The 113,856-nt window shown below is 71.3% G+C and carries 100 protein-coding genes and 2 tRNA genes (1 of these 102 only partly in view); 53 read left to right on the forward strand and 49 right to left on the reverse strand.

Annotation, left to right across the window (positions count from 1 at the left end; translation table 11 throughout):
- Window positions 1–23 precede the first annotated feature (23 nt).
- Together ACZ4VF_RS27685 and ACZ4VF_RS27690 are read left to right on the forward strand one after the other, a co-directional pair.
- Window positions 24–536, forward strand: a complete 513-nt coding sequence (locus tag ACZ4VF_RS27685) for an SSI family serine proteinase inhibitor (RefSeq protein ID WP_467929307.1) — start codon at window positions 24–26, stop codon at window positions 534–536.
- A 453-nt stretch (window positions 537–989) separates the two neighbouring features.
- Complete coding sequence (locus ACZ4VF_RS27690) at window positions 990–5,690, forward strand: hybrid sensor histidine kinase/response regulator (protein ID WP_467929309.1); 4,701 nt, start codon at window positions 990–992, stop codon at window positions 5,688–5,690.
- Here ACZ4VF_RS27690 and ACZ4VF_RS27695 read toward each other — a convergent pair.
- Window positions 5,687–6,271 (reverse strand): TetR/AcrR family transcriptional regulator, encoded by a 585-nt coding sequence (locus tag ACZ4VF_RS27695; protein WP_467929310.1) that lies wholly within the window; start codon window positions 6,269–6,271, stop codon window positions 5,687–5,689. The two genes, ACZ4VF_RS27690 and ACZ4VF_RS27695, sit on opposite strands and share 4 nt — an antisense overlap.
- A gap of 135 nt (window positions 6,272–6,406) precedes the next feature.
- On the opposite strand from ACZ4VF_RS27695, the gene ACZ4VF_RS27700 reads away from it, so the two are divergent.
- Window positions 6,407–7,618: an MFS transporter gene (locus ACZ4VF_RS27700; protein WP_467929311.1), complete on the forward strand. Its 1,212-nt coding sequence runs from the start codon at window positions 6,407–6,409 to the stop codon at window positions 7,616–7,618.
- Window positions 7,619–7,741: 123 nt separating this feature from the next.
- Here ACZ4VF_RS27700 and ACZ4VF_RS27705 read toward each other — a convergent pair whose 3' ends face one another.
- The 6 genes from ACZ4VF_RS27705 to ACZ4VF_RS27730 form a co-directional block, all read right to left on the reverse strand.
- On the reverse strand, window positions 7,742–9,397 hold the full coding sequence (locus tag ACZ4VF_RS27705) for a long-chain fatty acid--CoA ligase (protein WP_467929313.1): 1,656 nt from the start codon (window positions 9,395–9,397) through the stop codon (window positions 7,742–7,744).
- Between the two features lie 138 nt (window positions 9,398–9,535).
- Window positions 9,536–10,096 (reverse strand): SigE family RNA polymerase sigma factor, encoded by a 561-nt coding sequence (locus ACZ4VF_RS27710; RefSeq protein ID WP_467929314.1) that lies wholly within the window; start codon window positions 10,094–10,096, stop codon window positions 9,536–9,538.
- A 332-nt stretch (window positions 10,097–10,428) separates the two neighbouring features.
- Window positions 10,429–11,595: a lipid-transfer protein gene (locus ACZ4VF_RS27715; protein ID WP_467929315.1), complete on the reverse strand. Its 1,167-nt coding sequence runs from the start codon at window positions 11,593–11,595 to the stop codon at window positions 10,429–10,431.
- Window positions 11,592–11,999: a MaoC/PaaZ C-terminal domain-containing protein gene (locus ACZ4VF_RS27720; protein WP_467929316.1), complete on the reverse strand. Its 408-nt coding sequence runs from the start codon at window positions 11,997–11,999 to the stop codon at window positions 11,592–11,594. The genes ACZ4VF_RS27715 and ACZ4VF_RS27720 overlap by 4 nt, the downstream gene beginning before the upstream one ends.
- Window positions 11,996–12,919, reverse strand: a complete 924-nt coding sequence (locus ACZ4VF_RS27725; RefSeq protein WP_467929318.1) for a bifunctional MaoC family dehydratase N-terminal/OB-fold nucleic acid binding domain-containing protein — start codon at window positions 12,917–12,919, stop codon at window positions 11,996–11,998. The genes ACZ4VF_RS27720 and ACZ4VF_RS27725 overlap by 4 nt, the downstream gene beginning before the upstream one ends.
- Before the next feature lie 213 nt (window positions 12,920–13,132).
- On the reverse strand, window positions 13,133–13,444 hold the full coding sequence (locus tag ACZ4VF_RS27730) for a hypothetical protein (RefSeq protein WP_467929319.1): 312 nt from the start codon (window positions 13,442–13,444) through the stop codon (window positions 13,133–13,135).
- Between the two features lie 369 nt (window positions 13,445–13,813).
- Between ACZ4VF_RS27730 and ACZ4VF_RS27735 the strand changes: the two genes are divergently transcribed.
- The gene (locus ACZ4VF_RS27735) at window positions 13,814–14,701 is read left to right on the forward strand and encodes a bifunctional DNA primase/polymerase (protein ID WP_467929320.1); all 888 of its coding nucleotides are present in this window, start codon (window positions 13,814–13,816) and stop codon (window positions 14,699–14,701) included.
- A gap of 60 nt (window positions 14,702–14,761) precedes the next feature.
- Here the strand turns inward: ACZ4VF_RS27735 and ACZ4VF_RS27740 are convergent, their stop codons facing one another.
- Together ACZ4VF_RS27740 and ACZ4VF_RS27745 are read right to left on the reverse strand one after the other, a co-directional pair.
- Complete coding sequence (locus ACZ4VF_RS27740; protein WP_467929322.1) at window positions 14,762–15,886, reverse strand: hypothetical protein; 1,125 nt, start codon at window positions 15,884–15,886, stop codon at window positions 14,762–14,764.
- A 218-nt stretch (window positions 15,887–16,104) separates the two neighbouring features.
- Window positions 16,105–16,189, reverse strand: a tRNA-Ser gene (locus tag ACZ4VF_RS27745).
- 152 nt (window positions 16,190–16,341) lie between these two features.
- Here ACZ4VF_RS27745 and ACZ4VF_RS27750 point away from each other — a divergent pair.
- A complete protein-coding gene (locus ACZ4VF_RS27750) occupies window positions 16,342–16,863 on the forward strand; it encodes a hypothetical protein (RefSeq protein ID WP_467929323.1) in 522 nt (173 codons plus the stop codon).
- Window positions 16,864–17,406: 543 nt separating this feature from the next.
- Here the strand turns inward: ACZ4VF_RS27750 and ACZ4VF_RS27755 are convergent.
- Complete coding sequence (locus ACZ4VF_RS27755) at window positions 17,407–18,888, reverse strand: S1C family serine protease (protein ID WP_467929324.1); 1,482 nt, start codon at window positions 18,886–18,888, stop codon at window positions 17,407–17,409.
- 224 nt (window positions 18,889–19,112) lie between these two features.
- Between ACZ4VF_RS27755 and ACZ4VF_RS27760 the strand changes: the two genes are divergently transcribed.
- From ACZ4VF_RS27760 to ACZ4VF_RS27770, 3 genes are all read left to right on the forward strand, one after another.
- Window positions 19,113–19,940 (forward strand): glycerophosphodiester phosphodiesterase, encoded by an 828-nt coding sequence (locus ACZ4VF_RS27760; RefSeq protein ID WP_467929325.1) that lies wholly within the window; start codon window positions 19,113–19,115, stop codon window positions 19,938–19,940.
- 195 nt (window positions 19,941–20,135) lie between these two features.
- Entirely contained in the window at window positions 20,136–20,822 is a 687-nt protein-coding gene (locus tag ACZ4VF_RS27765) for an ATP-binding protein (protein WP_467929327.1), read from the forward strand.
- A 134-nt stretch (window positions 20,823–20,956) separates the two neighbouring features.
- A complete protein-coding gene (locus ACZ4VF_RS27770; protein ID WP_467929329.1) occupies window positions 20,957–21,919 on the forward strand; it encodes a DUF5926 family protein in 963 nt (320 codons plus the stop codon).
- A 529-nt stretch (window positions 21,920–22,448) separates the two neighbouring features.
- Here ACZ4VF_RS27770 and ACZ4VF_RS27775 read toward each other — a convergent pair.
- Both ACZ4VF_RS27775 and ACZ4VF_RS27780 read right to left on the reverse strand, forming a co-directional pair.
- The gene (locus ACZ4VF_RS27775) at window positions 22,449–22,934 is read right to left on the reverse strand and encodes a hypothetical protein (RefSeq protein WP_467929650.1); all 486 of its coding nucleotides are present in this window, start codon (window positions 22,932–22,934) and stop codon (window positions 22,449–22,451) included.
- A gap of 288 nt (window positions 22,935–23,222) precedes the next feature.
- On the reverse strand, window positions 23,223–23,888 hold the full coding sequence (locus ACZ4VF_RS27780; RefSeq protein WP_467929330.1) for a bifunctional DNA primase/polymerase: 666 nt from the start codon (window positions 23,886–23,888) through the stop codon (window positions 23,223–23,225).
- 610 nt (window positions 23,889–24,498) lie between these two features.
- On the opposite strand from ACZ4VF_RS27780, the gene ACZ4VF_RS27785 reads away from it, so the two are divergent.
- From ACZ4VF_RS27785 to pdxR, 3 genes are all read left to right on the forward strand, one after another.
- Window positions 24,499–25,869 carry a PP2C family protein-serine/threonine phosphatase gene (locus ACZ4VF_RS27785; protein WP_467929331.1) on the forward strand — a complete coding sequence of 457 codons (1,371 nt, stop codon included), beginning with the start codon at window positions 24,499–24,501 and terminating at the stop codon, window positions 25,867–25,869.
- A 244-nt stretch (window positions 25,870–26,113) separates the two neighbouring features.
- Window positions 26,114–27,598 carry an aminopeptidase P family protein gene (locus ACZ4VF_RS27790; RefSeq protein WP_467929332.1) on the forward strand — a complete coding sequence of 495 codons (1,485 nt, stop codon included), beginning with the start codon at window positions 26,114–26,116 and terminating at the stop codon, window positions 27,596–27,598.
- A 60-nt stretch (window positions 27,599–27,658) separates the two neighbouring features.
- Window positions 27,659–29,029, forward strand: a complete 1,371-nt coding sequence (gene pdxR, locus ACZ4VF_RS27795; protein ID WP_467929334.1) for a MocR-like pyridoxine biosynthesis transcription factor PdxR — start codon at window positions 27,659–27,661, stop codon at window positions 29,027–29,029.
- A gap of 13 nt (window positions 29,030–29,042) precedes the next feature.
- On the opposite strand, the gene ACZ4VF_RS27800 is transcribed toward pdxR, so the two are convergent.
- Window positions 29,043–29,486 carry an ATP-binding protein gene (locus ACZ4VF_RS27800; protein ID WP_467929335.1) on the reverse strand — a complete coding sequence of 148 codons (444 nt, stop codon included), beginning with the start codon at window positions 29,484–29,486 and terminating at the stop codon, window positions 29,043–29,045.
- Window positions 29,487–29,686: 200 nt separating this feature from the next.
- Between ACZ4VF_RS27800 and ACZ4VF_RS27805 the strand changes: the two genes are divergently transcribed.
- The 9 genes from ACZ4VF_RS27805 (at window position 29,687) to ACZ4VF_RS27845 (ending at window position 39,653) form a co-directional block, all read left to right on the forward strand.
- On the forward strand, window positions 29,687–30,538 hold the full coding sequence (locus ACZ4VF_RS27805; protein WP_467929336.1) for a hypothetical protein: 852 nt from the start codon (window positions 29,687–29,689) through the stop codon (window positions 30,536–30,538).
- 129 nt (window positions 30,539–30,667) lie between these two features.
- Window positions 30,668–31,387, forward strand: a complete 720-nt coding sequence (locus tag ACZ4VF_RS27810) for a YcnI family copper-binding membrane protein (RefSeq protein WP_467929337.1) — start codon at window positions 30,668–30,670, stop codon at window positions 31,385–31,387.
- A 104-nt stretch (window positions 31,388–31,491) separates the two neighbouring features.
- Window positions 31,492–32,148 carry an SCO family protein gene (locus tag ACZ4VF_RS27815; RefSeq protein ID WP_467929339.1) on the forward strand — a complete coding sequence of 219 codons (657 nt, stop codon included), beginning with the start codon at window positions 31,492–31,494 and terminating at the stop codon, window positions 32,146–32,148.
- Window positions 32,145–32,609, forward strand: coding sequence for a copper chaperone PCu(A)C (locus ACZ4VF_RS27820; RefSeq protein ID WP_467929340.1), 465 nt, complete (start codon window positions 32,145–32,147; stop codon window positions 32,607–32,609). The genes ACZ4VF_RS27815 and ACZ4VF_RS27820 overlap by 4 nt, the downstream gene beginning before the upstream one ends.
- A gap of 13 nt (window positions 32,610–32,622) precedes the next feature.
- Window positions 32,623–34,656 carry a copper resistance CopC/CopD family protein gene (locus tag ACZ4VF_RS27825; protein ID WP_467929341.1) on the forward strand — a complete coding sequence of 678 codons (2,034 nt, stop codon included), beginning with the start codon at window positions 32,623–32,625 and terminating at the stop codon, window positions 34,654–34,656.
- 8 nt (window positions 34,657–34,664) lie between these two features.
- Entirely contained in the window at window positions 34,665–35,945 is a 1,281-nt protein-coding gene (gene efeB, locus ACZ4VF_RS27830) for an iron uptake transporter deferrochelatase/peroxidase subunit (RefSeq protein WP_467929342.1), read from the forward strand.
- A 100-nt stretch (window positions 35,946–36,045) separates the two neighbouring features.
- Window positions 36,046–36,978 carry a prephenate dehydratase gene (gene pheA / locus ACZ4VF_RS27835; RefSeq protein ID WP_467929344.1) on the forward strand — a complete coding sequence of 311 codons (933 nt, stop codon included), beginning with the start codon at window positions 36,046–36,048 and terminating at the stop codon, window positions 36,976–36,978.
- Between the two features lie 603 nt (window positions 36,979–37,581).
- Window positions 37,582–38,859, forward strand: a complete 1,278-nt coding sequence (serS, locus tag ACZ4VF_RS27840) for a serine--tRNA ligase (protein ID WP_467929345.1) — start codon at window positions 37,582–37,584, stop codon at window positions 38,857–38,859.
- The gene (locus ACZ4VF_RS27845) at window positions 38,856–39,653 is read left to right on the forward strand and encodes an HAD family hydrolase (RefSeq protein ID WP_467929346.1); all 798 of its coding nucleotides are present in this window, start codon (window positions 38,856–38,858) and stop codon (window positions 39,651–39,653) included. Before serS ends, ACZ4VF_RS27845 begins: the two co-directional genes overlap by 4 nt.
- A gap of 374 nt (window positions 39,654–40,027) precedes the next feature.
- Here the strand turns inward: ACZ4VF_RS27845 and ACZ4VF_RS27850 are convergent.
- The 6 genes from ACZ4VF_RS27850 to ACZ4VF_RS27875 all read right to left on the reverse strand — a co-directional run bounded on the left by ACZ4VF_RS27850 (window position 40,028) and on the right by ACZ4VF_RS27875 (window position 44,205).
- Window positions 40,028–40,114 (reverse strand) — tRNA-Ser (locus ACZ4VF_RS27850).
- Window positions 40,115–40,379: 265 nt separating this feature from the next.
- Complete coding sequence (locus ACZ4VF_RS27855) at window positions 40,380–40,622, reverse strand: SGM_3592 family protein (protein WP_467929348.1); 243 nt, start codon at window positions 40,620–40,622, stop codon at window positions 40,380–40,382.
- A gap of 78 nt (window positions 40,623–40,700) precedes the next feature.
- Window positions 40,701–41,420, reverse strand: a complete 720-nt coding sequence (locus ACZ4VF_RS27860; protein ID WP_467929349.1) for an ABC transporter permease subunit — start codon at window positions 41,418–41,420, stop codon at window positions 40,701–40,703.
- A 10-nt stretch (window positions 41,421–41,430) separates the two neighbouring features.
- Window positions 41,431–42,342: an ABC transporter ATP-binding protein gene (locus ACZ4VF_RS27865; RefSeq protein WP_467929350.1), complete on the reverse strand. Its 912-nt coding sequence runs from the start codon at window positions 42,340–42,342 to the stop codon at window positions 41,431–41,433.
- Complete coding sequence (locus tag ACZ4VF_RS27870) at window positions 42,339–43,250, reverse strand: ABC transporter permease (RefSeq protein WP_467929352.1); 912 nt, start codon at window positions 43,248–43,250, stop codon at window positions 42,339–42,341. Before ACZ4VF_RS27870 ends, ACZ4VF_RS27865 begins: the two co-directional genes overlap by 4 nt.
- The gene (locus ACZ4VF_RS27875) at window positions 43,240–44,205 is read right to left on the reverse strand and encodes an ABC transporter ATP-binding protein (RefSeq protein ID WP_467929651.1); all 966 of its coding nucleotides are present in this window, start codon (window positions 44,203–44,205) and stop codon (window positions 43,240–43,242) included. The genes ACZ4VF_RS27870 and ACZ4VF_RS27875 overlap by 11 nt, the downstream gene beginning before the upstream one ends.
- 205 nt (window positions 44,206–44,410) lie before the next feature.
- On the opposite strand from ACZ4VF_RS27875, the gene ACZ4VF_RS27880 reads away from it, so the two are divergent.
- The 5 genes from ACZ4VF_RS27880 to ACZ4VF_RS27900 all read left to right on the forward strand — a co-directional run bounded on the left by ACZ4VF_RS27880 (window position 44,411) and on the right by ACZ4VF_RS27900 (window position 49,843).
- Window positions 44,411–45,253 carry a M24 family metallopeptidase gene (locus ACZ4VF_RS27880; protein ID WP_467929353.1) on the forward strand — a complete coding sequence of 281 codons (843 nt, stop codon included), beginning with the start codon at window positions 44,411–44,413 and terminating at the stop codon, window positions 45,251–45,253.
- Complete coding sequence (locus ACZ4VF_RS27885) at window positions 45,250–47,031, forward strand: SDR family oxidoreductase (RefSeq protein ID WP_467929354.1); 1,782 nt, start codon at window positions 45,250–45,252, stop codon at window positions 47,029–47,031. Before ACZ4VF_RS27880 ends, ACZ4VF_RS27885 begins: the two co-directional genes overlap by 4 nt.
- 112 nt (window positions 47,032–47,143) lie before the next feature.
- Entirely contained in the window at window positions 47,144–47,692 is a 549-nt protein-coding gene (locus ACZ4VF_RS27890; protein WP_467929355.1) for an RNA 2'-phosphotransferase, read from the forward strand.
- 93 nt (window positions 47,693–47,785) lie between these two features.
- On the forward strand, window positions 47,786–48,688 hold the full coding sequence (locus ACZ4VF_RS27895) for an LLM class flavin-dependent oxidoreductase (RefSeq protein ID WP_467929357.1): 903 nt from the start codon (window positions 47,786–47,788) through the stop codon (window positions 48,686–48,688).
- Window positions 48,689–48,952: 264 nt separating this feature from the next.
- Window positions 48,953–49,843: a Cof-type HAD-IIB family hydrolase gene (locus ACZ4VF_RS27900; RefSeq protein ID WP_467929358.1), complete on the forward strand. Its 891-nt coding sequence runs from the start codon at window positions 48,953–48,955 to the stop codon at window positions 49,841–49,843.
- 102 nt (window positions 49,844–49,945) lie between these two features.
- Here ACZ4VF_RS27900 and cydD read toward each other — a convergent pair whose 3' ends face one another.
- The 3 genes from cydD to ACZ4VF_RS27915 form a co-directional block, all read right to left on the reverse strand.
- Entirely contained in the window at window positions 49,946–53,716 is a 3,771-nt protein-coding gene (gene cydD / locus ACZ4VF_RS27905) for a thiol reductant ABC exporter subunit CydD (protein WP_467929359.1), read from the reverse strand.
- A 75-nt stretch (window positions 53,717–53,791) separates the two neighbouring features.
- Window positions 53,792–54,811, reverse strand: coding sequence for a cytochrome d ubiquinol oxidase subunit II (cydB, locus tag ACZ4VF_RS27910; RefSeq protein WP_467929360.1), 1,020 nt, complete (start codon window positions 54,809–54,811; stop codon window positions 53,792–53,794).
- A 15-nt stretch (window positions 54,812–54,826) separates the two neighbouring features.
- Window positions 54,827–56,335 (reverse strand): cytochrome ubiquinol oxidase subunit I, encoded by a 1,509-nt coding sequence (locus ACZ4VF_RS27915; RefSeq protein ID WP_467929362.1) that lies wholly within the window; start codon window positions 56,333–56,335, stop codon window positions 54,827–54,829.
- Window positions 56,336–56,544: 209 nt separating this feature from the next.
- Here ACZ4VF_RS27915 and ACZ4VF_RS27920 point away from each other — a divergent pair, with 209 nt between their 5' ends.
- Complete coding sequence (locus ACZ4VF_RS27920; protein ID WP_467929363.1) at window positions 56,545–56,922, forward strand: cyclophilin-like fold protein; 378 nt, start codon at window positions 56,545–56,547, stop codon at window positions 56,920–56,922.
- Window positions 56,923–56,935: 13 nt separating this feature from the next.
- Here ACZ4VF_RS27920 and hisC read toward each other — a convergent pair whose 3' ends face one another.
- Window positions 56,936–58,015: a histidinol-phosphate transaminase gene (gene hisC / locus ACZ4VF_RS27925; protein WP_467929364.1), complete on the reverse strand. Its 1,080-nt coding sequence runs from the start codon at window positions 58,013–58,015 to the stop codon at window positions 56,936–56,938.
- Window positions 58,016–58,467: 452 nt separating this feature from the next.
- Between hisC and ACZ4VF_RS27930 the strand changes: the two genes are divergently transcribed.
- The 3 genes from ACZ4VF_RS27930 to ACZ4VF_RS27940 all read left to right on the forward strand — a co-directional run bounded on the left by ACZ4VF_RS27930 (window position 58,468) and on the right by ACZ4VF_RS27940 (window position 62,073).
- Window positions 58,468–59,580, forward strand: a complete 1,113-nt coding sequence (locus ACZ4VF_RS27930) for a LacI family DNA-binding transcriptional regulator (protein ID WP_467929366.1) — start codon at window positions 58,468–58,470, stop codon at window positions 59,578–59,580.
- A 365-nt stretch (window positions 59,581–59,945) separates the two neighbouring features.
- Window positions 59,946–61,025, forward strand: coding sequence for a metallophosphoesterase (locus ACZ4VF_RS27935; protein ID WP_467929367.1), 1,080 nt, complete (start codon window positions 59,946–59,948; stop codon window positions 61,023–61,025).
- Window positions 61,026–61,209: 184 nt separating this feature from the next.
- The gene (locus ACZ4VF_RS27940; RefSeq protein ID WP_467929368.1) at window positions 61,210–62,073 is read left to right on the forward strand and encodes a hypothetical protein; all 864 of its coding nucleotides are present in this window, start codon (window positions 61,210–61,212) and stop codon (window positions 62,071–62,073) included.
- A gap of 118 nt (window positions 62,074–62,191) precedes the next feature.
- Here ACZ4VF_RS27940 and thiC read toward each other — a convergent pair whose 3' ends face one another.
- Window positions 62,192–63,994 carry a phosphomethylpyrimidine synthase ThiC gene (gene thiC / locus ACZ4VF_RS27945; RefSeq protein WP_467929370.1) on the reverse strand — a complete coding sequence of 601 codons (1,803 nt, stop codon included), beginning with the start codon at window positions 63,992–63,994 and terminating at the stop codon, window positions 62,192–62,194.
- Between the two features lie 250 nt (window positions 63,995–64,244).
- On the opposite strand from thiC, the gene ACZ4VF_RS27950 reads away from it, so the two are divergent.
- Window positions 64,245–65,723: a YibE/F family protein gene (locus ACZ4VF_RS27950; protein WP_467929652.1), complete on the forward strand. Its 1,479-nt coding sequence runs from the start codon at window positions 64,245–64,247 to the stop codon at window positions 65,721–65,723.
- Between the two features lie 147 nt (window positions 65,724–65,870).
- Here ACZ4VF_RS27950 and ACZ4VF_RS27955 read toward each other — a convergent pair whose 3' ends face one another.
- The 4 genes from ACZ4VF_RS27955 to ACZ4VF_RS27970 form a co-directional block, all read right to left on the reverse strand.
- A complete protein-coding gene (locus tag ACZ4VF_RS27955) occupies window positions 65,871–66,308 on the reverse strand; it encodes an SsgA family sporulation/cell division regulator (protein WP_467929371.1) in 438 nt (145 codons plus the stop codon).
- Between the two features lie 99 nt (window positions 66,309–66,407).
- Complete coding sequence (locus ACZ4VF_RS27960; RefSeq protein ID WP_467929372.1) at window positions 66,408–67,133, reverse strand: IclR family transcriptional regulator; 726 nt, start codon at window positions 67,131–67,133, stop codon at window positions 66,408–66,410.
- 421 nt (window positions 67,134–67,554) lie between these two features.
- Entirely contained in the window at window positions 67,555–67,767 is a 213-nt protein-coding gene (locus tag ACZ4VF_RS27965) for a DUF5326 family protein (protein ID WP_467929374.1), read from the reverse strand.
- Between the two features lie 132 nt (window positions 67,768–67,899).
- Window positions 67,900–68,217 (reverse strand): cupin domain-containing protein, encoded by a 318-nt coding sequence (locus ACZ4VF_RS27970; protein WP_467929654.1) that lies wholly within the window; start codon window positions 68,215–68,217, stop codon window positions 67,900–67,902.
- A gap of 104 nt (window positions 68,218–68,321) precedes the next feature.
- On the opposite strand from ACZ4VF_RS27970, the gene ACZ4VF_RS27975 reads away from it, so the two are divergent.
- The 4 genes from ACZ4VF_RS27975 to ACZ4VF_RS27990 all read left to right on the forward strand — a co-directional run bounded on the left by ACZ4VF_RS27975 (window position 68,322) and on the right by ACZ4VF_RS27990 (window position 71,251).
- Window positions 68,322–68,699: a phage holin family protein gene (locus ACZ4VF_RS27975; RefSeq protein WP_467929375.1), complete on the forward strand. Its 378-nt coding sequence runs from the start codon at window positions 68,322–68,324 to the stop codon at window positions 68,697–68,699.
- A gap of 7 nt (window positions 68,700–68,706) precedes the next feature.
- Window positions 68,707–69,198, forward strand: a complete 492-nt coding sequence (locus ACZ4VF_RS27980) for a low molecular weight protein-tyrosine-phosphatase (RefSeq protein ID WP_467929376.1) — start codon at window positions 68,707–68,709, stop codon at window positions 69,196–69,198.
- The gene (locus ACZ4VF_RS27985) at window positions 69,195–70,343 is read left to right on the forward strand and encodes a cystathionine gamma-lyase (protein WP_467929378.1); all 1,149 of its coding nucleotides are present in this window, start codon (window positions 69,195–69,197) and stop codon (window positions 70,341–70,343) included. Before ACZ4VF_RS27980 ends, ACZ4VF_RS27985 begins: the two co-directional genes overlap by 4 nt.
- A 425-nt stretch (window positions 70,344–70,768) precedes the next feature.
- Window positions 70,769–71,251 carry an NUDIX domain-containing protein gene (locus ACZ4VF_RS27990; protein ID WP_467929379.1) on the forward strand — a complete coding sequence of 161 codons (483 nt, stop codon included), beginning with the start codon at window positions 70,769–70,771 and terminating at the stop codon, window positions 71,249–71,251.
- 45 nt (window positions 71,252–71,296) lie between these two features.
- On the opposite strand, the gene ACZ4VF_RS27995 is transcribed toward ACZ4VF_RS27990, so the two are convergent.
- Window positions 71,297–71,920 carry an HAD family hydrolase gene (locus ACZ4VF_RS27995; protein WP_467929380.1) on the reverse strand — a complete coding sequence of 208 codons (624 nt, stop codon included), beginning with the start codon at window positions 71,918–71,920 and terminating at the stop codon, window positions 71,297–71,299.
- A gap of 150 nt (window positions 71,921–72,070) precedes the next feature.
- Between ACZ4VF_RS27995 and ACZ4VF_RS28000 the strand changes: the two genes are divergently transcribed.
- On the forward strand, window positions 72,071–72,937 hold the full coding sequence (locus tag ACZ4VF_RS28000; protein WP_467929655.1) for a GNAT family N-acetyltransferase: 867 nt from the start codon (window positions 72,071–72,073) through the stop codon (window positions 72,935–72,937).
- A 104-nt stretch (window positions 72,938–73,041) separates the two neighbouring features.
- On the opposite strand, the gene ACZ4VF_RS28005 is transcribed toward ACZ4VF_RS28000, so the two are convergent.
- Together ACZ4VF_RS28005 and ACZ4VF_RS28010 are read right to left on the reverse strand one after the other, a co-directional pair.
- Complete coding sequence (locus tag ACZ4VF_RS28005) at window positions 73,042–73,461, reverse strand: GlcG/HbpS family heme-binding protein (protein WP_467929382.1); 420 nt, start codon at window positions 73,459–73,461, stop codon at window positions 73,042–73,044.
- A 108-nt stretch (window positions 73,462–73,569) separates the two neighbouring features.
- Window positions 73,570–74,778 carry an MFS transporter gene (locus ACZ4VF_RS28010; RefSeq protein ID WP_467929383.1) on the reverse strand — a complete coding sequence of 403 codons (1,209 nt, stop codon included), beginning with the start codon at window positions 74,776–74,778 and terminating at the stop codon, window positions 73,570–73,572.
- 145 nt (window positions 74,779–74,923) lie between these two features.
- On the opposite strand from ACZ4VF_RS28010, the gene ACZ4VF_RS28015 reads away from it, so the two are divergent.
- The gene (locus ACZ4VF_RS28015; protein ID WP_467929384.1) at window positions 74,924–75,382 is read left to right on the forward strand and encodes a MarR family winged helix-turn-helix transcriptional regulator; all 459 of its coding nucleotides are present in this window, start codon (window positions 74,924–74,926) and stop codon (window positions 75,380–75,382) included.
- Window positions 75,383–75,391: 9 nt separating this feature from the next.
- The gene (locus ACZ4VF_RS28020; RefSeq protein ID WP_467929386.1) at window positions 75,392–75,844 is read left to right on the forward strand and encodes a GNAT family N-acetyltransferase; all 453 of its coding nucleotides are present in this window, start codon (window positions 75,392–75,394) and stop codon (window positions 75,842–75,844) included.
- Between the two features lie 77 nt (window positions 75,845–75,921).
- Here the strand turns inward: ACZ4VF_RS28020 and ACZ4VF_RS28025 are convergent, their stop codons facing one another.
- Window positions 75,922–77,307, reverse strand: a complete 1,386-nt coding sequence (locus ACZ4VF_RS28025; protein WP_467929387.1) for a serine hydrolase domain-containing protein — start codon at window positions 77,305–77,307, stop codon at window positions 75,922–75,924.
- Between the two features lie 252 nt (window positions 77,308–77,559).
- Between ACZ4VF_RS28025 and ACZ4VF_RS28030 the strand changes: the two genes are divergently transcribed.
- Window positions 77,560–78,126: a dihydrofolate reductase family protein gene (locus ACZ4VF_RS28030; protein ID WP_467929388.1), complete on the forward strand. Its 567-nt coding sequence runs from the start codon at window positions 77,560–77,562 to the stop codon at window positions 78,124–78,126.
- A gap of 64 nt (window positions 78,127–78,190) precedes the next feature.
- On the opposite strand, the gene dnaB is transcribed toward ACZ4VF_RS28030, so the two are convergent.
- Window positions 78,191–79,669 (reverse strand): replicative DNA helicase, encoded by a 1,479-nt coding sequence (gene dnaB / locus ACZ4VF_RS28035; protein WP_467929390.1) that lies wholly within the window; start codon window positions 79,667–79,669, stop codon window positions 78,191–78,193.
- Between the two features lie 482 nt (window positions 79,670–80,151).
- Here dnaB and ACZ4VF_RS28040 point away from each other — a divergent pair, with 482 nt between their 5' ends.
- Entirely contained in the window at window positions 80,152–81,489 is a 1,338-nt protein-coding gene (locus tag ACZ4VF_RS28040) for an MATE family efflux transporter (RefSeq protein ID WP_467929391.1), read from the forward strand.
- A 147-nt stretch (window positions 81,490–81,636) separates the two neighbouring features.
- Here ACZ4VF_RS28040 and rplI read toward each other — a convergent pair whose 3' ends face one another.
- The 4 genes from rplI to rpsF all read right to left on the reverse strand — a co-directional run bounded on the left by rplI (window position 81,637) and on the right by rpsF (window position 83,370).
- Window positions 81,637–82,083 (reverse strand): 50S ribosomal protein L9, encoded by a 447-nt coding sequence (rplI, locus tag ACZ4VF_RS28045; protein WP_189984877.1) that lies wholly within the window; start codon window positions 82,081–82,083, stop codon window positions 81,637–81,639.
- 18 nt (window positions 82,084–82,101) lie between these two features.
- Entirely contained in the window at window positions 82,102–82,338 is a 237-nt protein-coding gene (gene rpsR, locus ACZ4VF_RS28050) for a 30S ribosomal protein S18 (protein WP_003949403.1), read from the reverse strand.
- Window positions 82,339–82,419: 81 nt separating this feature from the next.
- Complete coding sequence (locus tag ACZ4VF_RS28055; protein WP_467929392.1) at window positions 82,420–82,998, reverse strand: single-stranded DNA-binding protein; 579 nt, start codon at window positions 82,996–82,998, stop codon at window positions 82,420–82,422.
- 81 nt (window positions 82,999–83,079) lie between these two features.
- Window positions 83,080–83,370, reverse strand: a complete 291-nt coding sequence (gene rpsF / locus ACZ4VF_RS28060) for a 30S ribosomal protein S6 (RefSeq protein WP_014673750.1) — start codon at window positions 83,368–83,370, stop codon at window positions 83,080–83,082.
- A gap of 274 nt (window positions 83,371–83,644) precedes the next feature.
- Here rpsF and ACZ4VF_RS28065 point away from each other — a divergent pair, with 274 nt between their 5' ends.
- From ACZ4VF_RS28065 to ACZ4VF_RS28075, 3 genes are all read left to right on the forward strand, one after another.
- Complete coding sequence (locus ACZ4VF_RS28065; protein ID WP_467929394.1) at window positions 83,645–83,959, forward strand: hypothetical protein; 315 nt, start codon at window positions 83,645–83,647, stop codon at window positions 83,957–83,959.
- 118 nt (window positions 83,960–84,077) lie between these two features.
- A complete protein-coding gene (locus ACZ4VF_RS28070) occupies window positions 84,078–85,196 on the forward strand; it encodes a lipid II:glycine glycyltransferase FemX (protein WP_467929396.1) in 1,119 nt (372 codons plus the stop codon).
- Window positions 85,197–85,279: 83 nt separating this feature from the next.
- On the forward strand, window positions 85,280–86,311 hold the full coding sequence (locus tag ACZ4VF_RS28075; protein WP_467929398.1) for an alanine racemase: 1,032 nt from the start codon (window positions 85,280–85,282) through the stop codon (window positions 86,309–86,311).
- Window positions 86,312–86,390: 79 nt separating this feature from the next.
- On the opposite strand, the gene ACZ4VF_RS28080 is transcribed toward ACZ4VF_RS28075, so the two are convergent.
- Together ACZ4VF_RS28080 and ACZ4VF_RS28085 are read right to left on the reverse strand one after the other, a co-directional pair.
- On the reverse strand, window positions 86,391–87,944 hold the full coding sequence (locus ACZ4VF_RS28080) for a glycosyltransferase family 87 protein (RefSeq protein ID WP_467929399.1): 1,554 nt from the start codon (window positions 87,942–87,944) through the stop codon (window positions 86,391–86,393).
- 129 nt (window positions 87,945–88,073) lie between these two features.
- Window positions 88,074–90,776, reverse strand: a complete 2,703-nt coding sequence (locus tag ACZ4VF_RS28085; RefSeq protein ID WP_467929400.1) for a transglycosylase domain-containing protein — start codon at window positions 90,774–90,776, stop codon at window positions 88,074–88,076.
- A gap of 396 nt (window positions 90,777–91,172) precedes the next feature.
- On the opposite strand from ACZ4VF_RS28085, the gene ACZ4VF_RS28090 reads away from it, so the two are divergent.
- The 3 genes from ACZ4VF_RS28090 (at window position 91,173) to ACZ4VF_RS28100 (ending at window position 94,348) form a co-directional block, all read left to right on the forward strand.
- Entirely contained in the window at window positions 91,173–91,856 is a 684-nt protein-coding gene (locus ACZ4VF_RS28090; RefSeq protein WP_467929401.1) for a PadR family transcriptional regulator, read from the forward strand.
- Window positions 91,857–91,899: 43 nt separating this feature from the next.
- Window positions 91,900–92,982, forward strand: coding sequence for an inositol-3-phosphate synthase (locus tag ACZ4VF_RS28095; protein ID WP_467929403.1), 1,083 nt, complete (start codon window positions 91,900–91,902; stop codon window positions 92,980–92,982).
- A gap of 103 nt (window positions 92,983–93,085) precedes the next feature.
- Window positions 93,086–94,348: an MFS transporter gene (locus ACZ4VF_RS28100; protein WP_467929404.1), complete on the forward strand. Its 1,263-nt coding sequence runs from the start codon at window positions 93,086–93,088 to the stop codon at window positions 94,346–94,348.
- A 95-nt stretch (window positions 94,349–94,443) separates the two neighbouring features.
- Here the strand turns inward: ACZ4VF_RS28100 and ACZ4VF_RS28105 are convergent, their stop codons facing one another.
- Window positions 94,444–95,886, reverse strand: a complete 1,443-nt coding sequence (locus tag ACZ4VF_RS28105) for a CCA tRNA nucleotidyltransferase (protein ID WP_467929405.1) — start codon at window positions 95,884–95,886, stop codon at window positions 94,444–94,446.
- 258 nt (window positions 95,887–96,144) lie between these two features.
- Between ACZ4VF_RS28105 and ACZ4VF_RS28110 the strand changes: the two genes are divergently transcribed.
- The 7 genes from ACZ4VF_RS28110 to trxA all read left to right on the forward strand — a co-directional run bounded on the left by ACZ4VF_RS28110 (window position 96,145) and on the right by trxA (window position 106,135).
- On the forward strand, window positions 96,145–98,526 hold the full coding sequence (locus tag ACZ4VF_RS28110) for a DUF6049 family protein (protein WP_467929406.1): 2,382 nt from the start codon (window positions 96,145–96,147) through the stop codon (window positions 98,524–98,526).
- Between the two features lie 45 nt (window positions 98,527–98,571).
- The gene (gene murJ, locus ACZ4VF_RS28115) at window positions 98,572–100,953 is read left to right on the forward strand and encodes a murein biosynthesis integral membrane protein MurJ (protein ID WP_467929408.1); all 2,382 of its coding nucleotides are present in this window, start codon (window positions 98,572–98,574) and stop codon (window positions 100,951–100,953) included.
- A 118-nt stretch (window positions 100,954–101,071) separates the two neighbouring features.
- The gene (locus ACZ4VF_RS28120) at window positions 101,072–102,769 is read left to right on the forward strand and encodes a protein kinase family protein (RefSeq protein WP_467929409.1); all 1,698 of its coding nucleotides are present in this window, start codon (window positions 101,072–101,074) and stop codon (window positions 102,767–102,769) included.
- Between the two features lie 105 nt (window positions 102,770–102,874).
- Window positions 102,875–103,666 carry an RNA polymerase sigma factor SigM gene (sigM, locus tag ACZ4VF_RS28125; protein WP_467929410.1) on the forward strand — a complete coding sequence of 264 codons (792 nt, stop codon included), beginning with the start codon at window positions 102,875–102,877 and terminating at the stop codon, window positions 103,664–103,666.
- The gene (locus ACZ4VF_RS28130) at window positions 103,663–104,625 is read left to right on the forward strand and encodes an anti-sigma factor family protein (protein ID WP_467929411.1); all 963 of its coding nucleotides are present in this window, start codon (window positions 103,663–103,665) and stop codon (window positions 104,623–104,625) included. The genes sigM and ACZ4VF_RS28130 overlap by 4 nt, the downstream gene beginning before the upstream one ends.
- A 157-nt stretch (window positions 104,626–104,782) precedes the next feature.
- On the forward strand, window positions 104,783–105,751 hold the full coding sequence (gene trxB, locus ACZ4VF_RS28135; RefSeq protein ID WP_467929413.1) for a thioredoxin-disulfide reductase: 969 nt from the start codon (window positions 104,783–104,785) through the stop codon (window positions 105,749–105,751).
- 51 nt (window positions 105,752–105,802) lie between these two features.
- Complete coding sequence (trxA, locus tag ACZ4VF_RS28140) at window positions 105,803–106,135, forward strand: thioredoxin (RefSeq protein ID WP_467929414.1); 333 nt, start codon at window positions 105,803–105,805, stop codon at window positions 106,133–106,135.
- Between the two features lie 62 nt (window positions 106,136–106,197).
- On the opposite strand, the gene ACZ4VF_RS28145 is transcribed toward trxA, so the two are convergent.
- The 9 genes from ACZ4VF_RS28145 to rpmH form a co-directional block, all read right to left on the reverse strand.
- Entirely contained in the window at window positions 106,198–106,815 is a 618-nt protein-coding gene (locus ACZ4VF_RS28145; protein WP_467929415.1) for a GNAT family N-acetyltransferase, read from the reverse strand.
- 208 nt (window positions 106,816–107,023) lie between these two features.
- A complete protein-coding gene (locus ACZ4VF_RS28150) occupies window positions 107,024–108,124 on the reverse strand; it encodes a ParB/RepB/Spo0J family partition protein (RefSeq protein ID WP_467929417.1) in 1,101 nt (366 codons plus the stop codon).
- Window positions 108,121–109,194, reverse strand: a complete 1,074-nt coding sequence (locus tag ACZ4VF_RS28155) for a ParA family protein (RefSeq protein WP_467929656.1) — start codon at window positions 109,192–109,194, stop codon at window positions 108,121–108,123. Before ACZ4VF_RS28155 ends, ACZ4VF_RS28150 begins: the two co-directional genes overlap by 4 nt.
- A 301-nt stretch (window positions 109,195–109,495) precedes the next feature.
- Window positions 109,496–110,212, reverse strand: a complete 717-nt coding sequence (gene rsmG, locus ACZ4VF_RS28160; protein WP_467929418.1) for a 16S rRNA (guanine(527)-N(7))-methyltransferase RsmG — start codon at window positions 110,210–110,212, stop codon at window positions 109,496–109,498.
- Between the two features lie 116 nt (window positions 110,213–110,328).
- Window positions 110,329–110,841 carry a Jag family protein gene (locus ACZ4VF_RS28165; protein ID WP_030344365.1) on the reverse strand — a complete coding sequence of 171 codons (513 nt, stop codon included), beginning with the start codon at window positions 110,839–110,841 and terminating at the stop codon, window positions 110,329–110,331.
- 15 nt (window positions 110,842–110,856) lie between these two features.
- Window positions 110,857–112,128: a membrane protein insertase YidC gene (gene yidC / locus ACZ4VF_RS28170; protein WP_467929419.1), complete on the reverse strand. Its 1,272-nt coding sequence runs from the start codon at window positions 112,126–112,128 to the stop codon at window positions 110,857–110,859.
- A gap of 3 nt (window positions 112,129–112,131) precedes the next feature.
- Window positions 112,132–112,497 (reverse strand): membrane protein insertion efficiency factor YidD, encoded by a 366-nt coding sequence (gene yidD, locus ACZ4VF_RS28175; protein WP_189296617.1) that lies wholly within the window; start codon window positions 112,495–112,497, stop codon window positions 112,132–112,134.
- Complete coding sequence (gene rnpA, locus ACZ4VF_RS28180) at window positions 112,494–112,865, reverse strand: ribonuclease P protein component (RefSeq protein WP_225100362.1); 372 nt, start codon at window positions 112,863–112,865, stop codon at window positions 112,494–112,496. The genes yidD and rnpA overlap by 4 nt, the downstream gene beginning before the upstream one ends.
- Before the next feature lie 21 nt (window positions 112,866–112,886).
- The gene (gene rpmH / locus ACZ4VF_RS28185; protein WP_003956500.1) at window positions 112,887–113,024 is read right to left on the reverse strand and encodes a 50S ribosomal protein L34; all 138 of its coding nucleotides are present in this window, start codon (window positions 113,022–113,024) and stop codon (window positions 112,887–112,889) included.
- A gap of 396 nt (window positions 113,025–113,420) precedes the next feature.
- On the opposite strand from rpmH, the gene dnaA reads away from it, so the two are divergent.
- Window positions 113,421–113,856 carry the 5' portion of a chromosomal replication initiator protein DnaA gene (gene dnaA / locus ACZ4VF_RS28190; RefSeq protein WP_467929421.1) on the forward strand. The gene runs 1,514 nt beyond the window's last position, so 436 of the gene's 1,950 nt are visible here — the first part of the coding sequence; it begins with the start codon at window positions 113,421–113,423; its stop codon lies off the right edge, out of view.

Below are 113,856 nucleotides of genomic sequence, written 5' to 3' on the forward strand. Positions count from 1 at the left end.
GCCGGATCCGCGTTGGACCGGGCATGGTCTCTGTGCTGCCGGGCGCCGGACGGCGCCTTCTGCTGACGTCCCTGTGCGCCGTCGCGCCCCTCGCGCCCCTCGTTCCCCTTTTTCCCCTTGTTCCCCTTCTCCCCCTCACCGCCGCGCCCGCCGCCGCGGCGGACGCCCTGCCGCCGCCCGTGCGGCCCGAGGACCAGGGGGACCACCTCACCGTCGTGGTCCGGCACGCCGGTGCGGGGCGGGACGGGACGTACCGGGTCTCCTGCCACCCCAGCTCCGGCCGGCACCCGGACGCCGCCGGGGCCTGCCGGGTGCTCGACGCGCGGACGCGGTGGGGCCGGGACCCCTTCGCGCCGGTGCCCCCGGACAGCGCCTGCACCCTGCTCTACGGCGGGCCGGCCACCGCCCGGGTCACCGGGACCTGGGCCGGACGCCCGGTCGACGCGTCGTACGGCCGGGGCAACGGGTGCGAGATCGAGCGGTGGGACCGGATGGTGCCGCTGCTGCCGGAGATGGGGACGTCCGCGCGGTCGTAGCCGTGCGAGCCAGCCGCGTGGTCGCGGCCGGGTGAGGACAGGAGCGCAGTCCGCCGCCGCGCGAGACGGGCGCGCAGTCGTGGCCGTGTGGGACGGGCGCGCAGTCGTGGCCGTCTGGGACAGGCGCGCAGTCGTGGCCGTGTGGGACAGGCGCACGAGGGAGTCGTGTGAGGAGCCGTGGGAGACGGCCGTACGGGGGAATCGCGCGGCGGAGTCGTGTCCGGGAGTCGTGCCCGGGCGGACGCATTGGTTCCGTAAAGGTCCGGGGGAGGTCTCGGGGAGTCGGAGCATGCGGTCACGCGTTCGTCGTCACTTCGTCGTGGGACCTCCCCCTCATCCGGCGCCGCGAGCGCAACCCATGCCCTTAGACTCCCTCGCGTGACACGTCGCGGGCCGGTTGGCAAGATGGCCCGAGCGGTCGGCAAGGTGCGGTAACAGGGAGGAAGGCGTCTCGTGAGCAGCAGGCCATCCCGAGGCGCTGCTCGCCTCGCAGCCATACTCGACGCGCTGCCGGACGCGTTGGTCCTGGTCAACGCCAACGGAACAGTCGTCAACGCCAACACCATCGCGCTGGAGGCCTTCGAGGCGCCCGGTACGGCTCTCGTGGGGCGCGGGCTGCTCGATCTGCTGCCCGAGTTCGACTCCCGGCTGATCCCCGGGTCCATGCGGCGCCCCGATCACATGGACCCCACGGGACGGACCAAGCCGACCCGGATGGTCGCGCGGCGCACCGACGGGAGCGAGTTCCCGGTCGAGGTCACCAGCGCGAACCTGGAGAGCGGCCAGCAGGCGTACGACGCCTACGGCTACACCGGCGACGAGCTGCTGATGATCGTGGTCCGGGACCTGTCCGGGACCGTCGACACCGAGGCGGAGCTGGCCCGCTCGCAGCGGCAGACCGAGATGATCCTGCGGGCGGCCGCGGAAGGTGTCGTGGGCACCGACACCGACGGGCGGATCGTGCTCGTCAATCCGGCCGCCGCCCAGATCCTGGGCTACCGGGCCGGTGAGCTGGGTGGCAAGGAGCTGCACACCCTGGTGCTGCACTCCCGCGCCGACGGCTCCCCCTTCCCGTACGACGAGTCGCCGCTCGCCGACACCCTGCGCTCCGGGCGCAAGCACCGGGTGCGCGGGCAGGTCCTGTGGTCCAAGGGCGACAAGAAGGTGCCGGTCGATCTGACCACCGCGCCGGTGCGCGACGGGGACCAGCTCGTCGGTGCCGTGATGACCTTCACCGACCGGCGGCCGTACGACGCCCTGGTGGAGGAGAAGGCCGCGCTGGAGAAGGCGCACGCCGACGAGCTGGAACGGCTCGCCGAGGAGCACGCCTCCGACCTGACCGCGCTGCGCCAGCGGCACGTCACCGAGATCGACGAGCTGCGCGAGCAGCACGCGGAGGAGCTGGCGGCCGGCGAGGAGCGGTACGCCGCGCTCGCCGAGCGTGAGAAGGACCGCTACGAGGCCCTCGCCGCACGGCACGAGCAGCTGCTCACGCTGCTCGGCCGGTCGCTGCGCGGACCGCTGGACGAGCTGCGCCGCGAACTGTCCGCGCTCGCCGCCGACGACGCGGGGCAGCTGTGGCCCGAGGCCAACCAGGTGCTGCACCACCTCTCCGCCGGGTACTCGCGCATCACGGCCCTGATCGACAACGTGCTCGGCTACCAGCGGCTGGACGCGGGCAGTGAGGACATCACCCGTACGAAGGTGATGCTGGACGCCGTCGTCGCCGCCGGTGTGGACGGGGCCGTCGAGCTGATCGGGCCGGGACGGGTGCAGTTCGCCGTCCACGCGCCGCCCATCGAGGCCGAGGTCGACCCGCAGCGGCTCGCCACCGCGCTCGCGCATCTCGTGGCGGATGTCGCCGGGGTCGACGCCACCGGCAACACGCCCGTCTCGGCGGGCGGTTACCTGGACAACACCGTCGTCGTGGCCGCGGCGCAGCGGGGTGAGGTCGCGCGCATCGAGGTGCGCGGGCCGTACTCCGGCGGCGACCCGGTGCACGAGCCGATCGTGCGCGGGATCGTGCGCGCCCACGGCGGTGTGCTGCAGACGCACGAGGTGCCGGGCATGAGCGGCAGCGCGTACGTCCTCGAAGTGCCGCTCGGCGGCGGGGCGGGCGCGGTCGCCGGTGTCCCGGCCGGTGCCGCGGTGCAGGTCGCCGACTCCGGCGAGGCCGCGGCGGACGACGCCGCTACGGCCGCGGGGCAGGCCGCCGGCGGTCGGCGACGGGGCCGGCGGCCCTCCACGGACGCCTTCCTGGAGAGTGGCGCGGCCGACGCCGACGAGGCGCAGGCACCCGTACCGACCGGACGGCGCCGACGGCGTGCCGCCGCGCCCGTCGAGGCGACTGCCGAGGCCGAGACCGAGGGCACGGAGAGCGGGTCCGGCGGAACCGGACGGCGCCGCGGCCGGCCCGCCGACAGCGCCGGTGCCGGTGCGGACACGGGCGAGGGCGACGGCGTGGCCGAGGGTGCCGTGGTGACCTCGGCCGAGCAGGGCGTGGCAGCCGCCGCCTCGAACACCGGGCTCGGTGGGGCCGTGCCGCCGCAGGGCGTGCCCACGCCGACCGGCCGGCGTGCCCGCCGCGACGCCGACGCCCCGCAGGCCGCCCTGCCGCCGGCACTCCCGCCGGCGGGGGCGCAGGGTGTTCCCGGGACTCCGGGTGTCCCCGGTGTCCCCGGTGTTCCGGGGGAGGGTGCCTCGGTGGTTTCCCCGCAGGCCGGCGAGGCGGTTCCGGCCGAGGGCGCGCAGCCGACCGGGCGGCGTCGTCGGGCGCTGGCCGCCGCGGCCGAGCGGGCCGCGGCCCAGGAGGCGGGCGGCGCGCGTACGGTCTTCGCCCTGCCGCCGGCCGAGGCCGACCGGTCCCCGGACCCCACGGCGCCCGCGACCCCCGCGGCCGCCGCCGTGGGTGCGGCCGTGCCGGTGGCGCCGGGTGCGAGCGCGCCCGTGGCGCCGGACGCCGTGGGCCCGGTGGCTCCCGTGGCTCCGGCTGCCGGGAGCCCGGTCGTTCCCGACGGCTCACCGCAGGCCGGTGCGGCCCCGGTGCCCGGTCAGCTGCCCGGTCGGGTACAGGTGCCCGCTCGGATGCCGGTGTCCGTGCCGGCCCTCCCGGGTGACGACGGCCGGCACGACGCCGTGCCGCTCGACCAGGCCGAGGACCACACTCCGCCGCAGCCGCATCCCACCAGTGCCCCGACCGGCCGCCGGCGCCGGGCCGTGGCCCAGCCGGTGGCGCCGGGCACCGCGCCCGCGCAGGCCCCGCCGCAGCCCCTCGCGACCCCGGCCGCACCCGGCCAGGCCCCGCAGGCCCCGGCCGTACCGCCGGCTCCCGGCCAGGCACCGCAGGGTGTCCCGGCGCAGGGCGCCCCCGTCCGGAGCGGGCCCGTACCGTCGGCGGGGCAGCCCACCGCACCGGCCCAGCCGCCGGCTCCCGGTGTCCGGCCGGCGGTTCCCGGTGCCCACCCCGCGGCTCCCGTCCAGGCCACGCCCGCCCAGGCGGCACCCGCACCGGCTGCACCCGCCGCTCCGGTGGCGCCGGCCGCTCCCGCGGCGCCCCCCGCCCCGGCCGCACCCGCGCACGCCACGCCCCCGCACGGCACGGTGGCGCAGCCCGCGCCCACCCCGCCGGCCCCGCAGCCGTCGGCCGCACCCGCCCAGGCCCCCCAGCCCCCGGCCGCCGCCCAGCCGGGCACCCCGCCCGCCGGTACCGCCGTGCCGCCCCCCGGTGCGCTCCCGCTGCCGGCCGAGGCCGGAACCGGACAGGTGCCCGTGCCGCCCGCCGGCGGCCAGTCGGCCGGTGTCCCGCAGCAGTGGCCCGGTGCCGGTACGGCCGCCGATGCCGCGACCGCGCCGGCCCCGACAGCCGGTACTCCCGCGCCCGGCACTCCCGCCCCCGGCACCCCGCCGCGGGCCGCGATGCCGTTGCCCGCGGAGGCCGCGGGCGCCGTGCCGGTCGACCCGGACTCCACGCAGGGGCGGGCGATCAGCGTCCGTACCCTCGGCCAGGGTGTGCCGTTCGCGCGGCAGGCCGTCCAGGTGCAGCAGCCGACGGCGACTCCGCCGCCGCACGCGCCGGGCGGTTCGGGCCGGCGGCGCAAGCTGGGCACGCCGGCCGACCCGGCCACCCGCCCGGATCCGCAGCCGGACCAGGCGGCCCGCCCGCACCCCCCGACCGAGCCGGCGCCCAGACAGCCGTCGCCGGCCGCACAGCCGTCCGTACCGCCGGCCGCACCCGTGCCCGGCGCGGCGCCCGTGCCGCAGCCGTCGCTCGGCGGGCAGTCCCGGCCGGCCGCCGGCACCGAGGGGGCCGGGCGGTCGTACGCCATAGGCGCCCCGGAGCCCGACGCCGCCGAGGGGCCGGAGCCGCTGGACGGTCCCGGTGGGGCCGTGGAGGTGGCGGACCCGCCGCGTCCGCAGCCGATGGACGACGAGCTGCCCCCGGAGCCGCTGGACAACCCCCGCCGGCTGCTGGTGTGGCCCGCGCCGGACGTGACGACGCAGCAGGCGCTCAGCGACCGCGGCTACCGGCCGGTGATCGTGCACTCGCGCGAGGAGGTCGACGCGCAGATCGCGGCGTTCCCCGCCGCGCTGTTCGTGGACCCGCTGACCGGACCGATCACGCGGACGGCGCTGCAGTCGCTGCGTCAGGCCGCGGTGGCCGCCGAGGTGCCGGTGCTGGTGACGGCCGGGCTGGGGCAGGCGACGCGCGAGGCGGCGTACGGTGCCGACCCCGCCGTACTGCTGAAGGCGCTGGCGCCGCGCGACAGCGAGCAGCATCCGCCGCGGGTGCTGCTCATCGAGGAGCACGCGGAGATCGCGCTGGCGCTGACCGCGACGCTGGAACGGCGCGGGATGCAGGTCGCGCGGGCCGCGAACGACAACGACGCGGTGACGCTGGCGGGGCAGTTCCGGCCGAACCTGGTGGTGATGGACCTGATGCAGGTGCACCGCCGGCGGGCCGGGATCGTGGACTGGCTGCGCGCGAACGGGCAGCTCAACCGCACGCCGCTGGTCGTCTACACGGCCGCCGTCGACCAGGCCGACCTGCCGCGGCTGGCCTCGGGCGAGACGGTGCTGTTCCTCGCCGAGCGGTCGACCAGCGGTGAGGTGCAGAGCAGGATCGTGGACCTGCTGGCCCGGATCGGCACGAACTAGCGGGCGACCAGCCTGCGCGCCGCCTCCTTCACCGAGGCGCGCAGGCGGTCGCGGTCGGCGGGCTCCGCGCCCACCAGGATGCGCCTCATCTGCGGGACGACCGACGCCCAGTTGGCCACGGCGATCAGCAGGAACAGCAGGTCGCGGGCCGGGAGGGCGTCGGTGACGACACCGCGGTCCTGGCCGTCCTGGAGGGTCGCGACCTTCCGGCGGTAGTGCTCCTGGCGTTCGGCCTCGTCGGGCAGCTCGGCGGTGGTGCCGTACTCCAGGCCCTCCCAGAAGAGCAGGCGCACCACCTCCGGGTGGGCCTCGTGGTAGTCCATGAGGCGGTCGATCCAGCCTTCGATGTCGTCCGGGTCGACGGGGACCGCGGCGGCCAGGTCGAGCATGGCCTTGCCGAGGACCCTGCCGAACAGCTCCGCCTTGTTGCCGAAGTAGGCGTAGATCAGCTGTTTGTTGGCCTTGGCCGCGGCGGCGATGCGGTCGATGCGGGCGCCCGCGATGCCGTGCCGGGCGAACTCGGCGACCGCCGCGTCGAAGATGCGGGCCTTGGTGGCCTCGGGGTCCCTCACTGTTGCCATGGGGACAGGGTAGGGCGCGTCCCGGCCGGTAACCAACTATTTGGTTGACGGGGAATGCCGGGCGGGTGCAGGCTGTTGCCTCGCTACAACCAACCAGTTAGTTGTGTGAGTCGGCTCTAAGGAGTACCTCCGCTCATGCCGTCAGCCACCCGCACCCGCCGGACGCCCGCGGTCCGCGCCACCGCCCGCGAGCGGTCCGCCTCCGGCTCCCTGTTCCTCCTGCTCATAGCCGTCTGCACCGCCGTCACGGCCGCCAACATCTACCTCGCGGCCCCGCTGCTGCCCCTGATCGCCCACGACTTCGGCACCGTCCCCTCGGCCGTCGCGTGGATCGCCTCAGTCGCCCAACTCGGTTACGCGGCCGGCCTGCTCTTCTTCGCCCCGCTCGGCGACCGCGTCGACCGTCGCCGGCTCGTCGGCGGGCTCTCCGTGGCCACCACGGCGGCGCTCCTCGTCGCGGCCGTCGCCCCGGGCACCACGGCCCTCGCCGCCGCCGTGTTCGTCGCCGCCGCGGCCACCGTCGTACCGCAGCTGCTCGTGCCGCTGGTCGCCGCGCGGGCCCCGGCCGACCGGCGCGCCCGGCATGTCGCGGCCGTCATCGCCGGGCTGTTCACCGGCATCGTCGCGGCCCGGGTGGTCGGCGGTCTCGCCGGGCAGGCCTTCGGCTGGCGCTGGGTGTTCGCCGGGTCCGCGGTGCTGACCCTCGCCCTGGGGCTGGCCACCGCGCTGGCCCTGCCGGCCGAGCGGCGGGAGCGGCGGGGCGGACTGTTCTCCGGCGTCGCCGAGCTGCCGGGGCTGCTGCGCCGCTCGCCCGACCTGTGGCGGGCGTGCGTACGGCAGGCGGGGATGTTCGGCGCGTGGAGCGCCCTGTGGACCTCCCTGGCGCTGCTGCTGACCGGGCCGGGCTACGGCCTGTCCACCGCGACCGCCGGGCTGTTCGGCCTCTTCGGCCTGACCGCCAGCGCGGTGGCGCCGCTGGCCGGCGGTCTGGTGGACCGGTTCGGCGCGACGAAGGTGGTCGGCGCCGCGTACGTGCTGGCCGCCGTCGCCGTACCGCTGTTCTGGCTCGGCGGGCAGGTGCTGCCGGCGCTGTTCGCCGCCGCGGTCGCGATCCACGCGGCCCTGGTCGCCTCCCACGTCGCCAACCAGACCCTGGCCCTGACCACGACGTCCACCCCGGCCACCGCCAACACGGCCTACGTCGTCTCCGGCTTCGCCGGCGGCGCCCTCGCCTCGGCCGTCGCCGGCCCCGCCTTCGGCCACTGGGGCTGGGGCGGGGTGTGCGCGGTGGCGGGGGTGTGGCTGGTGCTGGGGTGGACGGCGACGGTTCGGGGCGGCCGGCGGTGACGGCGGGGGCCGTCAGCGGCCGGAGCCGTCAAAGACGGAGACCGTCAGAGACGGAGACCGTCAAAGGCGGAGACCGTCAAAGGCGGGAGCCGTCAAAGACAAAGACCTCGAAGACGGAGGCCGTCAGAGGCGGGTGACGTCCAGCCGGCCCTCCGCGTACTCCCTCCGCAGCACCTTCTTGTCGAACTTGCCCACGCTGGTCTTCGGCACCGACTCGATGACCGTCCAGCGCTCGGGCAGCTGCCACCTGGCGATGCGGCCCTCCTCGGCGAGGAAGGTGCGCAGGGTCTCGAAGTCGGCGGTCGCGCCGGGCCGCAGCACGACCGTGGCCAGCGGGCGCTCCCCCCACTTCTCGTCCGGTACGGCGACCACGGCGGCCTCGGCGACGTCCGGGTGGGACATCAGCGCGTTCTCCAGCTCGACCGAGGAGATCCACTCGCCGCCGGACTTGATGACGTCCTTGGCGCGGTCGGTGAGGGTGAGGAAGCCCTCGGGGGAGATGGTGCCGACGTCACCGGTCCGCAGCCAGCCGTCCTCGCTGAACTTGTCGGTGGGACACAGCGGTTCGGCGTCCGGGCCGTTGTAGTAGGCGCCCGCGATCCAGGGGCCGCGCACTTCCAGCTCGCCCGCCGACTCGCCGTCCCAGGGCAGGTGCTCCCCGTCGGGGCCGGTGAGCCGGGCCTCGACGGAGGCGGGGAAGCGGCCCTGGGTGACGCGGTAGGAGAACTCCTCGTCGGTGCCGACGGCGTGGGCCGGCGGGCGGGCCACCGTGCCCAGCGGGGAGGTCTCCGTCATGCCCCAGGCGTGGCAGACCCGCATGCCGAGCTCGTCGAAGGCCGCCATCAGCGAGGGCGGGCAGGCCGCGCCGCCGATGGTGACCTGGGTGAGGGAGGAGACGTCGCGTGGCCGTGCCTGGAGCTCGCCGAGCAGGCCCTGCCAGATGGTCGGGACGGCCGCGGCGTGGGTGGGCCGCTCGCGCTCGATCATCTCGGCGAGCGGGGCCGGCTGCAGGAACCGGTCGGGCATCAGCATGTTGACGCCGGTCATGAAGGTGGCGTGCGGCAGCCCCCAGGCGTTGACGTGGAACTGCGGGACGACGACGAGTGAGGTGTCCTGGTCGGTCAGGCCCATCGACTGGGTCATGTTGACCTGCATCGAGTGCAGGTAGATGGAACGGTGGCTGTACACCACGCCCTTGGGGTCGCCGGTGGTGCCGGAGGTGTAGCACATGGCGGCGGCCTGGCGTTCGTCCAGCTCCGGCCAGTCGTAGTGGTCGGGCCGGCCGGCGATCAGCTCCTCGTACTCGTGCACCCGGACGCCGGCCCCGGCCAGCGGCGCGCGGTCGCCGGGCCCGGAGACGACGACGTGTTCGACCGTCGGCATCTTCGGCAGCAGCGGCGCGAGCAGCGGGACGAGGGAGCCGTTGACGATGACGACCTTGTCGGCCGCGTGGCCCACGATCCACACCAGCTGCTCGGCGGGCAGCCGCAGGTTCAGGGTGTGCAGGACGGCGCCCATGGACGGGATCGCGAAGTACGCCTCGACGTGCTCGGCGTTGTTCCACATCAGGGTGGCCACCCGGTCGTCGCCGCGCACCCCCAGCTCGTCCCGCAGGGCGTGCGCCAGCCGGGCGGCGCGGGTCCCGATGTCGGCGAAGCTGCGCCGGTGCGGTTCGGGCTCCCCGGTCCAGGTGGTCACCTGCGACGAGCCGTGGACCGTCGACCCGTGGGTCAGGATCCTGGAGATCAGCAGCGGTACGTCCTGCATGGTGGCCAGCACGGAGTCCTCCCGGGCGACGTTGCCTTCGCGGTGGTCCTACGCGGGGGTAGGGGGTGCGCTGATTCTGCGCACATACCACGCGGTATGTCACTAGGGGGTACGTCACTGAGGTGACGGGAACTCCGGCCGGCGGGCCGGCTAGCGGGCCAGCACCAGCTCGGGATCCTCGCGCAGCTTGCCCAGCGCGCGCGACACGGCGGACTTCACCGTGCCCACGGACACACCGAGCACCTCGGCGGTCTGGACCTCGCTGAGGTCCTCGTAGTACCGCAGGACGACCATCGCCCGCTGGCGGGCGGGCAGCCGCAGGACCGCCTGCCACATCGCGTCGTGCAGCGCCTGCCGTTCGGCCGGGTCGTCGTGGCCGGGCACGGGCTCCGGCTCGGGCAGTTCGTCGCAGGCGAACTCGTCCACTCTGCGCTTGCGCCACTGCGAGGTCCGGGTGTTCAGCAGCGCCCGGCGCACATAGCCGTCGAGCGCCCCCTGGTCCTCGATGCGCTCCCAGGCGACGTAGGTCTTGGCGAGCGCGGTCTGCAGCAGGTCCTCGGCATCGCTGGGGTTCGCGGTCAGGGAGCGGGCGGTGCGCAGCAGGACCGGCTGGCGGGCCCGCACGTAGGACGCGAACGACGGGTAGTGGGTGCGGGTCTGCCGCGCGGGTGCGGCGGCGGCCGAGGCGCTCGTGCAGACGGGTGTGGTCATGGCTCCACGCTAGGAGCGGGACCCACCGCCCGGGATCGGCCGCAGGTCCCGAAGCGGAGTCCCCCTCAGGTTGTAGGGGTGGGGCTGGCTGCACCTCCTGAAGGTGGAGCACGGGCTCGTCTCGTCTGCGGGTACGACCCTGAGACGCCCGGGGACGGCCCCCGAGAGGCACGGGCGCGGCCGTGGGATACGGGGGACCCATCCTGGAACGCACGGGTACGTCCCCGGGATCCAGGGGTACACCCCGGGATTCACGGGCACCACTCGGAGGTACGTGGCTCCTGCCCCCGGGTGCGCCCCCGAGGGCCGCACCGGGCAGCCCCGGAGGGAAGTCAGCCGTCCGCCGTCAGGACCAGGCCGGACGTCGGTACGCCGGTGCCGGCCGTCACCAGGGTGCGGGACGCGCCCGGGATCTGGTTGACGGCCGTGCCCCGCAGCTGGCGGACCGCCTCCGCGATGCCGTTCATGCCGTGCAGGTACGCCTCCCCGAGCTGGCCCCCGTGGGTGTTCAGCGGCAGCCTCCGCTCCGCCACGAAGTCCGCCGCCTCGCCCCTGCCGCAGAACCCGAACTCCTCCAGCTGCATCAGCACGAACGGGGTGAAGTGGTCGTAGAGGATCCCCACGTCGATGGCGTCCGGGCCGAGACCGCAGGCGCGCCAGAGCTGGCGGGCCACCGTGCTCATCTCCGGCAGGCCGGTCAGGTCGTCGCGGTGGAAGCCGGTCATCTGCTCCTGGGCCCGGCCCGCGCCCTGGGCCGCCGCCGCGATCACGGCGGGCGGGTGCGGCAGGTCCCGGGCCCGCTCCAGGGAGGTGACGACGACCGCCTGTCCGCCGTCGGTCTCCTGGCAGCAGTCCAGCAGCCGCAGCGGCTCGGCGATCCAGCGGGAGGCGGCGTGGTCGGCGAGGGTGATCGGGCGGCCGTGGAAGTACGCGGCCGGGTTGGTCGCCGCGTATGCCCGGTCCACCACGGCCACGTGCCCGAAGGCCTCCGGTGCCAGACCGTAGGCGTGCAGATAGCGCCGGGCCGCCATCGCCACCCAGGAGGCCGGGGTGAGCAGCCCGAACGGGAGCACCCAGCCGAGCGCCGCTCCCTCCGCCGACGGCTCCCGGTGCTGCACCCCCGCGCCGAACCGGCGGCCCGACCGCTCGTTGAACGCCCGGTAGCAGACCACCACCTCGGCCACGCCCGTCGCCACCGCGAGCGCCGCCTGCTGGACGGTGGCACAGGCCGCCCCGCCGCCGTAGTGCACTCGGGAGAAGAAGGACAGCTCGCCCATGCCGCAGGCCCGGGCCACGGTGATCTCCGGGCTGGTGTCCATGGTGAAGGTGACCAGCCCGTCCACGTCGGCCGGGGTGAGCCCCGCGTCGTCGAGCGCGGCCCGCACCGCCTCCACCGCGAGGCGCAGCTCGCTGCGGCCGGAGTCCTTGGAGAACTCGGTGGCCCCGATGCCGGCGATCGCCGCGCGCCCGCCGAGGGTGTCGCGGCGGCGCAGGCTCATCGACCGGCCTCCGGGACCACGGTCTCCGCGACCGTGACCGTCACCGTGCCCGTCACATGCGTGCCGTGGCCGTTGGCCCCGACGACCCGGACCACGGCCGTGTCGCCGTGGACCTCCTCGACGCTGCCGGTCAGAACCATGGTGTCCCCCGGGTGGTTGGGCACCCCCAGCCTGATGGCGACCTTGCGGAGCACCGCCGTGGGGCCGAAGTGATCGGTGACGTACCGGCCGACCAGGCCGTTCGTCGTCAGGATGTTCATGAAGACGTCCGGCGCGCCCTTCTGCCGGGCCAGCTCCGGGTCGTGGTGCACGTCCTGGTAGTCACGGGAGGCGATGGCGCCCGCCACGATCAGGGTGCGGGTCACCGGGATCTCCAGCGGCGCCAGCCGGTCCCCGGCCCTCACCGCTCCACCGCCCGGAACACCGGCAGCGTCAGCTCCTCGTCGTACGCCCGGAACTCCAGCCGTACCGCCAGCCCGATGCGCACCTTGTCGTACGGCACCCCCACCACGTTGCTCACCATCCGCACGCCCTCGGCGAGCTCGATCAGACCGACCGCGTACGGGGGGTCGAAGGCCGGGAAGGGCGGGTGGTGCAGCACGACGTACGAGTGGACCGTGCCCTCGCCGCCCGCCTCCACCGTGTCCCACTCGGGGCTTCCGCAGGCGTTGCAGCCCGGCAGCCACGGGTGGCGCAGGGTGCCGCAGCCCGTGCAGCGCTGGATGAGCAGCCGGTGTTCGGCCACGCCCTGCCAGAAGCCGGCGTTGTCCCGGTTGACCACCGGACGGGGGCGGCGCGCCCGGGGCGCTTCGGGAGCGGAGGCGGAGGCGGGGGCGTACTTGAGGATGCGGAAGCGGTGGGTGCCGGCCGGCTCGCCGTCCACCCGGACGTTCGTCCGCGTCGTGACGAAGTAGCCGGTGCCGAGCCTCGTCGTCTTGCGGGCGGAGACCTCCTCGATGACCGTGTCGAACACGATCTCGTCACCCGGCCGCAGGGGCCGCAGGTACTCCTGCTCGCAGTCGGTGGCCACCACGGCCGTGCAGCCCGCCGCGTCCAGCAGGCCGAGCAGTTCGTCGTACGCCCCGGTGCGGCCCTGGTGTCCGCTCAGGCCGCCCATCGTCCAGACCTGGAGCATGGTGGGCGGGGCGACGGCGTCCGGGCCGGTGTAGGAGGGGTGGGTGTCGCCCAGCGCCTCGCACCAGTGCCGGATCATCGGTGCGTTCACCGGGTCCTTCCCGGCCCGGGAGGCGGCGGCCGGCCGTCCCTCGTACTCCTTGAGCCGCGCGCCCAGTTCGTCGTGCGTCCGCTCCTCGCGCACCGCCACCCCCTGACCTCGGGAACGGTTTCTGACTGTCCGTCAGATCGCTGGGAGTGTCAAGGTCACCGCCGGACCGCGCGCTCCCCGGAGAGGGGCCGGCCGGCCCGCCCCTCTCCGGGAACGCCGACGCGGCGGCGCCGAGGCACCGCCGCGCAGACGTGTCGCGACCCTGAAGCACACCCCGCGAGCGCCCTCGTCAGGAGGACCCCCGCCCGGGGCTCACCACAGGTTGACGAAGCCGACGTGGACGTTGCTGTTGCCCTGCTGGACGGCCGTGAACGCGGAGCCGTCGACCTGCGCGGTGTTGCTCTGGTTCGAGGCTCCGGAGCCGACCGCGTTCTGGTTCGTGGTGGCCGAGTTGCCGGTGTTGCCGCCGCCGACCCCGCTGCCGAGGACGGACGCCACGCCAGCGTTCGATCCGTCGTCCGCGATGGCGCCGTTGTCCGCCGCCGCGACACCCGCGAAGAGGACGGCTGCGAGCGGGAGGGCGGAGACGGCGGCGAGAACGCGAGCGGTACGGATACGTGCCATGTGTTCCTCCAGAACCAAGCACTCAGCGGCCCGAAGGCCGGGAGTTCATGAACTGTGGGTGGTGTCAAAGCAGTTGGCCGACCGCCTTGACAGTCGTGGACGACGTCGCGCCACCAGAGTTGCCCACCGGCTCCCCGGCGAACCGCCTCACAAGCCACGATTAGCACGCAAGCGTGAGGACAAGTCGATAAACCCTTATCACCACCTTTCGGTGCTTCGGCCCTCCGGGCGGGGCGCTTCCGCGCGTCCGCCTCTCAAGCGGCACAAGGGGTGAATCGTTCCGGCGCCTTTCCGGCCATTCCCGCCCGCACCGCCGCGTCCCGCCGGGCCACCCTTCCTTTTTTCGAACGTACGTACGAACATGGTTCCATGGCCACCACCGACCGGCAGGCCAGGACGCTGGCCCTCGCACATGCCCTGTCAGCCGCCGAACGCGGTCTGGCCGTGATCCCCCTGTCCCGGACGAAGCTCCCGGCCCTGCGTTCCCCGCACCGCGCCGACCCGGAGCCGGGCCCGGCCGGACGGCCCTGCCACGGTGAGTGCGGACGCTTCGGCCATGGTGTGTACGACGCCTCCACCGATCCGGTCCGCATCCGCGCACTCTTCGCCGCCGCGCCCTGGGCCACCGGCTACGGCATCGCCTGCGGGCTCCCCCCGTACCGCCTGATCGGCGTCGACCTGGACACCAAGTCCGGCACGGACTCCTCGGCCGCCCTGCGCGAGCTGGCCCTGCGCCATCTGTTCACGATCCCGGAGACGGTCGTCGTCCTCACCCCGAGCGGCGGACGGCACCTGTGGCTGACCGGCCCGCCGGACACCGTCGTACCGAACTCGGCCGGCCGGCTCGCCCCCGGCATCGACATCCGCGGCGCCGGCGGCTATCTCGTGGGCCCCGGCTCCCGCACCGACCACGGCGTCTACACCACCGCACCCGGCACCGCCCACCTGCCCCCGGCCCCCTGCCCGCCGTCCCTGCTCCGCCTGCTGCTGCCCCCGCCTCGCGCACCGCATCCCGCCGCCACGGCCCCTCCGCCGACGGGCGGCCACGGGCAGGGACTGGTCCAGTTCGTCCTCGCCGCGCACGAGGGGCAGCGCAACACCCGCCTGTTCTGGGCGGCCTGCCGGGCCTACGAGAACGGCATCGGGCCCGCCCTGGTCGCCCCGCTCGTGGCCGCGGCCCGCGACACGGGGCTGACCGAACGCGAGGCCCGCGCCACCATCGCGTCGGCGGCACGGATGACGGGGCACCGGTCGTGAGCATGCCCGTGGGGTGAAGGCCTGGAAGGCCTTCACCCCACGGGGAGACAGATTGGCGGATCACTCACCGGCGTCGGCGGCCCCGGCGTCACCGCCCCCGGCGTCACCGGCCCCGGCGTCCGCGGCCGGCTGGTCCGCGGTCTGGTCGGCGGGCTGGCCGGCGGACTCGTCAACGGGCGCCTCGGCGGGCTGGTCCACGGTCTGGTCGGCGGGCTGGTCCGCCGGCTGGTCCACGGTCTGGTCGGCGGGCTGGTCGGCAGGCTGGTCCACGGTCTGGTCGGCGGGCTGGTCGGCCGGCTGGTCCACGGTCTGGTCCGCAGGCTGGTCCGCGGGCTGGTCGGCCGGCTGGTCCACGTTCTGGTCGGCAGGCTGGTCCGCCGGCTGGTCTACGTTCTGGGCGGCCGGCTGGTCTACGTTCTGGTCGGCCGGCTGGTCTACGTTCTGGTCGGCAGGCTGGTCGGCAGGCTGGTCGGCAGGCTGGTCCACGTTCTGGTCGGCGGGCTGGTCGGCAGGCTGGTCGGCCTTCTTCTGCTCGTCCTCCTGCTTCTTCTGCTCGTCGGCCTTCTTCTGCTCCTCGTCCTGCTTCTTCTGCTCGTCGGCCTTCTTCTGCTCCTCGTCCTGCTTCTTCTGCTCGTCGGCCTTCTTCTGCTCGTCCTCCTGCTTCTTCTGCTCGTCGGCCTTCTTCTGCTCCTCCTCCTGCTTCTTCTGATCCGCCAGCTTCTCGATTCCCTTCTCGTCCTTGAACTGGTTGCCGTTATTGATATTGATTCCGCCGTTGATGGTGCCGTTGTTGGTGATGTTGTTGGTCTGGTTGTTCGTGATGTTGATGTTCTGGAAGAAGTTGATGTTGTTGAGGCTCGGGGCGAGGAAGCGCGGCTTGTCGTCCTTCTCCACGAAGAACGCCTTGTGGTGCTTGTCCCAGAAGAACTGCTGGTTCCCGTACCAGCAGGAGTACCTCGCGTCCTTGGAGTGCTTCTTGTGCCACTTCTTGTCCGTGCAGAGGTTCTTGTGGCGGCTCTTGCCAGGGGCGGAGGTGACCACCGCGGAATCCGGCATCGGGGCCGCGAGGGCCGCGCCGGCCGGGATCACGACGCCGCCGACGATGGCGGCCGAAGCGGTCATCGTCGCCAGGGCCAGAGCGCGGTTGCTGCGGACTCGGTTCTGCTTGCGGATGCTGCGGATCATGACTCTCCTCGTGAAGTGAACGACGCTTTTCACGCCCCGGTGCCTCGTGTTCCTAGGGGGTTTCCGGTGAGGCCCGCACTTCAAGTAGGCCGGAATCCGGAAACAGGGTCACGCTCCGAGGATTCGGGACTTGACGGAGCGGAGAGCGGCGGTTAATGGAGGAGGAGCGCAGCACAACGGCCCCTGACGTCTCTCCTGGTCAGGGGCCGTTCCTCACGCGGTGGGTGTGGGATTTGAACCCACGGTGACTCGCGCCACGACGGTTTTCAAGACCGTTCCCTTAGGCCGCTCGGGCAACCCACCTCGGCCCCGTCCCACCTGGGGTGGAGCGGGTACAGCGTACCGGGATCGGGCGGCGGGCGGGGGCGGTGGTCCACACGGGGTCCCTTGGGCGGCGACACACGGCTGCCCTGTGCGGCAGTGCGGCGCGCGAGGCGCGTGACCACACTGGAACCATGGAGAGCCCGGCTCCCTCGCAGGCTGCGGACGTGCCACGGTCGGACGCCGCCGAGGAGCGCGCATACACGGGGGCCGTGTACGGCTCGCTGCTCGCGGCCTCGGTGGTGGTCGGAGCGGGCTCACTCGGTTCCGCCCCCCGGCTCCAGCTCGTTCTCCTGCTGCTGTGCACCGCGATGGTGTCCTGGGCGACCCGTGTGTACGGCCGGCTGTTCAAGGCGCGGATCACGGGCGGGTCCGTCGGGGCGAAGGGGATCCGTGGAGCGTGCATGGACGAGTGGCCCGTCCTCATGGCGGCCGTGCCACCGGCCGTGGCGGTCGCTGTCACTCCCCTTCTGGGCATCGGCCCCAAGGGAGCGGTGTGGCTGGCTCTCGGGGTGGCGCTGGCCGGTCATGTCGGCTGGTCCACGGTCGCCGCCCGCAGCGCCGGTGCCACGGGCCGCGCGGTGGTGATCGCGGGAGCCGTCAACCTGATGCTGGGGTTGGTGGTCGTTCTCTTCAAGGTGCTCGGCAAGCGCTGACGCGGTGGTGGACGAGCGATGGATCAGCGGGAGCCCTCGTCAGGCGCTTCCCACCGCCTGGTGTGACGCGGGAAGCGGTTGTCCCGGCCTCCGGGCGGTCCACCCTGTGTCCGTGGAGGCCGCCCGGCGGTGAACGCGCGGCCGGTCTGCTGCCGGCGGACTCGACGATCCACGGTTCCCCGCTCGGCGGTGACGACAGCCTGCGGAACGTCCGGCGGAACGCCGTCTGCGAACAAGGCCGATCGGAGGCCGACCGTGAGCGTGCGCAGGGACATCGCGGCGCCACTGGACGACGTCAGGCGCGGGGTTCTCAGTGCCCGGCCGTCACCGCACGCGGCGGCCTGCCTCGCCTTCCGCGTCGACGACCGGGCGCGGGACGGGAGTTGGCCCGAGGCGCGAGCACGGCGGTGACCTCCGCGGCGGACCCGGTCGGCCCAGGGCACTGCGGCGCGTGCCCCGGGCGCTGGGCGATCCGGGCGAGAGCGGCCTCGCTCCGTCCGCCCGGGACGGAGCGGCCGGACCCCCTCGCGTGTGCGGTGCGGGTCAGCTGTCGCCCTGGCGCGACCCCAGCGTGAGGTCCACCGTGTGCTCCTGGCCGCCCCGCTTGTAGGTGATCGTCACCTTGTCGCCCGGCTTGTGGGTCCAGATCTCGCCGATCAGGGTCGGACCGCTGTCGATCACGTGGTCGTCGAGCTTGGTGATGACGTCGCCGGGCTTGAGGCCGGCCTTGGCCGCGGGGCCGCCCGCCTCGACCGCGGCGGCGCCGCCCGTGCCCTGGTCGGTGATCTGGGCGCCGTCGGTGGACTCCTCCAGGGAGACGGAGGCACCGATCTTGGCGTACACCGGCTTGCCGGTCTTGATCAGCTGCTGGGCGACGTACTTGGCCTGGTTGATCGGGATGGCGAAGCCCAGGCCGATCGAGCCGGACTGACCGGTGCCGAAGCCGCCGCTCCCGCTGGACTGGATCGCGGAGTTGATGCCGATGACCGCGCCGGAGGCGTTCAGCAGCGGGCCGCCGGAGTTGCCCGGGTTGATGGACGCGTCGGTCTGCAGCGCGCTCATGTAGGACGCCTTGCTGGTGGAGCTGCCGTCGCTGGAGGCCACCGGGCGGTTCTTGGCGCTGATGATGCCCGTGGTCACCGTGTTGGACAGTCCGAAGGGGGCGCCGATGGCGATGGTCTCGTCGCCGACGGCCACCTTGTCGGAGTCGCCGAGGGCGAGCGGCTTCAGGTCGGAGGGGGCGTTCTTCAGCTTGATGACCGCGACGTCGTAGCCCTGCGCGTGGCCGACGATCTCGGCGTCGTACTTCTTGCCGTCCGGGAACGTGGCCGTCAGCTTGCCGCCGTCGACGGCGTCGGCCACCACGTGGTTGTTGGTGACGATGTGGCCCTGGGTGTCGAAGACGAACCCGGTGCCCGTGCCGCCCTCGCCATTGTTGCTCTCCGCCTCGATGGTCACCGTGCTGGGCAGCGCCCTGGCGGCCACGCCCGCGATCGTCCCCGGGGCGCGCTTGACCTGCGTGGCGCTGTCGCTCGCGGAGACGGTGGTGGAGCCGCGGTCGTCCCGGTCCTTGGCCAGGGTGTAACCGAGGCCGCCGCCCAGGCCGCCCGCGACCAGCGCGGCCACCAGGACGGCCGCCACCAGTCCGCCGCGTCCGCTGCGCGGCTTGGGGGCGGGCTGCTGGTACGAGGCGCCCCAACCGGTGCCCGGACCGCCGGTGCCGCCGTCGCCGTAGGCCGGGGTGGCCGGCGGCGGCCAGGAGCCGTCGGGGGCCGGGCCGGACTGGTACGCCGGCCCGTGGTCCTGTGCGGCGGAGGCCGGGCCGGGCGGGTACGCCGGGCCGTGGTCCGGCGCGGCGGAGGCCGTCGGGGCCGCGGGTGCCTCCGGGGGCACGGGCGGGAGCGGAGCGGTCGGTGCGCTCCCCTGGGGCGCGGGGCCCTGCGGGGAGACGGCGGGAGAGGCCATCGGCACGGGAGGTGCGGACGGCGCCGGGGGTACCGCGTTGCCCTCGTTCTCGGTGCTCACAGGTCTTCTCCTCGGTCCACGCCTGTTGTCGTCGATAACACTGGTCTGCAGTCAAGCACTGGTCTGCACTCAGCTTTTCCCACTGGCCGTCAGAGCACGATAAGCCGTTGCTGTGGGTCCGACCGTCTTCTTTATATCGGTTTATATAGGATCTTTCGGACAAAGGTCTTGGCAACGAGTGCAGTGCCGTCCCGCGTACCCGGCAACGGTGGCACCATGACGCGGTGACCCACGCACGACAGCACACCCTCCAGGTCGTCGCCCACCGGGGCGCTTCGGAAGACGCCCCCGAGCACACCCTCGCCGCCTACCGGAAGGCGATCGAGGACGGCGCGGACGCCCTGGAGTGCGACGTACGGCTGACCGCGGACGGCCACCTGGTCTGCGTCCACGACCGGCGGGTGAACCGTACCTCCAACGGCCGCGGCGCGGTCTCCGCGCTCGAACTGGCCGATCTGGCCGCCCTGGACTTCGGTTCCTGGAAGACGCCCGAGGCCTGGCGCGGGCGGGACGAGGAGCCCGACTGGGAGCACCGCCCGGAGGACCGCGAGGACACCTCCGTCCTCACCCTGGAACGGCTGCTGGAACTGGTCGCGGACGCCGGACGGCGGGTGGAGCTGGCCATCGAGACCAAGCACCCCACGCGCTGGGCGGGCCAGGTCGAGGAACGGCTGCTGACGCTGCTGAAGCGGTTCGGGCTGGACGCGCCGGCCTCCGCCGCCGAGTCGCCGGTCCGGGTCATGAGCTTCTCGGCGCGTTCGCTGCACCGCGTGCGCGCCGCGGCGCCGACCCTGCCGACGGTCTACCTGATGCAGTTCGTCTCGCCCCGGCTGCGCGACGGCCGGCTGCCCGCGGGCGTGCGGGTGGCGGGTCCTTCGATCCGCATCGTGCGCAGCCACCCCGACTACGTGGAGCGGCTGAAGCGATCCGGCAACCAGGTCCACGTGTGGACCGTGAACGAGCCCGAGGACGTCGATCTCTGCGTCGGACTGGGCGTGGACGCCATCATCACCAACCGCCCGCGCGCGGTGCTGCGGCAGCTGGGCCGCTGAGCGGACGGTCCGCCGCCCGTCCCGTTCCCGGCGGACACCGGGCGCCGTCCGGCCTTCCCGGTCACGGGGAGTGCTCCGGCGCGTTCGGTGCGTGTTCGGTCGCGATGAGTGCGTCACCGGAAGGGGATTGGCCGGTTTCCGGTACAGGCCAAGAGGGCATCCACACCGTGGCGTGGGGCGAAGGAGGTCTCGGGGGTGGCGTTGGTGGTGGCACAGGAGGTGCCCACGTCGTCGAGCATGGCCGTACCCCATGGCCCTGCGGGCGTGGGGAAGGCGCGGCACCGGATGCGGGCGCAGCTACGCAGCGGTGGCGTATCGGAATCGGTCATCGACGACGCCGTACTGATCCTTTCCGAACTTTTGAGCAACGCCTGTAAACACGGCCGCCCCCTGGGGGACGCGCCGGCGGGGGACGGGGACGTCCGCGCCGCCTGGCAGGTGGACACGCGCGGGCGGCTCATCGTGGAGGTCACGGACGGCGGCGGCCCGACCCGCCCCGCGCCGGCCACTCCGTCGGTGACCGCGCACGGCGGCCGGGGGCTGAACATCATCACGGCGCTCGCCGACGACTGGGGCGTCCGGGACGACGTGCAGGGCGAGGTGACGGTCTGGGTGGTGGTCCACGCGGACGTCCACGATCCCGACGCGCGGTGCAGCCGCGAGGCTCTCGCTACGCGCGTCACCCGTCCGGCGCTTCCGGACCTGACCACTGCGGGCGCATCCGACCCGGCCTCTCCGCGCGTGCCCGACCTGAGCACTCCGGGCGGCCCCGGCCTGGCCGAGCTGCCCGGGCTGCCCGACCTGTCCGGTGTCCCCGGACTCCCCGGTCTCTACGGTCTGCCCGGTCTGGACTTCACGGACGCCTTCGAGGACTGGGACTGACCGGGGCGGCCGGCGGCCCCGGCCGCACCACCGGTGTCGAGCGCGCGTGCGTTGTCCACAGGTTCCCGTTGGTTGTGCCGTGAACGGCTAGGCTCCCGCCGTACGAGAAGCGCCGTAACCGGGAGACACCCACCATGGCCAAGAAGCGACCCCAGACGAAGGCCAAGCCGCAGCCGACCGACGGGGAGATCCCGGTTGTCGGCGCCCGCGAACCCTGCCCCTGCGGCAGCGGCCGGCGCTACAAGGCCTGCCACGGCCGGGCCGCCGCGCACGCCGCGACCGAGCTGGTGCATCGCCCGTTCGAAGGGCTGCCCGGCGAGTGCGACTGGGTGGCGATGCGGGAGCTGGTCCCGGCGGCGACGGCCGAGCTGACCCTGAAGGACGGCCTGCCCGAGGGCGTCCCCTCGGTCACCCTGGCCACGGTGCTGCCGATGGCCTGGCCCGCGCTGCGACGTGACGACGGCTCGGTCCTGATCGGTCTGCAGAACGACACGGCGTCCGGCGACATCAGCCGCGACCTCGCCGACACGCTGCAGCGGGCGCTGGAGGCCGAGCCCGGCACCCCGGTGCAGGGTCGCCGCGCCCCTGCCGACGGGCCCCGGCTGCAGGACCTGATCGACCCGGAGGCCGCCTTCGAACCGGTCGTGCACAGCGGCTTCGAGTTCTGGGTGCCGGACGCGGAGAACGCCACGCCGGAGGTGGCCGCCTCCCTGGAGCGGGCCAACGCCGCCGCCATCCCGACCGTGAAGCTGGCCGGCGTGGACGCGGCGTACTGGTGCGAGACCCCGGACAAGAACCACCTCCGCTGGGTCATGCCGCATCCGGAGGAGCAGCTTCTGGACGCCCTCGCCCGGCTGCACGCCGCGGGCCGCTCCAGCCTCGGCGAGGGCACCCGGCTCGTGGGCTCCTTCCGTGCTCACGGCCTCACCGTGCCGGTCTGGGACCTGCCGAGCGGGGTCGGTGCCGAGGACGTGGAGAAGCCGGCCGCCGAGTTCGCCGAGCGTCTCGCCGCCGCCCTCGCCGTGCGGGAGCCGCTCACTCCGGAGGAGCGCCGGGCGCGCGGCGGGCTGACCAACCGGCAGGTCACGCTCAGCTGACGCCCCCCGCGCGCACGTCACGGCTGACCGGTCGGTCAGCCGTGGCGCCGGGCCGCGGTGCAGGTGACTCCTGTCACAACTCCCGGTTCGGGCAGGGAAATCGGTGTCCGAATAGGCAACCCGGAATTTGCGAACCGCCGATCTCTTGTTACCGTTCCAGTAGCCCGGTTGCTGGTGCATCCCCCGTCGCCAGCAACCGGGTCTTTCCATCCGCGCACCCGCCGCCGCACAGCGACCCGCGTCGCCTCTCCGGCCGGCCCCGCGTCGCCTCTCCGGCCGGCCCCGCGTCGCCTCTGCCGGCCTCCTCGCGCCGTTTCCCCTGCCGGTCCCGCGCGAAGACCCCGCATCCCGGCACCGCCGCCCCCCTGGCACCACCGCCCCCGACGCCCGGGCACCGGCGCCCCGCGGCATCTCGGCGAGACCTCCCCGGCCACCCTGCGCCGCCTCTGCCCACACCACACCCCGCGCCCCTCACCCGCCCCCGGCGCCGGCTCGCCTCACTCTCCGCGCCCCAACTCCTCCGTCCTGCTCAGGAATCACTCCCCGACCGCAGCAGCAGCGCCCCCTGCGCCCCGCGCTCCGCGAACTCCGTGACGGCCGTGTAGGCGTCCGGCCGGCCCCGCCTGTGCTCGCGCGGGGTCTCGCAGGTGGCGGGCTCGTCGTCGGCCCCGGTGACGCAGCGCATCTGCACGTTCCGGCCGCCCGGCCCCATCAGGCTCAGCAGGGAGTCCAGCGACTCGCCGGTGGCGTTGCGGTAGTAGGTGCGCGCCCAGGTGTCCTCGCCCTGGGTCAGCACACAGGTCTGCGCCTCGATGCCGTCGGGCGAGGTCAGTTCCGGTCCGCAGCGGACGGCGGTGGCCAGCCCGACGCCCAGCAGGAAGGGGGAGCGGCGGGCGGTGTCCGGGCGGTCGTCGGCACCCCCGCGAGCAGCGGCAGGCGCGGCGGCCGGCGCCGCACCCGGGCCGGCGTCGCCCACCTGCCCGGCGGACGCCACGGCCAGCGGCAGCGCGACCACGCCCATCACGGCACCCACGAGGGCGAGCACACGGAGCCGTCGGGGATCCCGCAGACCGCACAGCGGCCACGGAGCACGGTGGCCGCCGGAACAGCCCCCGAAAGGACCCCCGGAACGAAGCCCGGAACGCGGCTCGGAGTGACGCCCGGGACGAAGCCCTGAGTGACGCCCGGAACGGGGCCCGGAGTGGCGCCCGGCATGACGCCCGGAAAAACGCCCGGAATGACGCAGCATATGCGGAAGATAACGAGCGAGCGGCGCTCGGCCACCCGCCCGCGCCCGACACCCCTACAACTCGGGCGCGCTCACACCCGTACGAGTGAGGGCGTCGACCACGGCGTCCACCACGGCCTCCACGTCCGGCACCCACGGCGAGGCCGAGCCGGGCAGCGGGGCCCGCTCCCAGCGGACGGCACCCTGGCCGGTCTCGGACGGGGGCAGCGCGAGGTAGCCGCCCTCTCCGTGGAAGCGCAGGGAGCCGGGGACGAAGTCCTTGGCGTAGAGCAGCTCGCCCAGCTGCTCCATGGAGTACGGCTGCACGAGCAGCGCCCAGCGGCTCGACGAGGCGACGACCGGGCCGAGCCGCATGCCGCGCCGGTCGAGCAGGGCGAGGGCGCGGGAGGCCGCGAGCGCCGGCAGGCTGACCGCGCAGGGCGCCGTGCCTCCGGTGGCCAGGACGATCGGGGCGGTCGGCCGGTTGGTCCACCACCAGCGCACCATGCGCGCGTCGGTGGTGGCCGCGAGCAGGCCGGGGTCGAAGGGATGCGCACCGGGCACCGTGCACTCCGGGTCGGGGCAGGCGCAGCGGGCCCGCCCCTGCGGATCCGGTGCCACGCCGGGCAGTACCGGCCACTGCCATTCCGTCGCGAAGGTCAGGGCCGCGCCGATCAGCTCAGGCCTGTCGCCGTTCCGCCTGGACAGAAGCCTGCGTCGCCTTCCGAGGATCTCGCGCATGAGCGCTCGTTCCTTTCCGTTGCACCGCTGGCAACACCGTGGGCTACATCACACCATGTGTCGATCACTTCACTCTGCGTACCTGTTGGCGCATCACACCCCTGCGCACGCCTGTGGAGCCCCGAGGGGTCGAACGTCGGCCGCGTCCGCGTCCATAGTGCGTCGATCAAAAGCACGGCTGCGGCGTGGGGTGGCGAAGTCTGGCGTTTTGCCGTCGCGCGTATTTCTCTCCGCCTCCGCCACGGGAGGATGGGGCTCGGCCGTCGGTGGCTATGACGCCCGGGTCCGTCGCCAGGTTCCGGGCGGCCCCCAACCACCCCTGGCCTTCACCGAGTACGTACCCATCACGACCGCTGTGACGCTCCGTCGAGCAAGGCCAGTCGACCGCAATGGGGCGATACCTGAGGCAGTTTTTAGCCAACTTGGCAGTAAGGCAAGGGGTTCGGGAAAAACCTTCTCCGACTCCATGGACACCAGGAATCCTCGCAGGACAATGCTGGACATCCCCTCACGAGTGCGTGTACATGTGGAGACACTGCTAGCGGCGCAGAATGACATGGGGGTTCGCGATGCTTTTGAGCAATACGCACCGGTCTGAAGGCCGGGCGCCATGAACGCCCCGCATCCTCCGAAAGTGGCCGGAATCGATCCTACGGTTCCCACCCCCGCCCACACTGTCGCGCCCGCCCCTCCCGCCGCAGTCCCCGCCCCCCACGCCCCCGCCCCCGGCGCCGTCCTCCAGGACCGGCTGGCCGGCTGGGTCTCCGATCTGACGACCCTCCACGAACTCACCGAGCGCCTCTGCCGCACCCACGCCCTCGACCACGCCCTGCACGAACTGCTGCGCGCCGGAGCCACCCTGGTCGGCGCCCGCCGCGCCCTGGTCGTCCTGGAGCCCGCCGACGGCCTCGGCCCCCGCACCACGCTCGGCCTCGGCCTCGGCCGCGCCGACCTCGGCCACATCGAGACCGTGCCGCCCGGCGCCCTGCCGTACGACACCGGCGCCGCCGCCGAGATCGCCCACCCCGACCTGTTCGCCGAGGACGGCCTGGACCCGCGCCACCGCGAGGTCGCCGCCCGCCTGGGTTACGCCGCCAGCTACGCCCTCCCGCTCGCCACCGAGACCGCCGGCCGCCTCGGCGCCGCCGTCTGGCTCTACGACGAACCGGCCGAGCCGGACGAACGCCGGCGCCACCTCGTCGGGCTGTACGTCCGGCACGCCACCGAGCACCTCGCCCGGCTGCTGGAGGTGGAACGCACGCGCGCGTGCGTGACGACCCTCACCGAGGAGCTGCTGCCCTCCCGGCTGCCCCGGGTGGCCGGCGTCCAGCTCGCCGCCCGGCACCGCACCGGCCCGCGCGGCGGCGGCGACTGGTACGACGCCCTGCCGCTGCCGGAGGCCGCGCTCGGCCTGTCCGTCGGCTCGGTCACCGGCTCCGGACCCAGCGCGGTGGCCGCCATGGGCCGGCTGCGGGCCTCCCTGCGCGCCTACGCCGTGATGGAGGGCGAGGACCCGGTCGCCGTCCTGTCCGACCTGGAGCTGCTGCTGCGGCTGACCGAGCCCGCGCGCTCCGCCACCGCCCTGTTCGCCTACTGCGAGCCCGCCCTGCGCAAGATCACCCTGGCCGGGGCCGGACACAGCCCGCCCCTGCTGATCGGGGAGCGGCGCACCGAGTTCGCCGAGACCTCCGTCTCCGCCCCGCTGGGCATGCTCGCCTGCTGGGAGGCGCCCAGCGTGGAGATCCAGGCGGCGGCCGGGGAGACGGTCCTGCTCTACACCGACGGGCTGCTGCACCGTACCGGCGACCCGATGGACCGCGCCTTCGCCCGGCTGCACGCCGCCGCGGCGGGCCTCCCGCGCGCGGTGCGGCACGATCCGGGGGCCGTCGCCGACCACGTCCTGCGCGCGGTCCTGCCGGACGGCCTGGACGCCGCCGACTGCGAGGAGGACGTGGTCCTGCTCGCGGCCCGCTTCGACTGAGCCCGCCAGGCCCCGACGGAACATCGCGCGTCCACCGAGCGCCACGGCTCCGCCGGGCACCGCGCCCCGGGCGCCGCGCTCCGCCGGCCGGCAGGACCGGGCATGCTGGCATGACCGGGCATAACAGGTCATCCGCCCCCGCCCGGACCCGGTACGACCGTACGATGATGGAGGTCCCCGCTCGGCCACAAGCAGGAGCGTCGCGGGCCCCGGGGGAGATCAATGGCGTATCGAGGAGGATCACGTGTCCGACGAGCTCAACCCGGCTGTGCCCGACTCCGCTACCGCGGAGGGCCCTGAGACCGAGGCCGAGGAGACCGTCAAGCAGCGGAAGAACGGCCTGTACCCGGGCGTCTCCGACGAGCTGGCCGAGAACATGAAGTCCGGCTGGGCCGACACGGAGCTGCGTGACCTGGAGCCGGTCCAGCAGGCGGGGCACACCGCCCGCCGCCGCGCCGCGCTCTCCGCCCGTTTCCCCGGCGAGCGCCTGGTGATCCCGGCGGGCAACCTGAAGACCCGCTCGAACGACACCGAGTACCCCTTCCGCGCCTCGGTGGAGTACGCGTACCTCACCGGCAACCAGACCGAGGACGGCGTCCTGGTCCTGGAGCCCAAGGGCGACACCCACGAGGCGACGATCTACCTCCTGCCGCGCTCGGACCGTGAGAACGGCGAGTTCTGGCTCTCCGGCCAGGGCGAGCTGTGGGTCGGCCGCCGGCACTCCCTCACCGAGTCCGAGGCGCTCTACGGCATCCCGGCCGCCGACGTCCGCGAGCTGGCCGACAAGCTCCGCGAGGCCACCGGCCCGGTCCGCGTGGTGCGCGGCCACGACGCCGGCATCGAGGCCGCCCTGACCGACAAGGTCACCGCCGAGCGCGACGAGGAGCTGCGCGTCTTCCTCTCCGAGATGCGCCTGGTCAAGGACGAGTTCGAAATCGGCGAGCTGCAGAAGGCCGTCGACTCCACCGTGCGCGGCTTCGAGGACGTCGTGAAGGTCCTCGACAAGGCCCAGGCCACGTCCGAGCGCTACATCGAGGGCACGTTCTTCCTCCGCGCGCGCGTGGAGGGCAACGACGTCGGCTACGGCTCCATCTGCGCGGCCGGGCCGCACGCCTGCACCCTGCACTGGGTCCGCAACGACGGCCCGGTCCGCTCCGGCGACCTGCTCCTGCTGGACGCGGGCGTGGAGACGCACACCCTGTACACCGCCGACGTCACGCGCACGCTGCCGGTCGACGGCACGTACAGCGAGATCCAGAAGAAGATCTACGACGCCGTGTACGAGGCCCAGGAGGCCGGTATCGCCGCCGTGAAGCCGGGCGCCAAGTACCGCGACTTCCACGACGCCGCGCAGCGCGTACTGGCCGAGCGGCTCGTCGAGTGGGGCCTGGTCGAGGGGCCGGTCGAGCGCGTCCTGGAGCTGGGCCTCCAGCGCCGCTGGACCCTGCACGGCACCGGGCACATGCTCGGCATGGACGTCCACGACTGCGCCGCCGCGCGGACCGAGACGTACGTGGACGGCACGCTGGAGCCGGGCATGGTCCTCACCGTCGAGCCCGGGCTGTACTTCCAGGCCGACGACCTGACCGTGCCGGAGGAGTACCGGGGCATCGGCGTCCGGATCGAGGACGACATCCTCGTGACGGAGGACGGCAACCGGAACCTCTCCGCCGGGCTGCCGCGTCGCTCCGACGAGGTCGAGGCGTGGATGGCTTCGCTGGCGGGCTGACGTCAGACTGAGTGGCCGGGTACCGGTGGGTACCCGGCCGTTTCGCGTGTGGGGGGATTCGTGGACGACTTCTGGTCCGGCTTGGGTGCCGGCCTGCACCTGGAGCCCGACGCGGCGGACGGACGCCGGGTCGGGCTCGAACGGGCGCTGAGGGACGCCGTGCGCGGCGGCCGGCTCGCGCCCGGCACGCGGCTCCCCGCCACCCGGCGGCTCGCGGCCGACCTGGGCATCTCGCGCGGCACCGCCAAGGCGGCGTACGACCAGCTGGTGGCCGAGGGCTACCTGACGGCCCGGCAGGGTTCCGGTACCCGGGTCGCCGAGCTGCCCGTCGTCGACACCGAGGCGCCGCAGGCACACGCACGCGCGCGGGCCCCCCGCCACGACCTGCGCCCGGGCAGCCCGGACGTCGGCGCGTTCCCGGCGGCGGCCTGGCTGCGCGCGCTGCGCCGCGCCATAGCGACGGCCCCCTCGCTGGCCTACGACTACGGCGACCCGCGCGGCCGGATCGAGCTGCGCACCGCGCTCTCCGGCTATCTGGGCCGGGCGCGCGGAGTGCTCGCGCCGCCGGAGCGGATCGTCGTCACCTCCGGGTACGTCCAGGGCCTCGCGCTGCTCACGCGCGTCCTGGGCAGCGCCGCCGTCGCCATGGAGGACCCGGGGCTGCCGTTCCACCGGGACGTGGTGCGGCACAATGGCGGAACGGTCCTGCCGGTCCCGGTCGACACGCGCGGGGTACGCCCGGAGGAGCTGGGCGACGCGGCGGCCGTGGTGGTCACGCCGGCCCACCAGTACCCGACCGGCGTGACCCTCCACCCCGAGCGGCGCCGGGCGCTCACCGACTGGGCCCGCGCGCGGGGCGGGCTCATCGTCGAGGACGACTACGACGGCGAGTTCCGCTACGACCGACAGCCGGTAGGCGCGGTGCAGGGCATGGCACCCGGCCAGGTCGTCTACCTCGGCACCGCCTCCAAGACGCTCGGCCCCGCGCTGCGCCTCGGCTGGATGGTGCTGCCCCCGCACCTGGTCGACGCGGTCGCCGAGGCCAAGCTGCACAGCGACCACCACACCGAGACCATCGGCCAGCTCGCCCTCGCCGAGCTGATCGACAGCCACGCCTACGACCGCCACGTGCGCGCGTGCCGACTGCGTTACCGGCGGCGCCGGGACCAGCTGCTGGGCCGACTGGGGGCGCGCAGGAGCGTGCGCGGGATTGCGGCGGGGCTGCACGCGCTGGTCGAGGTGCCGGACGAGGCCGAGGCGCTGGCCCGGGCGGAGGCGGAGGGCCTGGCGCTGGGCACCCTCGGCGAGCACTGGCACACCCCGCGGGCCGGCCGGCCGCAGGGCCTGGTCGTCGGCTACGGCACGCCCCGGGAGCGGGCGTACCCGGAGGCCCTGGAGGCACTGGCGAAGGTGCTGGAACCACCCCGCTGAGCCCCCGCGCCCGTCACGCCGTGAGCAGTGAAGGATCCTTCTTCCACTTGAGGATCTTGTCGAAGCTGACCACCGTGCCGCTCCGGCCGGGCTTGGCGCCGACGTGGACGTGGTCGGCGAGTTCGCGGATCAGACAGAGGCCGCGGCCGTGCTCGGCGTCCGGGCGGGCCGGCCGGGGATCGACGGGGCGGGCGAGGCCGGGACCGGAGTCGGCCACCTCGATGCGGCACTTCTCGCCGTCGAGGTACGCCGTGACCCGGTACGCCTCCGAGGCGCCGCGCGCGGCGTCCCCGCCGTGCTCGACGGCGTTCGCGCACGCCTCGCTCAGGGCGACGGACAGGTCGTAGGAGATCTCGGGGTCGACGCCCGCCGTCTCCATCGTGCCGATCAGCAGCCGCCGGGCGAGCGGCACGCTGGCGGCCTCGCGCCGCAGATGGAGTGACCACCAGATGCTCATGCTCCAGCCTCCTGGCCGCGGCTCGACATACCGTTACGTATTGCCGCCCGTAGGTTTCCGTAAGCACTCCGTTGCCATGACCGAGCCCATACGGCCGATGTGGGCCGGGAGGAATCGGTGTATGAGGGACGGCGCACGGGGGGCGGACCGGGCGACCTGGCGTACGCCCGCGGTGCGGACAGTGCGATGATGAGGCCGCCATGACTGCCCCCCACCCGCGCACGGCGCGTCCCGGAGCCGGGCTCCGGATTCTGCGGGCCGCGGTGTTCGCCGCGGTCTGCGTCGCGCTGGCCGCGTGCGGGCACACCCTGGCCTCCTGCGCGCGCGTACCGCTGTGGACGCTGTGCGCGGGCTTCCTGGGCTCCCTGCTGCTCGTGGCACCGCTCGCCGGGCGCGCCCGCTCGCTGCCGGGCATCGCCGCGCTCCTCGCCCTCGGCCAGACCGTGCTGCACACGCTGTTCGGGCTGGGCCAGCACGGGACCGTCCTGGGCTCCGGCGGGATGCCGGCGTCGACGAGGGGCGGCGGGACGACGGGCGGGGTGCTGAGCGACAGCGCGCTGGTCGAGCAGGCCGCCCGGCTGGTGTGCGGATCGGCCCCGGCGTCGCTCACCCCGGGGCATGCCTTCCGGCTGCTGCTCGACGCGCGTCTCATCGACCGCGCCGGCCGGCCCACGGCCGCGCTCGGCACCATGGAGCACGCGCACGACGCGACCGGCGCCTCGGCCGGCCTGCTGCCCTCGCTGCCGATGCTGCTCGGCCATCTGCTCGCGGCCCTCGCCGTGGGCTGGCTGCTGCGCCGCGGCGACCTGGCCGTGCTGCGGCTGATCGACCTGTCGGCGCATGGAGTCACGGAGGGGGCGCTCGTACGGTCCCTGCGCGCCGCGCTCGCTCTGACGCGCGCCCTGTGCGCCGGGCTGCTGCCCGCCACCGGGCCCGGTCCCCGCGGCCCGCGCGCCGACCGCGACGAGGCGCCGGCCCCGCACACCGCCGTACTCCAGCACACGGTGATCCGCCGCGGCCCGCCCGCCGCCGGCTTCCTCCTCGCCGCCTGACGCGGTCACCGCTCCACTTCACGAACAGGGACTCCGGTGCGCCGCCGTCGAGCGGCACGCGCGCGTGCGCGTGTTCCTCCTCACCACCGGAATCACCCGGACCCGACTCATAGTGGAGTGCTTGCTTCCATGAAGGCTTCTCGTATCGCCGCCGCCGCTGCCGTCGCGGGTACGGCCGTCCTCACGCTGTCCGCCCCCGCCTTCGCGCACGTCTCCGTGCAGCCGGAGGGAACGGCGGCCAAGGGCGGTTACGCGGTCGTGGACTTCAAGGTCCCGAACGAGCGCGACAACGCCTCGACCACCAAGGTCGAGGTCAATCTCCCGGCCGACCACCCGATCGCCTCCGTGATGCCGCAGCCGGTTCCCGGCTGGAAGGCCGAGGTCACCAAGTCCAAGCTGGACAAGCCGCTCACCATGCACGGCGAGAAGATCGACGAGGCCGTCACGAAGGTCACCTGGACCGCCGACGGCAAGGGCATCGAGCCCGGCTACTTCCAGAAGTTCCCGCTCTCCCTGGGCGCCCTGCCCGAGAACACCGACGAACTGGTCTTCAAGGCGGTCCAGACGTACTCCGACAAGGAGGTCGTGCGCTGGATCGAGGTGCCGCAGGAGGGCCAGGACGAGCCGGAGAACCCGGCCCCCGTCCTGGCGCTGTCCGCGGCCACCGACGACCACCACGGCTCGGCGGCCGCCGAGAAGACGGCCGACAAGACCGAGAAGACGGCCGCCGCCGGCTCCGGCAGCGGCAGTGACACCACCGCCCGTGTGCTCGGCGTGGTCGGCATCGTCATCGGTGTCGCCGGCGTGGGCTACGGCGTCGTCGCGAGCCGCCGCCGGACCACCGTCTGAGCCCCTCGTTCCGCCGCGCGTACCGGGCGTCGTGCGGGGCCGTCCTCGTGACGCCCGCCCGACCCCGGTGCGCGCCGGAGTTCACACATCTGGGACATTTCTCTATGCGCAAGAAGACGTTCACCGCGGCCGTCCTGCTCGCCGCCGCCACCCTGACCCTCTCCGCCTGCGGCTCCGGGAACGACGACGCCGGCTCGCCGGTCGCCGTGGTGGAGGGAGGATCCGGCGCGGGCAAGGCCGCCACCGTCCTCGACCGGCCGTTCGACAAGCCGGACCTGGTCCTCACCGACACCCACGGCAGGAAGTACGACCTCCGCAAGGAGACCAAGGGCCACCCGACCCTCGTCTACTTCGGCTACACCCACTGCCCCGACGTCTGCCCGACGACCATGAGCAACATCGCCGTCGCCGAGAAGTCGCTGCCCAAGGCCGCGCAGGACGATCTCCGGGTCGTGTTCGTCACCACCGACCCCGGCCGTGACACCCCCGCCGAGATGGGCAGGTGGCTCAAGGGCATCGACCCCCGGTTCATTGGCCTGACCGGCGACTTCGCCAAGATCCAGGCCGGCGCCAAGTCCGTCGGCATCTCCGTGGAGCCGACGAGCAAGGACAAGAACGGCAAGCTCGTCTCGGTGCACGGCACCCAGGTCATCGCCTTCTCCCCGAAGACCGACGCCGGGTACGTCCTCTACGGCGAGAACGCCTCGGTCGACGACTACACCAGGGACCTGCCCAAGCTCGTCGAGGGAGCCACCCCGTGAGGCGTCGTACCGCCGCCCTGACCGCGGGCGCGCTCACCGGTGCCCTCGCCCTCACGGGCTGCTCGGGTTCCGGTACGGGCCCCGGGAAGGCCGAGCTGTCCGTCAGCGCGTCCTACATGCCGCAGCCCGTCTCCGCCGACATGGCCGCCGGCTTCCTCACGATCACCAACAAGGGAGCCTCCGAGGACCAGCTGACCTCGGTCACCAGTGACGCCGCCGGCGAGGTCACCATGCACAGCACGACGGGCGGCGCCATGACGCAGCGGTCCTCCTTCGCCATACCGGCCCACGGCAAGCTCGTGTTCCGCAGCGGTGGCAACCATCTGATGTTCGAGAAGCTGAAGCACGCGCCGAAGCAGGGCCAGACGGTCACCGTGAGGCTCGGCTTCGCCAAGTCCGGGCCCCTCACCGTCGAGATGCCGGTGAGGTCCACCACGTACAACCCGTCGACCGGCCACTGAGGGAGGGACCACCGTGACCCGGACCATCACCCCCCGCCTGCGGATCCTGCTGCTGCTGTTCCTCGCCGTCACCGGTGCGCTGCTGGCGGGCGCCGGACCGGCCTCCGCCCACGCGGCGCTGACCGGCAGCGACCCCGCGCAGGGGGTGGTGGTCGACAAGGCGCCCACCCAGGTGTCGCTCACCTTCTCCGAGAAGGTGGCGATGAACGACGACTCCCTGCGCGTCCTCGACCCCCGGGGCAAGCCGGTCCAGACGGGCAGCCCCGCGAACGTGAGCGGCACGACGTACGCCGTGAAGCTCAAGAGCGGCCTGGCCAAGGGCACCTACACGGTCACCTACCAGGTCGTCTCGGCGGACAGCCACCCCGTCGCCGGCGCCTACACCTTCTCCGTCGGAGCGCCCTCGCAGACGGTCGTCTCCGCGACCGGACCGGCCGCGGGCGGCGGAGTCGTGGGCGGGCTGTACGCCTTCGGCCGGTACGTGTCGTACGCCGGTTTCCTCGTCCTCGCCGGCGGCGCGGCCTTCGTGCTCGCCTGCTGGCGGCGCGGCGCGGGCGTACGGCCCCTGCAGCGGCTCGTCGTCGGCGGCTGGGTCGCGCTGACCGCGGCCACCCTGTGGCTGCTGCTCCTGCGCGGCGCGTACACCACCTCCGGGACGTTCGCCGACGTCTTCGACCTCGACCTGCTCGGCCAGGTGCTCCAGACCAAGACCGGTGCCGCCCTGGTCTCCCGGCTGCTGCTGCTCGCCGCCGCCGCGTTGTTCGTCGCCGTCCTCTTCGGCGCCTACACCCGGCGGGAGGAGGGGCAGGACAAGCGCGACCTGACCTTCGGGCTCGCCGTCGGCGGGGTCGTCGTCGCGGCCGGGCTCGCGGCCAGCTGGGCCATGGCCGAGCACGCCTCCACCGGGCTCCAGCCGGGCCTCGCCATGCCGGTCGACGTCGTCCACCTGCTGGCCGTCGCCGCCTGGCTGGGCGGTCTCACCGCCCTGCTGACCGCGCTGTACCGGGCGCCCGCCGACACCCCGGTCGAGGCCGCCGCCGTACGGCGCTTCTCCCGGGTGGCCTTCGGGTCCGTCCTCGCGCTCGTCGCCACCGGCGTCTACCAGTCCTGGCGGCAGCTCGGCTCCTGGTCGGCGTTCACCGAGACCCGGTACGGGCAGCTGCTGCTGGTCAAGATCGGGCTGGTGGCGGTGCTGGTCGGCGTCGCGGGCGTGTCCCGGCGCTGGACGGGCCGGCTCACGGACCCGGTCGCCCGCTCCGCGAAGGGGAAGAAGGCCCAGGCACAGGCCCGGCGGGAGCAGGCGCAGGCGCGTAAGGAACAGGCCGCCCTCTCCAAGGCGGCCGGTGACGACAAGGGCAGGGGCACCGGCAGCGGACCCACTTCCGGCTCCGGCCCTGAGTCCGGTTCCGGTTCCGGTTCCGGTTTCGCTTCCGCCGCCGGCTCCGGCTCCGGCTCCGGTGACACCCGGCGTGCCGCCCAGCTCGCCCGGCAGCGCGCGGCCGTCGACGCGGCCCGGGAGAAGCGGCTGCGCGAGGCGGACCCGCACCGCTCCGGCCTGCGCCGCTCGGTGCTCGCCGAGGCCTGCGTCGCCCTGGTGCTGCTCGCCGTGACGACGGCGCTGACCCAGACCGAGCCGGGCCGCACCGAGCAGGAGGCCAAGGCGGCCACCTCGGCGTCGGCCAGCTCCGGCACCTCGACGGCCTCCGGCGCACTGACCCTGGACATGCCGTTCGACACCGGCGGCACCGACGGCAAGGGCGTCGTCAGCATCGACCTCGACCCCGCGCGCGCGGGCGCCAACGAGATGCACGTCTACGTCCAGCGGCCCAACGGCCGGGCCTTCGACGTCCCCGAGGTGAAGGTCGCCTTCACCCTGGAGGCGAAGAAGATCGGCCCGCTCCCCGTGAACCCCGACCACATCGCCACCGGCCACTGGTCGGCGAACGACGTGCAGATCCCCATGGCCGGCGACTGGAAGATCGCCGTCACGGTCCGCACCTCCGACATCGACCAGGCGACCGTCTCCAAGAACGCGCAGATCGGCTGAACCCCACCATGCCCGAGAAGTCCCTCCCCCAGGCCCGCACGCCCGAGGCCCCGGCGACGCTGCCCGTCTCCGGCCCGGGCGGCATCTCCCGGCGCGCCCTGCTCGGCACCGCCGGCGCCACCGGCCTCGTGCTCGGCGCGGCCGGCGGTGCCGTGGGATACGCGGCCGCGCCCACGGAGGCCGTCCCGCTGACCTCGGTGGGCTCCGACCGGGCGATGTTTCACGGGAAACATCAGCCCGGCATCACCGAGGGCCTCCAGGCGCGCGGCCATCTCGTCGCCTTCGACCTGGCGGCGGGCGCGGGCCGCAAGGAGGCGGCGGCCCTGCTGCGCCGCTGGTCGGCGACGGCCGAGCGGCTGATGGCGGGCGAGGCGGCTCCGCACGACGACACCGGTGTGGCCCGGGACGCGGGTCCGTCCTCGCTGACCGTCACCTTCGGCTTCGGCCACAGCTTCTTCACCCGGACCGGCCTGGAGAAGCAGCGGCCGGCCGCGCTCGACCCGCTCCCGGACTTCTCCTCCGACCGGCTCGACAAGTCCCGCAGCGACGGCGACCTGTGGGTGCGGATCGGCGCGAACGACGCCCTGGTCGCCTTCCACGCCCTGCGCGCGATCCAGAAGGACGCCGGTTCCGCCGCGCGGGTGCGCTGGCAGATGAACGGCTTCAACCGCAGCCCGGGCGCCACCGCCCACCCCATGACGGCCCGCAACCTCATGGGCCAGATCGACGGCACCCGCAACCCCAAGCCCGCCGACGCCGACTTCGACCGGCGGATCTTCGTTCCCGCCTCCGGGGAGCCCGCGTGGATGGCGAACGGCTCGTACGCCGTCGTACGCCGGATCCGCATGCTCCTGGACGACTGGGAGAAGCTGTCGCTGCCGGCCCAGGAGGCGGTCATCGGGCGCCGCAAGGCGGACGGGGCACCCCTGTCCGGCGGTGACGAGACGACCGCGATGGACCTGGAGAAGGCGGGCCCCACGGGCGATTACGTCGTCCCGCTGACCGCGCACGCCCGGATCACCCGGCCCGACCAGAACGGCGGCGCGGCCATGCTGAGGCGCCCCTTCTCCTACCACGACGGCATCGACGCGGACGGCACGCCGGACGCCGGTCTCCTCTTCGTCTGCTGGCAGGCGGACCCGCTGCGCGGCTTCGTGCCGGTGCAGCGCAAGCTCGACCGGGGCGACGCGCTGTCCCGGTACATCCGGCACGAGTCGAGCGGCCTGTTCGCCGTCCCGGGCGGGGCGGCGGAGGGCGAGTACGTGGGGCAGCGGCTGCTGGAGGGCTGAAGCCGGCCGCTGACGGGTGAACCGGCTTCAAACCACCCGGACGAGTGGCATCCATGAGACGCATGCGACGGTCCCTCTTCCGGCCATTAGGGTGAGGGGCATGCCAGCCAGCTATGCCTATCTCGGCCCGGAGGGCACCTTCACGGAGGTCGCCCTGCGCACGCTTCCGGAGGCGGCCACACGGGAGCTGATCCCGTACGTGTCGGTGCAGTCCGCGCTGGACGCGGTGCGGGCCGGCGAGGCCGAGGCCGCGTTCGTGCCGATCGAGAACTCCGTCGAGGGCGGCATCACCACCACCCTGGACGAACTGGTCGCCGGCGAACCGCTGACGATCTACCGCGAGGTGCTGCTGTCGATCACCTTCGCGCTGCTGGTCCGCCCCGGCACCCGGCTCACGGACATCAAGACGGTCTCCGCGCACCCGGCGGCCCAGCCGCAGGTGCGCAACTGGCTGCGCACCCACCTCCCGGACGCCGTGTGGGAGTCGGCCGCCTCCAACGCGGACGCCGCCCGCCTGGTCCAGGAGGGCCGCTACGACGCCGCCTTCGCGGGCGAGTTCGCCGCCGCCCGGTACGGCCTGGAGGCGCTGGAGACCGGGATCCACGACGCGGAGAACGCCCAGACGAGGTTCGTTCTGGTCGGCCGTCCGGCCCGCCCGGCCGCGCCCACCGGCGCCGACAAGACCTCGGTGGTGCTGTGGCAGCGCGACGACCACCCCGGCGCCCTGCGCGACCTGCTCGGCGAGTTCGCCTCACGCGGCATCAACCTCATGCTGCTGCAGTCCCGGCCGACCGGCGCCGGGATCGGCAACTACTGCTTCTGCATCGACGCCGAGGGCCACATCTCCGACCGGCGGATGGCGGAGGCACTGATGGGGCTGCGGCGGATCTGTCTCCAGGTGCGCTTCCTCGGCTCCTATCCGCGTGCGGACATCGCACCGGGCGAGGGCCGTCCGATGCTGCCGGGGACCTCCGACGAGGAGTTCATGGCGGCGGCGGACTGGGTGGCGCGCTGCCAGGACGGCCGTTTCTAGCCAGTCGCCCCGGCGCGCCGGTCGTACCTGCAGACGAACGTTATCCACAGAAGTTATCCACAGGTCCGCTTCTCGACCTGGGGACAAGTCGACAGAGCAGGGCCACCCGGTCGACAAATCGGCCCGAAGCCCCCCGCCGCGGCCACCAGTCCCCGGGTCACCCTTCGTCCACCCGTTTCCTTTGGTTCATCTTTTGGGGCGACCGTTTTCCACCCGAACGTGGGTGTCGATCGGGTTTGGCCCGAGAATTCTTCAGTCCGTTCGAGCTTTCCGGAGTGATCAATTCCGAAGTCCACAGACGATCCACACAGCCTGTGGATAACTCTTCGGCGGGTGTGGATTTCTGTGGACAACCGGGTCGCCAAATCCCGTCCTCCACAAGGGAATCCGGTCAACCGGGCGCCCGGAGCCTGCTCCGTCCCAGGGAGTGAGACACTTTTCCCTTGACGCCCGCCGCCGGATCCACCGCGACTCCCGCCGCGCCTGCCGCCTTAATGATCAGCACGGATGGCAATTAGCGCATAACGGATCGTAAGCCGCGAATCAGAACACCCCGGAATAGTGATTCGTGAGCCGCGACCCCGCACCGGTAGCCTGGGTCGCGTGATTGACCTTCGCCTGCTCCGTGAGGACCCCGACCGTGTGCGCGCGTCCCAGCGCGCCCGTGGAGAGGACGTCGCGCTCGTCGACGCCCTCCTGTCTGCCGACGAGCGGCGCAGGTCCTCCGGCGTCCGCTTCGACGAACTGCGCGCCGAACAGAAGCAGCTCGGCAAGCAGATCCCCAAGGCCACCGCCGACGAGAAGGCGGAACTGCTCAAGCGCGCCGAGCAGCTGAAGGCCGACGTCAAGGCCGCCGACGCCGAGCGCGACGCGGCCGACGCCGAGACCCAGGAGCTGCTCCTCAGGCTCGGCAACCTCGTCCACCCCGACGTGCCCGTCGGCGGCGAGGAGGACTTCGTCACGCTGGAGACGCACGGCACCCTCCGCGACTTCGGTGCCGAGGGCTTCGAGCCCAAGGACCACCTGGAGCTGGGCCAGCTGCTCGGCGCCATCGACGTCGAGCGCGGTGCGAAGGTCTCCGGCTCCCGCTTCTACTTCCTCACCGGCGTCGGCGCCCTGCTGGAGCTGGCCCTGGTGAACGCGGCGATCGCCCAGGCCACCGCCGCCGGCTTCACGCCGATGCTCACCCCGGCCCTGGTCCGCCCGCAGTCCATGGCCGGCACCGGCTTCCTCGGCCAGGCCTCCCAGGACGTCTACCACCTCGACAAGGACGACCTGTACCTGGTCGGCACCTCCGAGGTTCCGCTGGCGGCCTACCACATGGACGAGATCATCGACGCCGACCGGCTGCCGCTGCGGTACGCGGGCTTCTCCCCGTGCTTCCGCCGCGAGGCCGGCTCGCACGGCAAGGACACCCGGGGCATCTTCCGCGTGCACCAGTTCGACAAGGTCGAGATGTTCTCGTACGTCGCCCCCGAGGACTCCCAGGCCGAGCACCAGCGCCTGCTGGAGTGGGAGAAGCAGTGGCTGACCTCGCTGGAGCTGCCGTTCCGCGTCATCGACGTCGCCTCCGGTGACCTCGGCGCCTCGGCCGCCCGCAAGTACGACTGCGAGGCGTGGATCCCGACCCAGGGCAAGTACCGCGAGCTGACCTCGACCTCGGACTGCACCGAGTTCCAGTCCCGCCGGCTGTCCATCCGGGTCCGCGACGGCAAGCAGGTCAAGCCGCTGGCCACGCTCAACGGCACGCTGTGCGCCGTACCGCGCACGATCGTGGCGATCCTGGAGAACCACCAGCAGGCCGACGGCTCCGTCCGGGTCCCCGAGGTGCTGCGCCCGTACCTGGGCGGCCGCGAGGTCCTGGAGCCGGTGTCCCGGTGAGTTTCCCCTACGGGCTCATCGCGACCGACCTCGACGGAACGCTGCTGCGCTCCGACGAGTCGATCTCGCAGCGCACCCGTGACGCGCTCGCCGCGGCCACCGCGGCGGGCGCCGCGCACATCGTCGTCACCGGCCGCCCGGTCACCCGGACCCGGCACGTCCTGGACGACCTCGGCTACGACGGCCTCGCCGTCTGCGGCCAGGGCGCCCAGGTCTACGACGCCGGCTCGCACCGCCTGCTGACCTCGGTCACCCTGGACCGGCAGCTCGCGGGCGTGGCCCTGGCCAAGATCGAGGCCGAGGTGGGTCCGCTGTACCTGGCGGCCAGCCGGGACGGGCTCGACGGCGACGTGCTGGTGGGCCCGGGTTACGCGCTCACCGGCACGCTGCCCGCGACCCCGTTCACGGACGCCTCCGATCTCTGGTCGGCCCCGCTGAACAAGATCTACATCCAGCATCCGACGCTCGGCGACGACGAGCTGGCCGAGGCGGCCCGGCGGACGGCCGGCGGGTTCGTCTCGGTGGCCATGGCGGGCGCGGGCATCGTGGAACTGCTGCCGCTCGGCCTGTCCAAGGCCACGGGTCTGTCCCTGGCCGCCCGCCGGCTGGGGCTGAAGGCCGCCGACACGATCGCCTTCGGCGACATGCCCAACGACATCCCGATGTTCGCCTGGGCGGCCCGGGGAGTGGCCATGGCGGACGCCCACGACGAGCTGAAGGCCGTGGCCGACGAGGTGACCTCGTCCCCCGAGGAGGACGGGATCGCGGTGGTGCTGGAGCGGCTGCTCGGCTAGCGGGCCGCCGCTAGCGGGCCGCCGCTTCCGGGCCCGCCGCGCGCGGCCCTGCCGTGGGCCGCCGCGTCCGGGCCTGCGCCCGGAAGGTCCCGGCGTCCGCGGCGGCCACGATCCTGCCGTCGGACCGCACCGCGACGTCGCGTACGTTGGCCGGGCAGCCCGGGGGGTGAAGCCGGTGACCGTCTTGCCGTCACCGGAGAACCCGGTGTCCGGGCTGCCGTTGGTGTCGTAGCGCTCCAGACCCCGGTCGCCGCCGCGGCTGCCGGCTCGCCGCCGGACCGGAGTGCCAGGTCAAGGGCGCGCGCGTGCCCGCGGCCCGCGAGGCGGGCCCTATGACGACGACGGCCCTGCCAAACCCCGGTGGCAACGTCTCGCGGAGGATGCACGGATCGAACGTGCGCGGGCTTTCGGACCCGACCACGGTTTAGCAAACCGGTGCCTTACCACTCGGCCAATCCTCCGGGTGGGCGGTCCACGCGAGAGCGACATCGCGTGCTCGAAGCGACCGCCCCGGGCAGTCCCCGTGGCTCCACGGAGGGGTGGCGGATCACTCCGGAGCCGGCCTCGGACCGCCCTGTCGGGAGCTGGGCGTACTGCCGTGCATGGACATCGCCCACCTCCGCTCCCAGTCGGTGACGCCGGGACGATCCCGGCGGATGGTGCACAACCACTCTGCCCGGCACCGGAGTTGGGCGCCACCGAATAAAACGAACGGACGGGCGGCCGCTAGCGGCGGCGCCACCTGCGGCGCCGCGCCCTGGCGAAGAACCAGCCGGCCGGCGGTTCGTCGGCGCGCCAGGGCTGCGGCTCGGGCTCCTCGGCCCGCCAGCGCGCGGCGAGCATCCGGGCCCGGGCCGAGGGCTCGGAGGTCCCGGCGGCCCGGACGAAACCCTCGTCCAGGACGACGTCGTCCCACCCGTCCTCGCCGGTCCGCTCCCGCCCTTCGTGCTGCGGCATCTCGTCAGCCATCTCCGGCCTCCCAGCCGTGCCTCCGCTGTGCCCAGTGTGCCCGGAGCGAGGTGAAGTCCCCGTCAGGTCCGGGACCCGTCACTCCTCGCCCGCGAGCGTCAGCGACCGCAGCTTCTGCCCGGCGTACCAGGTGGCCAGCACGGTGACCGCGACCAGCAGCACGGTGGCCGTCGGCAGGCTCACGTCGGAGGTCACCAGGTCCCCGCCGGCCATCTTGTGGGCGACGGCCAGCGACCACTGCTGGACGCTGAGCGTGCGCGCGCCCGGCACCAGGGAGCCGAACAGCGCCTCCCAGACCAGGGCGTAGACGAGCCCGAAGACCACCGCGTGCCGGGAGACCGTGCCGAGCAGCAGGAAGAGCGCCGAGTAGGCGATGGAGGAGACCAGCGCGGCGACCGTGTAGGCGACGGCGATCTGCTGGCCGTTGCCGTTCAGGATCAGGCCCGCGATCAGGGTCGGCACCGCCGAGAAGACCATGGTGACGGCGATGGCGACGATCAGCTTGGTGAAGATGATCGCGGGCCGTTTGAGCGGTTTGGACAGCAGGTAGACGACGGAGCCGTCGTCGATCTCCGGGCCGATCGCGCCGGTGCCCGCGATGACACCGATGATCGGCACCATGGTGGCGAGCGCGAAGCCGCCGAGGACGTCCGAGGCTGTCTGGTCGTCGGCTCCGGTCAGGGCGCGGACGGCCACGGAGATCACGATGAGCAGCAGCGGCAGCGCGCCGAGGATGAGGGCCCGGCGACGGCCGAGCAGGGCCCGGTAGGTGAGCCGGGCGACGGTGGGGTCGTACATCTTCGGCCTCCTACGCCGCGACCAGGTACGAGAAGACGGACTCCAGGGACTCGTCGGACGGCGAGACCGTGAGCAGCCGGATGCCGTGGTCCCTGGCGACCTTCGGCAGCAGGGCGGTGAAGCGGCCGAAGTCGACGGCCTGGATGCGCAGCGCGCCCTCGGCCAGGTCGACCTCGATGCCGGCCGTGGAGGGGTCTGCGATCAGCGCGGCCGCGAGGGCGCGGTCGTCGCTGGAGCGGACCAGATAGCGGTGCGGGCGGTCGGTCATCAGGCGGCGGATCCGGCGGAAGTCACCGCTGGCCGCGTGCCGTCCGGCGACGACGACCTCGATGTGCCGGGCGAGCTGTTCGACCTCCTCCAGGATGTGCGAGGAGAACAGCACGGTGCGGCCCTCGTCGCCCATCCTGCGCAGCAGGTCCATCAGCTGCATGCGCTGGCGCGGGTCCATGCCGTTGAACGGCTCGTCCAGCAGCAGCAGCGACGGGTCGTGCACGAGGGCGCTCGCCATCTTCACGCGCTGCCGCATGCCCTTGGAGTAGGTGGAGATCTTCCGGTCCTGGGCGTACTCCATCTCCACCGTGGCGAGGGCGCGCTGCGCGGCCTTGTCGCCGAGGCCGTGCAGTTCGGCGTTGGCGACGACGAACTCGCGGCCGGTGAGGAAGTCGTACATCGCCTCGCGTTCGGGGACGATGCCGATGTGCCGGTAGATGGCCTCGTTGCGCCACACCGGCTGTCCGTCGAGGGTGACCGTGCCGGTGGAGGGGGCGAGGAAGCCGGCCATCATGTTGATCAGGGTGGACTTCCCGGCGCCGTTGGGGCCGAGCAGGCCGGTGACGCCGGGGCCGATGGTCATGGTGATGTCGTTGACGGCGACCACGTTGCCGAACCAGCGGGAGACGTGGTCGATGCTCAGCGTGGTCACAGTCCCACCTTCTTGTAGCGGCGGTTCAGGAGGCCGTAGCAGGCCGCGATCAGGCCCAGGACGAGCAGGACGTAGACGATGCCCGTGCCGTCGGACGGGCCCACTCCGCCGGGGAAGGCCGAACTGCCGCCGAGGAACGCGGACTGCACGCCGTCGATCAGCGTGATCGGCGAGAACAGGCCGATCCACGGGATGGCGCCGGTGCTGTCCTGGGTGTAGGCGATGGCCTGCAGGGTGGAGACCGCGCCGTAGGAGATGGTGAGGACGGCGATCACGGCGGCGATGCCGAAGCCGCGGCGCGGGGTGAACGCGGCGATGACCAGACCGATACCGGCGAAGAGCAGCGAGAGCAGGGCCACGGAGACCAGTCCCTGGACGAATTCCTTGGTCTGGTGGGCGAAGCCCATCTTGGACAGCAGCGCGCCCGCGTACATCACGAGCAGCGGGGCGGCGGTGAGGACGAACAGGGCCGAGGCGAGCGCCGCGAACTTGGCGCGGACGTAGTCGGCGGTCTCGATGGGCCGTGAGAAGTACAGCGGTACGGTCTTGAAGCGCAGGTCGCGGGAGACCGCCTGGGGTGCCTGCGAGGCGACGTACAGGCTGATCACGGCCTGCATGATGATCGCGTACCGGGTGTAGGACACCGGCAGTTCGTGGGCCTTGGTGGCGACGGCGACGGCGACCATGATGGCGGCGGGTACACACATCACCGCGAACAGCAGCATCGGCAGCACCTTGGACTTCGCCGAGCGGCCGAGGCCGTAGGCGCCGCGCAGGGACTGCGAGTACAGCGAGCGGCGGGCGTAGGCGCGGCCGAGGCGGGGGCCGTCGTAGCCGCGGTAGCCGATGTCGTGGATGCGGGACTGGTCGGCGCCGGCCCGCGCCGGCGTGGGCTGGTCAACCGCCATGGCCGACGGCCTCCTTCCGCTGGTCGTCGTTGCCGGTGAACACCTCGGAGATGTGGTGCCGGCGCTGTTCCATGCGCACCAGGCCGAGGCCGAGGTCGGCGACCACGTCCCGGACGAGGTCGTAGGTCTCCTCGCCCGTCGCGGTCAGCAGCAGGATGTGTCCGGCGCCGGGCAGGCCGCCGGCCTCCGCGTGCGTGTCCACCCCGCGCGCGTGGAGCGCGTCGCGGACCGCGCGGGTGCCGTCCGGGTGGGTGTCGCTGTCGGTGACCTCGATGGCGAGGGTCGTCGTGGTCTGGGTGAAGTCGGTGGTGGAGCTGGAGCGCAGGAGCTTGCCGCCGTCGACGACGACGACGTGGTCGCAGGTGCGTTCCAGCTCGCCCAGCAGGTGCGAGGTGACCAGGACCGAGATGCCGAAGTCGGTGTGGATGCGGCGGATCAGGCCGAGCATCTCGTCGCGGCCGACCGGGTCGAGGCCGTTGGTCGGCTCGTCCAGGAAGACCAGCCGGGGGTCGTGCACCAGCGCCTGGGCGAGCTTGACCCGCTGTTTCATGCCGGTCGAGTAGCCCCCGATGGGGCGGTACCGCTCCTCGTACAGCCCGACATGGCGCAGGGTGTCGGCGGTGCGCTCGCGGGCGGCGGCGGGCGGCAGGCCGGACATGCGCGCCATGTGGACGACGAACTCGGTGGCCGAGACGTCCGGCGGCAGGCAGTCGTGCTCCGGCATGTACCCGACGCGCTCGCGGATGGCGGCGCCCTTGGTGGCGACGTCGAGGCCGAGCACCTCGGCGCGGCCCTCCGTGGCGGGGGACAGCCCCAGCAGGATCTTGATCAGGGTGGACTTGCCGGCGCCGTTGGCCCCGACGAGTCCGGTCACACCGGGCCCGATGTCCACGGACAGCCGGTCGAGCGCGGTCACCCGGGGGAACCGCTTGCTCAGGCTTTCGGTCGCGATCACAGTCACGTCTTCGAAGGTAGTGATCCGGACCACGTCCGTCGTCAGACCCGGGGGTCGTCTTCGGATCAGACTCCAGGTGTAGGGGTTCCCTGAGGGGCGCCCTCCTTGAGAGGTACGGACACGCCTATTGACGCCGGGTCTAACAAATGCGAGATTCGGCGATGCCAAGTTACGAGCACGTACGGCGACGATGGGGCGAGGTGGCATGGCGACGACGTCGACCAGGGAGCGCTCGGCGGAGCTGCGAGGTTTCCGGACCGTACAGCGCCTCGCCTACGAGTGCGCGGAGGCGGTCGCGGCCCGCCTGGAGCCCGGAGTGACGGAGCGTGAGGCGGCGCGGATGCAGCGGGAGTGGCTGCGTGAGCGCGGCGTGCGGGACTGGTTCCACCTCCCGTTCGCCTGGTTCGGGGACCGCACCGCGTTCACCGGCTTCCGCGTCCCGCTGCAGTTCTTCCCGACCGACCGCGCCCTGGAGCCCGGGATGCCGTTCATCCTGGACATGGCGCCGGTGTACGAGGGGTGCACGGCGGACATCGGCTACTCCGGCTCGCTGGGCGTGAACCCGGTGCAGGACCGGCTGATGGCCGACCTGGAGGCGCACCGCGCGCTGATCCTGCGCGAGGTGCGCGAGCGGCGCCCGCTGCGGGAGATCTACCAGGACGTGGACCGGCTCATGGTCCGCCAGGGCTACGCCAACCGGCACCGCGCCTACCCCTTCGGAGTGATCGCCCACAAGGTGGACCGGGTGCGGCAGCGCCGCTGGTCACCCCACCTGTTCGGGTTCGGCACCCAGTCGCTGAAGGGACTGGCCGCCGACGCGCTGCACGGCCACCGCGAGGGCTGGTCGCCGCTGTGGTCGCCGTACCGCTTCTCGGACCATCCGCCGCAGCCGGGCCTGTGGGCGGTCGAACCGCACCTCGGCTTCCGGGGGACGGGCGCGAAGTTCGAGGAGATCCTGGTGGTCACCGACTCCCGGGACCCCGAGGAGAGCGCGTTCTGGCTCGACGACGATCTGCCGCACGTGCGGCGCTGGGCGGAGGAGAAGTGACGACACCTTCCAAGCGGACACCGTCCCTGCCGGAGGGCGCGCGCGAGCGCCGGGTGCGGACCGGCGGGGTCGAGCTGTGCGTGGCCGAGCTGGGCGACCCGCAGCAGCCGACGGTGGTGCTGGTGCACGGCTACCCGGACAGCAAGGAGGTCTGGTCGGAGGTGGCCGTCCGGCTCGCCGGCCGCTTCCACGTCGTCCTCTACGACGTCCGGGGCCACGGCCGCTCCACGGCACCCCGGCCGCTGCGCGGCGGTTTCACCCTGGCCAAGCTCACGGACGACTTCCTGGCCGTGGTGGACGCGGTCAGCCCGGACCGGCCGGTGCACCTCGTCGGGCACGACTGGGGCTCGGTGCAGTCCTGGGAGTTCGTCACCGTGGCCCGCACGGAGGGCCGTATCGCCTCCTTCACCTCGATCTCCGGCCCGTCCCTCGACCACTTCGGGCACTGGATCAACGCGCGCGTGAAGCGTCCGACGCCCCGCCGGGTGGGCCAGCTCCTCGGGCAGGGCGCCAAGTCCTGGTACGTGTACCTGCTGCACACCCCGGTCCTGCCCGAGCTGGCCTGGCGCGGGCCCCTCGGCAGGCGCTGGCCCACGATCCTGGAGCGGGCCGAACGGATCCCGGCCGGTGACTACCCGACCGCCTCGCTCCCCTCCGACGCGGCCCACGGCGCCTGGCTGTACCGGGACAACGTCCGCGCCCGGCTGCGCAGGCCGCGCCCGGACGCCTACGCGCACGCGCCCGTGCAGCTCATCACCCCCCAGGGCGACGCGTTCCTCTCCGAGCGGCTCTACGACGACCTGGACCGCTGGGTGCCGCAGCTGACCCGGCGCACCCTCCCGGCGAAGCACTGGGTGCCGCGCACCCGGCCCGACCAGGTCGCCGCCTGGATCGAGGAGTTCGTGACCTCCGTGGCGGGCGGCCGCCCCGGACCCGCCGCCACCGGGCGCCACGCCGAGCGGTTCGGCGGGCAGCTGGTGCTGGTCACCGGCGCGGGCAGCGGCATCGGCCGGGCGACGGCGTTCGCCTTCGCGGAGGCCGGCGCGCGGGTCGTCGCCGTCGACCGCGACGCCGGGGCCGCCGCCCGCACCGCCGAGCTGTCCCGGCTGACCGGCGCGGCCGAGGCCTGGGCCGAGCAGGCCGACGTCTCCGACGAGCAGGCCATGGAGAAGCTCGCGGAGAAGGTCCACCGCGAGTACGGCGTGCTGGACGTGCTGGTCAACAACGCGGGGATCGGTCTGTCGGGTTCCTTCTTCGCCACGACGGCCGACGACTGGCGCACGGTGCTGGACGTCAACCTGTGGGGGGTGATCCACGGCTGCCGGCTCTTCGGGGCGCGCATGGCCGAGCGCGGCCAGGGCGGACACATCGTCAACATCGCCTCCGCCGCCGCGTACCAGCCCTCGCGCGCGCTGCCCGCGTACAGCACCTCCAAGGCGGCCGTGCTGATGCTGTCCGAGTGCCTGCGCGCCGAACTGGCCGGCCAGGGCATCGGCGTCACCGCCGTCTGCCCGGGTTTCGTGAACACCAGCATCACCTCCACGGCCCGCTTCACCGGCGTCGACGAGGCGGAGGAACGCCGTCGCCGGCAGCGCTCCGCCCGCCTGTACGGCCTGCGCAACTTCCCGCCGGAGAAGGTGGCCGACGCGGTCCTGGACGCGGTGGCCCGCAACAGGGCGGTGGTGCCGGTGACCCCGGAGGCGAAGGGCGCGCATCTGCTGTCCCGTTACGCGCCGGGACTGCTCAGGAGGATCGCACGGGTCGAGCCCCGGCTGTGAGCGTTGTCCACAGCCCCGCCAATTCCGCTGTGGATAACAGGACTTGGTTGTGGATCAAACCTCGCGATGAAAAGAAACTGCGTGATCCGTGTCTCTCCCGCACGCTGGACCCATGGACGAACGCCGCACCGTGAAGGTGTCGAAGTACCTCTCCAAGCACCTGCGCCACCAGCCCGAGAGGATCGGGCTCGCCCCGGACCCGGGCGGCTGGGTGGAGATCGACGCCCTGATCGCCGCGGCCGCCGCCCATGGGTTCCGGCTCACGCGCGAGGAACTGGACCACGTGGTCGCCGCGAACGACAAGCAGCGCTTCGCCGTCGAGAACGGCAGGATCCGCGCCAGCCAGGGGCACACCATCGAGGTCGACCTCGGCCTGCCCCCGGCGACCCCGCCGCCGTACCTCTACCACGGCACGGTCGCCCGGCACCTGGACGCCATCCGCGCGGAGGGCCTGCGGCCCATGAACCGCCACGACGTCCACCTCTCCGCCGACCGGGAGACCGCCACCCGGGTCGGCGCCCGCCGGGGCCGGCCGGTGGTGCTGCCCGTGGACTCCGGCGCGATGCACCGTGACGGCCATGTCTTCCGCGTCAGCGCCAACGGCGTCTGGCTGACCGCGGCCGTGCCCCCGCGCTACCTGCGCTTCCCCGGGCCGCACTGAGCGTCCCCGGGCGGCGGCGGCACTCGGTGCCCGCGGCAGCGCGGACGGTGACCGTTTCGTCCGTTGTCGGCGGGGCCGCTTACGCTCGGGTCCATGAGTCTGCGTCTGAGCACCGTGATCCTGCCGTACCGCCGCTGGCACGAGGGCGGCCGTGCCGCCTGGGTACGCGCCGAGCAGCTCGGCTTCCACACGGCGTACACCTACGACCACCTGTCCTGGCGCAGCTTCCGTGACGGCCCCTGGTTCGGCGCGGTCCCCACGCTGACGGCGGCCGCGGCTGCCACCGACCGGCTCCGCCTCGGCACACTGGTCACCTCCCCGAACTTCCGCCACCCGGTGACCCTCGCCAAGGAACTGATCTCCCTGGACGACATCTCCGGCGGCCGCATCACGCTCGGCATCGGCGCGGGCGGCACCGGCTTCGACGCGACCGCCCTCGGCCAGGACCCGTGGACCCCGCGCGAGCGCGCCGACCGGTTCGCCGAGTTCGTGCCCCTGCTCGACCGGCTGCTCACCGAGGACGCGGTGTCCCACGAGGGCCGCTTCTACTCGGCCGACGAGGCCCGGAACATACCGGGCTGTGTGCAGCGTCCCCGGCTGCCGTTCGCCGTGGCCGCCACCGGCCCGCGCGGCCTGAAGCTCGCCGCGCGGTACGGCCAGGCCTGGGTGACCACCGGCGACCCCAGGCTGTACGAGACCGGCACGCCCGAGCAGTCCGTCGCGGCCCTGCGCGGGCAGCTCGGCAAGCTGTCCGAGGCCTGCGAGGCCACCGGGAGGGACATGGCCGAGCTGGACAAGGTCCTGCTCACCGGCTTCACCCCGGACCGCGGCCGGCCGCTCGCCTCCCTGGACGCCTTCGTGGACTTCGCCGGCCGGCACCAGGAGCTGGGCTTCACCGAGATCGTGATCCACTGGCCCATCCCGGACTCCGACTTCGCCGCGGACGAGAAGGTCTTCGAACGGATCGCCATGGAGGCCCTGGCCCAGCTGGACTGAGCGCTCGGAGCGGTAACCGTTTCCGGCCGGCCCGGGGGACCCGGCCGGCGTGGTGGGCCCCGACCGGCGCGGTGGGCCGGCCGGGTGCCGGGGGTGACCAGGCGGGGCGGGGCAGCGCGCCGGGGCGGTCACGCGGGGCGGCGCATCGGGCTGGGGGCGGCGCATCGGCGTGGGCGTGGGCGGTTTGTGGGCGCGGGCGGGGGCGTGGGCGGGGGCGTCATCTGCGTCTCATCCGTGCAGAGTCCCGCACGGCCGTGCAGGCATATGCGCGAGAATGACCGGGTGACCTCAGCGACCAGACAGCCCGGGACCCCTGCCGCCGCCACACCCGCGCGGCTGATCGCCACCGACCTCGACGGCACTCTGCTGCGCGACGACAAGTCGGTCTCCCCGCGGACCGTCGCCGCCCTGGCCGCCGCCGAGGAGGCCGGGATCGAGGTGTTCTTCGTCACCGGCCGGCCGGCCCGCTGGATGGACGTGGTCAGCGACCACGTCCACGGCCACGGCCTGGCGATCTGCGGCAACGGCGCCGCCGTGGTCGATCTGCACGGCGGTCCGGGCGCCCACCGGTTCGTGAAGGTCCGCGAGCTGGTCCGGGAGAACGCGCTGAACGCCGTCCGGCTGCTGCGCGAGGCGGCCCCCGGCACGGTGTTCGCGGTCGAGCAGACGTACGGCTTCCACCAGGAGCCGGACTACCCCAAGCTGCACAAGGAGATACCCGACCACCTCCTGCCCGCCGAAGAGCTGCTCGCACCCGACGGCCCGGACGCCGACCAGCCCGTACTCAAGATCCTCGCCTACCACCCCTCCCTCGACCCCGACGCCTTCCTCACCCTCGCCCGGCTGGCCGTCGGCGAGCACGCCAACGTCACCCGCTCCAGCCCCAGCGCCCTGCTGGAACTCAGCGGCCCGGGCGTCTCGAAGGCCAGCACCCTCGCCCTGTGCTGCGCCGAGCGCGGCATCTCGAACGAGGAGGTCGTGGCCTTCGGGGACATGCCCAACGACGTCGAGATGCTGACCTGGGCCGGCCGGTCCTACGCGATGGGCAACGCCCACCCGGACGTCATCGCCGCCGCGTCGGGCCGCACGGTCGCCAACAACGACGACGGCGTCGCGGTGGTGATCGAGCACCTGCTCGCGCAGCGCGCGGAGTAACACCGCCATCCGGCCCGACGGGCGCCGCCCACGGTCGCGCACCGGGGGCGTCGTGGGTGCGTGGGTGCTGTGGACGCCGTGGGCAGCGCACGGCGGGAGGCTTCAGCCGACCGCCGCCGGCGACTCCGCCTCGGCCTCCCGGCGGGCCATCTCCCGCAACGGCCCGTCCTCGGCGATCAGCCGCTCGTACGGCCCCCGCTGGACCACCCGGCCCGCGTCCAGGACGACCACCTCGTCCACCGCGTCCAGCCCCGCCATGCGGTGCGTGATCAGCAGCGTCGTACGTCCCTGCGTGGCGGCCAGCAGGTCGGCCGTCAGCGCGTCGGCCGTCGCCAGGTCCAGGTGCTCGGCGGGCTCGTCCAGCACCAGCACGGGGAAGCCGGCCAGCAGCGCGCGGGCCAGGGCCAGCCGCTGCCGCTGCCCGCCGGACAGCCGCGCGCCGTGCTCGCCGACGAGCGTGTCCAGGCCGTCGGGCAGCGAGTCCACCCAGTCCAGCAGCCGGGTCTCGGCCAGCGCTCGGCGCAGCTCCGCCTCGGTGGCGTCCTTCCGTGCCAGCAGCAGGTTCTCGCGCACCGAGCTGTCGAAGAGATGCGCGTCCTGAGCGCACAGCCCGACCAGCCGCCGTACGTCGTCACCGGCCAGCGCGCCCGCGTCCACACCGGCGAGCGTGTACGAGCCCGCCTCCGCGTCGAGGAACCGCAACAGCACCTGCGCGAGGGTCGTCTTGCCGGAACCGGACGCCCCCACCACCGCGACCCGGCGGCCCCGCTCCAGCGTCAGACCGACACCGGCGAGCGCGTCCCGCCGCTGCCCCGGGTACCGCGCCACCAGGTCCTTGACGACCAGCGGGAACGGCGAGGCGGGTGCCTCACGGGGCGAGACCGGCTCGCGAACGGGCTCCGGGGCGTCCAGGACCTCGTACACGCGCTCCGCGCTACGCCGCACCCGCTGCCGGTGGCGCACGGCGAGCGGCAGCCCCAGTACGGCCTCGAAGGCGGCCAGCGGGGTCAGCACGACCACGGCCATCGCCACGCCGCCCAGCCGGCCGGCCGTCACCGCCTGGGCGCCGCACGCCGCGGTGGCCGTGACGGTCAGCCCGGAGATCAGCGCGGTCAGACCGTCGCCGAGCCCGGTGACGGCGGCGGCCCGTGCGGCGATCCGGGTGAGGGTGCCGTCGGCCCGCCGGGCCGCGTCCGTACGGGCCGGCAGCGCACCGGCGACGGTCAGCTCGGCGGTGCCGGTGAGCAGGTCGGTCACCCGCGTCGCGAGCACCCCGCGGGCGGGCGCCAGGCGCCGCTCGGTCCGCCGGGCCACGGCCGCGGTCAGCGCGGGGACACCGACGCCGGCCGCGAGCAGGCCCACCGCGAGGACGGCGCCGGCCTCGGGCAGCAGCCAGGCCGTGAAGCCGACGGAGGCGGCCGAGACGGTGAGGGCGACACCGGCGGGCAGCAGCCAGCGCAGCCAGTAGTCCTGGAACGCGTCCACGTCCGCGACCAGCCGGGTCAGCAGATCACCACGCCGGGCGTCGCGCAGCCCCGCGGGCGCCAGGCGCTCCAACCTCCGGTACACCGCCACCCGCGTGTCGGCCAGCATCCGCAGCACGGCGTCATGCGACACCAGCCGCTCGGCGTACCGGAACACGGCGCGCCCGATCCCGAAGGCCCGCGTCGCGGTCACGGCGACCATCAGGTACAGCACCGGCGGCTGCTGCGAGGCCCGCGAGATGAGCCACCCGGAGGTCGCCATCAGCCCGACGGCACAGCCGAGCGCCAGACTCCCGAGCCCCAGGGCCCCGCCGAGGCGCCCCCACCATCGCCCGCCGTCCCCCCGAATCCGCCCCAACGCACCGTGCCCGACCCCGGGCTCCCCCCGCCCCGAGCCCTCTCCCAGCCCCCCGAGCCGAGCCGCCGACGTCGCCCGGCCCGGCCGACCGAACGGAGACCCGGCAGGGTCGCCTTCCGTCCCGTCGAGCCGGGGCCCCGCCGGGAGACCCTCCAGCCGACCGAGCCGTGAAGCCGCCGGCTCGCCCCCCGGTCCCCCGAGCCGTTTCCCCTCCGGCCCACCCTCCAGCCCACCGAGCCGCAGCCCCGTGGGCTCGCTTTCCAGCCGGCCGAGTCGGGTGGCCGGTGGGCGAGGCCGGGGGTCCAGGGGGCGGAGCCGCCTGGGGGACCCACTGCGCGCCGGGCGCCCCACCAGCTCGGCCCTGTCGACGACAGTCCCACTCCGCTCGGCCCCACCCGCCGCGGCACCCCCCAGCCGAACCACCTTGTCGGCCACCCCCAACAACGCCGGACGGTGCACGACGAGCACCACGGTCCGCCCCACCGCAAGCCTCCGCACCGCAGCCACGACGTCCCCCTCCGTCGCCCCGTCCAACGCGGCCGTCGGCTCGTCCAGCACCAGCACAGGCCGGTCCGCGAGAAACGCCCGAGCCAGCGCGAGCCGCTGCCGCTGCCCCGCCGACAGGCCCGCCCCGTCCTCCCCCAGCACGGTGTCGACACCCTCCGGCAGCGCCTCCACGAACTCCCACGCCCCGGCGTCCCGCAGAGCCCCCCGCACGGCACCGTCGTCGGCCTCCGGCCGAGCCAGCCGTACGTTCTCCGCGATGGTCCCGGCGTACAGATGCGGTCTCTGCGGCACCCACGCGATCCGCGACCGCCACTCCTCCAGGTCGAGCCCGGCGAGATCGGCGCCCCCGATCCGTACCCGCCCCTCGGTGGGCCGGACGAACCCCAGCAGCACGCCCAGCAGCGTCGACTTGCCCACCCCGCTCGGCCCCACCAGCGCCACGGTCTCCCCGGGCTCCACGGTGAACGACACACCCGACACCGCATCCGCGGAACGCCCCGGGTACCGGACCCCGACCCCCTCGAACGCCACAGCCCCCGCCGGCACCGCGCCGCTCCCCGACACGGGTGCCGGCGTCTCCAGCACGGTGAAGATCTCCTCCGCCGCCGCCAGTCCTTCCGCCGCCGCGTGGTACTGCGCCCCCACCTGCCGCAACGGCAGATACGCCTCCGGCGCCAGCACGAGGATCACCAACCCGGTGTACAGATCCATCTCCCCGTGCACGAGCCGCATCCCGACCGTCACGGCGACCAGCGCCACGGACAGTGTGGCCAGCAACTCCAGCGCGAAGGAGGAGAGAAAAGCGATCCGCAGCGTCCGCAGAGTGGCCTGCCGGTACTCGCCGGTGATCCTCCGGATGGACGCGGTCTGAGCCTTGGCCCGGCCGAACACCTTCAGCGTGGGCAGCCCCGCCACCACGTCCAGGAAGTGCCCGGACAACCGCGACAGCAACCGCCACTGACGGTCCATCCGGGACTGGGTCGCCCATCCGATCAGCATCATGAAGAGCGGAATCAGCGGCAGGGTGCCGACGATGATGGCGGCCGACACCCAGTCCTCGGTGACGATCCGCGCCAGCACCGCCACCGGCACGACCACGGCAAGACCCAGCTGCGGCAGATAGCGCGAGAAGTAGTCGTCCAGCGCATCGACCCCGCGCGTGGCCAGGGTGACGAGCGAGCCGGTCCGCTGCCCGCTCAGCCACCCCGGACCGAGCGCCCCCGCCCGGTCGAGGAGCCGCCCGCGCAGCTCGGACTTCACCGCGGCACTCGCGCGATGGGCTGCGAGTTCGGTGAGCCATGCGACACCCGATCGTCCCACCGATACGGCTGCCAACAGCAGCAGCGGCGTGCGCAGTTCAGCTGCGGACTGCCCGTGCTGGAAGGCTCCGACAACGGCCTCGGCGACGAGCATCGCCTGAGCGATGACCAGCCCCGCACCGACGGCACCCAGTCCGACGACCGCCCCGAGGAAGAGGCGGGTGGCGCGGGCGTACCGCAGAAGCCGTGGATCGATGGGTTTCACGTGAAACACGCCCTTCGGTCAGAGATGCCCTGGGCTGGGAGGGTGTGTTTCACGTGAAACACACCCTCCGCGGACTCAGTGCGCGGCGCCGGCAGCAGCGTCGGGAGCGAGATGCTGCGTGCCGATCCGCTGGCGGAACACCCAGTAGGTCCAGCCCTGGTAGAGCAGGACGAGCGGTGTGGCGATCGCCGCCAACCACGTCATGATCTTCAAGGTGTACGGACTCGACGAGGCGTTGGTGACCGTCAGACTCCAGTCCCCGTTCAGGGTGGAGGGCATGACGTTCGGGAAGAGCGACAGGAACAGCATCGCCACGACGGCCACGATGGTGACCCCGGACAGTGTGAACGCCCAGCCTTCGCGCCCGGCCTGGTTGGCCCCGAGAGCGGCCGCCAGAGCGACGACGGCCACGCTCAGGGCGACCAGGCTCTTGCCGTCACCGCTGTCGGCCTGCGTCCACAGCAGGAAGGCGAGCGCCACGACAGCCGTGACCAGGCCGACCCACCGGGCCAGCTTCCGTGCCCGTACCCGGATCTCCCCGACGGTCTTGAGCGCGGTGAACACCGCCCCGTGGAAGGTGAACAGCGTGAGCGTCACCAGACCGCCGAGCAGTGCGTAGGGATTGAGCAGGTCCCCGACACCGCCCACGTACTCGAAGTGCTGGTCGATCTTCACACCCCGAACGATGTTCCCGAAGGCCACACCCCACAGGAACGCCGGGAGCAGCGAGGTCCAGAAGATCGCCGTCTCCCAGTTGCGCTGCCAGGCCTCCTCGGGCCGCTTGGCCCGGTACTCGAAGGCGACACCCCGGATGATCAGGCAGACCAGGATGACCAGCAGCGGCAGGTAGAAGCCGGAGAAGAGGGTGGCGTACCACTCGGGGAACGCGGCGAAGGTCGCGCCGCCGGCAGTGAGCAGCCACACCTCGTTGCCGTCCCAGACCGGGCCTATGGTGTTGATCAACACCCGGCGTTCGGGCCGGTCGCGAGCCAGCAGCCTGGTGAGGATGCCGACCCCGAAGTCGAAGCCCTCCAGGAAGAAGTAGCCGGTCCACAGGACGGCGATCAGGACGAACCAGACGTCGTGAAGTTCCATGGCTGTTCCCTCGGCCTAGTAGGAGAAGGCCATCGGCTTGTCGGCGTCACGGGTGTCGCCGCCGATCTTCGTGGGCGGGTTGAGGTCGGCCTCGGTCAGCTCGGGCGGGCCGGCCTTGACGTACTTCACGAGCAGCTTGACCTCGACCACGGCGAGGATCGCGTACAGCGCGGTGAAGACGGCCATCGAGGTGAGCACCTCGCCCTGGGAGACACCGGGGGAGACCGCGTCCCGGGTCTGCAGCACGCCGTAGACGACCCACGGCTGGCGGCCCATCTCGGTGAAGATCCAGCCCCAGGAGTTGGCGATCAGCGGGAAGGCCAGGGTCCAGGTCGCGATGCGCCAGTACCAGGGGGTGAGCTTCGGGCTGAGCGCCTTGTTCTTGAACAGCACCAGATGCGGCACCTCGTCGTCGCCGACCCTCAGGTGCTGCGGCAGCAGGAACCTCTTCCGGGTCAGCCAGAGCCCGGCCAGCCCGATGGCGAAGGAGGCCATGCCGAAACCGATCATCCAGCGGAAGCCCCAGAAGGCGACCGGGATGTTGGGCCGGTAGTCTCCGGGCCCGAACTTCTGCTGCTCGGCCCTGTTGACGTCGTTGATGCCCGGCACGTACGAGGTGAAGTTGTCGTCGGCGAGGAAGGACAGCACACCCGGTATCTCGATGGCCACGGTGTTGTGGCCCTTCTCCACGTCGCCGTAGGCGAAGATCGAGAACGGCGCCGGCTTCTGGCCGTCCCACAGCGCCTCGGCGGCGGCCATCTTCATCGGCTGCTGCTTGAACATCACCTTGCCGAGTACGTCACCGCTGACCGAGGTGAGCAGACCGGCGATGACCACGGTGACCAGGCCGAGCCGCAGCGAGGTCTTCATCTCGCGGATGTGCTTCCTGCGGGCCAGGTGGAAGGCGGCGATGCCCACCATGAACGCGCCACCGGTCAGGAAGGCGGCGGAGAGGGTGTGGAAGGCCTGGGTGAGAGCGGTGTTCTGGGTCAGTACGGCCCAGAAGTCGGTCAGCTCGGCCCGCCCCTTCGCCTTGTCCATCCGGTAGCCGACCGGGTGCTGCATCCAGGAGTTGGCCGCGAGGATGAAGTACGCCGACAGGATCGTGCCGATCGAGACCATCCAGATGCAGGCCAGGTGGATCTTCTTGGGCAGCTTGTCCCAGCCGAAGATCCACAGGCCGATGAAGGTGGACTCGAAGAAGAACGCGATCAGCGCCTCGAAGGCCAGCGGGGCGCCGAAGATGTCACCGACGAAGCGCGAGTAGTCCGACCAGTTCATGCCGAACTGGAACTCCTGCACGATGCCGGTGACCACGCCCATCGCGATGTTGATCAGGAAGAGCTTGCCCCAGAACTTCGTCGCCCTGAGGTACTTCTCCTTCTCCGTGCGCACCCAGGCCGTCTGCAGCCCGGCCGTGAGGGCGGCCAGGGAGATCGTCAGAGGGACGAACAGGAAGTGGTAGACGGTGGTGATGCCGAACTGCCAGCGCGCCAGTGTCTCCGGCGCCAAAGCCAGGTCCACGTCGTCACTCTCCTTACTACGCCGTGGTACAGCGGCGGTTTGCCCCCTTTGTCGCACACATACAGGAGCAAACGGGACGCGCTTGTGAACGCGTTCACATTCACAAGCCATTATGACGCACTGATTTTCGGCCGCGGAAGGGGGGTCCCCCCTTCGCCTCGACGTCAAGGCCTTGGCAGCGACTTCAACATCTTGTTGAATTGCGCGCCATGCAGATACGCATCTCCTGGCCCGCGGGCAACATCACCGCGACCCTCGACGCAAACACCCCGACGACCCAGGCGCTCGCCAAGGCGCTGCCCCTCGCCTCGACGGCGCACACATGGGGTGAGGAGGTGTATTTCGACACAGGCATTGCTGTTTCACGTGAAACGGACGCCCGGCAGGTGGTGGAACCGGGGACGGTGGCCTTCTGGACAGACGGCGACGCGCTCGCCCTTCCCTACGGCCCCACACCGATCTCGCGAGGCGACGAATGCCGCCTCGCGAGCCCGTGCAACATCCTCGGCAGCGTGGACGGGGACGCCCGCCTCCTGGCGACCGTACGGTCCGGCGACCCCGTCCGGGTGGAACTGATCGAGGAGTAGAGCTGCCCCGGAGCTAGATCTCCTTGCGGAAGGCCTCCGCCACCTTCAGGAAGATGTCGTTCGCCTCGGCCTCGCCGACCGTCACCCGCACACCCTCGCCCGGGAACGGCCGGACCACCACACCGTGCTCCTCACAGGCCTGTGCGAACGGGACCGTACGCTCCCCCAGCCGCAGCCACACGAAGTTGGCCTGCGTCTCGGGCACCGTCCAGCCCTGGGCCCGCAGCGCGTCGACCACGCGCGTACGCTCGCACACCAGCGAGCCGACCCGGCCCAGCAGCTCGTCCTCGGCACGCAGCGAGGCGACCGCCGCTTCCTGCGCGAGCTGGCTCACCCCGAACGGCACCGCCGTCTTGCGCAGCGCCGCCGCCACCGGCTCATGGGCGATCGCGAAACCGACACGCAGCCCGGCCAGCCCGTACGCCTTGGAGAAGGTCCGCAGGACACAGACGTTGGGCCGCTGACGGTACAGCTCGACACCGTCGGGCACCTCCGGGTCGCGGATGAACTCCCGGTAGGCCTCGTCCAGCACCACCAGCACATCCGCGGGCACCCGGTCGAGGAACCGTTCCAGCTCGGCCCGCCGCACCACCGTGCCGGTCGGGTTGTTGGGGTTGCACACGAAGATCAGCCGCGTCCGGTCGGTGATCGCGTCGGCCATCGCGTCCAGGTCGTGCACGTCCCCCGGCGTCAGCGGCACGCGCACCGACGTGGCGCCGCTGATCTGCGTGATGATCGGGTACGCCTCGAACGACCGCCAGGCGTAGATCACCTCGTCGCCGGGGCCGCTGGTGGCCTGGATCAGCTGCTGGGCGACACCCACCGATCCGGTGCCGGTGGCCAGGTGGGAGAGCGGCACCCCGAAGCGCTCGGACAGCTCGTTCATCAGCCCGGTACAGGCCATGTCCGGGTAGCGGTTGAAGTCGCAGGCCGCCGTGGTCACGCTCTCCAGCACACCGGGCAGCGGCGGGTACGGGTTCTCGTTGGAGGACAGTTTGTAGGCGACCGGTCCGCCGGCCGCGGCCGGCTTGCCCGGCTTGTAGGTGGGGATCCCCTCCAGCTCGGCGCGCAGCTTGGGGCTCGTCTCGCTCACCGCAGTCCTCCTCGCGACCACCGGCGGCCCGTCGACACCACCGGCTTCCAATACTCCTCACCTTAAGAGGATTCGGCCCCGCTGCGTACAGGTGCGGGACGCCGGGAAGCGCGGACACCTTCTCGGAAAGCGACGGATCTCACGGTGCCCACCGGCATCAGGGGCATCACCACACGAAGGCGTACGTTTTGGGGGCGCGCCGTACATATATCTATGCGCCGGTGGCTTGCGCCGTGGCGCGCGTCCCTCGTGAAGGTGAGTTGAGACCTCTTCGAGACATCGGGCCCATGGCAGGCCCATCCGCGTCGACAAGTCACGTCTTACCATTGGATTGCTCAACTACCTTGTTTTCCAAGGTGGTTGACTACCAATGGCCATGCAGAAACGTGCCTGTCAACGCGTGCATATGCGTCCGCACTACCCCACCACATGAGCCCTACTATCGGCTCGCCATGACAGCAGCAGGGAAGCACCAGGTGAGCCGCGCGGAAACCTCACGGCGAGGCAGCCGGCCGGGTCGGGCGGGCATCAGAGACGTGGCCGCCGCCGCCGGGGTCTCCATCACGACCGTGTCCGACGCCCTGAACGGCAAGGGTCGGCTCCCGGATGCCACCCGACGCCATGTCCGGGAGGTCGCCGACCGGCTCGGGTACCGCCCCTCGGCCGCCGCCCGCACCCTCCGTACCGGCAAGTCGGGCCTGATCGGCCTGACCGTGACGACGTACGGGGATGAACCTTTCACCTTCACGGAGTTCGCGTACTTCGCCGAGATGGCCCGGGCCGCGACCTCGGCCGCGCTCGCCCGCGGCTACGCCCTGGTCATCCTGCCCGCGACCTCCCGCCATGACGTCTGGTCCAACGTCGCCCTGGACGGCACGGTCGTCATCGACCCCTCCGACCAGGACCCGGTCGTCAGCGAGCTCGTCCGGCAGGGACTCCCGGTCGTCTCCGACGGCCGCCCGGCCGGCTCGCTCCCGGTCACCGCCTGGGTCGACAACGACCACGAGGCCGCCGTGCTCGGCATCCTCGACCACCTGGCCGACGCCGGAGCCCGCCGCATCGGCCTGCTGACCGGCACCTCGACGGACACCTACACCCACCTGTCGACCACCGCCTACCTGCGCTGGTGCGAACGGGTCGGCCAGGATCCGGTCTACGAGGCCTACCCGGCGCACGACCCGTGCGCCGGCGCCGTCGCCGCCGACCGGCTGCTCGCCCGCCCCGACCGGCCCGACGCGGTCTACGGCCTGTTCGACCCCAACGGCACCGACCTGCTCGCCGCCGCCCGGCGCTACGGCCTGCGCGTCCCCGACGACCTGCTGCTGGTCTGCTGCAGCGAGTCCATCATGTACGCCAGCACCGAACCGCCCGTCACCACGCTGTCCCTGAAACCCCGCCGTATCGGCACCGCGGTCGTCCAGCTGCTGATCGACGCCATCGAGGGCGTCGAGTCCGACCATCCGGTCGAGCAGGTGATACCGACCGAGCTGATCGTGCGCACCTCCTCCCAGCGCCGGCCCCCGCGCACGACGGTCAGCCCGCCGCGCACCCCGGACAACACGTAGGACGGGTCTCCCGCACCGGCCGGCTCAGGGCCCGGCCGGTGCGGTGCGGCACCGGCCGCTTGCGACACGGGGAGGACCCGGGGGCGGGCCCGCTCGCTCGGGCGCCGGCCGGTCGGGCACCGGCAGGCCGTGGACCCGATCGGACGCGAAGCCGGCCGACCGAGGCGCCGACCGGTCGCCAGCAGGTCGAACATGTGCCCAAACAGGGCGAAAGCCGCGGTGAACCGGAGTCTTGTTCCGATTCACCACCCCTGGGTCATCACACGGCGCGACGCTCATTCCTATGATGGGCCCACGACACCGCGGACCGCTGCGACCAGGCAGTCTGAAGCGGTGCAGATGCGGCGCGATGGTGGAGGGGTCTGATGACTCAGGGGGCCGGTCAGGGACCCGAGGCGGAGCGGACGGCGACTCTGCGCGACTTCCGGGTACCCGCGTACGTCCATGAGACCGGTCCGTACATCCGCAGCACGCACCCCGGTGACGTCGTGCCGCCCGCCGACGAGGCGTACCCGGAGGGTTACACCCCCACCCAGCGCGACCTGCCCGTCATCAACCGCGGCGACACCGTCCAGGTCCCCGTCGAGCCCGCTCCCGCCGCCCCGGCCCCGCAGCCCGCGGCCGGTCCCGGACCCCTGTACGTCGTCGGTGACGTGCACGGCTACCTCGACGAGCTGGTCGCCGCCCTGCAGCAGCAGGGGCTGATCGACGCCTCCGGACAGTGGTGCGCCGGCACCACCCGGCTGTGGTTCCTCGGCGACTTCACCGACCGCGGTCCGGACGGCATCGGCGTCATCGACCTGGTCATGCGGCTGTCCGCCGAGGCCGCCGCGGCGGGCGGCTACTGCAAGGCCCTCATGGGCAACCACGAGCTGCTGCTCCTGGGCGCCAAGCGGTTCGGCGACACACCCGTCAACTCCGGTGCGGGCACCGCCACCTTCCAGGCGGCCTGGCTGCTCAACGGCGGCCAGAAGACCGACATGGACCGACTCCAGGACCACCATCTGCAGTGGATGGCCCGGCTCGACGCCGTCGAGGAGGTCGACGGCTATCTGCTCGTCCACTCCGACACCACCGCCTACCTCGACTACGGCGACTCCATCGAGGCGGTCAACGACACCGTCCGCGAGACCCTGACGCGCAACGACGCCGACGAGGTCTGGGACCTGTTCCGCAAGTTCACCAAGCGCTTCTCCTTCCGCGACGAGGGTGGCGCCGAGGCCGTACGCTCCCTCCTCGATACGTACGGCGGCACCCGGGTCGTTCACGGACACAGCCCCATTCCCTACCTCCTCGGCGAGGTCGGCTCCGAGGACGGCGAGGAGAGCACCGGCCCGATCGTCGAGGGACCGCACGTCTACGCCGACGGACTCGCCATCGCCATGGACGGCGGAGTGACCATGGCCGGAAAGCTGCTGGTCCGACAACTCCCCTTGGACAACTGACCGTTCAACCCACAGGCGTCCCCTCACGCCCGCGTCCGTGCAGGCAGGGACGCAATTTCCGGCAATCCCCTGTCACCGCGCGCCGTCACGGCTCTACCATCGCCTTATCCGTAGCAGGCTCCCCTCCGTTTCTGCCCGACGGCTCGCCGCCATGCGAGCCCCAAGCCCTACGGAGCATCGGGGGATGCACATGAACAGCGTTCCGCAGCACCTGCAGAGCGAGGACCGCCAGGAATTCCAGCGGCTCCTCGATGAGGCGCTGCGCTCCGCACCGTACCGACCGGAACTGGCCGCTGTCGGCGAGCGGCTCAACCTCGAACAACTGCGCACCATGGCACTCGACGCCTCCGCCCTGATCACGGCGGCCGCGGCGGCCGAGTACCAGCACTACGTCGAACTCCGCGACGAACTGCGCCACCCGGCGCCGGCCGCAGCGCACGCCTCCGGCGACTCCGCTCCTGCGGGCCCTGCCTCGGCCGCCGAGGGCCCCACCGACGCCCTCGCGGACAGCCCGGAGAGCACCGGAGCGGGTGTCGCGGCGGTCGTCGCCGTGCTGGCTCCCGTCCTCTCCGGAACCGCAGCGGCGATCTTCCTGCTCGTCGGCTACATCCTGAAAATGCTGGACCCCGGGCACACCCTCGCCCGCACCCTGCTGACCACGGGCTGGGTGTTCGGTGCCATGACCGCGGCGGCGACCCTCATCGCCGCCGTCGGCCTGCTCCTCACCGCCCTGCGCAACAGCACCGCGGCGGAGGCCCGGACGCGGGACGCGGCCCACGAGGAGCTGGCCAGGGCCCGTGAGGCATGGCGGGACGCGCTGCTGGAACGCGGCATCCTGCCCTTCTTCAGGGAGGCACTCGCCGAGCCCGGCACGACCACCGCCCACCGACCGGCCCCGCCCGGACCGGCCGGCCGCATGCCGCGCCTGGGCTACGACCGCCCCGGCTTCAGCAGTCCCGACGACGGCACCGCGTCCGACCGGCCGAGTTACACCAGCCCCGACTACACGAGCCCGGACTTCGGCGGTCCGGAGCACCAGCCCGAGTGACCCGGCGCCGGGGGCGAGCGGCCAACCGGTGTGGTGCCCCCACCCGGTCAGCCGCCGGCCCGTCCGCACCAGCCGCCGTCACCGGGTCGGCCGAAGCGGTGCGTCCACCGCTCGTCGCTCAGTCGGCGATCGGGAGGTAGACCCGGTTCCCCGTCTCGGCGAACTCCTTCGACTTCTGGAGCATCCCCGCCGCGATCTCCTCCTGCGACGCGCCCTCGGCCCCGGCACCACCGAACCGTTCCGTGATGCTCTGGCTGATCTTCATGCTGCAGAACTTCGGGCCGCACATGGAACAGAAGTGAGCCGTCTTGGCGGGCTCGGCCGGAAGGGTCTCGTCGTGGAACTCCCGTGCCGTCTCCGGGTCCAGCGCGAGGTTGAACTGGTCCTCCCACCGGAACTCGAAGCGGGCGTCGGACAGTGCGTCGTCCCACTCCTGGGCACCGGGGTGCCCCTTGGCGAGGTCCGCCGCGTGCGCCGCGATCTTGTAGGTGATGACGCCCGTCTTGACGTCGTCCCGGTTGGGCAGGCCCAGGTGCTCCTTGGGCGTGACGTAGCAGAGCATCGCCGTGCCCCACCAGGCGATCATCGCGGCACCGATGCCAGAGGTGATGTGGTCGTACGCCGGCGCGATGTCCGTGGTCAGCGGGCCGAGCGTATAGAACGGAGCTTCATCACAGATCTCCTGCTGAAGGTCGATGTTCTCCTTGATCTTGTGCATCGGGACGTGCCCGGGGCCCTCGATCATCGTCTGTACGTGGAAACGCTTGGCGATCCGGTTGAGTTCCCCGAGCGTCCGCAACTCCGCGAACTGCGCCTCGTCGTTGGCGTCCGCGATCGACCCCGGCCGCAGGCCGTCGCCCAGCGAATAGGTGACGTCGTAGGCGGCGAGGATCTCGCACAGTTCCTCGAAGTTCTCGTAGAGGAACGACTCCTTGTGGTGCGCCAGGCACCACGCGGCCATGATGGAGCCGCCGCGCGAGACGATGCCGGTCTTGCGGTTGGCGGTGAGCGGGACGTACGGCAGCCGGACGCCCGCGTGGACGGTCATGTAGTCCACGCCCTGCTCGGCCTGCTCGATGACGGTGTCCTTGTAGATCTCCCAGGTCAGTTCCTCGGCCTTGCCGTCGACCTTCTCCAGGGCCTGGTACAGCGGCACCGTGCCGATGGGGACGGGGGAGTTGCGCAGCACCCATTCGCGGGTGGTGTGGATGTTGCGGCCGGTGGACAGGTCCATGACCGTGTCGGCGCCCCAGCGGGTCGCCCAGGTCATCTTCTCGACCTCCTCCTCGATGGAGGACGTCACCGCGGAATTGCCGATGTTGGCGTTGACCTTCACCAGGAACCGCTTGCCGATGATCATCGGCTCGATCTCCGGATGGTTGACGTTGGCCGGCAGCACGGCCCGGCCCGCCGCGATCTCCTCGCGGACCACCTCGGGCGAGACGTTCTCCCGAAGGGCCACGTACTCCATCTCCGGCGTGATCTCACCCCGGCGGGCGTACGCGAGCTGCGTCACCGCCTGGCCGTCGCGGCCCCGCCGCGGCTGTCGCGGACGTCCGGGGAAGACCGCGTCCAGGTTGCGCAGCCCGCCGCGCGGCGAGGTGTGCTTGATCCCGTCGTCCTCCGGACGGACCGGACGGCCCGCGTACTCCTCGGTGTCGCCGCGGGCGATGATCCAGTTCTCCCGCAGCGGCGGCAGGCCCCGGCGGACATCCGTGTCGACGAATGGATCGGTGTACGGGCCCGATGTGTCGTACAGCGTGACGGACTGCCCGTTGGTGAGGTGCACCTGACGGACCGGCACGCGCAGGTCGGGGCGCGAACCCTCGACGTACGCCTTGTGCCAGCCGATGGACTTCCCGGCCTCCTGCGACGTCTCGCTCTGAACGGAGGCAGGCGTGCGTGCGTCCTTGTTGGTCATGAGACCTACTCCCTACGCCGGCATTACCCGGTAACAGGTTCGGCGGTCGACGCAGCGGTTTCCGTCTGTCGACGCTTCCCGTGGAACATCGGTTGTTCCACGTGAAACATCGCGTATACGGAGGTCAGCGCCCTCTCAGCCCGGTGCTCCGAGCTCCCGCGTGTGCAAAGGTGCCTCCACGCTAGCGTCATGTGTGGCGCGGTGAACAGTGGGCCCCCATCGTTCTTGCGATGATCGGGCGGTGACCAGGATGGAGCAATACCCCTACCAGCCGCCCGAACCGCGCCGGCAGGACGACCCGGCGCACGGCGGCGGACACGGCCGCAACGCCCATGGAGGCAGCCGTGCGGCCGCTCCTGCCCCTGGTCGCTCGCACGACGGGCACGGCCGTCCTGGCGGCCACGGTTCCTCGAACGGGCCTGGTCACTCTCATGGCCACAGTCACAGCCACGGGCCCGCCGCCCCCGTGTCCAAGCACCTGCGCAAGGTCATCGCGGCGGTCCTGGTCCCCTTCACCGCGGCAGTCCTGGTCGGCCTCGTGGTGCTCTGGCCCGGTCAGGCCCCGTCGCACAAGCGCACGGGTGTCGGCTTCGACCGGCAGACCCAGCAGGCCACGGTCACCCAGGTGGTCGGGGTCAGCTGCACGTCGGTGAACGCCTCCGGCGGCACCCCGACCGGCGACACCGCCACCGCCGAGGGCTCCTCGGCGCGGCAACAGGCCGACGGCACCTGCAAGAAGGCGACCGTCCGGGTCGACACTGGCAAGGACAAGGGTCGTACGTTCACGGAGATCGTGCAGCCGGACCAGTCGCGGCAGCTGCGTCAGGGCGAGAAGGTGGTGGTCGCCTACGAGCCCTCGGCCCCCAGGGAACTGCAGTACGCGGTGACCGACGTGAACCGGAAGCTCCCCATGGCGCTGCTCGCGGGCATCTTCGCGGTGGCGGTCGTCGTGGTGGGCCGGCTGCGCGGTGTCATGGCACTGGTCGCCCTGGCCGTGAGCTTCCTGGTGCTGACCCTGTTCATCCTGCCCGCGATCCTCGAGGGGTCGAACCCCCTGGTGGTGGCCGTGGTCGGAGCGAGCGCCATCATGCTGATCGCGCTCTACATGTGCCACGGCCTGTCGGCCCGTACCTCGGTGGCCGTGCTGGGCACCCTGATCTCCCTGTCACTGATCGGCGTGCTCGGCTCGCTGTTCATCGGCTGGGCCGCGCTGACCGGCAACACGGACGACAACACCGGTCTGATCCACGGCCTGTACCCGTCGATCGACATGAGCGGCCTGCTGCTGGCCGGCGTCATCATCGGTTCGCTCGGCGTCCTGGACGATGTGACGGTGACACAGACCTCGGCCGTCTGGGAGCTGCACGAGGCCAACCCGTCGATGGGCTGGCGCGGCCTGTACCGGGCGGGCATCCGCATCGGCCGCGACCACATCGCGTCCGTGGTCAACACCCTCGTCCTCGCCTACGCCGGTGCCGCACTGCCGCTGCTGCTGCTGTTCTCGATCGCGCAGAGCAGCGTCGGCACCGTGGCCAACAGTGAGCTGGTGGCCGAGGAGATCGTGCGCACACTGGTGGGCTCGATCGGTCTGGTCGCCTCGGTTCCGGTCACCACGGCCCTGGCCGCACTGGTGGTGTCGGCCGACCGGCCCGGCCCGGGCACCCCGGCTCCCGTGGGAGCGCAGCCCGCATCGGCCCGTGGTGGCCGGGGCCGACGCCGAAAGCGGTGAGAGGGGAGGGGTGAAGTGCGCGAGACGGGCGAGGGGCAGCGGGAAGGCTTTCGGTACGCCCCCATCCTCGCCCCCCCTCTGCAGAAGCGTTCCTGCACTGGTCCGTCCGTCACGGCGCAGCGGTCCTCCACCCCGTGTCATGACGCTTCAGCCGGCGCTCTGTTCCTCGGCCAGGATGCGGTCCAGCGCCTCGTCCAGGTGAGCGTCGAAGTCGGCCAAGGCACCCTCCTGTCCAAGCGGGACGAGCTTGTCCGTGCGATCGAGGAAGGCCACGAGCGGCGGCGCCGACGAACGGAACAGGGCCTGGTCACAGCCGACCTGAAGCCGGATCAGAACCTCACCCAGTACGTCGGTGTCGGCAGGGGCGATGTGCACGTCCCCCTCCCCGCACGGGCGGCCGACCCCGTCGATCAGCAGTTCCCGCCCGAAGGCCCAGGTCACCGGCGCATCACCGGGAAGATGAAAGGTGAGCCGTACGGCGTAGGGATCACAGGTCTCGTAGCGCAACTCCACTGGGATGCGGAAGGACAGCTCCTCCGACACGAGAAAGCTCATCATGACTTCTGCCTGCACGGACTCGCGCATCGCCTACCCCGTCATATGACATCGACTGGCCGGGATTGATCCCTCTGACCGTGGACAAATCTTGCTGAAAGTACTCGACAGATCACAAGGAGTAAGTTTTCAGATACTGATAGAGAGCGTGAGCGAGCCCAGATGCAGCCCGATCTCCGCCTGCAGCCGGTGCGCCGCGGGCAGCAGCCGGTCCGCCTGGTGGGCGGGGAGGGAGATGGCGACGGTGGCCGCGGTGGTACCGACCGTGAGCGGTACCGCCGCGCAGACCGTCCCGACCGCGTACGCCTGGCGCTCCACCACCGGCTCCATGCGCCGCGCGCGGGCCAGCCGCCGCAGCAGCGCGTCGTTGTCCCGCACGGTGTACGGCGTGAGGGGCCGCACGGGATAGCGGTCGAGATGGTCGCGCCGCGCGTCCTCGTCCAGCTGGGAGAGCAGGCACTGCCCGATGGCGTGCGCGTGGCCGGTCTCGCGGAAGTCGGCCCACTCCTCGACCGCGGGCGCCTGACGGGACTCGGCGACGCACATGACCTCGATCTCGCCGTCCCGGTACATCGCGTAGTACACCGGCACACCGATGGAATCCCGCCAGTGCGCGAGCGTGTCCGCCACCGTGCTGCGACGTTTCTGCTGCGCCCCGCTGCGGCCCAGCCGCTCCGCGGCCTCCCCCAGGAAGAACAACCCCTTCTCACGGCGCAGATAACCCTCGTGCACCAGGGTCCGCAGCAGGTGGTACGCCGTGGGCAGCGCTAGCCCGGTCTCGCGGGCGAGTTGTTTGGCGGGGGCGCCGTATGCGTGGGCGGCCACGGTCTCCAGCAGGCGCATGGCGCGCTGCACGGACCCGATGAGCGTGGAGGTGGGCGCGTCGGCGGCCGGTGTCCGCGGCCGGGCGGTGCCGGGCGGCGGTGTGGGAAGGCCCGCGGCACGCGGGACGCCGGTGACGTCCGCCGCGTGCGGCTGGCCGGGAACGACCGGCGGAGCCGGGCGCTGGACGGGGGGCGTACAGAGGCGCGGTGGGGCGGGTGGTGCCTGGGGTACTGCCGGGGCGGTGTCAACCGTGGCCAAGGGTCACTCCCGAAGCGCGAGGGGGAGCCCGTGCGGAGAAGAGCACGGCGGGGTCAGCGTCACCCACGGGGCCGGGCCCCGCGGGGGTTCCGGACTTTAACCGCCCGCCCCCGCGCACAGATGCGGTCCCGGCGAAACTTCCCTCCCGCGAGGGAACCGGCACTCCGTCATGGATGACCGGCTCCCGGATGCCTCACCAGTCGCTGCGGGAGGAGGAGTTCCCCATGAACTTGCGCACGACGTAGATCAGTCCGCCGACCAGGGCGACGAAGACCAGCACCTTGAACAGCACGCCGATCACGAAACCGACCACGCTCGCTATCAGGCCGCCGAACACGACCAGGGCGATGACCGGCACCGCGACCCACTTCACCCACCACGGCAGCCCCGCGAAGATCTCTCGCATGCCCTCGTCCTTTGCGTCTCGTGCGTTGTCGGTGTTCCGCACTCGATGCTAGGGCCGCGCGGGGCCCGAACGGGGGCCTCGCATCCCTTGTCTCCCCCTGACCCGTCCCCTAGGGAACCCCGGGGGTCCGGCTCACGCCTCGGGCGGAGAGAACACCACGAGCACCCTGAGGTCCTCGCTGATGTGGTGGAACCTGTGGGCGACTCCGGCGGGCACGTACACGATGCTGCCCCGCGCCACCTCGGTCGTCTCCAGGCCGACCGTGACCGAGGCCCGGCCGCTCACCACGAAGTACACCTCGTCCTGGTTGTGCGGCTTCTGCGGGTCGTGCTCGCCCGCGTCCAGGGCGTACAGGCCGACCGACATGTTCCGCTCGCGCAGGAACTGCAGGTAAGCGCCCTCGTTGGCGGCGCGTTCCGCCTCCAGTTCGTCCAGCCGGAATGCCTTCATCGTCGCTGCCGCCCTCGCCTCACTGCTCGCTCTTCCGCTGCTCACCGCCGTACCTCTCGCCGCCCGTACGGCCAGGGACCGTCCGGTCTGCCACGATCAGACACATGAAGAATTTCGTAGTCAAGACGATCGTCAACGCGGGCGCTCTGGCGGTCGCGGTATGGCTGCTCGACAAGATCACGCTCACCGGTGACAGCACCGCCAAGAAGGCCGGCACGCTGATCGTCGTCGCTTTGATCTTCGGCTTGGTCAACTGGCTGGTCAAGCCGGTCGTGAAGGTGCTCACCTTCCCCCTCTTCATCCTGACGCTGGGCCTGATCACCCTGGTGGTGAACGCCCTGATGCTGCTGCTGACCTCCTGGGTGTGCGGCAAGCTCGACCTGAGTTTCCATGTGGAGGGTTTCTGGACGGCCGTTCTGGGCGGTCTGATCGTCTCCGTCGTCTCCTGGGCGCTGCACGTCGTCCTGCCCGACGAGGACTGACCCCCTCATGACGTACCGCGTCTGTTTCGTGTGCACCGGGAACATCTGCCGCTCCCCGATGGCCGAATCCGTCTTCCGCGCGCGCGTGGCGGAGGCCGGGCTCGAGGACCTGGTGGCGGCCGACAGCGCCGGTACCGGCGGTTGGCACGAGGGCGAGCCCGCCGACCCGCGCACGGTCTCCGTCCTGGAGGAGCACGGCTACGACAGCGAGCACACGGCCCGCCAGTTCCTGCCGTCGTGGTTCGCCCGCCTCGACCTCGTGATCGCCCTGGACACCGGCCATCTCAAGGCCCTGCGTCGCCTCGCGCCCACGGAGGAGGACGCGGGCAAGGTCCGCCTGCTCCGTTCCTTCGACCCCGCCGCCGGCGACGACCTCGATGTGCCCGACCCGTACTACGGGGGGCGGGACGGCTTCGAGGAGTGCCTTGAGATGGTGGAGGCGGCGAGCACCGGCGTGCTCGCCGCCGTACGGGAAGAACTGGAAGGACGGGCCGCATGAGCGACGCCACGAAGGACGAGGGCCGCACCGGCGACGGCACGCGCGCGGTACGGGCGGGGCTGCCCGAGCCGGTCAAGCACGAACCGACCCTGCCCGGACCGGTCTTCGCGGCACACTTCCACCTGCCCGGCGAGGCCACGGGCTCGTACCTGTACGGTCGCGACGACAACCCGACCTGGACTCTGCTGGAGCGGGCGGTCAGCGAGCTGGAGGCGCCCGGGCGGGAGGACACCGAGACGCTGGTCTTCGCCTCCGGCATGGCGGCGATCTCCGCCGTGCTGTTCTCGCAGCTGCGCGCGGGGGACGCGGTCGTGCTGCCGTCCGACGGCTACCAGGTGCTGCCGATGGTCGGCGCCCAGCTGGAGGCGTACGGCGTCGAGGTGCGCACCGCGCCGACCGGCGGGGACGCCCAGCTGGAGGTGCTCGACGGGGCGCGGCTGCTGTGGATCGAGTCCCCGTCGAATCCCGGGCTCGACGTGTGCGACATCCGGCGGCTGGCCGAGGCGGCACACGCGCGGGGCGCCCTGGTGGCCGTCGACAACACCCTCGCGACCCCGCTCGGGCAGCGCCCGCTGGAACTGGGTGCCGACTTCTCCGTGGCCAGCGGCACCAAGCAGCTCACCGGGCACGGTGACGTCCTGCTGGGTTACGTCACCGGCCGCGACGCCGAGGCGATGGCCGCCGTACGCCGCTGGCGCAAGATCGTCGGTGCGATCTCCGGGCCGATGGAGGCCTGGCTCGCGCACCGGTCCATCGCCACGCTCCAGCTGCGCGTCGACCGGCAGAACGCCACGGCCCTCACGGTCGCGGAGGCGCTGCGAGAGCGGCCCGAGGTCTCGGGCCTGCGCTACCCGGGCCTGCCCGACGACCCCGCGCACAAGATCGCGGCGCAGCAGATGCGTCGCTACGGCTGTGTCGTCTCCTTCACGTTGCCCACGCGCGCGCGAGCCGAGCGTTTCCTCGCGGCCCTGCGACTGGTGGAGGACGCGACCAGCTTCGGCGGGGTACGGTCCACCGCCGAACGCCGTCGCCGCTGGGGCGGGGACGCCGTCCCGGAGGGCTTCATCCGCATGTCCGTCGGCGCGGAGGACCCGGAGGACCTGGTGGCCGACGTGCTGCGCGCCCTGGACGAGTCCGCGGAGTGAGCACGGGGCGGTCGCGCGCCGAGCCGTCCGGACGGTCCGAGCCTCCCCCCTCGTGGCTCGGACCGTCCGTGGCTTTCACGGGGAACGACCCCACCCACAAGGCTAGTTGACTCTGTGTCAGTGTTCAATCACGCTAACGGCAGAGGGTGCCGGCCTTGCTGCGGACCTCTGACGTTCCCGATCTACGGACCGTGCTCTACGGGCCGTGCTCTTCCTGTGCGGTCACCGGGGCCGGACTCGCGGCCCTGCCCGCTATCCGTGCGCCCGGCCCCGGCGCCGGGCGTGATCGCCACCCTGCATGATCCGGCGGTGCCGTCGCCGCCACGGCCTGGTGCCGACACCGTCGACCGGGGGCGTACGCGCTGCGGTCGTGTCGTGGCGCTTTGCGATGTTTCACGTGGAACCAGCCGGGCCACATTTCTCCCATGACCGTCCGACCCGTGGTCAAGCGCACCGCCCGTGCCGTTCTGCTGGACGGTGAGGACCTGATCTTGATCAAGCGCACCAAGCCCGGTGTCGATCCCTACTGGGTCACTCCCGGTGGCGGAGTCGAACCTGGGGACTCGACCGTCGTGCACGCCCTGCACCGGGAGGTGTACGAGGAACTCGGCGCCAAGATCACCGACGTGGTGCCGTGCTTCGTGGACACGGTGGAGCACATCGGTGAGGACGGAGGCTCCACCGGCGTCAAGGTGCAGCACTTCTTCGTCTGCCGGCTGGAGTCCATGGACCCGGCCCTGCGCCACGGTCCCGAGGTGGAGGAGCCGGCCGGTGAGTACGAGATCGTCCGCGTCCCGTTCACCCGTGTCGGCATCGCCTCCGTCCACCTCGTCCCGCTGTCCCTGCGTCACTATCTCGACGGGAACATCGAGGGGGTCCGCGCCATGCACGCTCCTGATCTCGGATAGGCGGCCACCCGGGAGCGGCGAGCAGTCCGTCCGCCGTACCGGGCCCTATCCGACCAGCTCATAGGCATCCCACAGGTCCCGGCCTGTGTAGGAGTGGGTCGCGAGCCCGGCCAGGTGGGCATCGGCGTTGACGGCCACGGACACCGGTACGGCGGCAAACAGCTCCGTGTCCGACGACGAGTCGCCGTAGGCCACGCAGTCGGCCCGCGTCAGACCGAACTCCGCGCACAGACGGTCCGCGATGGTCACCTTGGCGGCGGCGCTGAGCACCCCGGACGGGTCGACAGGCTCGGTGAACGGTACGGCCGGGAAACGCGACCCATGTGCCGCGTGGGCGCCCCAGTCGAGGAGGAGCTCCACGAAGAAGGAGGGCGAGAGGGACACCACCGCGCAGTATTCGCCCACGCTTCTGATCTGCGCCCAGACCTCACGGATCCGGGCCAGCCAGGGAGCCGCCTCGAACGCGGCTCGCACATGGGCCTCGGTCAGCTCCGCCCAGAGGGCGTGGACCTGGGCAGCGTACTGCGGGGGACCGATCCGGCCCGCCGCGATCGCGCGCTCCAGCGCCACCGTCTCCGTCTCCAGGCCCAACTGGCGGGAAATCTCCACCGGCGCGGTGGTGCCGTGCAACAGCGTGCCGTCGAGATCGAAGAGATGAAGTCGCGCCATGGCGCAGAGGCTAGTGGGCCGCCGATGTTTCACGTGAAACACCCGCCGCTTTCGATCAGCCGTGCGCATGGCTACGACTTGGCCAAAAGCACGTGCGTCCGCATCGAAACCGGTGGACGGCGAGGGTGCCGGTCGGAGAGCCTGACCTGCGTGCCGACTCCTTCCCTCGCTGCTCTGCCCGTCCGCCGCCTGACGCTTCGCGATCTGACTGACTGCGCCGACCTGTCCGAGGACCGGGGGTGGCCGCGCGAGGAACACAAGTGGGGCCTTCTGCTCTCGGCCGGGAAGGGCTACGGCATCGATGACCCGGAGGGCGGCCTCGTCGCCGCGTGCGTGGTCACGGAGTACGGCGCGTGGGAGCGGCCGGATCTCGGCGCCATCGGCATGGTTCTGGTGGCTGGACGCCACGCCCGTCAGGGCATCGGGCGCCGCCTGATGCGGCACGTCGTGTCGCTCATGGGAACCACCCCGCTGACCTTGCACGCCACGCCGTACGGTCGCCCCCTCTACGAGGAGCTGGGTTTCAAGGTGACAGGTCGGGCGGAGATGCTGAGGGGCAGCTTCACACCCGGTGGACCGGAACCCGCGGTTGTCACGCGCGCCGCCACCGCGGAGGACCTGCCCGCGATCCTGCGTCTCGACGAAGAGGTGTTCGGCACCGACCGCACGCCCCTCATCACCCGCTTGCCCGCCTTCGCCGATCAGCTGCGGGTGGCCGAGGAGGACGGACGGCTCATCGGCTACACAGCCGCGTGGCCCAACATGGACACCCATGTCGTCGGCCCGCTGATCGCCCGGGACACGGAGACCGCCAAGGCGCTGATCGCTTCGCTGGCGGCGCGTACCGCGCGCCCGCTGCGCACCGACATCGACGTGCGCCACGAGGAGCTGCTGACCTGGGCGAAGGAGCGGGGGCTTTCATCCGTCGCTTTCAACTCGGTGATGACCTACGGCATCTCCGAGCTTCCGGGGGACTGGTCCCGGCGGTTCGCGCCTCTGACGGTCGCCGCCGGCTGAGCCCCGGAGCTCATGACGCCGGCCCCACCGCTCGGAGGCGGTGGGGCCGGCGTCATGAGGTCGGGGCGTAACCCGGACGAGATGCGGGTCAGACGGCCTGTGGCTCAGACGAGCGCCTGCACGGCCGCCGTGGCGAAGCCGTGGTCCTGCTCCGGCGCACCGCCACCGACACCGATCGCACCGATCAGCCGGCCGTCGCGGTGGACGGGGATGCCGCCCGCGATGAACAGCAGGGGCCGGTCGAGGGCCGTGGGCAGCGTGTGGAAGAGGCCGCCGGGCTGGACGGCGTCCACCAGGTCGGCGGTGGCCGCGTTCAGCTGCAGGGCTGTGTAGGCCTTGCGGGTGCTGGTCTCACCGGAGATCAGTACGGCCCGGTCGTCGCGGCGGAAGGCGAGCAGGTGGCCGCCGGCGTCCAGGACGGTGACGCTGACGGTGACTCCGGCGTCCTCGGCCGCCCGGCGGGCCGTGGCGACGAGCAGCTCGGCGTCCTCGATGGTGAGCGGGGTGACGGCGGTGGTGCTCATGGAGCTGTCTCCTATTTGGTGCTGGTGCGGGATGCTGCCGTACCGGAGGGCGCTCCGGTACGGACGTCTGTCGATGAAGGGGGGCGAGGCGCCCGCGGTGCGGGCGGCTCAGTGGTGGACGGCGGTCCGCTGCCCGGCCGGCGTCCCGGAGACCGTGGCGGCGCCGTGCGCACGGTCGCGGCGCTCCAGGGCGGCCGAGAGGACGGCGAGGACCAGAGCGGCGGCGGCGAGGGCGGCGCCGACCCAGTTGGGGGACGTGTAGCCGAGGCCGGCCGAGATCACCAGGCCGCCGAGCCAGGCGGACAGGGCGTTGCCCAGGTTGAAGGCGCCGATGTTCACCGCCGAGGCGAGCGTCGGGGCGCCGTGCGCCTGGTCGAGGACGCGCTTCTGCAGCGGCGGCACGGTGGCGAAGCCCAGCGCGCCGATCAAGGCGACGGTCACCGCCGCGGTGATCTTGTTGTGAGCGGTCAGTGTGAAGAGCGCCAGGACGACCGCCAGGGCGCCCAGGGACACGTACAGCATCGGCATCAGGGCGCGGTCGGCGAACTTGCCGCCGACGAGGTTGCCGCCGACCATGCCGAGGCCGAACAGGACCAGCAGCCAGGTGACCGATCCGTCGGCGAAACCGGCGATGTGGGTCATCATCGGCGCGATGTAGGTGATGGCCGCGAAGACACCCCCGAAGCCGAGGACGGTCATCGCCATGGCGAGCAGGACCTGCGCGTTCTTGAAGGCGGCCAGCTCGTGGCGCAGGTGGACGCCCTCCGGCCGCGGCAGCTCGGGGACCAGCTTGGCGATACCGGCCAGGCCGAGAACGCCGAGGCCGGCGACGACGGCGAAGGTGACGCGCCAGCCGATGCTCTGTCCGATGAACGTGCCCAGCGGGACGCCGACGACATTGGCGACGGTCAGACCGGTGAACATCATGGCGATGGCGCCGGCCTTCTTGTGGGGCGCGACCAGCTCGGCCGCGACGACGGAGCCGATGCCGAAGAAGGCACCGTGGGCGAGCGAGGCGACCACCCGTCCGATCAGCATGATCGCGAAGGTCGGAGCCACGGCGGAGAGCAGGTTTCCGGCGACGAACAGGCCCATCAGCAGCATCAGCATCCGCTTGCGCGGGACCTTGGTGCCGAGCACGGTCATCAGCGGAGCGCCGATGACCACGCCGAGCGCGTAGCCGGTCACGAGCAGGCCCGCCGTGGGGATGGAGACCCCGAAATCGCCCGCGACCTCGGGCAGCAAGCCCATGATCACGAACTCGGTCGTTCCGATTCCGAAGGCCCCGATCGCGAGGGCCAGAAGCGCGAGAGGCATGGAGGGGTACACCTTCCCAGACGATTGCAGGAGCGCTTTGCGTTCGTTCACAATAATTGCAGACGCGGACTAAATGCAACCGCTGGCTATTGCGCCCGTGCTCTACCCTTGGGATGCAGCCGCTCCGGGACGGAGGAGAACGCCAATGACAGCGACGGACCCCGCGCTCACTGCCCTCGCACAGGGCTGGTGCGCCCTCTCTGCGCTGCACGGGAGGATCGAGGCGCACATCGAGCGCGCCCTGCAGGCCAAGCACGATCTGAGCGTGCGCGAGTACTCACTGCTGGACGTGCTCAGCAGGCAGCACGACGGCGAGGGCGGGCACCTGCAGATGAAGCAGGTCGCCGACGCGGTCGTGCTCAGCCAGAGCGCCACCACGCGCCTGGTGACCCGGCTGGAGGACCGCGGCCTCCTGGAGCGCTATCTGTGCCCCACCGACCGGCGTGGCATCTACACCAACGTCACCTCGGCGGGTCTGCGCCTGTTGGAGGAGGCCCGGCCCACCAACGACGCCGCCCTGCGCGAGGCCCTCGACGACGCTGCCAGGAACCCTGAACTCGCCCCCCTGGTCCGCGCGGTGGAGTCGCTGAACGTCCCCGCATAGGGTGCCCGCATGGGAGATCTTGAAATACGCGCCGCGACCGCCGACGACCTGCCGGCGATCGTCGCTATGCTCGCCGATGATCCGCTCGGTGCCCAGCGTGAGTCCCCCGACGACCTGACGCCGTACCGGACCGCGCTGGAGCGCCTCGCCACCGACCCGAACCAGCATGTCGTCGTCGCCGTACGCGATGGCCGCGTGATCGGAACCCTCCAGCTCACGATCATCCCGGGGCTCTCGCACAAGGGGGCCACCCGGGCGCTGATCGAGGCGGTCCGTATCCACGCCGACGAGCGGGGCAGCGGGCTGGGCAGCCAGCTGATCGAATGGGCGATCGACACCGCGCGGCGGCTCGGCTGCCGGATGGTGCAGCTGACGTCGGACAAGACGCGCATCGACGCACACCGCTTCTACGAGCGGCTGGGCTTCTCCGCCTCGCACGAGGGCTTCAAGCTGTCCCTGTGATCTGCGGCTGCGCGCCTGCAGCACCTCGATGCGACCGGGGGTGTGTTTCACGTGAAACATACCCCCGTGACCGGTGGCTAGCCGATACCCCGCCATCCCTCCGGATCCACACCCCCGGGCACCGACGACCCGGGCTCGTACGGCTGTCGGGTGAACGCGAACGAGCCAAGATCGAGATGGCTCAGGGATCCATCCGGACGCCGCACGGGCCGCAGCAGCTCACCGGCGTAATAGCCCTCCAGTCCCGTCCAGGTGCCGTCGCCGTTCGCCCGGAACCGGGCCCGGCGACCGCCGCCCGCCAGGGGCGCAAGTGCGAGAAGGCCGTCGGCGGTCGCGCGCAGGCCGAAGGCATGAGTCCCCCAGTACCACTGCCCCACCAGCTCCAGCACCGCCGGATCCACCTCCCGCAGTGGCCGCCAGGGCTCGGGGATCCGTGGCTCGGCCTCCGCGACGATCCGGACCAGGTCCGCTCCGACGGCCCCCACCAGCAGACCGCTGGTGCAGTTGGCGAGCACCACCGCGGCCACATCGTCGTCCACGCTGATGGTGACGTTCGCCAGAAAGCCCGGCAGGGATCCGGAGTGCCCGACGAGCAGCCGGCCGTCCCGGCGCTGAATCTGCATGCCCAGCCCGTACGCGGCTCCGTCCAGCACATCGGCGGCCTCGGCGGGCGCGGCCGGGGTGCGCATCTCCCGTACCGACTCCGCGCTCAGGACGCGGTCGTCCCCCCGGGCCAGGAACGCGGCGAACCGTGCCAGGTCCCCGGTGGTCGACCAGAGCTGGCCGGCCGGCGCCATCCGGCCCAGGTCCTCCAGCGGCTCGGGCAGCATGGCGTCGGCCCACGGGTGCACGGCCCAGCCGCCCGCGTGCGGAGGCACCGGCTGCGAAGTGGTCCGGTGCAGTCCCAGGGGCTCCAGGATCTCGTCGCGCAGCACCTCCTCCCAGCCAGCGCCGCGCACTGCCTCCACCAGGGCACCGAGCAGGGTGTACCCGGGGTTGGAGTAGTGGTGCCGTCGGCCGACGGGGTGCACCAGGGGGTGCTCCCCGAGCACATCGCTCAACTCCGGCCGCAGGGAACCGGGCGTCCGCTCCCACCAGGGCGCGGGCGTCTCGGCCGCCAACCCCGCCGTGTGGGCGAGGAGTTCCGCGATCGTCGCCTCCCCCACGCCGGTGCCCGGCAGATGCTTCTCCAGCGGATCACCGAGGTCCAGCAGGCCCTCGTCACGCAGCCGCATCACCAGAACGGCGGTGAAGGTCTTGGTGATGGACCCGATCCGGTACTGGACGGTCTCGTCCGGTCCGTGCCCGTCCACCGAGGTCCGCGCCCCGTGCCAGACCGCCTGCCCGTCCCGTACGACGGCGGCCACCAGCGACGGTGCCCGTCCTTCGGCCTGCGCGACGGCGATGCGGTGCAGCAGGGCGCGGCGGGTGCCGGGCAGCAGCGCTTCCTGAGTTGTCGTCATGGGCCCAGTCCACCCGGTGCGGAGGCGGGCGTCGAATCCATTTGCCGTACACAGGTGACCGGCCCCGGCTGTAGGGACTCACTGCTCGGGACGAGTCGTTGTTGCTCTACCCGGGCGTTCCCGGCTGCCTCACGGCCTTGTCACCCACGATCAGTGTCGAGCCCGTGGTATCCGATGAGTTTTCCGAGCCGCGCCGGTCTGTACGCCGGACGGTCACGGACGGCCGGACGGTCACGGACGGAAGGCTGGACCATGCGAAAACTGATCTACGGCATGAACCTGACTCTGGACGGCTACATCGCCGCGGCCGGCGACGACATCGGCTGGAGCGGACCGCCGAGCCACGAGCTGTTCCAGTGGTGGCTCGACCACGAGCAGGCGAGTTGCCTGTCGCTGTACGGGCGCAAGCTGTGGGAGACGATGAGCTCCTACTGGCCGACCGGCGACCAGCAGCCGAACGCCACCCCGGCGGAGATCGAGTTCGCCCGGAACTGGCGGGACACGCCGAAGGTGGTGTTCTCCTCGACGATCGACGAGGTCGACTGGAACACCCGCCTGGTCACCGACGACGCGATCGCCGAGATCACCCGGCTCAAGGCCGAGGACGGCGGCCCCATGAACATCGGCGGGGCAACGCTTGCCGGGGCGGCCATGCGCGCCGGGCTGATCGACGAGTACGTGATCGCCACCCATCCGGTCCTGGTGGGCGGCGGCACGCCGTTCTTCACCGCGCTGGACAGCTGGGTGAACCTGAACCTGGTGGAGACGCGGCCGTTTCCCGATGGCGTGGTCCTGACCAGGTACGAGACGAGGCACTGAGCAGCAGCACACCACCCGCTCTCGTCTCACGACATCGGCAGCGAGCCCTTCCACCCCTGTTGGATCAGGTCTGGGCCATGTCGACGAAGCGGGAGTAGTGGCCCTGGAACGCCACCGTGATGGTCGCCGTCGGGCCGTTTCGGTGCTTGGCGACGATCAGGTCGGCCTCACCCGCCCGGGGGGACTCCTTCTCGTAGGCGTCCTCGCGGTGCAGCAGGATGACCATGTCGGCGTCCTGCTCGATGGAGCCGGATTCACGCAGGTCGGAGACCATCGGCTTCTTGTCGGTGCGCTGCTCGGGGCCACGGTTCAGCTGGGACAGCGCGATGACCGGGATCTCCAGCTCCTTCGCGAGCAGCTTGAGGTTACGGGACATGTCCGACACCTCCTGCTGACGGCTTTCGGCGCGCTTGGAGCCACCGGACTGCATCAGCTGGAGGTAGTCGATGACGACCAGCTTCAGGTCGTTGCGCTGCTTGAGGCGCCGGCACTTGGCGCGGATCTCCATCATCGACAGGTTCGGGGAGTCGTCGATGTACAGCGGTGCGGCCGACACGTCGGGCATCCGGCGGGCGAGCCGCGTCCAGTCCTCGTCGGTCATCGTGCCGGACCGCATGTGGTGCAGGGCGACCCGGGCCTCCGCGGACAGCAGGCGCATCGCGATCTCGTTGCGGCCCATTTCGAGCGAGAAGATGACGCTCGGCAGGTTGTTCTTGATGGAGGCGGCCCGCGCGAAGTCCAGGGCGAGGGTGGACTTACCCATGGCGGGACGGGCCGCGATGACGATCATCTGGCCCGGGTGGAGGCCGTTCGTCAGCGAGTCGAAGTCGGTGAACCCGGTGGGCACGCCCGTCATCTCGCCACTGCGCGAGCCGATCGCCTCGATCTCGTCCAGGGCGCCTTCCATGATGTCGCCGAGCGGGAGGTAGTCCTCGCTGGTGCGCTGCTCGGTGACCGCGTAGATCTCGGCCTGGGCGCGGTTGACGATCTCGTCCACGTCGCCGTCGGCCGCGTATCCCATCTGCGTGATGCGCGTGCCGGCTTCGACCAGGCGGCGCAGGACGGCCCGCTCGTGGACGATCTCCGCGTAGTACTCGGCGTTGGCCGCCGTCGGCACCGTCTGGACGAGGGTGTGCAGATACGCGGCGCCGCCGACCTTGTTGATCTCGCCGCGCTTGGTGAGTTCGGCGGCGATGGTGATCGGGTCGGCCGGCTCGCCCTTGGCGTAGACGTCCAGGATGGCCTGGTAGATCGTCTCGTGCGCGGGCTTGTAGAAGTCGTGGCCCTTGAGGATCTCCACGACGTCCGCGATGGCGTCCTTCGACAGCAGCATGCCGCCGAGGACCGACTGCTCGGCGTCCAGGTCCTGGGGCGGCACCCGCTCGAAGGCGGAGCCTCCGCCGTCCCAGCCGCTGTTGTCCCGGCCCCGGTCGTGCTGTTCGTCACGACCCCGGCCGCCGTCACCACGCCGACGGGAGGCCGGCAGACGATCACTGGGTCCGCTGTCGGCCCACGGATCGTCCAAGGGCTCGGAAATGCTCACCGAGCCACCTCCTCCCGTCCGCACGGCGGACCTCGCCGTGGCCTCTTTTGTACGGCACGACACTGACAACTAAGAGGCCCAACTCCGGTTCTTGCGACGTCGGATTTGTGACGATTCCCCGGCCGGAAGAAGGACGCTTGCCGGGCCGGGGGAAGGAGCGGGCGCCGGACAACCGTAGGCCCGTCGGCACCGTCAGCCAATCTGGTTATCCACAGGCCATGTGGACGACCGGCCCGATGCTGTGGAGAACTCGGCGAAACCTGTGCACGACTCGGTGGAAAGCCCTGTGAACAAGCCCTCGATCTCCCCACCGCCAAGCCACTGACCTGCGCCTTTATGATCCACCGGCTGTGCAGAGAAAAAACTTCCCCAGTCGGGCCAAGATCGCATCGAACGGCGCCCGAAAGGACACGGCCCGCAGGAAAAAGTAAGGATCACTAGCCAGTTGCATCACTTACCTGTGGACGATTAGATTGATGCTCATGACACAGGCTCCGGAGATCCCCAAGGCCACTCGACGGCAGCACGACCGAGAAATCGTCGCGCTGGCCGTCCCGGCCTTCGGCGCGCTCGTCGCCGAGCCTCTCTTCGTCATGGCGGACAGTGCGATCGTCGGCCATCTCGGCACCGCTCAGCTTGCCGGTCTCGGCATCGCCTCGGCGCTCCTCACCACCGCCGTGAGCGTCTTCGTCTTCCTCGCCTACGCCACCACGGCCGCCGTCGCCCGCCGAGTCGGAGCCGGTGATCTCCCGGCGGCCATCCGCCAGGGCATGGACGGCATCTGGCTGGCGCTCCTGCTGGGCCTCGCCGTGATCGCCGTCGTCCTGCCCCTGGCCCCCGGCATCGTGGACCTCTTCGGCGCCTCCACGACCGCGAGCCCCTACGCCACCACGTATCTGCGCATCTCCGCGCTGGGCATCCCCGCCATGCTCGTCGTCCTTGCCGCGACCGGAGTACTGCGCGGGCTGCAGAACACCAGGACCCCGCTCTACGTCGCCGTCGCCGGCTTCATCGCCAACGCCGCCCTCAATGCGGGACTCGTCTACGGCGCCGGGCTCGGCATCGCCGGCTCCGCATGGGGCACGGTCGTCGCGCAGTGCGGCATGGCGGCCGTCTACCTCATCGTCGTCGTACGCGGGGCCCACCGGCACGGGGCCTCACTCCGGCCGGACGCCGCCGGCATCCGGGCCTCGGCCCAGGCCGGCGTGCCTCTCCTGGTCCGCACGCTCTCCCTGCGAGCGAACATCATGATCGCCACAGCGGTAGCCGCTCATCTCGGTGACGCCGACATCGCCGCGCACCAGATCATCCTCTCCCTGTGGAACCTGCTCGCCTTCGCGCTCGACGCGATAGCGATCGCGGGACAGGCCATCATCGGCCGCTACCTCGGCGCGGACGACGCCCCAGGGGCACGCCTGGCCTGCCGCCGCATGATCCAGTGGGGCCTCGCGACCGGTGTCGTACTGGGCCTGATCGTGGTGGCCGCACGGCCGCTCTTCCTGCCGTTGTTCACCAGCGACTCGGGGGTGAAGGGCGCCGCGCTGCCGGCCCTGCTGCTCGTGGCACTGTCGCAACCCGTCTGCGGGATCGTCTTCGTCCTGGACGGGGTCCTGATGGGCGCGGGCGACGGTCCCTACCTGGCCTGGGCCATGGTCGTCACCCTGGCGGTGTTCGCTCCGGTGGCGCTGCTCGTTCCCACGCTCGGTGGCGGGCTCACCGCCCTCTGGGCGGCGATGACGCTGATGATGACGATCCGGCTGCTGACCCTGTGGCTGCGGGCCCGTTCAGGCCGCTGGATCGTGACCGGCGCAACCCGCTGACCGTTTCACAGGCGCACTGACCGTTTCACGTGAAACATGCCTTCAGGAGAGCGACGCCCTCACAGGAAGGCACGCATGGGAAAGGGGCCGCCCCAAAGGGTGCGGCCCCTTTCACTGGCTCAAGCGAGCGCAGCGATCACGCGGCGATCAGGCCGCGACGACCTCGATGTTGACCTTGGCGGCAACCTCGGGGTGCAGACGCACGGACGTCTCGTGGGCGCCCAGGGTCTTGATCGGAGCGGACAGCTCGATGCGGCGCTTGTCGACCTCGGGGCCACCGGAAGCCTTGATCGCGGACGCGATGTCGGCCGGGGTGACGGAACCGAAGAGACGACCGGCGTCGCCGGAGCGGACGGCCAGGCGGACCTTGACGCCCTCGAGCTGGGCCTTCACCTGGTTGGCCTGCTCGATGGTCTGGATCTCGTGGATCTTGCGAGCACGACGGATCTGCTCGACGTCCTTCTCGCCACCCTTGGTCCAGCGGATAGCGAACTTCCGCGGGATCAGGTAGTTGCGAGCGTAGCCGTCCTTGACGTCGACGACGTCGCCGGCCGCACCGAGGCCGGAGACCTCGTGGGTGAGGATGATCTTCATGAGTCGGTCACCCTTCCCTTAGCGCGCGGTGGACGTGTAGGGCAGCAGCGCCATCTCACGGCTGTTCTTGACGGCCGTGGCGACGTCACGCTGGTGCTGCGTGCAGTTGCCGGTCACGCGGCGGGCACGGATCTTGCCGCGGTCGGAAATGAACTTCCGCAGCATGTTCGTGTCCTTGTAGTCCACGTACGTGACCTTGTCCTTGCAGAAAGCGCAGACCTTCTTCTTCGGCTTGCGCACAGGCGGCTTCGCCATTGGTGTTTCTCCTGTGTGATCAAGAAGTTGGGGTACGACCCGCCCTCGACCCGGACCGGCCCGGAGGCCTGGCCCGAAGGCCTAGAAGGGGGGTTCGTCCGAGTAGCCGCCGCCGTTGCCGGAGCCGCCGCCCCAGCCGCCGCCACCCTGGTTGCCACCGGCGGGAGCGCCGGTCGCCCACGGGTCGTCGGCCGGAGCGCCGCCGCCCTGCTGGCCGCCACCGGAGCCTGAGCCCCAGCCGCCGCCCTGCTGGCCGCCGCCGCCGCCGTAACCACCCTGGCCACCGCGAGCGCCACCGGCGGTCTTGGTGACCTTGGCCGTGGCGTTGCGCAGGCTGGGGCCGACTTCCTCGACGTCCAGCTCGTAGACCGTGCGCTTGACGCCCTCGCGGTCCTCGTAGGACCGCTGCTTCAGCCGGCCCTGCACGATGACGCGCATGCCTCGCTGGAGCGACTCGGCGACGTTCTCCGCCGCCTGGCGCCAGACCGAGCAGGTCAGGAAGAGGCTCTCGCCGTCCTTCCACTCGTTCGTCTGGCGGTCGAAGGTGCGGGGGGTGGACGCGACACGGAACTTCGCGACCGCCGCACCGGACGGGGTGAAGCGCAGCTCGGGGTCGTCGACAAGATTGCCGATGACCGTGATGACGGTCTCGCCTGCCATGGGGGAACCTCTCGGCGGGTTTGCTGCTCTGGCTGCTTGGTTGCTGCTACTCGAATCCCGAGATCAGCTGAGCGGGAGCGCTCAGTGGGTCTCGGGGCGGAGGACCTTGGTCCGGAGGACCGACTCGTTCAGGTTCATCTGGCGGTCGAGCTCCTTGACGACCGCAGGCTCGGCCTGCAGGTCGATGACCGAGTAGATGCCCTCGGGCTTCTTCTTGATCTCGTAGGCGAGACGACGACGGCCCCAGGTGTCGACCTTCTCAACCTTGCCGCCGCCGTCACGGACGACGGACAGGAAGTTCTCGATCAGCGGGGAGACAGCGCGCTCCTCGAGATCGGGGTCGAGGATGACCATCACCTCGTAGTGACGCATGTGGAACCCACCTCCTTTGGACTCAGCGGCCACGGTCGTTCCGTGGCAGGAGGGTTGTGATGCGTACGCAACGGTATCGGCCACCACTGACAATCAGGGCCCCCTCAGGGGACCCGGGCCAGTGTGACCTGGACAGGTCTGGGCAGACACCAGTGCAGACGGTACAGACTACCCGCACACCCGCGTCCGGTTGAAATCCGGGCGTGGAGGCCCACAATCTGTACCCATCGGGTGTGTACGGCGCTACGATGCGCCGCTTCCGCAGGAGGTGCCCATGGCACAGGCATTGCGACCCAACACCGCCGGTTCCCTGTTCGCCACGGACGGCAAGCCCCATCCGCTGCAGGACGCCCTGATGGCGACCACATTCGCGCTGGGCCTGCTGGCCTTCGTCACATGCTTCTTCCACAGCCTCCACCTGCTGAGTTCCTGGGCGGGCCTGGTGGCACTGGCAACAGGCGTCTACGGGCAGTGGATCTCGGTGACCACGAGGCAGCGGTTCTTCCTCATCCTGGGTCTCGGTGCCGCAGGCGTCGGTTTCCTGATCGGCATGGCGCACGGCGGCCTGTTCGGCGGGCTGATCGGCTGATCCGCCGGGTTCAAGGGCCATACGCCCAGTCGGGGCGCTCGCACGGCGCAGTAGGCTTCGGCGCGAGAGCCGGAGCCCCTGTACCCATGGGGACACACCAGCCCGAGGAGCGCCCCGAATGAGCCTGACCCTGAGGACCATCAGTCGCGAGCAGCATCTGGCATTCATCCAGAGCCTGCCGGCGGCGAGCCACATGCAGGTCCCGGCCTGGGCAGATGTGAAGGCGGAGTGGCGCTCGGAGAACCTCGGCTGGTTCGACCGCAGCGGCCAGCTGGTCGGCGCGGGCCTGGTCCTCTACCGCCAGCTGCCCAAGATCAAGCGGTACCTCGCCTACCTGCCCGAGGGCCCGGTCATCAACTGGTACGCGCCGAACCTGGACGACTGGATCCAGCCGATGCTGGCGCACCTGAAGCAGCAGGGTGCCTTCTCCGTGAAGATGGGCCCGCCGGTGATCATCCGCCGCTGGAACGCGGAGACCATCAAGAAGGGCATCCAGGACCCGGACGTCAAGCGGCTGCGCGACCTGGAGGCCGACTTCATCGAGCCGCGCGCCTTCGAGGTGGCCGACAAGCTGCGCCGGATGGGCTGGCAGCAGGGCGAGGACGGCGGCGCCGGCTTCGGTGACGTGCAGCCCCGTTACGTCTACCAGGTGCCGCTGGCGAACCGCTCCCTGGAAGAGGTCCACAAGAACTTCAACCAACTGTGGCGCCGTAACATCAAGAAGGCCGAGAAGGCGGGCGTCGAGGTCGTCCAGGGCGGCTACCAGGACCTGCCCGAGTGGCAGCGGCTGTACGAGATCACGGCCGTCCGCGACCACTTCCGGCCCCGCCCCCTGTCGTACTTCCAGCGCATGTGGACGGCCCTCAACACCGAGGACCCGAACCGCATGCGGCTGTACTTCGCCCGCCACAACGGCGTGAACCTGTCCGCGGCGACGATGCTGATCGTCGGCGGACACGTCTGGTACTCCTACGGCGCCTCCGACAACATCGGACGCGAGGTGCGGCCGTCGAACGCCATGCAGTGGCGGATGCTGCGCGACGCCTACGCGATGGGCGCGACCGTCTACGACCTGCGCGGTATCTCCGACTCGCTGGACGAGACCGACCACCTCTTCGGTCTGATCCAGTTCAAGGTCGGTACGGGCGGCCAGGCCGCGGAGTACCTCGGCGAGTGGGACTTCCCGCTGAACAAGCTGCTCCACAAGGCGCTCGACATCTACATGTCGCGCCGCTGAGCCGCGGGCGTTTGATTCCATAGCCTTCACAGCTCACACACCTTCGATCCACCCCAGCCACGAGAAAGGTTCCGGGTCCGGCCATGGCGCTCACGCTCTACGTCGACACCGCGCGCTGGCGGGCGCACCACAAGCACGTGCAGGAGCAGTTCCCGGGACTCGTCCCGGTCTGCAAGGGCAACGGCTACGGCTTCGGGCACGAACGGCTGTCGGAGGAGGCCACACGGCTCGGTGCGGACCTGCTCGCCGTCGGCACCACCTACGAGGCCGCGCGCATCAAGGACTGGTTCGGCGGTGACCTGCTGGTGCTCACCCCGTACCGGCGCGGCGAGGAGCCGGTGCCGCTGCCCGACCGGGTGGTCCGCTCGGTGTCGTCGATCGACGGTGTGTACGGCCTCGTGGGCGCCCGTGTGGTCATCGAGGTGATGTCCTCGATGAAGCGGCACGGCATCAGCGAGCAGGACCTGCCCCAGCTGCACCAGGCCATAGAGAACATCCGGCTGGAGGGCTTCGCCATCCACCTGCCGCTGGACCGCACCGACGGCTCGGACGCCGTCGAGGAGGTCATCGGCTGGATGGACCGGCTGCGCGCGGCACGGCTGCCGCTGCACACGATGTTCGTCAGCCACCTCAAGGCCGACGAGCTGGCCCGGCTCCAGCAGCAGTTCCCGCAGACCCGGTTCCGCGCGCGCATCGGCACGCGGCTGTGGCTGGGGGACCACGAGGCCACCGAGTACCGCGGCGCCGTCCTGGACGTCACGCGCGTGGCGAAGGGTGACCGGTTCGGCTACCGGCAGCAGAAGGCGGCCTCGGACGGCTACCTGGTGGTCGTGGCGGGCGGTACGTCGCACGGGGTGGGCCTGGAGGCTCCGAAGGCCCTGCACGGCGTCATGCCGCGCGCCAAGGGCGTCGCACGCGCCGGGCTCGCCACGGTGAACCGGAACCTTTCTCCGTTCGTCTGGGGCGGAAAGCAGCGCTGGTTCGCCGAGCCGCCGCACATGCAGGTCTCGATCCTCTTCGTGCCCTCGGACGCCCCCGAGCCCCAGGTGGGCGACGAGCTGGTGGCCCACCTGCGGCACACCACCACCCAGTTCGACCGTCTCGTGGACCGCTGAGCCGTCCGGGACGACGTGAAGGCCGTATCCGGAACGCCCGGATACGGCCTTTTTCACGACCTCGCCAACGGCTGTTCGCTCAGGGCGAACGGTCCTGGTGGGGCGGCGTCTCGGGCTGCCCCCAGCCGACCTGCGGTGTCTCGAAGTGGGTGGCGTGCCGCGGCGGATGGGTCGCCGCGCCGAGCACGAACGCGTCTTCCGCTCCGTCGAGCACTCCGCCCGAGGGATCGTCGTCACCGGACCGGCGCACCACGTCCCGTTCCGGCATGAGGATGTCCCGTACGACGACGGCGCACAGGTACAGCGTGCCCGCCAGGTGCACCGCGATCGCCCAGTGGTAGCCCTGCGCCGGCAGGCCCTTGTGGGCGTCTCCGCTGGTCGTGTAGGCGAGGTACAGCCAGATACCCAGGAAGTACGCCACCTCGCAGGCCTGCCAGATCAGGAAGTCCCGCCACTTGGGCCGGGCGAGGACGGCCAGCGGCACCAGCCACAGGACGTACTGCGGGGAGTAGACCTTGTTGGTGAGCACGAAGGCGGCCACCATCAGGAACGCCAGCTGGGCGAAGCGCGGGCGGCGCGGGGCGGTGAAGCCCAGCGCCGCGATGCCGAGGAAGCACAGCACGACCAGCACCATGGCCGCGGTGTTGACGAAGTCGGTGCTGGGCGGGGTGCTGGTGTTCTGCGCCCAGATCAGCCAGAAGGAGCCGAAGTCGACTCCACGCTCCTTGCTGAAGGTGTAGAACTTGGCCCACCCCTCGCGGATGTGGAAGCCCGTCGCGTCGTGCGTGAGCATGACCGGCAGGTTCACCACGAGCCAGGCGACCACCGCGCCGGCCAGGGCCTGGAAGAACGCGCGCCACTTGCCCGCCCGCCAGCACAGGACCAGCAAGGGTCCGAGCAGGACGACCGGGTACAGCTTGGCGGCCGTGGCGAGCCCCAGGAGGACACCGAACGCGACGGCCCGGCCCCGCGCCCACATCAGCATCGCGGCGGCGGTCAGTGCCACCGCCAGCAGGTCCCAGTTGATGGTCGCCGTGAGCGCGAAGGCGGGGGCGAGGGCGACCAGCAGACCGTCCCAGGGGCGCCGGCGATGGGTGCGGGCCACGCATACGGCGATCACGGCGGCGCACACCATCAGCATCCCCGCGTTGACGAACCAGTACCACTGCTCCTGGTGCTGGATGCTGCCGCTGTGCGGGGTCAGCCAGGACGCCACCTCCATGAACACGCCGGTCAGCACCGGATATTCGAGGTAGTCCATGTCGCCCGGGAGCTTGTCGAAGTACGGCACGAGATGGTCGGCGAATCCGCGGCCCTGATAGAGGTGCGGAATGTCCGAATAACAGGCGTGTGTGTACTGACTGCTCGCGCCGAAGAACCAGGCGCTGTCGTAGCAGGGTGCCTTCTGGACCAGGCCGAGGGCGAACATGCCGATCGCCACGAGCGCCACGACCCGTACCGGGGTCCACCAGGAGGTCCCGAGCAGGGCGCGCCGCCCCAGGGGGCCGCCGATCAGCTCACTGCCGGCGGCGGCGACCTCGTCCTCCCTGGTCGGCTGCACCGTCTCTGCCACGGCGGTCCGCACGGGCTCGGGCTCGTGCCTGCTCGTGGGCGTCATCTCTGCACTGGGCATGGGGCACATCCTGCCGTACCTGTCTGGGAAAACACCGAGGGCCGCCGCACCCGTCAGGTGCGGCGGCCCATGTTTCACGTGAAACACCCCTGGTGGGCGATATGGTCACCCACCGGTCGAATCACCGGGCTAACCCGTCTGACCTCCGAAGAAGCCTCCGTTGCCATTTCCTCGGGTGGTGCCGGTTCCACTGGTGTCCGTAGCGGTGGGCGCCGGTGACGTCCCTCCGCCTCCGTCGGTGCCGCCGGTGTCCACGCCGCCGGTGCCGTTGCCGTTTCCATTCCCGTTGCCGTTGCCGTTGCCGTTCCCGTTGCAGTTCGGGTCCCAGGCGCCGAACTGGCAGGACTCGCTCGGCGACGGGGACGGCGTGGTGGTCGTCTGGCTCGGCGTCGGGCTCGGCGTGTCACTCGGCGTCGGGCTCGGCTTGATGGTGGCGCTCGGGGTCGGGGTAGGGGCCCCCGCCTCGTCCTGGACCTTTCCGATCTCGGTGGCGTCCGGGAAGCCGAGGTCGTTCTTGCCCTTGAGCGCGTCCTTCATGTACTCGGTCCACACCTGCGTCGGGATGTCACCACCGTGGATGGAGTCCACACCCGCCGTGCCGTTCATGGACAGCAGCTCGTGGTCCTTGGGGTTCTCACGGAACATCGCGACCGAGGTCGACAGCTGCCGGGTGTAGCCGACGAACCATGCCGACTTGTTGCTGTCGGTCGTACCGGTCTTGCCGGCGGCGGTACGGCCCAGGGCCTTGGCGTTCCGACCCGTACCGTTCTGGATCACGTTCTCCAGCGTGTCCGTCACGTTGTTGGCCACGTTCTCCGGCATCGCCTGCGTCACCTTGGGCTTGGTGAAGCCCGGCAGTTCCTCGCCGTCCTTCTTGACGTGCAGCACAGAGTACGGATCCGCATGCTTTCCGGAGGCGGCGAACGTCGCGTAGGCGTCGGCCATGCGGATCGCGCTCGGCGTCGAGGTGCCGATGGCGAAGGACGGGTTGAGCGAGGCGAAGCTCGCGTCGAGAATGCCGGACGCCTTCGCCACGTCCTTGACCTTCGACATCCCGACATCCATGCCGAGCTGCACGAACGGGGTGTTGACGGACTGCTCCATGGCCTTGCGCAGCGTGATGTAGCCCCACGGCTTGGGGCCCTCGTTGCGCTGGTAGAAGACCGAGCCGTCCTTCTTCAGAACGGGGGTGCCGTTCTGGTTCAGGACCTTGAGCTTGTCGTTGCCGTTGTACTTGCTCAGAGGGGAGATGCCCTCGCCCTCGGACCTGTAGGTGCCGTACTGCATCGCCGCGGCGAGGACGAACGGCTTCCACGTCGAGCCGACGGGCACACCGGAGGTGTCGGCGTTGTTGGTGAAGTGGCCGTTCTCGTATCCGTCACCGCCGTAGAGCGCGACGATCTTCCCGTCCTTGGGGTCCACCGACGCCGCACCGAACTGGACGTACTTGTCCTTCTCGCGGTGCTTCGGGTCGAGATTCTCCTTCTGGACCTTCTTCACGGCGGCGCTCAGGGCGTTCACGCTCTTCTTGTCGAAGGTCGTGTAGATCTGGTAGCCGCCCTGGTCGAACTGCGCCTCGGTGATGTCGGAGTGGTTCAGGACGTACTTCTTGGCCGTGTCGACCAGGTAGCTGGTCTGGCCGGTCATGCCCTTCGTCGCCTTACGTCCCTGGGGCTTGGGGTACGCCTTGATCGCATCCTGGTAGTCGGCGTCGGTGAGGTGCTTGTCCTTGTGCATCTCGTTGAGGATCCAGGACCAGCGCTCCCTCGACCGCTTCTCGTTCGCCTTCGCGGTCGCCGACTTGTCGAGGTCGGCGTTGCCGGCCGGGTCGTAGTACGTCGGGCCCTTCAGCAGTGCCGCGAGGAAGGCGCACTGGCTCGGCTTGAGGTCGACCGCGTCCACGCCGTAGTAGGTCTGGGCGGCCGCCTGGATGCCGTAGGCGCCCCGGCCGTAGTACGAGGTGTTCAGGTAGCCCTGCAGGATCTGCTTCTTGTCGAGCTTCGTGCCCACCTTGATGGAGATGAACATCTCCTTGAACTTACGGGTGACCGTCTGTTCCTGGCTCAGGTACGTGTTCTTGACGAACTGCTGGGTGATCGTCGAACCACCCTGCGTCTGGCCGCCCCGCGCCATGTTGGCCAGCGCCCGGGCGATGCCCATGGGATCGACACCCGAGTCATCGTAGAAGCTCTTGTTCTCCGCCGAGATCACGGCCCACTGCATGGCCTCGGGGATCTTGTCGATGGTGACGTTCTGCCGGTTCACTCCGGTGCCCGTGGCCACCATCTGGCTGCCGTCGGCCCAGTAGTAGACGTTGTTCTGGGACTTGGCGGCATCGTTCTCGTTGGGGATCGAGACCATCGCGTAGCCGACGCCGATCATCACCACCAGGCTCCCGACGAAGCCGATGAACAGCCCGCTGACCAGCTTCCAGGACGGTACCCAGCGCCGCCAGCCGTACTTGTCGGCCCTGGGGTAGTCGATGAACCGCTTCTTGCCGGGTGCCGTCGTCGCGCGGCCCTTGCCGCGGCCGGGACCGGTCGGCCCGCCCGGACCGCGCCGGCCGCCGGGGGAGGTGTTGTCGGCGGCTCTGCGTCGGCCGCCCTTCTGGGCGGCACGGCGGGCCTCGGCCCGGCCGCCGTAGGGACGCTCGTCACCTCCCGAGCCGGCGGACTCCGGTCCATGCGAAGGGGACCCATAGGAGTCGGCAGGAGACCCGGTGGCGCCTCGCGGTGCCGCACGGCGGCCGGGGGACGAGCCGGACGGGCCGCGTCGGGCCGCGGCACGTCCGCCTCCCTGCGGCTGCGGCGGTTTGCGACGGTGCTCGCTCATCGAACGATTACTCCTCGGGCAGGCGCACCCGTGCGCGCCTGGAACGGCGGCTGGTTTCCGGTCCCCCCGAAGTACGGATGTGGTCGGTGCTGCATTCACCCGTACTGCACCAGGGACGACGACGCTCCCCAGGCGTCACGCGGTTCCCGGTGGACTGCATGCCGCACAGACTACGCACCACCAAAACCCACCGAGCCCCGAAGTTCACCCCAAAACAGGCAAGTTGCCTCCTACGAATCAGTGATGTGATCCCGTTCACCATCGCCCCTCTTGTCGCCCACGAGAGGCCGTTCTATCGTCGTGATGTATCGAGTCGATACATCAGCGCGAGATAAAGACGCCGAGAGGCACTGCGAGACCCGCGGAAGAGACCTGCGGGACCGAGAGGAGGCGACGATGAGCCGGCGCTCCGGCATCCTTGAGTTCGCCGTGCTCGGCCTGCTCCGCGAGTCCCCGATGCACGGCTACGAGCTGCGCAAAAGACTCAACACGTCATTGGGTGTGTTCCGCGCGTTCAGCTACGGGACGCTGTACCCCTGCCTCAAGGCCCTGGTCGCCAACGGCTGGCTGATCGAGGAGCCCGGGAACACCCACGACGACGCACTCGCCGCTCCCCTCGCCGGCCGCCGCGCCAAGATCGTTTACCGGCTGACCGCGGAAGGCAAGGAGCACTTCGAGGAGCTGCTCTCGCAGACCGGCCCCGACGCGTACGAGGACGAGCACTTCGCCGCGCGGTTCGCCTTCTTCGGCCAGACCTCGCGCGACGTGCGCATGCGCGTCCTGGAGGGCCGGCGCAGCCGACTGGAGGAGCGCCTCGAGAAGATGCGCGCCTCCCTCGCCCGCACACGGGAGCGCCTCGACGACTACACGCTTGAGCTCCAGCGCCACGGAATGGAGTCCGTGGAGCGCGAAGTGCGCTGGCTGAACGAGCTCATCGAGAGCGAGCGGGCCGGGCGGGACCTGAGAGGTTCCGCGACCGGGGGGCCCGCTCAGCAGGACACCACCAATGGATCGACGGGCGGCCTGCCCCGTCCCGGGAACACCCCCGGGACGGATACGCCCGACGACACCGCCACGTGAGACCCAGTCAGGGCCTCACTCGTACACACAGGGAGCAACCGGAATGGGTTCGGTTCGCGTAGCCATCGTCGGCGTGGGCAACTGCGCCGCGTCGCTGGTGCAGGGAGTCGAGTACTACAAGGACGCCGACCCGGCGTCCAAGGTCCCCGGCCTGATGCACGTGCAGTTCGGTGACTACCACGTCCGCGACGTCGAGTTCGTCGCGGCGTTCGACGTCGACGCCAAGAAGGTCGGTCTCGACCTGGCGGACGCCATCGGCGCCTCCGAGAACAACACCATCAAGATCTGCGACGTGCCCCACACCGGTGTCACCGTCCAGCGCGGCCACACCCTCGACGGCCTCGGCAAGTACTACCGCGCCACCATCGAGGAGTCCGCCGAGGAGCCGGTCGACGTCGTCCAGGTCCTCAAGGACAAGCAGGTCGACGTCCTGGTCTGCTACCTGCCCGTCGGTTCCGAGGACGCGGCGAAGTTCTACGCCCAGTGCGCCATCGACGCCAAGGTCGCCTTCGTCAACGCCCTCCCGGTCTTCATCGCCGGTACGAAGGAGTGGGCGGACAAGTTCACCGAGGCCGGTGTCCCGATCGTCGGTGACGACATCAAGTCCCAGGTCGGCGCCACCATCACGCACCGCGTCATGGCGAAGCTGTTCGAGGACCGCGGTGTCATCCTCGACCGGACCATGCAGCTGAACGTCGGCGGCAACATGGACTTCAAGAACATGCTCGAGCGCGAGCGCCTGGAGTCCAAGAAGATCTCGAAGACGCAGGCCGTCACCTCCCAGATCCCCGACCGGGACCTCGGCGAGAAGAACGTCCACATCGGCCCGTCCGACTACGTCGCCTGGCTGGACGACCGCAAGTGGGCCTACGTCCGCCTGGAGGGCCGCGCCTTCGGTGACGTCCCGCTGAACCTGGAGTACAAGCTGGAGGTCTGGGACTCCCCGAACTCCGCGGGTGTCATCATCGACGCCCTGCGCGCCGCGAAGATCGCCAAGGACCGCGGCATCGGCGGCCCGATCCTGTCGGCGTCCTCGTACTTCATGAAGTCCCCGCCGGTCCAGTACTTCGACGACGAGGCCCGTCAGAACGTCGAGAAGTTCATCCGCGGCGAGGTCGAGCGCTAAGGCGCCCAGCGCGCCCGCTCGCACGAGAACGCTCCTGCCAGGGCTGTGAAGGTCCCCGGGTTCCCCGACCCGGGGACCTTCCGCATGTGTGAGGGTGTGATCCATGCCTGTCGTCCGTGACCTGCGCGTCCTGCTGCGCCTGCGGGACTTCCGGCGTCTGCTGTCCGTCCGTCTGCTGTCCCAGGGCGCCGACGGGGTGTACCAGGTCGCACTCGCCGCGTACGTCGTCTTCTCCCCGGAGAAGCAGACCTCGGCCACGGCGATCGCCTCGGCGATGGCGGTCCTGCTGCTCCCCTACTCGCTGGTCGGCCCCTTCGCCGGTGTCCTGCTGGACCGCTGGCGCCGCCGCCAGGTCTTCGTGTACGGCAATCTGCTGCGCGCCCTGCTGGCCGCGGCCACGGCGGTACTGATGCTCGGCAACGCCCCCGACTGGCTCTTCTACGCCTCGGCGCTGAGCGTGACCGCGGTGAACCGCTTCGTCCTCGCCGGGCTGTCCGCCGCCCTGCCCCGCGTCGTCGACACCCGGCGCCTGGTACTGGCCAACTCGCTCTCCCCGACCGCCGGCACCCTCGCGGCGACCGCGGGCGGAGGCCTCGCCTTCGTCGTACGGATCCTGTCGTCGGGCTCCGACGCGGCCGTGGTCCTCTTCGGCTCCTTCCTCTATCTCTGCGCGGGCCTCGCGTCTCTGCGCCTGGCGCCCGCCCTCCTCGGACCCGACCGTCACCCGGCACGCCCCCGTCTGGCCGCGGCACTCGCCGAGACGGCACGGGAGCTGCTGGCCGCCGTCCGGCACCTGGCAGCAGCTCAGCGCAGGGAAGCGGCCTGGGCCCTGGCCGCCATGACACTGATGCGCTTCTGCTACGGCGCACTCCTCGTCCTGCTGCTCATGCTGTGCCGCTACGCCCTCACCGACAGCCCCGACGAAGGACTGCGACTGCTCGGGCTGGCACTGGCGCTGTCCGGCGCGGGATTCTTCGCGGCGGCGGTGGTGACGCCCTGGACGGCGGGGCGGCTCGGTCCCGGCCGCTGGATCGCGGTGTGCGCCGGGGCTGCCATGGTGCTGGAACCGGCCCTGGGTCTCCCGTTCGCCACCGGTCCCCTCATGGTCGCGGCCTTCGTTCTGGGCCTGACCACCCAGGGTGCCAAGATCGCCACGGACACGATCGTGCAGGCCTGCGTCGAGGACGCCTTCCGTGGTCGCGTCTTCTCCGTGTACGACGTGCTCTTCAACGTCGCCTTCGTGGGCGCGGCGGGAGCGGCGGCTCTGATGCTGCCGCCGGACGGCCGCTCGACGGCGCTGGTGGTTCTGGTCGCCGTTCTCTATGGAGTGGCCGCGACTGCGCTGGCCCGTTTCGAGCGCCGGTAGGACGGAACGAGGGGCGATGTTTCACGTGAAACATCGCCCCTCGCTGCCGTCGGTCCCGGACGGCTGTTTCACGTGAAACATCGTCCGGCTCTTCCTCAGCCCTGTGCGGCCCACCACTCCTTGAGCGCCGCCACTGCGGCATCGGGCTCCATCGGCCCGTTCTCCAGGCGCAGCTCCAGCATGTGCTTGTACGCCTTGCCGACGGCCGGCCCGGGGCCGATTCCCAGGATCTCCATGATCTGGTTGCCGTCCAGGTCGGGACGGATCGCGTCCAGTTCCTCCTGCTCCTGCAACTGGGCGATGCGCTCCTCCAGGCCGTCGTAGGCCCGGGACAGCGCCACTGCCTTCCGCTTGTTGCGCGTGGTGCAGTCGGAGCGGGTCAACTTGTGCAGACGGTCCAGCAGCGGGCCGGCGTCACGGACGTACCGGCGGACCGCCGAGTCCGTCCACTCCCCGGTGCCGTAGCCGTGGAAGCGCAGATGAAGCTCGACCAGCCGCGAGACGTCCTTCACCAGTTCGTTGGAGTACTTCAGGGCGGTCATGCGCTTCTTGGTCATCTTGGCGCCGACCACCTCATGGTGGTGGAAGGAGACCCGGCCGTCCTTCTCGAAGCGGCGAGTGCGCGGCTTGCCGATGTCGTGCAGAAGCGCGGCCAGGCGAAGCGTGAGGTCCGGGCCGTCCTGCTCCAGCGCGATCGCCTGCTCCAGGACGATCAACGTGTGCTCATAGACGTCCTTGTGCCGGTGGTGCTCGTCTCGCTCCAGGCGCAGCGCCGGCAGCTCGGGCAGCACATGGCCGGCGAGCCCGGTGTCGACGAGCAGCGTCAGCCCCTTGCGCGGCTGTGCGGACAGGATGAGCTTGTTCAGCTCGTCCCGGACCCGTTCCGCCGAGACGATCTCGAGGCGCCCTGCCATCTCCGTCATAGCGGTGACGACCTCGGGGGCGACCGTGAAGTCCAGCTGGGCGGCGAACCGGGCGGCCCGCATCATGCGCAGGGGGTCGTCCGAGAACGACTCCTCGGGCGTGCCGGGCGTGCGCAGCACACGCGCCGCGAGATCCTCCAGACCGCCGTGCGGGTCGATGAACTCCTTCTCCGGGAGTGCCACGGCCATGGCGTTGACCGTGAAGTCGCGGCGGACCAGGTCCTCCTCGATGGAGTCGCCGTACGACACCTCCGGCTTGCGCGAGGTGCGGTCGTAGGCCTCCGACCGGTAGGTGGTGATCTCGATCTGGTAGCCGCCCTTGTGCGCGCCGACCGTGCCGAAGGCGATTCCCACCTCCCAGACGGCGTCCGCCCATGGCCGGACGATCTTCAGTACGTCCTCGGGGCGGGCGTCGGTGGTGAAGTCCAGATCGTTGCCGAGCCGGCCGAGCAGCGCGTCGCGGACCGATCCGCCGACGAGGGCGAGCGAGAACCCGGCCTGCTGGAATCGGCGGGCGAGGTCGTCGGCGACAGGGGCCACCCGCAGCAGCTCGGCGACCGCGCGCTGCTGCGCCTGGCTCAGGGCAGAGGGAGTGTCTTCGTTGGCGTTCGGCACAACAGAAGAGGGTACGTGCCCCGCGCGACCAGGGGCGCCCCCATTAAGGCGGTGCGGACACCTTCCGGCATACCCGCCGCAAGCACTGCTCTTGCGGCGTACGGTCGCTCTCCCCTCGATACTGGATATAGAGGACGGGCCGCGGCTGTTCCTCGATCTTGCGGAGGACACCGCGGCACTTCCGTTCAGCGGGCATCGTTACCATGCGTGGACGCACATTCCGACGACCACTGACGACGACGAGGGACGGGCGAGCGCGTGGCCGAGGCGGCTGACTTCCAGGGGACCAGTGCCTCACCTGCCCGCCGGTGGCTGCGGCGCGCCGGAGCACTGCTCACCGGGGCACCACTGCTGGCCGGTCTGCTCCAGCTGCCCGTCGCCGGGCCCGCGCAGGCCGCGTCCTCCGACACGGTGTCTGTCTCCCTGGACGCCCTCAGCCCCAGTGCCCCCACGGACGGCGACACGCTGACCGTGTCGGGCACGGTGACCAACAACGGCAGACAGGCCGTCACCGACGCCCATGTGGGCCTGCGCATGGGCTCCCAGCTGACCACCCGGTCGGAGATCGACTCCGTCGCCCGGCACTCGGACGAACTGCAGGGCGGCACCGGATCCGAGATCGACGACAAGTACGAGGACAAGTTCGACACACTGGCCCCGGGCGTCGCCCAGCACTTCAGCATCTCCGTCCCCGTGGACAAGCTCGACCTCGGCGAGGACGGGGTCTACGAGCTGGGGGTCACGCTTTCCGGCGAGACCTCCTCCCAGGGCTGGGACCACGTGCTCGGCATCCAGCGGACGTTCCTGCCGTGGCAGTCGTCGGAGGCCGACACCAAGACGAAGACCACGTTCCTGTGGCCGCTGATCTCCACGGTCCACATGACGGCCAAGACGGGCGCGGGCGAACTGCAGACGCCGGAGTTCCTCGACGACGATCTCGCCAAGGAACTGGCTCCCGGTGGCCGGCTGTCCCAGATGGTGAACCTGGGCAAGGACCTCGACGTCACCTGGGTGATCGACCCGGACCTCCTGGCCTCGGTCGACGCGATGGCCGCGGGCAACTACCGGATCCAGAGCGCCGACGGCACCGGCACTCCCAGCTCACGGGAGGACCAGGCGGTCGCCAAGCAGTGGCTGGCCGGGCTGCAGAAGGCGGTGGCCGGCAAGGAGGTCGTCGCGCTGCCGTTCGCCGACCCCGACCTGGCCTCCCTGGCGCACAACGGCACCAGCGTCACCGGCTCGCTCAGCCACCTCAAGGACGCCACCGACGTCGCCGCGACCACCGTCAAGACGGTGCTGCACGTCACCCCGAGCACCGACTTCGCCTGGCCGGTGAACGGCGCGGTGGACCCGTCGATCATGAAGGTCGCGACCTCCGCCGGAGCCGACCGGGTGATCGCCCGCAGTGACAGCCTCCAGGAGACCGCCGGACTGTCGTACACCCCCTCCGCTCCCCGCCCGGTCGGCGGGGGCACAACGGCGGTGGTCGCCGACGCCCGGCTGTCCACGGCCTTCCAGGACGACCTGTCGAAGGCGGGGTCGGCCACTCTCGCCGTCCAGCGCTTCCTGGCCCAGAGCCTGGAGCTGAACGCGCAGACGGACAAGCAGCGCAGTATCGTCGTCGCCCCGCAGCGCATGCCCACGGCGAGCCAGGCTCAGGCGATGGCGGCGGCGCTGAAGGCACTCCAGGGCGGCACCTGGTCCCAGCCTCAGGACCTCACCGCGGCGGCCAAGGACAAGCCCGACCCGGGCGCCACCACGCGCATCCCGTCGAGGTCCGCCTATCCGACCTCGCTGCGCCGGCAGGAGCTGCCGAGGACGGCCTTCGAGCAGCTCGCCCGTACCCAGGACAAGCTCGACAAGTTCCAGGTGATCCTCTCCAAACAGTCCCGCGTGGTCACCCCGTTCGGGCTGGCCATAAACCGCGAGATGTCCACCTCGTGGCGCGGACGGAGCGACGCGGCCGACGGATACAGCGACGGCGTGGAGGCATGGCTCGACGAGCTGGCCGACCAGGTGAAGCTGATCCAGAAGTCGGAGACCAAGCTCTCCGGCCGCAGCGCCACCATCCCGGTGACGGTCCAGAACAATCTCGTACAGCCTGTCGGCCACCTGGTCCTCCGCCTTACCTCCACCATGCCGACCCGTCTGAAGATCGGCGGCAAGGCCTATTCGGAGCAGCGCGTGGAGGTCTCCGGCGGGCACAGTCAGTCGGTGAAGTTCACCACCTCCGCCAACGCCAACGGCCGGGTGACGGTGATCGCCCAGCTGTACACCGAGGACGGCCTGGAGTACGGCGACCCCGTCAGCTTCGACGTGAAGGTCACCGAGGTCACCCCCACCGTGATGCTGGTCATCGGCGGCGGCGTGCTGCTCCTTGTGCTCGCCGGCTTCAGGATGTACACCCAGCGCAAGCGCGCCGCGGCCCGGCAGGCCGAGGGCGACGGACCCGACGCCGCGGGGGAGGGTCCGGACGAGCCTGGGAATCCCGGGAACCCCGGGGCGCCCGGGGACCGTCTCACGAAGGAAACCGACTCCGCCCCCGGGGCAGACGACCCGGAGCAGCCGAGTGACCCTGCGCCGGACACCGCACCGGAAAGCGCCGACCCGTCCGGGACGGGTGAGAGAGTGGACCGTTGAGCGATGTCGTGGCCGGTGGGCCCGGGACGATGAGGTGGGGTAAGCATGAACGCGCCGTACGACGGTGACCGCGGCCAGGGCGCGGCCGGCTCGGGCTACCCCGAGCCGCCGCCCGAGTCCGGCCAGGTGCCGCCGCAGCACGCGGCGGACATGTATCTCCAGGACGCCTACGAGCAGGACCCCTACCGGGCGCAGGACCTGGCCGCGCAGGACCCGGTCGCCGAGGCGCTGTACGACCGCGCCGCGCACCCGCCGCCACCTCCGGGCCCGTACGACCAGCAGCAGCCGCTGTACGCCCCGCCCGCCCAGTCGCCCTACGCGCCCGACCCGAACGTGTGGGCGCAGACCCCGGCGCCGGAACCGGGGGGCGCGACCCAGTACCTGCCGTACGGCGAGGACCCGCGCACGACCCAGTTCGTCGGCGTGGACGACCTCGTCACGCACTCCGGCGAGGAGTACCACGAGCCGGACGCCTTCGCGCATCTCTTCAAGGACCAGCAGCAGGCGGGCGGCCAGGCACCCGCGGGGGCGCCGGGAGTTCCGGGGCCGGCTGCGGCGCCGGGCGGCGGCCACGGCCCTGCCGGCCAGTACCAGGCGCCGCACGACCGGAGCCCGCAGCAGGGTCACCCGTACACCGGAGCCGCCGGCTACCCGGCCGGTCCCACCGGCGCCGCGTACTCGTCGCAGTCCCCGGTGCCCACCCCGGCCGCCGCTCCGGACCCCGGCGGTCTCTCCGGGGCCGTCGAGCCGGAGGCCGTCACGGCGGAGGCCGCTTCCGCGGCGCCCGCCAAGAAGGGCGGGAAGGCCGCCGGGCTGCTGAAGTCCAGCGCGGTCATGGCGGCGGGCACGATGGTGTCCCGCCTCACCGGTTTCGTCCGCTCCGCGCTGATCGCCGCCGCGCTGGGTCTCGGCTTCCTCGCCGACTCCTTCCAGGTGGCCTACCAGCTGCCGACGATGATCTACATCCTCACCGTCGGCGGTGGTCTGAACTCCGTGTTCGTGCCGCAGCTGGTGCGCTCCATGAAGGAGGACGAGGACGGCGGCGAGGCCTTCGCCAACCGGCTGCTGACCCTGGTGATGGTGGCCCTGGCCGCGCTGACCGCGCTCGCGATGTTCGCGGCACCGCTGCTGGTGCGGGCGCTGTCGCCCACCATCGCCGACAACGCGGCCGCCAACGACGTCGCGGTGACCTTCACCCGCTACTTCCTGCCCTCGATCTTCTTCATGGGCATCCACGTGGTGATGGGCCAGATCCTCAACGCGCGCGGCAAGTTCGGCGCGATGATGTGGACGCCGGTCCTGAACAACATCGTCATCATCGTCTCCCTCGGCGCGTTCATCTGGGTGTACGGCACCGCCGCCAACTCCCATCTGACCGTCAGGAGCATCCCGCCGGAGGGCCAGCGCCTGCTCGGTGTCGGTGTGCTGCTCGGCCTGGTCGTCCAGGCGCTGGCGATGATCCCCTACCTGCGTGAGACCGGATTCCGGATCCGGCCGCGGTTCGACTGGAAAGGCCACGGCCTGGGCAAGGCCGCGATGCTCGCCAAGTGGACGATCCTGTTCGTCCTCGCCAACCAGGTGGGCGCTCTGTTCGTCACCCAGCTGTCCACGGCCGCCGGCGACGACTCCGGCGTCAAGGGCACCGGCTTCGCCGCCTACGCCAACGCCCAGCTGATCTGGGGCCTGCCGCAGGCCATCATCACGGTGTCCCTGATGGCCGCCCTGCTGCCGCGCATCTCCCGCTCGGCCGCCGAGGACGACACGGGCGCCGTCCGCGACGACATCTCCCAGGGCCTGCGCACCACGGCGGTCGCGATCGTGCCGATCGCCTTCGGGTTCCTCTCGCTGGGCATCCCGATGTGCACGCTGATCTTCGGCTCCGCCGGCATCGGCCCGGCCACCAACATGGGCTACATGCTGATGGCCTTCGGCCTCGGCCTGATCCCCTACTCGGTGCAGTACGTCGTCCTCCGCGCCTTCTACGCGTACGAAGACACCCGCACCCCCTTCTACAACACGGTCATCGTGGCCGCGGTCAACGCCGGCGCCGCATTGCTCTGCTACTTCCTGCTGCCGCCGCGCTGGGCGGTCGCCGGTATGGCCGCCGCTTACGGCCTCGCCTACGCCATCGGTGTGGGCGTGGCCTGGCGCCGGCTGCGCACGCGGCTGGGCGGGGACCTGGACGGGTCCCGGGTGCTGCGCACGTACGCGCGCCTGGGCATCGCCTCGCTGCCGGCGGCCCTGCTCAGCGGCGCCGCCTGCTACGGCATCGGGCACACCCTCGGCCAGGGCGTCATCGGCTCCTTCGCGGCGCTGCTCGCCGGTGGTGCCGTGTTGTTCGGCGTCTTCTTCGTCGCCGCCCGACGGATGCGGATCGAGGAGCTCAACTCGCTCGTCGGCATGGTGCGTGGGCGTCTGGGGCGTTGAGGCGGGGGTAGGCGCACAACCATCGTCCGCGGCCGTGTGTCGTGCATAGCGGCGGACTGTGGGCACAATTGGTTTCGGCGTCGGACAGCGTGCAACGGATGGGGAGGCAGGGACGACGGTGGCGGAACGGAGCACGGCTGCCGTCGACGTGGCAGACAACAGCGGTGAGCCACCGCTGACCGCCAAGGCGGACCAGTCCACGGCCGACGGGGTGGCCAAGAACCCGGAGCGGGACACGGACAGCGACGAGGCACAGGGCGGTGGAACCGAGGGTCCCGGTCGGAAGGCCTCTCCTCCGGAGTTGCACAGCGGCCACAAGCTCGCCAGACGCTACCGGCTGGAGGAGTGCGTCACCCGTCTGGACGGATTCAGCAGTTGGCGTGCGGTCGACGAGAAACTCCGTCGTGCCGTCGGCGTCCACGTACTGCCCGCGGACCACGCCCGGGCCCGGTCCGTCCTCGCCGCCGCCCGGTCCTCCGCCCTGCTCGGTGATCCGCGCTTCGTCCAGGTCCTCGACGCCGTCGAGGAGAACGACCTCGTCTACGTCGTCCACGAGTGGCTGCCCGACGCCACCGAGCTGTCCACGCTCCTGGCCGGCGGCCCGCTGGAGCCGCACGACGCCTACCAGATGGTCAGCCAGGTCGCCTCGGCCATGGCCGCCGCGCACCGGGAGGGCCTCGCCCATCTGCGGCTGAACCCGAACGCCGTGCTGCGCGCCTCCACCGGTCAGTGGCGCATCCGCGGACTCGCCGTGAACGCGGCTCTGCGGGGCGTCGCCTCCGACACCCCCCAACGCACCGACACCGAGGCGATCGGCGCCCTGCTGTACGCGGCGCTGACCCAGCGCTGGCCGTACGAGAACGACGCCTACGGCCTGTCCGGCCTGCCCAAGGACATCGGGCTCATCGCCCCGGACCAGGTGCGGGCCGGTGTGCACCGCGGCCTGTCCGAACTCGCCATGCGGGCGCTCGTCAACGACGGGGCCACGGCGTCCCGGCACGAGGCAGCGTGCACCACGCCGGAGGAGTTGGTGAAGGCGATCGGCGAGATGCCGCGCATCCGCCCGCCCGAGCCGGCGTTCACGGCTCCGCCGGAGTACCAGCGCACGACCTACCAGCAGGGCTCCTACGGCCGCTCCGCGCCGCACCCCGGTGTCACCCAGCCGATCGCGGCCCCGCCGCCCCCGCTGCAGAGCCGTACCGGCAGGGCCCTGAAGTGGGCGGTGTCGGCCCTGCTCATCGCCGCCCTCGGACTGGGCAGCTGGCAGCTGGCGGACGCTCTGATGAACCGGAGCGACACGTCGGACGACACCCACAAGAGCCAGACGACGGACAGCGGCGACAAGAACAAGAAGAACCCGGTGTCCGGCAAGCCGATCGCCATCCAGGGCGCCCGCGACTTCGACCCGTTCGGCCGGGACGGTTCGGAGAAGCCGGGCGACATAGGCAAGGCGTACGACAACAGCTCGGCCACCTACTGGCAGACGGACTTCTATCTGAGTCCGGAGTTCGGCAACCTGAAGTCGGGTGTCGGCATCATCCTGGACCTCGGCAAGGTGCAGCAGGTCGGCAAGGTCACGGTCACGTTTGTGGGCCAGACCTCGGTCGAGCTGCGGGCCGCGGGTGCCGACGCGGGAGCGGAGCCGACGTCGTTCGACGCCTACAGCAAGGTCGCCGACGGCTCCGGCACCACCGTGGTGCTCCGGCCCGGCAAGGCTCTCAAGAGCCAATACCTCCTCGTCTGGCTGACCAAGCTGCCCGCGGACAACGCCGGCCAGTGGCGGGGCCGGGTGGCGGACATCAAGGTGACCAGCTGAGACGCGGAAGAGGGTGGGTTCCTTCTCCTGGACGGAGAAGGAACCCACCCTTTTCATCAGGGGTCACATGACCAGCGGCTGAATCAGAGGCCCTTGACTGCCCTCATGGGACGGCAAAAACTGTTGCCGTTGCGGGGAGGGCCGGGCGCGAGAGGTGATCACATCGACACCGAGGTGACGGACGCGGACCTGCTCGCCCGCCACGTGCAAGGTGACCCGGAAGCCTTCGGCGAGATCGTCAGACGGCACCGGGACCGGCTCTGGGCGGTCGCCCTGCGAACGCTGGGAGATCGGGAGGAGGCCGCTGACGCGGTCCAGGACGCCCTGGTCTCGGCCTACCGAGCCGCCCACACCTTCCGAGGGCAGTCGGCTGTCACGACCTGGCTGCACCGGATCACGGTGAACGCCTGCCTGGACCGGGCGCGGAAGACGGCCTCCCGGAAAACGGCTCCGGTCGACGACACCGAGCGGCTGGAGCAGCTCCTGGAGCCGTACGAGTCCGCCTCGGAGCCGGCCGAACGGAAGGACGTGCACCGCCAGCTCCTCGAGGCTCTCGCCACGCTCCCGCCGGAGCAGCGAGCCGCTCTGGTCCTGGTCGACATGCAGGGCTATCCCGTGGCGGAGGCCGCGCGGATCCTGGACGTGCCCACGGGGACGGTGAAGAGCCGGTGCGCCCGCGGCCGGGCCAGACTCCTCCCCCTGGTCACCCATCTCCGGCCCGAAGGCGCCGCGAGACCGCGATCGGACGGGGCCCGGGCCGGGAAAGAAACCGGCCCGGGGCGGAACCGCGGACAGGGGTCATCCGTCCCACCGGCAACGGGGCCGCCCAGCGGGCGCCACGAAGAAACGGGACCGAGCGATTCAGCCGTAGTGAAGGGCGGAGGTGGGCGAGCGTGACTTCCACGACAGACACGGCCGGGCACCCGGACGTCGCGGAGATCTCCGACCTCACCGAGGGCCTGCTGGCGCCGGAGCGCAGCACGGATATACAGCGTCATCTGGACGCGTGCGAGTCGTGCGCGGACGTGCATGCCTCACTGGAGGAGATCCGGGACCTGCTGGGCTCCGTGCCGGAGCCGGAAGCGATGCCGGCCGATGTGGCGGCGCGCATCGACACCGCGCTCGCCGCGGAAGTGCTGCCGGCGTTCGCCGACGACGACACCACAGGCCGTGTTTCACGTGAAACATCGTCCCGCACCGAACGCTCCACCGACCGCGCCGCTGGGCTCGCAGTGGAACGCGCTGCCGAGCGCGCCACTGAACAACTCACCGATCCCGCCGCCGACCGCCCGGCGGGCCGTCCGCGCGCGGCGACCGGCCCCGGGCGCAAGGAGGCCAAGCGGGGACGGCGCCGTGGCCGGTTCGTCGTGGGGGCGGTCCTCACGGCGGCGGTGCTGGGCGCCGGAAGTCTGGTTCTGACGTCGTTGGGCGACGGCGGCGACCACACGACGGCCCACGGGACTCCCACTCCCTCCGCCGAGACCTTCTCCGGCGACAGCGTGCAGCACCAAGCACAGGCCCTTCTCGCCGCCAAGAAGCCGTTCCAGCGGGGCAGCGGCAAACCCCGCTTGGACCCCGGCGGCGGATCGGAGACGCCTTCCACCGAGGCTCCGAACACGTTGATCCAGACCGCGGTCCCCGTCCCCGACTGCATCCGGCAGGCGCTCCACCAGAGCGCTGACGTCCTGGGTGCCAAGACGGGAACGTACGCCGGCAAGGCCGCCTACCTGGTGGTGGTGGCCGACGCCCAGGACAGCAAGCGGGTCACCGCTTATGTGGTCGACACGGCCTGTGTACGCCAGGAGAACGCCTCCGCCGGCAGGGTCCTGTTGAAGCAGTCCGTCGCGCGTCCCTGAGTCCGCTGGAACACTCCTTCGGTCGGTCGCCCCTGGGCACGCGTGTGCCCGGACACACCGGGAATGCGCGCCCCGTAGGATCCGTTGGGTGGGGTGAGAGTCCCGAAAGGGCCTTCCACCGGTCGACTGACGCAGACCAGAGACGAGGAATCAAGCCGTGAGCGACGTCCGTAACGTGATCATCATCGGCTCCGGGCCCGCAGGCTACACGGCGGCGCTGTACACCGCCCGTGCGTCGCTGAAGCCCCTGGTGTTCGAAGGCGCCGTCACCGCGGGTGGTGCGCTGATGAACACCACCGAGGTCGAGAACTTCCCGGGCTTCCGCGACGGCATCATGGGCCCCGAGCTCATGGACAACATGCGCGCGCAGGCCGAACGCTTCGGCGCCGAGCTGGTTCCGGACGACATCGTCTCCGTCGACCTGACCGGTGAGATCAAGACCGTCACCGACACCGCGGGCACGGTCCACCGGGCGAAGGCCGTCATCGTCACCACCGGCTCCCAGCACCGCAAGCTGGGCCTGCCCAACGAGGACGCGCTCTCCGGCCGTGGCGTCTCCTGGTGCGCCACCTGTGACGGGTTCTTCTTCAAGGGCCATGACATCGCCGTGATCGGCGGTGGTGACACCGCGATGGAGGAGGCCACCTTCCTCTCGCGGTTCGCCAACTCCGTGACGATCGTCCACCGCCGGGACACCCTGCGCGCCTCCAAGGCGATGCAGGAGCGTGCCTTCGCCGACCCAAAGATCAAGTTCGTCTGGGACAGTGAGGTCGCCGAGGTCCAGGGCGACCAGAAGCTCTCCGGCCTGAAGCTGCGCAACCTGAAGACCGGTGAGCTGTCCGAGCTTCCCGTGACGGGTCTGTTCATCGCGATCGGCCATGACCCGCGCACCGAGCTGTTCAAGGGCCAGCTGGACCTGGACGAGGAGGGCTACCTGAAGGTCGACTCTCCGTCCACCCGCACCAACGTGACCGGTGTCTTCGCTGCCGGCGACGTGGTCGACCACACCTATCGTCAGGCGATCACCGCGGCCGGCACCGGCTGCTCCGCCGCTCTCGACGCCGAGCGCTTCCTCGCCGCCCTCGCGGACGAGGACCAGGCGGAACCCGAGAAGACCGCCGTCTGACCCTCCGCTTCCCCTCCGCCCCACCGCACGACCAAAGGTAAGGAGCCCCCCGTGGCCGGCAACCTGAAGATTGTGACCGACGACTCCTTCGATCAGGAAGTCCTCAAGAACGACAAGCCCGTCCTCGTGGACTTCTGGGCGGAGTGGTGCGGCCCGTGCCGCCAGATCGCTCCGTCCCTGGAGGCGATCGCCGCCGAGCACGGTGACAAGATCGAGATCGTGAAGCTGAACATCGACGAGAACCCGGGTACGGCCGCGAAGTACGGCGTCATGTCCATCCCCACCCTGAACGTCTACCAGGGCGGCGAGGTCACCAAGACCATCGTCGGCGCGAAGCCGAAGGCCGCGCTTCTCCGTGACCTCGATGAGTTCATCGCGGAGTGAAGTTTCACGTGAAACACGAATGGGCCAGCCCCCTCGGGGCTGGCCCATTCGCATAGAGCGGACTAGAGCGGCCGCAGCGCCGGCTCCTTCTGGACCGCCCCCAGGAGCCGGTCGAGTGCCATCTCCACGTCTTCCTTCCAGGAGAGCGTGGACCGCAGCTCCAGCCGCATCCGGGGGTGCGCCGGATGCTGGCGGACCGTCTTGAAGCCCACGGCCAGCAGATGATCGGCGGGCAGCACGCAGGCGGGCTCCTTCCAGCGGGCGTCTCCGAACGCCTCGATCGCCTTGAAGCCCCGGCGCAGCAGATCCTTGGCGACCGTCTGCACCAGCACCCGTCCCAGTCCCTGCCCCTGATAGCCCGGCATGATGAAGGCCGTGATCAGCTGGACGGCGTCCGGCGACACCGGGCTCGTGGGGAACGCCGTCGAACGGGGGACATAGGCCGGCGGAGCGTAGAGGACGAAGCCCACCGGTACGTCGTCGACGTACACCACACGACCGCACGACCCCCAGTCCAGCAGGACGGCGGAGATCCAGGCTTCCTTCTCCTGCGCGGAGGTGCCCGCCCTCACCGCTGCTTCGCCGCTGACCGGGTCCAGTTCCCAGAAGACGCACGAGCGGCAGCGGTGGGGAAGGTCCTGAAGGTTGTCCAGCGTGAGCGGCACGAGCCGACGCCCCATGGAGGCTGATCCTCGCTTCCTTCGCCCGTCGTCAACGCGAACGGCTGTCCGAGCGGGCAGACGGTGTCCGATGGATGTGCCATGTCTGATCGCATCGTATCCACCATGCGATTCACTCGATACCGCCTCAAAGCAAAGAGCGGACCGTGTTCCGGTACACACCGGACACGATCCGCTCCGCCGACTCGCTGGGCGGCACCGGCCGAGGTCAGCCCTGCGGCTCCTCGCCGTCGCTCCCCTGGAGGCTCTTCTGGAGGGCCAGCTTCTCGCCGGGGGCGAGCGTGCTGAGGATCCTCTCAAGGTCGTCCGCGGAGGCGAACTCGACGGTGATCTTGCCCTTCTTCTGGCCCAGCTCGACCTTCACCCGCGTCTCGAAACGGTCCGAGAGACGCGTGGCCAGCTCGCTCAGCGCGGGAGAGGGCACGGAACCGGCCCGGGGACCCCGGGAGCGCGAGGCCTTTTGCGGCCGCGAGCCCATCAGCGTCACGATCTCCTCCACGGACCGCACCGAGAGCCCCTCGGCCACGATCCGGTGTGCCAGGCGGTCCTGCTCCTCCGAGTCCTCGACGGCCAGCAGTGCCCGGGCATGGCCGGCCGAGAGAACCCCGGCGGCCACCCGCTTCTGGACGGTCGGTGAGAGCTTCAGCAGCCGCAGGGTGTTGGAGACCTGCGGACGGGAGCGCCCGATCCGGTCGGCCAGCTGGTCATGGGTGCAGTTGAAGTCCTTCAGCAGCTGGTCGTAGGCAGCGGCCTCTTCGATCGGGTTCAGCTGCGCGCGGTGCAGGTTCTCCAGCAACGCGTCCAGGAGGAGCTTCTCGTCATCCGTGGCCCGGACGATGGCCGGGATGGCTTCCAGGCCGGCCTCGCGGCACGCGCGCCAGCGGCGCTCGCCCATGATCAGCTCATAGCGGCCGACTCCCAGCTGCCGCACCACGACGGGCTGCAGGAGACCGACTTCCTTGATGGAGGTGACCAGTTCCTGCAGCGCGTCCTCGTCGAAGATCTCACGCGGCTGGCGAGGGTTCGGCGTGATGGCGTCGAGGGGGATCTCGGCGAAGTGGGCCCCCATCGGAGGCGCGGGCACCTCGGCGGCCGGGCGTGCCTGGACCGCCTCGGTCTCCTGTGCCACCGGCGGCAGCGTGGCCACCTTCGCCGCGGCCACCCCGCGGTCGGTCGTCAGCACCGGCACGGCCGCGGGGGAGGCGGACGCTCCGCCCCCCATCGCCGCCGGGGCCGGGGTCTTCTCCGTCGGGGCAGCGGGGATCAGTGCGCCGAGACCACGGCCCAGCCCCCTCCGTCGATCGCTCACTGGATCCCCTCCACCATGCTCGGGTCTTTCTGGGCGCCGATGTGGGCCTGGCTCGCGTCGTAGCCGATGCCGATGCCCTTCAGCGCGATTTCTCTGGCCGCCTCAAGATACGAGAGGGCGCCGCTCGATCCTGGATCGTAAGTCAGCACCGTCTGCCCGTAACTCGGCGCCTCGGAGATACGGACGGAGCGGGGAATGCTCGTCCGCAGCACCTCGTCGCCGAAGTGGGTGCGCACCTCTTCCGCGACCTGGGAGGCAAGACGCGTCCGGCCGTCGTACATGGTGAGCAGGATGGTCGACACATGCAGGGTGGGGTTGAGGTGCCCCCGTACCAGGTCGACGTTGCGCAGGAGCTGGCCGAGGCCCTCCAGTGCGTAGTACTCGCACTGGATCGGGATGAGGACTTCGGCGCCCGCGACGAGCGCGTTGACCGTCAGCAGGCCGAGCGAGGGCGGGCAGTCGATGAGGATGTAGTCCAACGGCTGCTCGTACGCCTGGATGGCGCGCTGCAGCCGGCTTTCCCGGGCCACCAGGGACACCAGCTCGATCTCCGCACCGGCGAGATCGATGGTGGCGGGGGCACAGAAGAGACCTTCCACATCAAGAACGGGCTGGACGACCTCGGCGAGCGGCCTGCTCTCGACCAACACGTCATAGATGGACGGCACTTCGGCGTGGTGGTCGATCCCGAGGGCCGTGGACGCGTTGCCCTGGGGGTCGAGGTCGATCACCAGGACGCGGCCGCCGTGCAGAGCCAGCGAAGCGGCAAGGTTGACGGTCGTCGTCGTCTTGCCCACGCCACCCTTCTGGTTGGCGACCACGATGATTCGGGTCTGCTCCGGGCGTGGCAGGCCTTCGCCGGCGCGGCCGAGAGCCTCCACCGCCAGTTGGGCCGCACGACCGATGGGAGTGTCGTCCATCGGGGGCGGTGTTTCACGTGAAACATCCGCCCCCATCGACTCGGTACGGGGACCGGGGACCGGATCGGTCATCGGTCCCGCGATGTTGGCGTCGGACCGCAAGGATTCACTCTCCTCGACTTCAGGCTCGCAATGAACAGAGCCTCCCATGTCTCCGGGGTGGTGAACCAGTGAGGTCTGGTCTTCTGTGGAGAAATCCACCTCTGTGGACAACTCCATCCCCCTTGGGGGGGCCGGGGTCTCCGGGGAGACAGAGCCTTCGCGGAGTGAACCGAGAGGCTTCCGGTCGCGAGGTTCGGCCGCGGCGCGGCCACGACTGATGATGCCGTGCAGCAGTGAGCGACGTTTCACGTGAAACACGATGCACAGCGGCTGTGGCCGGACCTTCGCGACACTCCGGCTTGCGTAGCTTTGGCAGCTTGTGTGGAGTACGTCTCGTCGTCAGGACGGATCAGCGACGCCGACGTGCCCGTCCTGTCCGCGCGGCCTTGGCACGCTTCGCGGCGAAGCGCACACCACCCGGGCTTTCGCCGACCTCGACCCGTACGACCGTGGACGGCGGGTCCACCACGCCTTCACCCACATGCAGGATGGAGGTCTCCACGGCACCGAGCTTGCTGAGCGCGGTGGCAGCGGCCTTCAGCTCCTCCTCGGCGGTGTCGCCCTTGAGCGCGAGCATCTCGCCGTACGGACGCAGCAGCGGGATGCCCCAGGTGGCCAGGCGGTCCAGCGGGGCAACGGCCCGGGCGGTCACCACATGAACCGGCGGCAGCTTGCCCATGACCTCCTCGGCGCGTCCGCGCACCACGGTCACATGGTCCAGGCCGAGCAGCTCCACGACCTCGCTGAGGAAGTTGGTGCGCCGCAGCAGCGGCTCGAGCAAAGTGATGTTCAGGTCGTCGCGGACCAGGGCCAGCGGGATACCCGGCAGCCCGGCACCGGAGCCGACGTCGCAGACCGTCACCCCCTCGGGGACGGCCTCGGAGAGCACCGCACAGTTCAACAGGTGCCGCTCCCACAGGCGGGGCACTTCCCGCGGGCCGATCAGGCCCCGCTGCACGCCCGCCTCCGCGAGCAGCTCCGCATAGCGCACCGCATCGGCGAAGCGATCGCCGAACACTTCCCGCGCCTGCTCGGGCGCGGGGGGAAGCTCCGCTGCCTCCGTCACGGGGACCGTCCTTCCGTACAGCGCCGGCGCTTCGCGCGCCGGCCACCAGAACTACCAGGCTGACAAAGTTCGGCCCCGCCTGCGGGCAGACGGGGCCGGTGAATCGAGGGGGCCGATCAGGCGGGCAGTACGACGACGAAGCGCTGCGGCTCCTCGCCCTCGGACTCGCTGCGCAGACCCGCGGCCTTGACCGCGTCGTGCACGACCTTGCGCTCGAACGGCGTCATCGGCTTGAGCTTCACGGGCTCGCCGCTGCTCTTCACCTCGGCGGCGGCCTTGGCGCCCAGCTCGGACAGCTCGGACCGCTTCTTGGCCCGGTACTCCGCGATGTCCAGCATCAGCCGGCTGCGGTCGCCGGTCTCCCGGTGCACCGCCAGGCGCGTCAGCTCCTGCAGCGCCTCCAGCACCTCGCCGTCCCGGCCGACCAGCTTCTGCAGGTCGCGGCTGCCGGTGTCGCTGATGATCGACACGGAGGCGCGGTCGGCCTCGACGTCCATGTCGATGTCGCCGTCGAGGTCGGCGATGTCCAGCAGACCCTCCAGGTAGTCCGCCGCGATCTCACCTTCCTGCTCCAGGCGAGTGAGGGTGTCTGCACCCTCGGCAGCGGCGGAGGTGGTGCCTTCCGTCACGGGATGGGCTCCTTCTTACTTCTTGGACGGGGACTTGGGCCGCTGCGGGCCACCCTTGCGCTGGCCGGACTGGGCCTTGCTGCGGGTGCCGGAGCCGGACTTCTGGGGCTGCTGGGCAGCGGGCCGGGCGTCCTGCGGCTCGTCGGACTTCTCCAGCGACGGGGTGTCACCCGCCTGCTTGGGCGTACCCGACTGACGCTGGGACTTGCTCTGGCGCTTGGGCTGCTGGCGCCGGGCGGCGGTGGCCGTCGCGGTGCCGGTGACCGCGCCTTCCTCGGTCTGCTCCGCGGCCTGGGCGGTGCTCCTGGTCACGGTGCCGTCGGGCTGGGCGGCGAGGCCGGCCTTGTTCAGCGCGTTGATGAACTTGCGCTCGAACTCGTTGCGGTCGCGGCCCTTGGCGACGATCGCCTTGACGATGACCTTCTCGCTGCGCCGGCGGATCTTGCCGTGCTGCGTGACGTGCTTGGTCAGGCGCTCCAGGTAGGCGGCCTGGGCCTTGGAACCCGGGGTCGGGTTGTTGTGGATGACGTACATCTGCTGGCCCATGGTCCACACGTTGGTGGTCAGCCAGTAGACGAGGACACCGACCGGGAAGTTCACACCGAAGACGGCGAACATGACCGGGAAGACGTACATCAGCATCTTCTGCTGCTGCATGAACGGCGTCTTCACCGTGGTGTCGACGTTCTTCGTCATCAGCTGGCGCTGCGTGTAGAACTGCGACGCCGACATCATCACGATCATGATCGCGGTGACGACGCGGACGTCGGTCAGCGAGGCGCCGAGGGCGGTGATCTGGCTCTCGCTGCTGAAGAACTTGGCGGCCAGCGGGGCGCCGAAGATGTGGGCGTGCCGGGCGCTGGCGAGCAGCGGCTCGTTGATGACGCCGATCGTCTTGCCCGTCGCGATGCCGTTGAGCACGTGGTACAGGGCGAAGAAGAACGGGGACTGCGCCAGGATGGGAAGGCACGAGGAGAGCGGGTTGGTGCCCGTCTCCTTGTACAGCTTCATCATCTCTTCGGACTGACGCTGCCGGTCGTTCTTGTAGCGCTCCTGGATCTTCTTCATCTCCGGCTGGAGCGTCTGCATCGCGCGCGTCGACTTGATCTGCTTCACGAAGAGCGGGATCAGGCAGATGCGGATCAGGATCACCAGGGACACGATGGACAGGCCCCAGGCCCATCCGGTGTCAGGGCCGAAGATCGCCCCGTACACCTTGTGGAACTGGACGATGACCCAGGAGACGGGCCAGGTGATGAAACTGAAAAGGCTGGCAATCGTGTCCACTAATCATGCTCCTTGGGCATGGGACGAGGTCTCTGCGGCCGGGCTCGAAGGAGACTCGGAAGCAAGATTCGCTTCGGTGGCCGGTTCGGCGGCGGAGGGCCCGCCCCTGCGTGCGCGCCACGCGTTGCGCAGTATTTCGTGCCACCGTGGGCGCTTACGCGGCGGAACATGGTCCACACCGCCCAGCGACCACGGATTGCACCGGAGGATGCGCCAGGCGGTGAGTGCCGTGCCCTTGATCGCACCGTGCCGGTCGATGGCCGTGTAGCCGTAGTGGGAGCACGACGGGTAGTACTTGCACACCGGCCCCAGCAGTGGACTGATCGTCCACTGGTACAGCTTGATCAGGGCCAGTAGTGGGTACTTCATCGCGCGCCCCCTCCCAGCAGCCGCTCAAGAGCGGCGTCCAGGTCTCGGGCCAGCTGTGCGTGGTCTGCGTCGCCCGATCCGGGCAGCGCTCGTACGACTACCAGGCTACCGGGGGGAAACAGGGCGACTCGGTCACGCATCAGATGGCGCAGTCTGCGCTTCACTGTGTTGCGCACGACCGCGCCACCCACGGCCTTGCTCACGACGAAACCCGCACGCGTCGGGGGAGCGCTCTCCCCAGGCGCGTGCGGGTCCGTGGCACCGCTACGAAGGTGGACGACGAGGGTCGGGCGTCCGGCCCGACGACCCCGTCGTACCGCGGTCGCGAAGTCCTCGCGCCGCCTCAGCCGGTTCTCGGTGGGCAGCACGACGTCATGACCTGATCGGGATCAGGCGGACAGACGGGCGCGACCCTTGCTACGGCGGGACGCGAGAATCGCGCGGCCGGCACGGGTGCGCATACGCAGCCGGAAGCCGTGGGTCTTCGCGCGACGACGGTTGTTCGGCTGGAAGGTGCGCTTGCTCACTCGGGGGCTCCAGAAAGAATCAGTAGTGGCGGGGTGCCGTCTTGGCTGTCACCGTGCGCCCACGAGTAGCTCGCGTCACGCCCGAGTGCACCGCTTCCCGATCACCTGACGTGACCTGTGCCCATCGGAGGCAGGCGGCAGCAGCCATCGACAACTCGACCTGGTTACGGTACGCGGGGCTACGCCATCCGGTCAAACCGGGGAGCGGCGGGAGACACTGTCCACAGGCTGGGGACAACAACTTGAACCGTACCCGCCGCGCTGACTACCGTGACTGGACTCCGATTCGTTCCTTTGTCCCCGCCCGAGCGGGACCGCCCCCGTCCACCCACCCGGATTTCATCCCGACCCGTCCCCGAACCACACGTTCGTGGGACCTGTGAGAGAGCGTGCCCTGTGGCTGACGTACCTGCCGATCTTGCCGCAGTGTGGCCACGCGTACTGGAGCAGCTCCTCGGCGAGGGCCGCGGACAGGGTGTGGAGGCGAAGGACGAGCACTGGATCCGGCGCTGCCAGCCCCTCGCCCTGGTCGCGGACACCGCCCTGCTCGCCGTGCCGAACGAATTCGCGAAGAACGTACTGGAGGGCCGTCTCGCGCCCGTCGTGAGCGAGACGCTGAGCCGTGAGTGCGGCCGCCCCATCCGGATCGCGATCACCGTGGACGACTCGGCGGGTGAACCGCCGGCCCCCGCGGCACCGCCCGCCCAGCAGACCCCGAAGCCGCGCTACGAGGAGCCGGAGCTGCCCTCCGGGCCGTACGAGGGCTACGGCCGCCACCGCGGAGAGCAGCTCCCGGGCACCGAGCCGCGCACGGAGCACCCGCCCGCGCGTC

The sequence above is a fragment of the Streptomyces sp. NPDC029151 genome, from assembly GCF_055564315.1.

Bases quoted from the DNA above. Each gene is read 5' to 3' on its own strand.
- ACZ4VF_RS28100 (WP_467929404.1), top strand. From the start codon at position 93,086: ATGCCTGTCGTCCGTGACCTGCGCGTCCTGCTGCGCCTGCGGGACTTC.
- ACZ4VF_RS27935 (WP_467929367.1), top strand. From the start codon at position 59,946: ATGACTCAGGGGGCCGGTCAGGGACCCGAGGCGGAGCGGACGGCGACT.
- ACZ4VF_RS28040 (WP_467929391.1), top strand. From the start codon at position 80,152: ATGACACAGGCTCCGGAGATCCCCAAGGCCACTCGACGGCAGCACGAC.
- thiC (WP_467929370.1), bottom strand. From the start codon at position 63,994: ATGACCAACAAGGACGCACGCACGCCTGCCTCCGTTCAGAGCGAGACG.
- ACZ4VF_RS27710 (WP_467929314.1), bottom strand. From the start codon at position 10,096: ATGACCACACCCGTCTGCACGAGCGCCTCGGCCGCCGCCGCACCCGCG.
- ACZ4VF_RS28080 (WP_467929399.1), bottom strand. From the start codon at position 87,944: ATGCCCAGTGCAGAGATGACGCCCACGAGCAGGCACGAGCCCGAGCCC.
- ACZ4VF_RS27890 (WP_467929355.1), top strand. From the start codon at position 47,144: ATGGACGAACGCCGCACCGTGAAGGTGTCGAAGTACCTCTCCAAGCAC.
- ACZ4VF_RS28010 (WP_467929383.1), bottom strand. From the start codon at position 74,778: ATGCCTCTCGCGCTTCTGGCCCTCGCGATCGGGGCCTTCGGAATCGGA.
- ACZ4VF_RS27950 (WP_467929652.1), top strand. From the start codon at position 64,245: ATGGAGCAATACCCCTACCAGCCGCCCGAACCGCGCCGGCAGGACGAC.
- ACZ4VF_RS28015 (WP_467929384.1), top strand. From the start codon at position 74,924: ATGACAGCGACGGACCCCGCGCTCACTGCCCTCGCACAGGGCTGGTGC.
- murJ (WP_467929408.1), top strand. From the start codon at position 98,572: ATGAACGCGCCGTACGACGGTGACCGCGGCCAGGGCGCGGCCGGCTCG.
- ACZ4VF_RS27930 (WP_467929366.1), top strand. From the start codon at position 58,468: ATGACAGCAGCAGGGAAGCACCAGGTGAGCCGCGCGGAAACCTCACGG.
- ACZ4VF_RS27810 (WP_467929337.1), top strand. From the start codon at position 30,668: ATGAAGGCTTCTCGTATCGCCGCCGCCGCTGCCGTCGCGGGTACGGCC.
- ACZ4VF_RS27735 (WP_467929320.1), top strand. From the start codon at position 13,814: ATGGCCACCACCGACCGGCAGGCCAGGACGCTGGCCCTCGCACATGCC.
- ACZ4VF_RS27785 (WP_467929331.1), top strand. From the start codon at position 24,499: ATGAACGCCCCGCATCCTCCGAAAGTGGCCGGAATCGATCCTACGGTT.
- ACZ4VF_RS28020 (WP_467929386.1), top strand. From the start codon at position 75,392: ATGGGAGATCTTGAAATACGCGCCGCGACCGCCGACGACCTGCCGGCG.
- ACZ4VF_RS27700 (WP_467929311.1), top strand. From the start codon at position 6,407: ATGCCGTCAGCCACCCGCACCCGCCGGACGCCCGCGGTCCGCGCCACC.
- ACZ4VF_RS27995 (WP_467929380.1), bottom strand. From the start codon at position 71,920: ATGGCGCGACTTCATCTCTTCGATCTCGACGGCACGCTGTTGCACGGC.
- ACZ4VF_RS28090 (WP_467929401.1), top strand. From the start codon at position 91,173: ATGAGCCGGCGCTCCGGCATCCTTGAGTTCGCCGTGCTCGGCCTGCTC.
- ACZ4VF_RS28030 (WP_467929388.1), top strand. From the start codon at position 77,560: ATGCGAAAACTGATCTACGGCATGAACCTGACTCTGGACGGCTACATC.
- ACZ4VF_RS27695 (WP_467929310.1), bottom strand. From the start codon at position 6,271: ATGGCAACAGTGAGGGACCCCGAGGCCACCAAGGCCCGCATCTTCGAC.
- rpsR (WP_003949403.1), bottom strand. From the start codon at position 82,338: ATGGCGAAGCCGCCTGTGCGCAAGCCGAAGAAGAAGGTCTGCGCTTTC.
- ACZ4VF_RS27965 (WP_467929374.1), bottom strand. From the start codon at position 67,767: ATGCGAGAGATCTTCGCGGGGCTGCCGTGGTGGGTGAAGTGGGTCGCG.
- rpsF (WP_014673750.1), bottom strand. From the start codon at position 83,370: ATGCGTCACTACGAGGTGATGGTCATCCTCGACCCCGATCTCGAGGAG.
- ACZ4VF_RS28155 (WP_467929656.1), bottom strand. From the start codon at position 109,194: ATGGGAGGCTCTGTTCATTGCGAGCCTGAAGTCGAGGAGAGTGAATCC.
- ACZ4VF_RS27990 (WP_467929379.1), top strand. From the start codon at position 70,769: ATGACCGTCCGACCCGTGGTCAAGCGCACCGCCCGTGCCGTTCTGCTG.
- ACZ4VF_RS27770 (WP_467929329.1), top strand. From the start codon at position 20,957: ATGGCCAAGAAGCGACCCCAGACGAAGGCCAAGCCGCAGCCGACCGAC.
- ACZ4VF_RS28075 (WP_467929398.1), top strand. From the start codon at position 85,280: ATGGCGCTCACGCTCTACGTCGACACCGCGCGCTGGCGGGCGCACCAC.
- ACZ4VF_RS27860 (WP_467929349.1), bottom strand. From the start codon at position 41,420: ATGTACGACCCCACCGTCGCCCGGCTCACCTACCGGGCCCTGCTCGGC.
- ACZ4VF_RS27895 (WP_467929357.1), top strand. From the start codon at position 47,786: ATGAGTCTGCGTCTGAGCACCGTGATCCTGCCGTACCGCCGCTGGCAC.
- ACZ4VF_RS28065 (WP_467929394.1), top strand. From the start codon at position 83,645: ATGGCACAGGCATTGCGACCCAACACCGCCGGTTCCCTGTTCGCCACG.
- ACZ4VF_RS27985 (WP_467929378.1), top strand. From the start codon at position 69,195: ATGAGCGACGCCACGAAGGACGAGGGCCGCACCGGCGACGGCACGCGC.
- ACZ4VF_RS27780 (WP_467929330.1), bottom strand. From the start codon at position 23,888: ATGCGCGAGATCCTCGGAAGGCGACGCAGGCTTCTGTCCAGGCGGAAC.
- cydB (WP_467929360.1), bottom strand. From the start codon at position 54,811: ATGGAACTTCACGACGTCTGGTTCGTCCTGATCGCCGTCCTGTGGACC.
- ACZ4VF_RS28025 (WP_467929387.1), bottom strand. From the start codon at position 77,307: ATGACGACAACTCAGGAAGCGCTGCTGCCCGGCACCCGCCGCGCCCTG.
- ACZ4VF_RS28005 (WP_467929382.1), bottom strand. From the start codon at position 73,461: ATGAGCACCACCGCCGTCACCCCGCTCACCATCGAGGACGCCGAGCTG.
- rplI (WP_189984877.1), bottom strand. From the start codon at position 82,083: ATGAAGATCATCCTCACCCACGAGGTCTCCGGCCTCGGTGCGGCCGGC.
- ACZ4VF_RS28085 (WP_467929400.1), bottom strand. From the start codon at position 90,776: ATGAGCGAGCACCGTCGCAAACCGCCGCAGCCGCAGGGAGGCGGACGT.
- ACZ4VF_RS27970 (WP_467929654.1), bottom strand. From the start codon at position 68,217: ATGAAGGCATTCCGGCTGGACGAACTGGAGGCGGAACGCGCCGCCAAC.
- ACZ4VF_RS27685 (WP_467929307.1), top strand. From the start codon at position 24: ATGGTCTCTGTGCTGCCGGGCGCCGGACGGCGCCTTCTGCTGACGTCC.
- ACZ4VF_RS27980 (WP_467929376.1), top strand. From the start codon at position 68,707: ATGACGTACCGCGTCTGTTTCGTGTGCACCGGGAACATCTGCCGCTCC.
- ACZ4VF_RS28145 (WP_467929415.1), bottom strand. From the start codon at position 106,815: ATGGGGCGTCGGCTCGTGCCGCTCACGCTGGACAACCTTCAGGACCTT.
- ACZ4VF_RS27855 (WP_467929348.1), bottom strand. From the start codon at position 40,622: ATGGCTGACGAGATGCCGCAGCACGAAGGGCGGGAGCGGACCGGCGAG.
- ACZ4VF_RS27800 (WP_467929335.1), bottom strand. From the start codon at position 29,486: ATGAGCATCTGGTGGTCACTCCATCTGCGGCGCGAGGCCGCCAGCGTG.
- ACZ4VF_RS28055 (WP_467929392.1), bottom strand. From the start codon at position 82,998: ATGGCAGGCGAGACCGTCATCACGGTCATCGGCAATCTTGTCGACGAC.
- ACZ4VF_RS27880 (WP_467929353.1), top strand. From the start codon at position 44,411: ATGGCGACGACGTCGACCAGGGAGCGCTCGGCGGAGCTGCGAGGTTTC.
- sigM (WP_467929410.1), top strand. From the start codon at position 102,875: ATGGGACGGCAAAAACTGTTGCCGTTGCGGGGAGGGCCGGGCGCGAGA.
- ACZ4VF_RS28070 (WP_467929396.1), top strand. From the start codon at position 84,078: ATGAGCCTGACCCTGAGGACCATCAGTCGCGAGCAGCATCTGGCATTC.
- ACZ4VF_RS27815 (WP_467929339.1), top strand. From the start codon at position 31,492: ATGCGCAAGAAGACGTTCACCGCGGCCGTCCTGCTCGCCGCCGCCACC.
- ACZ4VF_RS27940 (WP_467929368.1), top strand. From the start codon at position 61,210: ATGCACATGAACAGCGTTCCGCAGCACCTGCAGAGCGAGGACCGCCAG.
- ACZ4VF_RS27955 (WP_467929371.1), bottom strand. From the start codon at position 66,308: ATGCGCGAGTCCGTGCAGGCAGAAGTCATGATGAGCTTTCTCGTGTCG.
- ACZ4VF_RS27715 (WP_467929315.1), bottom strand. From the start codon at position 11,595: ATGAGCCTGCGCCGCCGCGACACCCTCGGCGGGCGCGCGGCGATCGCC.
- ACZ4VF_RS28095 (WP_467929403.1), top strand. From the start codon at position 91,900: ATGGGTTCGGTTCGCGTAGCCATCGTCGGCGTGGGCAACTGCGCCGCG.
- ACZ4VF_RS27740 (WP_467929322.1), bottom strand. From the start codon at position 15,886: ATGATCCGCAGCATCCGCAAGCAGAACCGAGTCCGCAGCAACCGCGCT.
- ACZ4VF_RS27900 (WP_467929358.1), top strand. From the start codon at position 48,953: ATGCGCGAGAATGACCGGGTGACCTCAGCGACCAGACAGCCCGGGACC.
- ACZ4VF_RS27920 (WP_467929363.1), top strand. From the start codon at position 56,545: ATGCAGATACGCATCTCCTGGCCCGCGGGCAACATCACCGCGACCCTC.
- ACZ4VF_RS27870 (WP_467929352.1), bottom strand. From the start codon at position 43,250: ATGGCGGTTGACCAGCCCACGCCGGCGCGGGCCGGCGCCGACCAGTCC.
- pheA (WP_467929344.1), top strand. From the start codon at position 36,046: ATGCCAGCCAGCTATGCCTATCTCGGCCCGGAGGGCACCTTCACGGAG.
- efeB (WP_467929342.1), top strand. From the start codon at position 34,665: ATGCCCGAGAAGTCCCTCCCCCAGGCCCGCACGCCCGAGGCCCCGGCG.
- ACZ4VF_RS27975 (WP_467929375.1), top strand. From the start codon at position 68,322: ATGAAGAATTTCGTAGTCAAGACGATCGTCAACGCGGGCGCTCTGGCG.
- ACZ4VF_RS27750 (WP_467929323.1), top strand. From the start codon at position 16,342: ATGGAGAGCCCGGCTCCCTCGCAGGCTGCGGACGTGCCACGGTCGGAC.
- ACZ4VF_RS27805 (WP_467929336.1), top strand. From the start codon at position 29,687: ATGACTGCCCCCCACCCGCGCACGGCGCGTCCCGGAGCCGGGCTCCGG.
- ACZ4VF_RS27730 (WP_467929319.1), bottom strand. From the start codon at position 13,444: ATGGCACGTATCCGTACCGCTCGCGTTCTCGCCGCCGTCTCCGCCCTC.
- yidD (WP_189296617.1), bottom strand. From the start codon at position 112,497: ATGAAGTACCCACTACTGGCCCTGATCAAGCTGTACCAGTGGACGATC.